We start from the raw sequence: 115,343 nt of genomic DNA, 5'->3' as shown, positions 1-115,343 counted from the left end.
TATTCTAATGATCAAGCTTGGGTAGAAGGAGCTTTTTGTACAGCAGAATCGGTGTTAAACGATTTCTTTAACATAGAAAAATTGATAGATGATAAGGAGTATCCTTTTATCTGTCCAGCATAAATAACTAACCTTAAACTAACAAAATTATGAGCAAGCATCAAAAATCATCAGTAAGACCTTATAAAGAGCTACCTGATGTATTACCAACAAAACCTAATAATGGATCTCAACACGGAATATTGTCCAAACTTAATGGTACTTGGGTAAATTGGAAAGGTGGCCCAACGGGTTTACATACCACTCCTATGCCTTCACCAGGAACCTCGTCAGAAACCATTTTTGGAGTTTTCCATTTCAAATCACAAGAATATACAGAGCAGCTTAAGTTTACGCAGGTAAACGCACCTGTACGTAACCGTGCAGGATCAAATGAGCAATTTAATGGTGCTGTTAAATATGAAACGGCGATTATAGATGATAATGGTGATTTACAACACTTTGAAGACGGAATGTACTTGTGGTTAGGTGATCATGAAATGCCCTGGAAGGAAGATAGCCCATACCAGCACCCGCCAACTATGTATAAGCACACCTCGGATGAAGAGTCTGTAAAAACAGATGGAGGAGAGCCTGTAATTGGTCCGGGAGAATTAGGTCCACAGTTTGTGCCACCATATCAAATTTCTCGTTCAGGGGTTATTCCACATGGTACCACCATTCACTTAACAGGAAATATTACAGAATCTAAGGAAGGAGAAGCTCCACATATTGCTGACCTTTGGGAACAGCAATATTTGGCAGTATCGCCAACGATGGGAATCAATCCAGAAAAAGATTTGATTGCAGGATCTCGTGAAAAACCAACATGGACAGAATTGCCTCGTGAAGATCAAGAACCAGGAGGAGTGAACAGTGGTCGTGCATACTTCGAGAAAATCTTTAATTATGATCAATTTGGAGCAAAGTTTCCATATACCGTACAACCGAATTTAAAATTATCAGATGCCAATGAAGGACTAGGATTCAAAAGGTATGATATGATTGAGTTAGATTCGTTTCATACTACTGGAGTTCAAGGAGGGGTGATCAATAACCCAATGATTGAACGCTATTGTAGAGTAGTTCGTATGCGTTATCGTATGTGGATAGAAGAGGTGTATGATGAAGAATTCGGTGGTTTAATAGAGCAACTTCAATATGAACAAATTGTAGATTTTGAATTTCAATTTGGATCAGACGGAGGAACTACTTTATGGCCACATATACAAGTAAATACCTTACGACGTGAAAAAGACATTCCGTTAGATAGACGTTTACCATCTATCAAATTACCAGCAGATGTTGAAGTTAAGGAAGAAGCAAACATAAAGTCAAATGAAAGTATTTGTCCAATGATGAATCATAGACGTCACTAAGACGATTAAAACTATAGCTCAATGGTATGTTACTATGATACTGTTGAGCCTTTTAAAATTAAATTCTCATTTATAACTAACTAATTTATAAAGATGAAAAAAGATTCAACACTCACAAAGAACACAGATATACTAATTGTAGGCGCAGGTGTTGCAGGTTTATACACAGCTTATAGACTTCTGGAACAGAATAGCAAAAGAAAAGTAGTAATTCTTGATCGTTTAAATCGTACCGGAGGTAGACTCGATTCAGATTTAGTGGCTATTAAAGATCCTTATGACGATAAAGAAGCTATTGTTAAGGAAGAAGAAGGAGGGATGCGTTTTGAAGATTCGATGACCGAATTAATGTCGCTTTTTTCGGCACTTAATTTATGTAAAGATGCTGTCTATTTTCCAATGACCACCAATAGATATTTTTTTAGAGGTCATAGCTTTACCGAAGCAGAATCAGAAGAAAACAATAAGGCCATTTGGGGTGAATTATACGACCTAGAACCAGCAGAACAAAATCAAAGCCCTGGAGACATTTTAAATGTAATATATAAGCGTATTTTGAATGTAAATGGTGTAGAAAATGTTCCTAAAAAACCAACTCCTGAATTTTGGCAAAAATTTAGATTACAGTTTAAATGGGACGGAATTGAGTTATACAAATGGCAACTGGGTGGATTAATAAGAAATATGGGCTATTCAGAAGAATGTCTTACCATGTTAACAGATACACTTGGCTTCCGTGGTCCTTTTCAAGGATTACCAAATGCAGGTGAAGCTTGGCAAATTTTAGAAGATTTCCCAGCAGATCCACAGTACTTTACCTTAAAGCGTGGGTTCAGTTCGTTGATTCGTAAGTTAGAAGAAAAAGTAATTCAATTAGGAGGAATAATACATACAGGAATTAATGTAAATACCATTAATGGTACCAAAGGAGATTATACCATAAATGTAAGTATTGCTAAAAAAGGGGAATCGGCGTATGTTTTTGAACAAGATACTGCAACTGAGACTATACATGCTGAACAAATTGTTTTAGCCATTCCAAGTAAAGCTATGGCAATGTTGTTTGCTGCATCACCAGTATTACATCTAAATAAAAATTCAAGAGTATTTTGGGAGGATATTAATTCTATTCAGCCCATGAACTTGTTGAAAATCAATCTTTATTTTGACAGACCTTGGTGGGCAGATGGTTCTACAGGACAACCAGCTGTATTAGCAGGACCTTCATTTACCGATTTACCTATAAACTCTATTTATCCTTTTTACACAGTACAAACAGCTCCAGGAGAACCTAATAAGGGTAAACCTGCTGCGCTTACCATTTATTGTGACTTTACCAATACGGTTTTCTGGAGAGGGTTGCAAAACGTAGGACCTAAATTTGATAGTCCTTTACAACAAGAACATTCTAAAACACCACAAACCTTATTTCCGGCTTCAAAAAAAGTAGTTGCTGAGGCCATCAAACAAATTAAAAGTTTGTTTAATACACATTATGTGCCTGAACCAGTATTAACCAGTTATCGTTCATGGGATGGCTTAAATGATTTTCCGCATGCCTATCATCAATGGGCATTGAATGCTGATGACAAAGAAGTCATTAACCGAATGACGAAACCATTGTATGAAGAAGCTATTTTTACGTGTAATGAATCGTGGTCAGATATGCAAGGTTGGGTAAATGGTTCACTTCGATCTTCTGAAAAAATGCTGAAAGATCATTTTGGATTGGAATCTATTACAGAAATGTTTTCAGGATGTGTTTTAGTTCCACCTTCTAGTGATACAAAGAAAGACTAAAAATCATCACTATTTTTCACAGTTAAAACTTGATTTTAACTATTACCGACCTGAAAAGGTCGGTTTTTTTATTATGTTTTTATAACAGAAATGTTTTGTTTCACAATTTAACGAACAAATAAAAGAAGTATTTTTGTGTTTTATTTTCCTAAATCCTGAAGTTTGTTAAAGAAAGTAGACCATTTACCCCAAGAAGCATATATCAATACAGACTATTTTATTTTCTGTCTAGAAGCAGTGGATGATGTCGAAATGCATGAGACTACACAAACACAAATAAAATTGGAAGAGTTAACCATGCAATATGGAGTTGCCAGTATTTATAAAACTTGCGATTCTATTGAAGATTTAGAAGAAAGTTTAAATACCTTAATTTTAGATGATCATCACTTTAAAAACTATGAAATCATCTACTTTGTTATGACAGGCGAAGCCAATAGTATCTGTTTGAACGATTATTACTATAGTTTACAAGAAATAGCAGAGCTTTTTGAAGGTAGATTGCATGATAAAATATTGCATTTTTCAAATGCCAAAGTACTTGATTTAGATGAAGAAGAAGCTCAGTATTTCTTAGATATAACGGGTGCAAAAGCTATTTCTGGTTATGGTAACGAATTTAACGGAATAGCTAGTTCTGAGCTAGACAAAGCCTTTTTTAACCTGTTTAAAAAAGATGATGATATGTTCAATGCAGTAGAAGAACTGCACAAAAAGCATTATAAACTCTGTAGACTACTTGATTTTAGATTGTATTATTAATACTGGAATCATTAGCAAACATTTACTTTAGCGTATTAGACATTTTATAAATCTTTTCTTTCATTACTTTTTCATTTACTGAAGAGTAACCTAAGACAAGTCCCTGTTTTTTGCTTTTGGTAATATAGTAGTTACTCAATGGGTAGGCTACCACATTTTCAACTAGAAGTTTTTTATGAATTAAGTTATCGTTTTCATCTCCGTTTCTAATTTTTCCTATTAAATGTAAACCATCAAAAGAAGAACCAACATCTAAAAAATCTTTAGTTAACTCAGAAAACAGTTTTTTTCGATTCTTAGAAGTAATAATAACATTTCTAATATGTTTATTCAGGTAATCTCTAACTATAAACTCATGAAGGTTTTCTTGTAAGTGAATTGAAATAAATCTACTAGATTGCTCATATATACTTTTAATAGGAGTTATGAGGTATTCTGGAACCACCATATACCCAATCCTTAAAGAAGGATGCAGCAGTTTATTAAAAGTACCTGTATAAATAACTCTTTTTTCAGAATCCAAGCTAAACAATGATGATATTGGTTTTTCCCAATTGCTAAACTCATGATCATAATCGTCTTCAATAATTAAAGAGTTCTTTTTCGAAACCCACTCGAGTAATTCTTGTCTTCTATTTTTACTCATTTTAACTCCTAAGGGATATTGATTGGAGGGAGTGGTATATATAAACTTTACTTTTTTGCAATTAAGAGTATCTATATTAATACCTTCTGAATCTATTTCACAAGGAATAATATCTGCTTTTAAACTTTTAAATAATTTATAAGCTCTAGGGAAAGTAGGATTTTCCATAACAATTGAATTCCCTTTGTTTAATAAACTATTTCCAATTAAGTATAAGGAATGTAAAGAACCAGAAGTAATGATAATTTGTTGGTAATTACATTCTATATTTCTATAAATACGAAGATAATTCATAATACTTATCCTTAATTTATCAAGGCCTTCAGCAGGAGCATATGATAAATTTGTCGGGGTAGCTTCTCTCCAATATTTGTTAGATATTTCTTTCCATTTGTTAATAGGAAAAATGTCTAAAGGAGGTAAACCAGGTCTAAAAGCAATATTATTTTTAGAAAATTTATCTGTATTTAAATAAGTGTTTTTTAAAAAAGAGCTCGCTTTTTTAGATATACTTGGATATTTAAGCGCGTCACTATTTTTATTGGATAAATTCTCTTTAATAGAATTATAATTGACGTAAAATCCAGCTCCTTTTTTAGATATTAAAAACCTTTCAAAACTTAACAAATCAAAAGCTTTTACCACTGTACTTCTTGATATTTCTAGATCTTTAGCTAAAACTCTTGTAGGAGGTAATTGTGTATTGTTAGGAATAGATCCACTCAAAATTAAATTCTTAAATGAGTTATATATTCTCTTATAAATAGGAGACTTATCATCGTTCCATTCTTTGGTTTCTTGTAATAAGCTTTTAAAATTGAAATACAAATTGGTATGCTTTAAGATAAAAAATTGGTATGCACAATATACATATTTAACTCTATAATTTTATAGTCGAATATAGATAAGTTTATATGAGATTCAATTTAACCATTACCAAACTAGCAACTCTTTTTTTTATTATAACAGGGTGTAGTTCAACAAAAATTGTCAAATTCAAAACCCCGGTAGATACCACCAATAAAGAAATTTCTAAGCAAGAGAAACAGGTATATTCTATTAAAGAGATGCAAGTTTATGCTACGAATAATTTTGATGCTGCTCGTTTAAACGGGTTCGAAAAAGTAAATGATAGTGCCGTAAAAGCCATTATTAGACCAGAAAATACGCCTATTAATAATAGTACATACTATTCTTTTAAAATATGGTCAGAAACACCAAAATCAATTTATATTCAATTTGATTATCCAAAAGGTTACAAACATCGATATGTACCAAAAATAAAAAAAGAAGAGACTAGTTGGAGCCCTATTGATTCTTCCAGAGTTTTTACAAATGGAGAGTCTTTTTCTATGAAATTGAGGGTATCAAAAGATACAACATGGGTATCGGCTCAGGAAATTGTTACTTCAAAAGATACAGAAAATTGGTATAAAACTTTGATAAATAGTAAACCTTATATACGTTTAAAAAGCGTAGGTAAAACAACTCTAGGACGTAATTTACCGGTATTAGATATTTACAAAGGAGAAAAAAAGAATAAACCAATTGTTGTTTTATTAACTAGACAGCACCCACCAGAAGTAACAGGGTTTTTTGCCTATCAAGAATTTTTAAAAACAATTATACAAGATAATAATCTAACCAACGAATTTCTTAATAAATATAGAGTATTAGCCTTTCCAATTGTAAATCCAGATGGAGTAGACTTAGGACATTGGCGCCATAATGCTGGAGGAGTAGATACAAATAGAGATTGGTCTGAATATCATCAACCTGAAATTAAACAGATTGTTAAGTTTATAACACAGGAGAGTAAAAAAAACAAAGGAAAAATTGTGTTGGGACTTGATTTTCATTCCACATACGAAGATGTTTTTTATACAAACAAAATAAGAGAGGCTACAACACTTCCAACTTTCATTGATGATTGGTTTGCTGCTTTGGAAAAAAACATTCCAAATTATAAAGTAAATGAAAAAGCTGGTAACAGCACAAAACCTGTTTCTAAAGGTTGGTTTTTATACGGACAGAACGCAGTGGGAATTACCTATGAAATAGGTGATGCTACTCCAAGAGATAAAATTAAAATAGTAGGTAAGGTAACTGGTGAGGAGATGATGAAAATTTTGAACAAATTAAATATTAACTAAATCAATACATATGAATAAAAAACTCTATTTAAGTTTTTTAGTACTACTAATCACATCAATTGGTGTGTATGCACAAAAAACAATATCAGGTACTGTTAAAGATGCTACAGGTCCTTTACCTGGAGTATCCGTTGTAGAAAAGGGGACTACCAATGGTGTTGAAACCGATTTTGAAGGTAACTATACACTACAAGTAAAAAATGAGAATTCAGTTTTAGTATTTTCTTTTATTGGAATGGAAAACCAAGAAATTTCTGTTTCAGGAAAATCAAAGATTGATGTTATATTAAAAGAAGATAGTGAACAATTAGACGAAATAGTAGTAAATGCTTTAGGTATAAGAGTAGACAAAAGAACCTTAGGAGCAACTGTTTCTAATGTTAAAGCACAAGCCCTAGAAACTTCGGGAGAAACAGGTGTAATTAACTCATTACAGGCAAAAGCTTCGGGAGTTAGAATTGCTCGTTCCAACGGTGATCCGGGTGCAGGTTCTAGTATTCAAATACGTGGAGCTAATACCATATTTGGTAATACACAACCGCTTATAATTATTGATGGTGTTCCTGTAAGTAATGATTATATCAATGGAAGTAATGCTAGTGCAGGAGGTACGGTACAACAATCTCGTTTAAATGATATCAATGATGACGATATAGAAAGTATTAATATTTTAAAAGGGGCATCAGCAGCTGCCATATGGGGTTCTGCTGCAGCAAATGGTGTATTAGTAATTACTACGAAAAGAGGTCGAGATACCGGAAAAGTTAATATTGAATATAAAACAAGTTTATCATTTGATCAACTGGCAACCTTTCATCCATTACAGAGTGCCTATGGTCAAGGATCTGGAGGTAGCTGGAGAATTAACAACTCAAGATCTTGGGGTGATAAAATAGCGGATAGATCTGGAGCAGCTGATGTATTTTATACCAAGGCAGAAAGAGGATATTTTGTAGGGGCTCAAACAGGTAATGAGTACTTATTAATAAGAACTAAAAATTCACAAGAAACTTTTAGAGAAAAGAATAAAGATGCTGTTTTTCAAGATGCTTTTTCTACCAAACATAATTTTAGTATTAGTGGAGCAGGAGAGAAAGGAAACTATAGATTTAGTCTTGGATATATAGATCAAGAAGGTATTATACGAACAAGTGATTATAAAAAGTTGAATGTTGGATTTACAGGAAAGTATAACTTTAATGATAAGTTTGATGTAACAACTTCTGCACAATATGCCAATACAGAATCTAACAGAATTCAGCAAAGTTCTAATACAGCAGGGGTACTTTTAGGTTTATTAAGAGGAGCTCCAGATTTTGATAATACCGATTATATTGGTGATTATTATGATAGCAATGGGGTTTTAACTCCATTATCACATAGAGCATATAGATCACATATTGGAGCCAGTATTCCAGCGTATAACAATCCTTTGTGGACCTTATACAGACAAAAAAGTCCAACAGAAGTAGATAGAATTATTGTAAGTACAGATTTTAATTATAAGGCCAATGATTGGTTAAACTTAAAGTTAAGATCTAGTTATGATACCTATTCAGATGAAAGAAGGTACTTTTTCCCTGTATTTTCCGCAGGTACAGGTAGAACAACAGGTCAATTTAGATTAGATAATATAAATAATAGTATTTTCAACTTAGATTTAATAGCTACTACGAATAGCCTTAAGTTATCTGAGACTATTAGCTCTAATTATATGTTTGGATATAATTTTAATGATCAAAACAGGAAAAGTGTCTATAACAGAGGTGAGAACTTTATTACCAATACTACGTTACAAAGTTTTTCTATTACTACTGAAATATTACCTCCGAGAAACTTAATTAGAAAATTGAGAAGCTTTAGATTTTATGGAGCCGCTAATTTTGATTATAAAAATCAATTGTACTTAAACTTATCTGCTGCATATGAAAAAGCTTCTAGTATTAAAGGAGGATTCTTTTATCCATCAGTAGATGCATCTTGGCAGTTTAAACAGTTGCCAAACTTAATAGATAATGATATTTTAACCAAAGGAAAATTACGATTTGGAGTAGGTCAAGTGGGAGTTAGACCAAGACCTCACTTAGCGCAAACAGTTTATATCAATCCAAGCTTTTCGGACTATAGCGATCCATTAGATATTGAAGATTTTGGTGGTGGATTAGGTTTCAGTACTACTTTAGGAAATCCTAACTTAAAACCAGAAATAAAAACAGAATATGAAGTAGGATTTGATGTTGGATTATTTAATAGAGTAGACCTTGGTTTTACCTATTATTATAATAAAGTGAATGATGTTATCTTACCAGTACCTATTTCTCCAAGTTTAGGAGCGACTAGACGTTGGGACAATGGAGCGTCTCTTGAAAATAAAGGAATTGAAATAGATCTTAGCTATAACTTCCTAAAGTCTGAAGATTTAAACATGAGTTTTTATGGTAATTTCAACAATAACAAAAACAAAGTATTAAGCCTTAAAGGAGCGGAGTCTATTGCTCTAACGGATGGTTCTGTTAGTTCAAGAGCGGTAGTAGGGCATGCTATGGGAGCATTATGGGGAACAAGAGCAAAGAGAAATCCAGATGGTTCTTTTGATCTTGATGCCAATGGATTTCCACAGCAAGCGGTTTCACAAGGAGTAATTGGAGATCCTAATCCAGATTGGAGAGGTGGATTCGGATTACGTGGAAATTATAAAAAGTTTAGCTTTAATGTACTTTTTGAACACTCACAAGGAGGAGATTTTTCTGAAAGAACTCGTTTTATCTTAGGTAACTTTGGTACACATGCCGATGTAGGAAATGAAGTAATTCCGAGTGTAGATGTAAGAGATCTTAATGGAAATGTATATCCTGCAGGTGTACCAGTAAGAGGTAATATTAGAGATTTTGGTGCCGGACCTGTTCTTTTAAATCAAGCTTGGTATACGACTAGAGGAGGAGGATTTGGTTCTTCACCAATTAATGAGTTTACCCTTTACAATAAGGCTACATGGACACGTTTAAGTGAGGTTACCATTGGGTATACATTGAATTCTGAATGGTTTAGAAAGAAAACAAAGCTTTCTTCAGTAGATTTTACGCTAACAGGTAGAAACTTGGCGCTATGGACAGATATCTTAGGGGTAGATCCTCAAACGAATCAGACGGGTGTTGGTAATGGATTTGGAATAGATTATTTTACGAATCCTGCTTCTAAAACATATTTATTTACAATAAAAATAAAATACTAAAATCATGAGAACTAAATTTTCTTTTTATATAATTTCATTAATGTTGATTTTCTCTTGTGATAGTTCATTTGAAGATATTAACTTTAATAAAAACAATTTAACTACAGATGTTACTTTACCTGCTAACTTGTTGATAAAAGGAACAATGCTGGCTGATATTGCAATTAACTCTAGTCATTTACAACGTATATCTGGAATGTGGTCAGGACAATTCAAAGGCGAAATATTATTATATGATGCACTTCATAACTATAGTATTTCAACAGAAGAATGCGATAGTGCATGGGGATATTTATACAACGGTATTTTAAAACAAAATTCTTTAATAGAGGAATCACTTCCTACAGAGCCTATATCAAGGCAGCTATTAATAGGAGGTATAAGTAAGATTATTGAAACACATGCCGTTGGTACCGCAACCTCTATTTGGGGAGATATACCGTATAGTGATGCTATCACAAATCAAGACAACCCGCAATATGATCCAAAATTCGACAAGCAAAGTGACGTTTATGCTAGATTACAATTAAGATTAGATGAAGCTATAACTGAACTAACTACATCAGGAGTAGGTACAACACTTGATGAAGACATATTCTTTCAAGGAGATCCTACAAAATGGGTTCAGGTTGCTTATACCTTAAAAGCAAGGTATTATCTACAAACAAAGCAATATGCACTGGCTTATAATGCAGCTTTAAATGGAATTTCTTCAAATGATAATACAATGAAATTTGTACCACCATCGAGAGACACCGGAGCAGAGAATTTGTTGTATAGATTTATGCTAGGAAGAGCTGGATATATGACGACCAATAGAGATAACTATAGTGCAGGTTTATTGGGTACAACAGCTAGTTATAATAGAAACAATGCAAAAACTAATGAAGAAGCAAGAAACAAGTATTATGCAGATACTAGGCATAGAAGTGGTACTACCAAAAGAATAACTGGTGAGTTAACACACATGTATTTAGTTTCTTATCAAGAAAACTTATTGATTCTTGCAGAAACAGGGGCAAGAACAGTAGATTTCAATACAGGATTGAACTATTTAAATCAGGTGAGACAGTTAACAGCTTCGGGAGTATTATTTGATAAGGTTAGTTCTTCAGATATATTACTATATGATGATTATGTTACTGCCGATTTTAATAATGGAGGTATTGAGAACGCCGATGGTATTGATGCTACAAGAGCTTTATTAAGAGAAATAATAGAAGAACGATATGTAACAGGGTTTGGTACATTTATTCCTTTTAACGATGCTAGGAGGCTTCGTAAATCAGATTCAGATATTGCCGTTCCTTTTCCTTTAAATAATAATTCAGTTACACAGCATCCAGAAAGGTTTCCTTATTCTCAAAATGCAATTAACGCGAATTCAAATACACCAAGTAATATCGATATTTATTCAGTTACTGAAGTAAATCAATAAAATAAACTTTGTTTTAATGTTAAAGAGGTTGTTTAATTTTCTTAACCAGCCTCTTTTCAAAGAATGACTAAAAATATGATTAATGTTTTACAAATAGGTTATGGACCTTTAGGGATACAAGTAGGGAAGTATATCGCTCAAAAGAAAACAGTTAAAACGATAGCTGCTGTAGATATAAACCCGACTTTAAAAGGTAAGTTACTTTCTGAATTGGACAAAGATTTGCCTACCGATGTAACTATATCTTCATCTGTAGAAGAGGTGGTCAATAAACAAAATAAAAAACCAGATGTAGCTATCATTACTACGGTATCTAGTTTAGAAAAGCTAATTCCTCAGGTAAAAGAAGTTGCTAAATTTGGAATACCTGTTATTTCTACATGTGAAGAGCTATCATTCCCATGGAAGCTACAACCTCAATTAAGTAAAGAACTTGATACTATTTGTAAAGAAAATAATATCGCTTGTCTAGGAACAGGTGTAAATCCAGGGTTTTTAATGGATTATCTTCCTACAGTATTTACATCCATATCTAAAGATGTTTCTTATATATTTGTTGAAAGAGTACAGGATGCTACACCTAGACGTGCCCCATTTCAGCAAAAAATAGGAGCAGGGTTAGCTATTGATGCCTTTAGAAAGAAAGAAGCTACAGGAGAATTACGCCATGTAGGTTTACAAGAATCTGTCTATTTACTCGCAAATTCTATAGGATTAGAACTAGACGAAGTTACTGAAAGTTTAAACCCAGTAATTGCAGAATCTGAAGTCGCTTCTGAAGTAATTAAAGTAAAAAAGGGAGATGCACGAGGTGTAGAGCAAATTGCTTATGGTTATAAAGATGATGAATGTAAAATAAAAATGCATTTTAAAGCAGCTATTGGAGAGCCAAAATCTTTTGATAAAGTTACCATAAAAGGAGTTCCCAATTTTTCTTCAGAAATTGAAGGAGGAATTAACGGAGATATTGCAACTTGTGCAATTACAATTAACTGTATCAATAGTATTTTAAAAGCTCCTGCAGGTTTACAAACAATGGCCACAGTTGCTGTTCCTGGTTTTATCAATTAACTTAAACATTATGAATTATAAAATTTATATTTCTGTATTTATTGCTGTTATGCTTTTTTCTTCATGCTCAAAGAAGAGACTTGAAGCAGATATATTAATCAAAAATGGTACAGTTTATAATGGAGTTGATACAATAGCAAGCAATCATATCATAGCTTTAAAAAATGATACAATTGTCTTTATAGGAAACCAAAAAGACGCTATTATCAATGCGCAAAGAACAATTGATGCTACAGGATTAGTAGTCTGTCCTGGATTTATAGACCCACATACCCATGCAGATCGTGATCTTAATGTAGCTGATAATGCGCATAATAAACCTTTTTTGTTTCAAGGAATTACTACTGTCGTTGTAGGAAATGATGGTGATAGTTTTTATCCAACTTCAAAATATATTGATTTGTATAGTACCCATGGAATTGGTACAAATGCAGTTCCTTTAGTAGGACATGGAACCATTAGAAAACAAGTAATGGGAAAGAGTAATAGAAAAGCTTCTACTAAAGAGATTGCTAAAATGCAGGAATTGATAGCACAAGAAATGAAAGCTGGTGCTTTTGGCATTTCCACAGGGCTGTTTTATGCTCCAGGAAGCTATTCAAATACCGATGAAGTTATTGCGTTGGCAAAAATTGTAGCTCAAAATAATGGAATTTATGATACACATTTACGTGATGAAAGTTCATATACTGTAGGTTTAATTCCTGCCATTGAGGAAGCCATAGAAATTGGTCGTCAAGCAAAACTACCTATTCATATTTCACATATAAAATGTTTAGGAGTGGATGTTTGGTATCAAAGTAAAGAAATTATTAAAGCTATTGAAAAAGCTCAAAAAGAAGGAATTAAGATAACGGCTAATCAGTATCCATATGATGCTTCTGCAACAGGATTAAAATCGGCAGTAGCACCACGTTGGGCAGAAAGCGGAGGAAAAGATTCATTAATGATTCGTTATGCTGACCCACTATTAAAGTCAAAGATTTTAGCTGATACCAAAAAGAATATAACACGTAGAGGAGGACCAGATAAACTATTAATTGTGAAGTGCGAAAACTCAAAGTTTGTTGGGAAAAATTTGTTGGAAATTTCAAAGATGCTAAACGAAACACCTGAGGAAGCTGTATTTTCTGTTTTGAAAACTGGGTATGTTCGTGTGGCTTCTTTTAATATGAACCCTAAAGATATTCATCATTTTATGCAACAAGATTGGGTAGTTACGGGTTCAGATGGGAACACTGGACACCCTCGTAAATATGGTTCATTTCCTAGAAAATATAACAAATATGTAAAGCAAGATAGAATAATAGACTTACCTAGGTTTATTAATAATAGTACCTCAAAAACAGCTAGAATTTTAAATATTAAGAATCGTGGAAGTTTACAAAAAGGAAATTTTGCGGACATTATCATTTTCAATCCAGAAACCTTTAAAGATATAGCCGATTTTACAGATGCATTTCAACTCTCAGAAGGTTTAGAATATAGCATCATTAATGGAAAGCTGGCTATAGACAAAGGACAGTTTACGAACCAATTACACGGAAAAGTCTTAAGAAAATAAACCCATTCACATACAAGTAATTAGAACCATAACTTCTTATGGTTTAGGAAAACTACATCCCAAAATTAAGAAAAATGAACAATAAATATATACTACCGTTTATAGGTTTTCTAATACTTTCTCTATCGAATTGTAAACAGAAAACGAATACAAAAGCAGTTGTTAAAAATGATAATATAGTCAGCATAATTATCAATGATAAAAGCAATTTTTATCATATAGACATGGCTAATTATCCGAGTTCAGATAAATCTTTACCCATTGGAGTATTTGATTCAGGAACAGGAGGGTTAACAGTGCTAAAAGCAATAATAAATTATGATGAAAATCAGAATAACTCTCATGAAAAAGGAAGTGATGGAGCTTTAGATTTTAATAAAGAGTCTTTTATTTATCTAGGAGATCAAGCAAATATGCCTTACGGGAATTATTCTAAAGAAGGAAAAATAGATTTACTAAAAGAGCATATTATTAAAGATGCACAGTTTTTAATGAGTAATAAATACTATTTAGAAGCAAATACCACAACCTTAAAAACGGATAAAAAACCGGTAAAAGCACTGGTAATTGCTTGTAATACAGCCACAGCATATGGAAAAGAATATATTGAAGATTTTCTTAAAAAGGCGAATTCAAACCTTAAAGTTATTGGAGTTATTGATGCAGGAGTTAGAGGAACTTTAGCTAGTATTGACACAAATGAAGATGCCATTATTGGTGTTTTAGCAACTGTGGGAACTATAGCCTCTAAAGGTTATAAAAACACCATTTTAAAAATGAAAGATAAATTGGGATATACCGGTAATATTGAAGTGTTTTCCCAAGGAGGCCTTGGAATAGCTGAAGCTGTAGATGAAGACCCGAATTATTTTAATAAAAACCTTAAAAAACCAAGGAAAGACTATAAAGGACCAAGTTTAGACGGAGAAGTGAAGATTGATAAAACACTCTTTGATGTATACAATTTTGATTTTAAAGACAGTAAAATTTTATGTGATAGTGAAAAAACAGACGATTGTTCTATTCTTCAAATCAATGATGCTAAAAATTATGTGCGTTATCACTTAGTATCTTTATTAGAACAAATAAGGCTGTCAAAAACTAAAAATAAATTAAAATCTATCATTTTGGGGTGCACTCATTATCCATATATGACAGATGAAATCAAAGACATTTTAAAAGAGTTGTTCAATTATAAGAACAAAGAAGGAGCATATTTGTACCGCAATTTTATGGTAGAAAATGTACAATTAATAGATCCGGCTGTTGACACTGCTAAAGAACTTCATGAGTATTTAAAACAAGAAAAACTATTTAACCCTGCTGGGAATATAAAAGATAGTGAGTTTTATATAAGTGTTGCAAACAAAAATAATCCGAGAAATATAATAGATGAAACAGGTCGTTTTCCTTATGAATACAAATACGGAAGAAATGCTGATCAAATTCAAGAATATGTAAAAGTAGTTCCTTTTAGTAGAAAGAATATTTCGTATGATATTTTAACACGTTTTCAAAAACAGATCCCATATGTATATCAACTAATGAATACATTCAATCAAGAAAACCACAAAACAAAACACTTGTCGGCAGAGGAAAAAATTTAATATTTGTATTAGTTAGTAAGCAGTTTCAAGGCTCGATGCATGTTACATATGTATTGAGCTTTGTTGTTTAAACTGCTAAAAACAAAATAAGTACTTCTAAGCTTATTATTCCTTAAAGTTCTGTAATTATATAAAGAGTTAAAAGAAGCTTTATAGTTTCTTTAATATTTTGGTTTTGAATTTTTTGTAACTTTGCATTGTAAGATGAAAAAAGTTTTCAATAAAATAGTGGCAATTACAATGGCTTTTGTAGTATTACTTTCTACAATGTCATTTACTATTAGTAGTCATTTTTGTGGTGACAATCTAGTAGAAGTAAGCTATTTTGGTAAAGCAAAATCTTGCGGAATGGAAATGGAAAATATGGCCACTTTAGATGGGTGTTCTATTTCAAAGAAGAATTGTTGTAATGATAAAATTGATTTTATCGAAGGGCAAGATACTTTAAAGAAATCATCTTTTGATTCATTGTCTTTTGAACAACAATTATTCGTAACTTCATTTTACTACTCATACCTTAATCTTTTCAATACCTTACATGATAAGGTAGTACCTTTTAAAGATTATGCACCTCCGCTTATCGTTAAAGACATACAAGTTCTTGACGAGGTATATTTGATATGATTTTTAAACAATAAAAACAGGTAAGGCTTATAAATTCTATTTATAGGCTTTCATAGCTGGTGTTTATTCACCTAAGTTTAATTGTTTAAAACGTATTTATATGCTAAATAAAAGCATTAAGTTTTTAATAGAAAATAAGTTAGTAGCTATTTTATTACTACTACTTTTTATTGGTTGGGGAATTGTAACAGCTCCATTTAACTGGAATACAGGTTTATTACCCAATAATCCAGTTGCTGTAGATGCTATTCCTGATATTGGAGAAAATCAACAAATCGTTTTTACAAAATGGGATGGTCGCTCTCCACAAGACATAGAAGACCAAATTACTTATCCATTAACTACTTCTTTATTGGGTATTTCTGGAGTAAAAACTATTCGTAGTTCTTCAATGTTTGGATTCTCTAGTATATACATCATTTTTGAAGAGAATATTGATTTTTACTGGAGTAGGTCGCGTATACTTGAAAAATTAAATTCATTACCAAATAACTTATTACCAGAAGGGGTAAGTCCATCTATAGGTCCAGATGCTACTGGATTGGGACAGATTTTTTGGTATACTCTAGAAGGACGTGATGCAGAAGGAAACGTCACCGGAGGCTGGGATTTACATGAACTAAGAAGCATTCAAGATTATTATGTGAAATATGCACTTTCTTCTGCAAGTGGAGTATCAGAAGTAGCTTCTATTGGAGGATATGTTCAAGAATATCAAATTGATGTAAAACCCGAATTATTACGTCAGTATAATATTAGCTTGCAAGAGGTAGTAAAAGCGGTTAAATTAAGTAATCAAGATATAGGGGCTCAAACTATAGAAATTAACCAAGCAGAATACTTGGTAAGAGGTTTGGGGTATATCAAAGGAATAGCCGATATAGAAAATGCTGTAATATCCTCTAAAGATTACACTTCTCTCAGAGTCAAAGATATAGCCAATATTTCTTTAGGAGCAAAAGCTCGAAGAGGAATATTAGATAAAGAAGGAGCAGAAGTAGTAGGTGGTGTAGTAGTTTCACGTTATGGAGCAAATCCTTTAAAAGTAATCAACAATGTAAAAGATAAAATCAATGAGTTAAGTACTGGATTACCAAGTAAAGTACTTAAAGATGGAAGAACTTCACAATTAACCATTGTTCCTTTTTATGATAGAACTGAGTTGATTCAAGAAACATTACATACCCTTAATGAGGCATTAACCTTAGAGATTTTGATTACCATTTTGGTAATTATTGTAATGGTATTCAATCTACGAGCTTCTGTGCTTATTTCTGGATTATTACCGGTAGCTGTTTTAATGGTATTTGTAGCCATGAAAGCTTTTGGTGTAGATGCCAATATTGTAGCTTTATCTGGAATTGCCATTGCTATAGGTACCATGGTGGATGTCGGCGTCATTTTAGCTGAAAATATCATTAGACATCTTGAAGTAAATAAAGAAAAACTGAATATTAATACCATTGTATACAATGCTACTTCAGAAGTATCTGGAGCCATTATTACAGCAGTATTAACAACCGTTATAAGTTTTATACCTGTGTTTACCATGATTGGTGCAGAAGGGAAGTTATTCCGTCCTTTAGCCTTTACCAAAACTTTTGCTTTAATCGCAGCAATTATTGTAGCGTTATTTATTATACCGCCATTTGCGGCTCTTATTTTCAAAAAGAAAAGAAGTACAATAAAGCTAAAATATGTGGTAAATACACTACTAATTTTAGCAGGAATTGTGGGGATTGTCTATGGAAACTCTTTAGGATTGATCCTAATAGGTTTCGGTATAGTTGGGTTCTTAATTCAATTTGAGAAAATAACATTTGAAAGAGGAAACCTTATAAATATTGTTATCTCTACAATGGCCATTGTAGGCTTATTAGCAACCTATTGGAGACCTTTAGGAGTAGATAAAAGCATTTTGCTAAACATCATCTTTGTAGCGGTTATATGCTTCGGATTATTGGGCTTCTTTACTGTTTTCCAAAGATATTATAGTCAAATATTACAATGGGCGCTGCAAAACAAACTATTGTTTTTCACCATACCTATAACGGTATTGGTGTGCGGTTTTTTAATATTTAAGAATACAGGCAAAGAATTTATGCCTTCTTTAAATGAAGGTTCTTTTTTATTAATGCCTACGTCCATGCCACATTCTGGAGTAGCAGAAAACAAACGTGTACTGCAACAACTGGATATGGCTGTGGCCAATATTCCTGAGATAAAAACAGTTGTAGGAAAAGCGGGTAGAGTAGAGTCGGCTTTAGATCCAGCTCCGATGTCTATGTATGAAAACGTAATATTATACAAGCCAGAATATTTGTTAAATAAAAATGGAGAACGTCAACGATTTAGAGTAAATGAAGAAGGAATATTTCTATTAAAAAATGGTAAGACGGTAGCAAACCCAAATACTACAGATAAAACTACCAATACGCCTTTTTATGAGGTAACTTCCAAAGAACTTATTGAGGATGAAGATGGTGAATTTTATAGAAATTGGAGACCTAATGTACAGTCTCCTGATGATATTTGGAATGAAATTGTAAGAGTAACGAAATTACCTGGAGTTACTTCTGCTCCTAAGTTACAACCTATTGAAACCCGTTTAGTGATGTTGCAAACAGGAATGAGGGCACCTATGGGAATTAAAGTAAAAGGACAAAATCTAGAACAAATTGAAGCTTTTGGAATTCAATTAGAAAGTATTTTAAAAGAAGTTGAAGGTGTTAAAAAAGAAGCTGTTTTTGCAGATAGAATTGTTGGAAAACCCTATTTGTTAATTGATATCAATAGAGAACAATTAGCACGTTATGGAATCTCAATTCAAACAGTTCAAAACGAGCTAAAAGTAGCTGTTGGAGGAATGCAAATAACACAAACCGTTGAAGGAAGAGAACGTTATGGAATACGTGTACGCTATCCAAGAGAGTTACGTTCCAATCCTACAGATTTACAAAACATTTACATTCCTATTTCAAAAGGTAATTATGTTCCTTTAAGTGAATTGGCTTCTATTCGATATGAACAAGGAGCGCAAGTAATTAAAAGTGAAGATACGTTCCTAATAGGATATGTATTATTTGACAAGCAATCTGATTTCGCGGAAGTAGCGGTAGTAGAAAAAGCGCAAGATGCCATTCAACAAAAAATCAGTTCAGGAGAATTAGAGGTTCCAAAGGGAATCTCGTATCAGTTTACAGGAACTTATGAAAACCAAATAAGAGCTGAAAAAACCTTAGCTGTTGTAGTTCCGTTGGCATTATTAATTATATTCTTAATACTTTATTTTCAGTTTCGATCTATTTCAACCTCATTAATGGTATTTACAGGAATTGCAGTAGCTTTTGCTGGAGGATTTATTATGATGTGGTTATACGGACAAGATTGGTTCTTGAATTTCAGCGTATTTGGCAAAAATCTAAGGGAATTATTCCAAATGTATCCTATTAATTTAAGTGTAGCGGTATGGGTTGGTTTTATAGCCTTATTCGGTATTGCTACGGATGATGGGGTAGTAATGGCTACTTATTTGAAGCAAACCTTTGACAAAGAAAAGCCTGCTACTGTTGAAGCAATTAGAGCTGCTGCATTACACGGGGGAAATAAACGAATTAGAGCCTGTTTAATGACCACAGCCACTACTATTTTGGCTTTGTTACCAGTATTAACCTCTTCTGGAAGAGGAAGTGATATTATGATTCCGATGGCAATTCCTGCTTTTGGAGGAATGATTATAGACATTACTTCGTATTTTATAGTACCTGTATTGTATAGTTTACGAGAAGAATTTTTATTAAAACGTAGTAAAAACTAAATCAAAATGAATAAGTCCTATATAGCATATGCCATAACATTGACTGTTGCTTTTTTATCTTTTGATTTAAAAGCCCAAGAATTACAAGAGTATATAAAAGAAGCCTTGGCAAGTAATCCTGAAATACAACAGTTTGAAATAAGGCATCAACGTATCTCAGAAAAACAACAAGAAGTTAATAGTTTACCAAATACTGAAATAGGAGTTGGGGTATTTGCAAGTACACCTGAAACACGAACAGGAGCACAAAAGTTTAAAGTTTCTGTAAAACAAATGCTTCCTTTTTTCGGAACCATTACAGCAAGAGAAAATTATGCCTCTTCATTGGCAGATATCGCGTACCAAGATATTGTTGTAAAGAAGCGAAAATTGATTGCTAAGATATCTCAATCGTATTATAAACTCTATGAAATTAAAGCTAAGCAAGCTGTATTAGAGGAAAACATTGAGTTACTTTCTACTTACGAAAAATTGGCATTGACCTCTGTAGAAGTTGGAAAAGCTTCTGCAGTTGATGTTCTAAAACTTCAAATTCGACAAAACGAATTGATTCAAAATAAAGAGGTTTTAAAAGAACAGTTTTTAGGAGAACAAGCATCTTTCAATAAATTATTAAACAGAGAGGTATTAGAATCTGTGGTACTTATAGACAGTTTGCAAATACCTGATAAGACTGAAAGCTTTAATTCAGAAGATGTAAAACTGCATCCAGAATTAATCAAGTTCGATCGATTGTATGCCTCAGTAGAAAAATCAGAAATAGTGAATCAAAAGCAGAGTAAGCCGATGTTAGGGTTTGGAATAGACTATGTAAACGTTGAAAAAAGACCCAATATGTCATTTAGCGATAACGGAAAGGATATTGTAATGCCAATGGTATCTGTATCCATTCCCATATTCAATAAAAAGTACAAGTCTATAAGCAAACAACATAGTTTACAGCAAGAAGAAGTATTAACGCAAAAACAACAGCGATTAAATAGCTTAGAAGCAATGCTTCAAAATGTAGTTTCTAAAAGGAATGCTGCATTTATAAATTTTAAAACGCAACGAAAAAACTTAATGCAAGCTAAAAATGCTCAAAATATATTGGTGAAAAGTTATGAAACAGGAACCATTGACTTTAACGATGTATTAGACATACAGGAATTACAGTTAAAGTTTCAAATGAATATGATTAGCTCCAAGCTATCTTATTACAACCAAAGTGTAGCATTACATTATTTAACCGCACAAAACTAAAGAGATGAAACATATATATAAAGTTACAGGAATGACCTGTGGAAGTTGTAAAGCCTCTGTTGAAGAAAGCTTAATATCACTTCAAAACGTTCAAAATGCTGTGGTTGATTTAACAAGTAAAGAAGTAGCCATAGAGATGGAACAACACATTCCTTTGGAAGACTTACAGAAAGTACTGGCTGAAAAATATCAAATTTCAGAAATAGCCCAAGAAAAGAAGGCTGGCTATGTATCTAATGACCTATTTGATGAAGAACAAAGTAAGCTGGTACAGTTAAAACCTTTGTTTTTAATTCTAGGCTATATTACAATCGCAAGTGTTTTAATGCATAGAAATGATTGGAGTTGGAGTGCGTTTATGTTAGACTTTATGGGCTTATTTTATATCGTATTTAGTTTTTTTAAAATGCTCGATTTAAAAGGATTCCCAGACTCATTTAGAATGTATGATCCTTTGGCTAAAAAAGTTCCAGTATATGCCAAAATATATCCATTTATTGAAACCGCTTTAGGACTCATGTTCTTACTACGTTTTGAAGTAAACATAGCTTCAATTATAACCTTAGTAGTCCTAGGAATTACTACTGTAGGAGTAACTAAAACCTTGTTAGATAAGAAGGCAATTCGTTGTGCTTGTTTAGGTACCGCTTTGAAATTACCCATGACGGAGGCAACTTTTATTGAAAATGCTATTATGATAGTGATGGCAATAACAATGTTAATCTTTTAAGAAATGAAGAAGTATCTAATTTATACAGGAATATTAGTAACCGGTTTACTATTAGGTTGGTTGCTTTTTGGAGGTTCATCTAATGAAAATGCATCACATGATCATAAAGAAATGAGTGCTACTAATCAAATGTGGACCTGTTCTATGCACCCACAAATCATGCAACCAGAGCCAGGAGATTGTCCTATTTGTGGAATGGATTTAATTCCTGCGGAATCAGGTTCAGAAGGATTGGCTGCCGATCAGTTTAAGCTTACAAAAAATGCGATGGCATTGGCGGATGTACAAACGACTATTATCGGTAGTGCTATAGAAGAAGATAATGGTCTCACAATATCAGGAAAAATAGTAGAAAACGAAGAAACTAATCTTGTACAAGCCAGTTATTTTCAGGGAAGAATAGAGCGTTTATATATTAATTCAACGGGGGAAACAATTAGAAAAGGACAATGGTTAGCAACCATTTACTCTCCAGAATTAATTAAAGCACAACAAGAATTACTCACAGCGGCTAGCTTAAAAGAAAGTCAACCAGCTTTATATAAGGCTGTTCGAAATAAATTAAAACTTTGGAAACTATCTGACAAGCAAATAAATCAAATAGAAAGTTCAAAAAAAGTAAGAGAAAACTTTCCCATTTATGCTACTGTATCAGGTATTGTTATTCATAAAATGGTAGCACAGGGTGATTATGTAAAGCAAGGAGAAGCCCTGTTAAAAGTATCTAATTTAAATACCGTTTGGGCAAATTTCGACATTTATGAAAATCAGATTCAAAGTTTTCGCAAGGGACAAGAAATAGTAATTACAACCAATGCGTATCCAAATGAAGTATTTACTTCAAAAATATCTTTTATAGACCCTGTGTTGAATCCTTCTACAAGAACCGTCAATGTACGTGTAGTGTTAGCTAATAGAGATGGTAAATTTAAAACAGGAATGTTTGTAAAAGGTAAAGTAGTTGTTCAAAGAATGGAAAAGGATAGTCCTTTAACCGTACCTGGATCTGCTGTATTATGGACAGGTAAGCGTTCGATTGTATATGTAAAAGTAAAACCAGATGCTCCTATTTTTGAAATGAAAGAAGTAGTCTTAGGAAATAGAGTAGGAGATAACTACATCGTAGCTAATGGACTCAAATCTGGAGAAGAAGTAGTTACCCATGGAACATTTACCGTAGATGCATCGGCGCAATTGGCGGGTAAAAAGTCGATGATGAATCATAGTAAAACTATCAATGAAACATTTGAAGTATCCAATAAATTTAAATCGGAACTGCAAAGCGTATATGATGCGTATATCACTTTAAAAGATGCATTGATACAATCAGATGCAACAACAGCAAAAATAGCGGCAGAGAAGCTTAGTCAGAGTTTAACAGCTGTTGATATGAAAACTTTAAGTAACACAAATGCTCATAAACAATGGATGTTACTTGCTAAAACACTAAAGTCTAAGAGCAATATCATAGGGCAATCTGAGGATATAAAAATTCAACGAAAAGAATTCAAGACTTTATCTAATCATTTAATAATGGCAGTAGAGTCTTTTGGAATACTAGAAACAACCTATAAGCAATATTGTCCGATGGCAGATAGCGATCAAGGAGGTTTTTGGTTAAGCAAAGAAAACAAAGTTTTAAACCCATATTTTGGAGATGCAATGCTAAAATGTGGTGCCGTAAAAGAAACAATCAATACTAAATAAATAATTAATATAATAATCATGAAAAAAGTAATTTTAAGTATCGCTTTGATAGCAGTCATAGGATTTATAAGCTGTAAAAACGAAGCAAAGAAGGAAACACCAGCTCAGACAGAGGAAACGAGCACTACAGTAGCAGCTGTAACAGAAAGTACTTTTGGAGTTAGAGGAAATTGTGGTATGTGTAAAAACACAATTGAAAAAGCTGCAAATGGAGTAGCTGGGGTAACGAAAGCAGAATGGGACAAATCTAGAAAGCAAATCAATGTTTCTTATGACGAAAGTAAAACTAACATTGATGCTATTCATAAGGCGATTGCTGCTTCAGGATATGATACTGATAAAGTAATGGGAAGCGAAGCTGCCTATGAGAACCTACCAGGATGTTGCCAGTATGACCATGAAATGGATATGAGTATTAAGGGAGAAGTAAAAGAAAACCCAAATACGCATTAAAATAATACCTAAAAACCTCCAAAGTCTCTTTTACTTTGGAGGTTTTGTTTAAAACAATACTGATTATACCTACTTTTATATTTATACTAGTTTAGGTTCATTAGGATGTCTGCCAATTCTTTTGGTTGTGAAAAATTCGGTGTATGGCTTGAATTTAATGAGAATGACTTTTTGACTTTCCCTTTGTACATTGCTCTTTGAATTTCAATCGGAATTGCTCTATCCTCAGTACATTCAATATAAAATTTAGGAACGCTACCAAAGTTTTCATCTGTAATCGTTAACTCATACGTAAGCGGTTTAATTGGTTCTGGAACAATATGAGGCTTTGCAGTTTCAAATGCACTTTTCGGAATATCATGAGCAAAGGCATTTTGTATCTCATCTTCTTTAACAAAAGCGAAAGTTTTATCTTCTGATAACATAAAATTATCAACAGCAATAGATCCTTTAACATTTTGCACAGCCTTAAAGAAAGAGCCTTTGTTAGGCAATAAAAATGCCGTTAAGAACACCAGTTTTTTAATTTTGTTTGGTCTAAGCTCAGCCACTCTACTAACTGTTATACCATTAAAACTATGTCCAACTAAAACCACAGGAGTATCTTGTTTATCAAGTAATTCTGTGATTGTTTTTACATAATCTTCCATAGTAATATTTGAAGGAGGAGTTTTATCCTTCCCATGTCCAGGAAGATCTGGAGTTAGCACAGTATGTCCGTTTTCTCTTAAGATGTTGCTTACATTTTCCCATTGCCATCCTCCTAACCAAGCAGAATGAACCAATATGAAAGTTTCTTTTTTGTTCATTTTAGATTCTTTTTTTGCGTTATTAAATTGTTTTGTGACTTCGAAATGATCAGTTTCTAATTTCCATACACCTTGTACTTTCACCCAGGTTTCATTGGTTATGATTCCTTTTCCTATATTCATACTCCAATCTGAAGAGATAATAGCTTTCTTTCTGTTGATGACTTTTACGTTGGTATTAAAATATTTTAAGTTTGAGGCACCATCTTTAATCAAAGATGACCAAAACGCATTTATAGAATTTCTTCCTCTATAAGTTCCGAATGGCTTAGCCACCATAACTGCATCGTTGGTATATGCATTAACAATTTCTGAGACATTTCCTCTGTTAAAATTTGATATCCACTTTCTACTAGCTTTTAAAACTTCTTTCTCAATTTTTTGTGCATGTAAAGAGTTTGCACTACAAATTGATACAAGTAGATAAATGATAAGGGAATAAAATTTTGGTTTCATGTTTTACTATTTTAATTTGTGAATAATTTTGATGCCACAAATGTAAAATGAGCCATAGCGTAGCACCTGTACCTTTTGGTACAAGTATCAAATAAACCATGAAAAAATTTTGAATTCTATAGAAGTTCTATTTGTTTGAACTTAAGATTTACGATTCCTTTAAGCTCAAACTTTTTCAATATTTTAGATATAACTTCTCTTGTTGTTCCTATTTCTTTAGCCAATTGGCTATGGGAAAGGTTGATAATGCTAGTATTATTTTGTTTTGAAAAAGAGTTAAGATAATCTAATAATCTTTGATCTATTTTTTCAAAAGCTATTTTTTTATACGAACTTAATAAATCTTCATAGCTAAAAACAAAGGAGTCAATTGTAAATTTATTCCAAGACCTATATTTAAAGCTCCATTCAGAAACCAATCTTACGGGTATTTTTACAATTGTAGTCGTTTCTTCTGTGTTTGCATTTATAATACTTTTACAATCTCTAAAAGCTGCAGAAAGAGATAATACGCAGGTTTCAATTGGCTTTACATAATAAATTAAAACTTGTCTGTCTTCTTTCTCTTGCCAAACTCTAACCTTTCCAGAAATAACAATAGCCAACCACTTAATATACTTATCTTGTTCTACAATAAGCGTATCTTTAGAAAGCGTTTGAACTACACCTTCTTCTAGAATTTTCTCTTTTAACTCTTCTTCGGTAATTTTTAAAGCTTTAAATAGTATGTCGAATTCAGTCATTTGCTAACAAAATATGTAGTATTTCTTTAGTATTGATCTTTTTGTTCTTTAGATAAACTTACAAATAGTCTATAAAGGCTAAGCTATTAAATTAAAAGTTATTTTTCTTTTAATTGAGCCTGTTTTTTAGGTTGTATTATTAGATTTATGTCATACATAATTGTTCTCGAATAACTATTTCTATAAAAATGATTTTCTATGGTCATTTTACTAAAATTGAATTGAGATTAATGACCAAAGTTGAATTATGAAAGAAAAATATTAATGATTTACGGAATACCGTAAGTGTTACTTGTTAAAATTTAATAGCTTTCGATGCCATTTAATTATGATGAAGTATTTAATCTATATATGTTAACACAGTCATTTTCTGCATCCGATTTATTAAAACTAATAACTTATGAGGATTATAAGAGATACGTTGGTATAGGAGAATCTAGAGATAAAACTTTTGAAATAATGACAGAAGTATCTCAAAAGATTTGTTCCGATGGTTTTAAGGTTACATCAATTAAAGAAATTTTAAATGGAGAAGATAAGATATTTTCTTTACAAAAAATTGAAGATGATTTTGCTTTGAGAAAAATTAACGATAGTGTTAAACGTTTTTATAAGGTTAAACAAGCTGACCGAAATCTAATAGTTAATCAAATAATCGTATTGCTGCAAGAAGCAATACCCATGTCAATAATTAAACTAGACTTAAAGAAATTTTACGAAAGTATTGATAGGAAATGGATAATCAATAAACTGAAAGAAGATGCATTACTCTCAAGCAGTTCCATAAAAATATTAGAGGATTTTTTGGATTCAAACGAATTTTCTTCTTTTACTGGGTTGCCTAGAGGAATAGGTATAAGTGCTACACTGTCAGAACTCTATTTACGAGATTTTGATAGAAAGGTTAACAGATTAAACACTGTATACTATTTCGCTAGGTACGTTGATGATATTATACTTTTTACAATTGATAGCCCAAAAACTTTAATAAAAAAAATTGAGGATAATGAGTTACTAAGAAAACCTTTGACTTTTAATAAAAAGAAAACTAGAATATTCGAAATAAACAACTACGATAATTCTAATATTTCAAACTTAAGTTTTGAATATTTAGGTTATAAGTTTGTTTTTAATGATTTGTGCAAAAAAACAGGTTATGAATTTAAAGATAAAAACATAACGGTATCTATTGCAAAAAAAAAGGTAAAAAAGTATAAGACCCGAATCGTATATTCTTTCTTGGACTATTTGAAGAACAATGATTTTTCATTATTAGAAGATAGACTTAAGTTTCTCTCAGGGAACTATCCAATTAAAAAGAACCCTTCGGAAGGAACAGTTCTTTACGCTGGATTATATTATAACTATCCATTTATTAATGATGACGATGTTTTAGAAAATTTAACTTCTTTTTTACGAAAAATTATAAATGCACGAAATAAAAGTTTTGGTAACAAAATTGCAAGTTCACTGACTCAAAATGAAAAAGGAGTATTGTCAAAGTATGATTTTTTAGCTGGTTGGAAAAATAGAAAGTTAAATTCTGATTTTAGACCTGAAAGGGTTAAAATCATTAAAAAATGTTGGTATAATGGCTAAAGTCAGAGTTAAAAAATTTGACAAAAGTAGAATTCTCTTAACCGAAGTTTTGCCTTATGAAGTTCCAATTCCTTTCTCAAACATCGGGCTATATAGATTTTCAAGAAGAAAACAATCTGAAAATGTACCAAATTTAGTTACTGAGATTTTTAAAATAACAAAAAAAAATACAGGAAATTTACTTCCATATAATTACAAAATAATAAAAAAACTAGACAGTTATAGAACATTAAGTATAATGCATCCAAAAGTGCAATTGAAGTTTATTGAATTTTATAATAAGTATGATTCTCTTATTTTAAGTTTATGTTCTAAGAGTAGGGTGTCGATTAGATATCCTTCTAAAGTAGCTAGCCACTTTTTTGTTAAAAACTCGCAAATTATAAAGAAAAAATTAAAAGATTCTGGGGTAGAAGTTGAAAGACTTCCGCATGAAACAGAAATTGCATATTCTAGTTCATATTTTACATACAAGGAATATGATTTTCTTTATAAATTTTATGACTCATATAAGTTTCACCGCTTAGAAAAAAAATTCAAAAAATTATTAAGATTTGATATATCAAAATGTTTTCCTAGTATATACTCTCATTCAATTTCCTGGGCAATAAAAGGAAAAGAGTTTGCTAAAAAAAATACTTCTACAAGTTCTTTTGAAAATAAATTTGATAAGTTAATGCAATGGTCGAATTACAATGAAACAAATGGAATTATTATAGGTCCAGAAACTTCAAGAATTTTTGCGGAAATCATTTTACAAAGAATAGAACAAAATGTAATTAATTCTTTAAAAGAAAAACATAAAATACATTTAGATAGAGATTATACAATAAGAAGATATGTAGATGATTATTTTGTTTTCTCAAATGATTTTAAATTAGCTCATGAGGTCAAAAAAGAATTCGTAAAAGAGTTAGAATATTATAAATTATCTATTAACGATGCTAAAACACAAGAAATTGAGATACCATTTATTACTGGAATAACAATAGCTAGAATTCAATTAGAGAAGAGACTTGATAATTTTTTGAGTTCATTTATAGAAGAGACTGATAATGAAATTATGCTTAAAAAAATTATTAAGCCATTCAATGTTTCTAATAAATTAATTCGGGACTTAAAAAGTATAATCAAGCAAAATAAAGTTGACTATGAAGATGTAACTGGAATGACACTTTCAATAATAAGGAATCGGTTAGTTAAGTTATTATCAAATGAATTTATTCTTCAACAAGACTCTACATTCATTAAAGATTTGAATAACCCTATTTTGATTATACTTGACGTTTTATTTTTCCTAATATCAATGGATAGTAGAACCAGAACAACCGTAATTTTAACTCAAATTGTCGTAATAATTACTCAATTTCTAAGAGCTAGTAATATAGATGGTGAAAACTCAATGGTAATATCAAAAAAAATGTTTGATGGTATAAGAGATACCTTAAATATTTTGAATAGAGATTCTAAAACTCATTTAGAATCAATGAATTTACTGGTAGCTTTAGTAAATTTAAATAAAATTTATCCAATTGTTAAAACAAAGTTTATAGAAGATATTCTTTTAAATGAAGATCAATTAGAAAATTTAGATTATTTCCAAATAATAATATTAATATATTTTATTGAAGATTCAAATGAATGCGAAGAATATAAAGATAAACTTATAGATACTTCAATAAAGAAGATTGCCAAGGTAAAAGAATGCATGGCGAAAACGGAATATGTATATCTTTTTTTTGATTTAGTCTCATGTCCACATATAAAAACCGATAAAAAAAATGAATTAATTAAAATTGTATACAAATCATTAATAGGTGTTACCCCAACAGCTAATCGAGTAGGTAGAATTAGAAATTATATCTTATCATATCAATCTTGGTTTATTGATTGGAATACAAATGATATAAATTTGGAATATGTTTTAGCTAAAAAAGAATATAATCCGCCATACTCTGGTTGATTATTTGGAAGCTAATGGTGCATCGTATAATACGGTTTACTAAAAATGATTATTAAAGGCATTTAGAAATCATATGGTAAATTGAGCTCTTTTATAGAGTACACACCAAGATGCGTTAAGCCATTAGTTTCCTTTATATAACTTATCTTATGATATATTACTTAAATTTTCCAGTTTCATAATTAATTCGTTTTTTAAAGTCTATAATTTCATCTTCTAATTTCTTATTGGCTTTTTCAATTAATTCATTTTGAAGTTTCATAATGCGTAACAAATCATGAATAGCATTTAAATTATCTAGTTGTGTATACACGATTTTTTCAAGGTCAGCTTTAGTATATTTTGGATGTGGCATAAAATTTGGAATAAAGTTATCAACAATAAAAATTAAATTAAGGATTATATAAATATAACTTATACTTACATAAAGTTAATTCAAACTTATGATTTAAAAATTAAAAACACAAGTTTTAGTTAATGAAATGTAACTTAGACTTATATTTTATTAAGAATGTATTTTATATTTATAATAGAATACTTATAATAAATTATGACAGCTGAAAGAATAAATAGGATAAAGGAAGTATTGGTAATTCAAGGAAAATCACAAGTTTGGTTAGCGGAAAAACTTGGAAAAAGTACCACTTCAGTAACTTCATTTTGTAATAATAAATCACAACCTCATTTAAAGGATTTAAAAAAAATTGCTAAAATTTTAGATGTTGATATTAGAGAGTTGTTAGTTTCAACCAAATAATCAAATCTTAGAGTGAGAAAGAATCTCTTTTTAGAATAAGACTTAAAAAAATAAATTGCCATGTCCATACCTAATGTGCCGTCACTTTCCAAAATAATTCAAAGTGGGAGTGAAGGAGGTCTTGAATTTTCAAGATTAATGAATCAACTTTTGTTTGAAGATTCTCAAATGTTTAACTATTATTTTCAGTCATTTTCGGATTCGTCTGGAGACTATAAAGGAGTCGATGCTTTAATGGAGAGAAGCTTTAAAAAAGTTGGACTTCAATATAAGTTCTTTGAAGGAAACCCCAAGAGTCACTATAAATCAAACTTAAAAAAATCTTTATTCAATGCCATTGAGAATTTTCCAGATATGGATGAATGGATTCTAGTTACTCCAGATAATTTTACGAAACATGGTATGCAATGGTTAGAAGAAATTGCTTCTTTAACTAATATAACTGTAAAGCATTGGGGGCATACTGAAATACTAGGATTTATGCTTAAGTATCCTCAAATTGGAAGAAAATATTATGCAAATAATGTTTTTCGAAATCATGATTCATATATGGACAGAGAACCATCAGAGATAGAAATCAATGATTTTTTCAATCAATTTGTAAATCCAGAAGTTGATTTAAAGCAACTTTTTGCTCAAGCCCAACCCAATATTATGGATTTTAAGAAAATATTTTCAAAAGAAATTTATAAAGAGGTTAGTGATAACTATTACAGTTTGTACAAAGACCTATTAGAATTTGAGGATATTTCTAGTAATGATTTTCTAAATAAGAGCGTAAGGGTTTATAGGTCAACAATAGAAGAAATGGAAAATAAAGAAGATAAGCTTCCGGGCGGTATGAGAATGGTTATGAATGAATTCAATTGTTTTCAGCGAAATATATCTTTTTACACTATAAAAATAGGTGGAATTTCATCAAATGTCTGGTGTTTTATTAATGGTAGATGGATATTTTTACCTAAGCCTTGGAAAATTATTTATAGCATATACGATTTAAGAAATGCAAAACAATTGAATTTATTAATTAAATATTTAAGATGGTTGGGTTATGGAGATAATTTTGATGAAAAGAACACCATGGGATTAAATATTCTTGCGAATCGAATAGTGCATGGATTAGTTCAAAAAAACAAAAAATAACACCTTAGGTATTAATATTCAGGTTTATAAAATAGGTTTGTCATTGCGGTTTAAAATTAGATTCCTTTATATCTTCGATAAACTCTCCAGTTTTTCAGAAACCAGCACCTTATACGTAGCACTCACGGGTACCTCTTTGTTAGCAATTAACAAATGTGTTCGGCTTGCTTTTGTAACCCTGTCTAGATTGGCTATATAGGATTTATGCGTACGTTGAAAATTATCAGATAATACCGTAGTAATATTAACCAATGTTTCAGTGATCAAATACATTCTAGCATCGGTAAATACCTTTAAATAGTTACCAAAACTTTGGATGTATAGAATAGAGCTAAGAGGAATATTTACAGGAAGACCATCGTGTTTTATTTGAAGCTCCTTAGTATCACTAGGTGGTTTAGGCTCTGTTATTTTTGAAGTAGCTACCTTATTAATCGCCTTTAAAAAACGTTCAATTTTTATAGGCTTTAATAAATAATCTACCACACCATAGTTATAACTTTCTAAAGCATACTCAGAGTAGGCTGTGGTTAAAATAACTTTAGGAGGATTTATAAGCGATCGTAAGACTTCCATACCATTAAGCTCTGGCATTTCTATATCTAAAAAAATAAGGTCTACTTTATTTTGCTGAATAAAGTTCACAAACTCCAACGGATTACCGGTGCTTATCACCAATTCAAAGTTGTTAATCTTAGAACAATACTCTTCCAGCACCTTACGTGCTAGTATTTCATCATCTATAATTCCTATTTTAATCATTCGCTATTTGTTAATGTCCATTTAAATCAACAGATAAACTTACATCATATGTTTTTTCTGTATCGTTAATTTCTAAAGTGTGAGAATTAGGATATAATAAATTCAAACGTCTTCTTACATTTTCAAGACCAAAGCCTTCTCTTTTAGAGATGGTATGGTTACTTGGTTTAGAATTCGATATTTTAAAATACATCATCCTATCTTTTACCGTAACACAGGCACTAATAGTACTTTGATCATTCGTACTCTGAGCACCATGTTTAATAGCGTTTTCTACAAAAGGAATGAGTAACATGGGTGAAATCTTCAACTTAGATACATCACCTTCAATAGAAAACTCAATACTACTGCGGTTGCTCAGTCTTTTTTCTTCTAGCAATAAATAGTTCTCTATAAATTCAAGTTCTTCTTTTAGTAAAACAGTATTTTTTTTAGAACTCTCTAGCTGATATCTCATTAATTCAGAAAGTTGCATTACAACATCAGGAGTTTCTGGAGATTGCTGCCTAGAAAGCGCGTAAATGCTATTTAATGAGTTAAATAAAAAATGAGGATTCACCTGTTCCTTTAGGTAGTTCAATTCCATCTCTTTTTGCAATTTCTCTTTCTCATTATTTCTTTTTTGGATAATCAGATTTCTTCTAAACAAAAAAGCAGCCATACCTGCTCCAGTGGTATAAAGAAGAAAGAAGAATACCTTAGAAACACCCGTCCAAGATTTTGCTCGTATGTAAGAAAAAACAAAAAGACTTCCAATTAATAAGATTACATAAAAGAAATACCTTTTTTTATCTAAGAAATTGGGTATTAAAAGAAAATGATTTACCCAAATGAGTCCCATAATCATAACGGCATACTCTAAGGTATGTGAGAAAAAAGAATAACTGGTTTCAAACTTATCTCTAAAGTATAAATTACTCAATAATTCAAGCGTAAACACTAGAAAGAAGGCTCCTATATTAATGAGGATTGTTTCTTTCAAAGATTTTTTAAGCATAGGCATTTCCTTTTGAAAAAATAAAGATACTATCAAAAAATACAATTCACCATAATTTCTTACCAAAGCTTTATATCAATGATGAAATCACTTCATCATTTAATCTTTGTGCTTGTCCTAATTTCAAATTTCCACAAGGATTAAGGGCTACTTTTATACAACCTTAAATGAAATGGATCCTCTTTAAACGTCAATTATTCAATAAAAAATTTCACTAATGAAAAACACTATTCCAGTCCTCCTTATCCTAATTCTCTTGCAGTCTTGTGTAAAAAAATCCAATCACACGAACGCTACTGTTACTACTAAAAAGGACTCCATAACAAAAGTAGAAAATGGGCTTACCACTAGAGTACATATCAAAGGAGATTCCACATGGACTATAGAAGACCGTATGAAACACTACGGAATACCAGGAGTGAGTATTGCTGTAATACACAATGGTAAAATTGCTTGGACAAAAGGATATGGAATTAAAGATAAAGATAGTAAGCTCCCTGTAACAACAGAAACACTGTTTCAAGCAGCAGCAACCAGTATGCCGGTAACTGCTTATGGTGCATTACACCTTGTAGCAAACAATAAGGTAGATTTAGATACCAACATTAACAACTATTTAAGGTCTTGGCAGGTACCAGAAAACGAATTTACCAAAGAACAAAAAGTAACGCTAAGAAACCTTTTAAATCATTCTGCTGGAATATATCCAAGAGGTACGGGAAGATATGATAGAACGGATACTATTCCTTCATTGATAGAAGTTCTTAACGGATCATATCCTGCTAAAAATGAACCAGTCACTACCAACAAAGTACCTGAAGAAAGTGTTCGTTTTGCATATGCTAGTTATGTACCTGTACAACAATTGATGCTGGAAATTGAGCAAAAAACATTTCCCGAAATCATGAATGAATTCGTATTACAGCCCTTAGAAATGAATAACAGTACCTATAATCAAACCTTAACTGCCGCACAATTATCAAAAGCTGCAACGGGGTATTTGAAAGGTGGAGCTATGGTAAAAGGAAGAAGTAAAGTATATCCTGCAATGGGGTCTCATGGTTTATGGACAACAGCAGAAGATTATGCAAAGTTTGTTACCAATGTGCAACAAACAATGAAAGGTAATGCTACAAAAGGATTATCAAAAGAACTCACAAAATTAATGGGAACACCATACGGGGTGAGTGGTTCTGATTGGTCATTTACACTTGGATTAGGCTTTCAACTCTTAAATAGAAAGAATGATATTTACTTAAGACATCATGGGTGGAATGAAGGATTTTACGCCGAGGTAATGGCACATAGAGACAAAGGTTATGGTGTGGTAGTACTAACCAATTCAACGTTTCCTGAGTTCAATGCTGAAGTGATTCGATCTGTTGCGCTTACATATGGTTGGGATAACTTTGTTCCGAAGTATACAAAATTAGCAATAGGACTCGCTGAAATCAATAAACTTACAGGCAGATACCAGTTTAACAATACCATTCTAGAAGTTTTTCAAAAGGACAATCTATTATATGTTAAAAACATACTTGATATATCACCAAAAGAACTGGTAAAAGTTTCAGATAGTCTTTTCGTTAAAAGAAACTCTAGTCTTCATATACAGTTTAAAAGAAATACTGAAAGTGGAAAGATGCAAATGCTTCAACTTCGAAATAATGGAGCTATATATTCAACCTATAACAAAGTAGATGCTAAGAAAAAGAACCCTGTAGAATACCTTCTTGAAGGTGATTTAGACAAAGCACTAACCGTATATAGTGATTTAAAGAAGCGTGATCCCAATCATCCTGCTGTTACTGAATACTATATAAATGATTTAGGATATGATTTTTACCATGCAAGTAGGATGGAGCTGTCGTTAAACACCTTTAAACTAAATATACTGTTGTATCCAGATAGCTTTAAAGTATATGAAAGCTATGCTGAAGCTTGTTTAAAAGCAGAAAAAATCGATTTAGCAATTGAAAACTATGCGAAATCATTGGAATTAAACTCTCAAAACAACAAAGCACGACACCGACTTCAAGAATTACAAAAGAATCCATAATAAACCTCTTCATTAAAGACCATCTATAAATATGACAAACATGAAAAAAATTAGCGTGCTAGTAATCTACTTAGTATTTGTAGTATTTTGCTTTGCACGTCAGAACCAAAAGGAGAAAATATATACCAATAATATTGAATTTACCGAAAATATATATCTAGGACAAAAACCTCCAGGCTTAGTACCAGAACTATTTGCACCGGATATTATTAAAACCGAACATAGGGAAGCTGAAGCAGCCTTTACACCAGACTTAAAGGAGTTTTATTTCCGTAGAAGAGGAGGGAAGTATAAAAGGAATACCCTAGTGGTTGTTCAATACAAAAACAATAAATGGGTGGAGTCTGTTGTACCACCCGTGGCAGGGGAACCATTTGTTTCTTTTGACGGTAAAACCCTGCATTTAGGAAATAAATATAGAGAACGAACCGAGACAGGTTGGTCTGAAGTAAAGCGTCTTGACGCTCCTTTTAAAGATATTCGTATCATGCGTTTGACCGCTTCCTCTAAAGGAACTTATTATTTTGATGAAGCTAGTGAAACAGGTGCAATTCGTTATTCTAGCTTCATAGATGGTAAACATCAAAAACCAGAAAACTTACATATTGATTTAGGAGAATGGAATGCACATCCATTTATTGCTCCTGATGAATCATATATAATCTGGGATGCTCAAAGAGAAAGCGGATATGGTAAAGCAGACCTCTACATAAGTTTTAAAAAGAAAAATGGGACATGGGGTGATCCTATTAATCTAGGGGATAAAATAAATACTGAATTTGGAGAAGCTTATGGAAGTGTATCTCCAGATGGAAAATATTTTTTCTTTCATAGAGGTTATGGCGGTGATACCGGAGATATATTTTGGATGGATGCCAAGTTTATTGAAGATTTAAGACCTCAATAGGAGAGAACTTATAATACATGTTTAGTACACCACTTTTTTAGTAAATGACTCAGTTAGCTAACTGAAAATCAAACAATATTTAAAATGAAAACTATAGAAAAAATAATTTTGATGAGTTTCATTGCTTTGAGCACTGTCTATGCTCAGAAAAATGACACGCAACAAATCATATCAAAAACAAAAAATAATGCCTTAGTAGTACCACAAATTCAGGTAATTCCCATAAAAAATACTAACACTGGTCAGGAATATGAGCTTTATATCGAATTGCCTGAAAATTATGCTAAGAACAGTTCTAAAAAGTACCCTGTGTTGTATTATACAGATGCTGGATGGCATCAGGAAATGCTATCTGGAGCTTCAGAATATCTATTAGAAGATGTTATTTTAGTGGGAATCTCTTGGCAAAAGAACATTTCAGAAAAACTAATGAAAAAATTTGGGAAACACGCCAGTCGCTTTTTCGATTATTCATTCTGGAAGGGTACAAAATCCAATCATTTCTCAATAAAATTTGGTCAAGCCGAAAACCATTTAAAATTTATTCGTGACGACGTAATGACATATGTAGAACAAAACTATCGTACAGACCCTAATAGTAAAAGTTATTTCGGTTACTCATTAAGTGGTGCTTTTGGGGCATATACCTTGATCACACAACCGGATACCTTTGATAATTACATTCTTGGTAGTCCTTTGAGTAAAAGGTTAGTGTCCTATTTAGCTGAGATTAATTCGAAACGTGCAACCAACAAATCCGCTGAAAATAAAAAGTTACATGCCAATGTATATATGGCATATGGTAGTTTAGAAAAAGATACAGAAGAACCTGCTAGAGAGTTTTTCAATTTGTTTAAAAACCGAACCGATATACGACTGTCTAAACAACATGAAATTATTGAAGGTAATCATCAAACTGCATTTCCAAGAATTGCTATAGAAAGCGTGGCTTGGTTAGCATCCATGATGACACATATTTCTACTGATAGCAATGAGATTTCATTTTGGGATATTCCACATTTAAATAAGGCCTTTATAAGTACCACTCCTGAGGACAGAAAAGACGGAATAGTAGCAGATACTTTAAGCGTTAGTAACAAGGACAAAAAGGCTATTTTAAACCTTTCTAAAGAACTATTTGATAATAAACATGGAAATTATGATGCCTTGCTTATTTCACATAAAAACAAATTAGTTTTTGAGTCTTATTATAAGAAAGGACGCATTAATGTACCTCACGGACAAGCATCAGCTACCAAAGGATATACCAGTTTAATCATAGGTAGAGCCATACAAATGGGTTATTTATCTATGGAAGATCTAGACAAACCTTTAATAAGTTTTCTAAAAGATGTTGACCCAAGTAAATTTACCAAAGGAGTGGAAAAAATAACCCTTCATAAAGCCTTAACCATGCAAGGAGGATTGAATATTGATAGGGAAAAATGGAAAGAGTTTGAGAAAGATTCGGTAAGATTAAAAGGACAAGGGCTAGTACAAACACTTTTAGAGCAAAGTGCTCCCATAACCTTGGAATCTCAGATATATTTATATGGCAATTTTAACCCGATAATGGTAATGACTGTGATTGATGCAGTGGTTCCAGGAACAGCTGAAGACTTTATTAAGAAGGAATTACTAGACAAACTTGGTATTCATAAATATAACTGGCCAAATCATATAAACGGTTTACCACATGCGGGGTCGCGTGTAAAATTCTTATCGCGTGACATGATTAAATTAGGAAATCTAGTACTTAACAAAGGAAAGTTAAACGGTGAACAACTTATTTCTGAAGAATATTTGGCTAAGGCCACCAGTGGAATTGTTAAACCTACTCAAGATTGGATGCCAAAAGACTATCGTTATGGCTATTTTTGGTACCAAACATTGGTAAAGGTTGGTAATAAAAATTATGATGTTAGATTTGCCTGGGGAGGAGGCGGACAGCGTGTTATCGTGGTTGAAGAACTTGATTTAACCATTGTTATTTCTGGTCATGATAGAGATGATACTTTAATGAAACAAATTTCTGAAGTTGTAATCCCAGCCTTTGTAAAGAAGTAAACTTAGAGTAAAACATATCTAATTTATAATTAAACAATACCTAGGAGGGAAGCAAAATACTATTGAATGGTAATTAAATCATTTTGTTTTATTTTGCCGTTATGAATAATGAAACACAACTTGGACGTTATAAAAAGTTAACTTCTTATATAGATAAAAACTTCAAAGAAGATATTGATATAAAGAAGATAGAAGAAATATGTCATTATTCGTATCGAAATATCAATCGCATCTTTTTGGCATTACATAATGAAACAATAGGAAAATACATAAAACGAATACGCCTAGAAAAGGCAGCACAATATTTAAAATTTTCTGATTCAAAAATAGCAGATATTGGGTTTTTAGTAGGCTTTGAAAATGCACCCGCATTCAACAAAGCTTTTAAAAATAAATTTAACTGTACTCCTAAAGATTTTCGTAATACTACAGAAGTCATCCGAGAAACAACAAAAACGCCAGTTGTTATAAATGTGAACCAATTAGAATTTAGTATAGAGTTTCTTCCAGATTTTGAGTTCTTATATTTACAATATCGTGGCATTTTTAATGATAATATCGCTGTTGAAAAAACATGGGAAAAACTTTTGAATTACAGTGAAAAGGAAAACCTATTATCCGCTAAAACATTTTTTTTAGCGGAACTTTTAGATGATAATGAAATTAGTGATAGTGTTCATTTTCGTTATAATTGTGCAATTAGCCTTGATAAGTCAATAAATTTTGAACCAAAAGATTTATTTAAAGTAAAGAAACACAAAAGGCAGAAATATGCTAAATTCAAATACATTGGACCATATAAGAAGAGCCAAGAAATCTACCATAAAATTTATAGATACTGGCTTAAAGATGTTCAATTAGAATTTGCCGATAAACCTTCGATAGAAATATACCCGAGTTTTTTTAAATCAACCTCTGAAGAAAATCAAATTATAGAAATTTATATTCCTGTTCAGTAGATTGTCCAAAAAGGATAACTTTTCACTAACCTTCACATGTAGTTTTGTGCTGTAATTAATTTATAAATAGATTAAAACAATAACAAAATGAAGAACACTAATTTTTTAAATGCTTGTATAATTATTTTTATGTTGAACTTGTTTACCGCTTGTAGTCAAGAAAAAGAACAATTAGCCAATAACACGAATTTTAATCCTCCAAAGAACATTCAAATTAAAAGGACATATGCAATGTCCACTGATGGTATAAAAACAGGAAAAATGGAAGCTACTAGAAAAGTAGATTTATCTAAAAAAAGAACATTAATAAAAGATGAAGCTAAAAGTTTAATAAGTTTCTATGAGCCTTCAGACACCAAATCTGAAGAGACATTCTGGTTAGGAGCAAATGGTTTAGAAGAATATAAAGGGCAATTTGTAAATCTTAACACTAATGAAACCTTTAAAAATCAATTTAAGTTAGAAGGTAAAACATTACATTTTGAATCTAAATCTTTAAAAGATTCAAAGTTATTTAAACAAAAGTTTATAAAAGGAAAGGATTATCACACTGCAACCATTTATATTGATCCTACAGATAGAGAAATGACACCTGGCAAAGAGTATAACAGGAACATGTTGGATGTTTCTTTTGCTAGAACAATGAAATTAAAAGAAAAATTTCTTAGAATGGACAAGTTTACATTAGGGCAGTATACATTTGATTGTCATGTGATATATATAGACTATGGGCATTTACACGGTGAAGTATGGTTGGCTAAAGATGAATTAGGATGGTTTTTAATTTATGAAAAAGCTACAGCAACCGAAGGGTCGTTTGAATTAGTTTTAGATGGTTACCAAAAAACTAAAATTAATTAGATAACAGAAGTTTAAAATTAATAATAATGTTAAAAGCACCTTAAAATGGTGCTTTTAACATGTATGTCTTAGATTACTTTTATATATTGCGCGCCCGTATGGTATAGATTTCGGGGGACTTCTGAACTATATATGAAACGGTTAAGTTAGTATTAGGTACATGTATATACATGTACCTTTTTTTGTATTCAGAAAAATTAGATTTTGATAGGAATTACATATGATAATTTCTATTTAACATAACATTTATATTTTTAGATTAAAATATATATATATCATGTAAATCATAGGATGGCTGAGAATCGCGTATTTGAAAATTTCTTGGGTTTAGTCTTGAATACGACGAAGAAATTAAATGTGGTTTTAGTTAAAATTATATAAAACTACTTATAGTTAGAATATCATATTTGGGTATTGACATAAAATCATTCTAGAGAATTGTAGCTTTCGAATATAAATAAGCAACAAGTCGTAAAACGGCTGTAACATAATTACTCACAGGTATATATTGTTTTAGAGGATTTCGTGAATCTCCTAAAGTCGATTTGTTTGACGATATAAAGCTTTAATAATTTCCGTTAACATTATATCTGATATTATGTATAAATAGCCATAAGCGGTTATACAGAAATTAATATATGTGTATTATAATGTTCTGCGTTATGTAACTTTGCTTTGGTGAAAAGCGAAGTTCTTTAACCCAGTTTTATTGATTTTTTTCTTTCCAAAAGTTTCTTTAAAAATGTAATGGAATAGTACTATAATTAATATTATGTTAAATAGAGTTTATTTAAACTCAAATATGACTATCTCCCAAAGCAGTCTCATTTTATTACAAATTTAAAGGAAACAAAATTCTACAGCGTACTAATCCAGTGCTTTATACATAATATAGGTATCTACAAAGCCATGTTGTGCATGTCGGAATCCGTTTGGTGTAGTTCCAATAATTTCAAATCCGAAGCGTTGCCATAATTTTACAGCTCCTATATTGGTACTTACCACAATATTAAATTGCATTGCTTTAAATCCGGATGCTTTGGCCATTTCTAAAGAATGTTCACATAATTTTTTGCCAATTCCTTTTCCTTGAGCTTCTGGATGAATCATATAACTACCATTGGCAATATGGTCTCCTAAGTCTAATTGATTGGCTTTGATTATATAAGTACCTAATATTTGTCCATCTTCCTCATATACAAAAGTTTGCATATACTTAGCAAACCAATGCTTTTCTAAGTCTGTTTTAGGAGTATTTGGGTCAAACACATAGGTCTCAGCTGTTTGAATTACACTAGAGAAAATCTCCCAAACAGCATCATAATCTGCTAAAGTGGCTTTCCTTATACTCATTATTGTAACCCAGGGTTCGCTCCAACTACATCTTTATAATAGTCTTTTAAAAAGGCCAAATCTTTGTCAAAGTCGTCTGTTAAATAATATGGTTCAGATACCGCAATTTGCTTTCTACCGAAATCTAGTGTAAACATTAAAATTGGTACATTCGCTCCTTTAGCTATATAGTAAAAACCTGTCTTCCACTCCTCTACTTTCTGACGTGTACCTTCTGGTGATAAGGCCAAACGAAACTCTTCTCTGCTGTTAAAAATATCCACAATAGAATCCACTAAGTTTGTGCTCTTACTTCTATCTACAGGAGCACCACCCAACCATCTAAAAATAAAGCCAAACGGAGGTTTGAATAAGGACTTTTTACCTATAAAATTGATCTTAACTCCCCATGAATTTCTTGCTAAAATAGCTATAGGAAAGTCTTTCCAACTGGTATGTGGTGCTCCAATAACTACGTATTTCTTTAAATCTTTCGGAAATTCACCTACCAACTTCCACCCTAATACTTTCGAAAAGATAAATTTAGATAACATGTACATTCATATTTAGTCTCAATGATACGGTTTTCAGTATAAACATCAAAAAAAATCAGATATATTTGTCTAAAAGAACTCAACGAATGCAAGACCTTGTTATCTATCTTATTATCGGTATTATAGCGATTATCATAGGAATTATTATTGGTAATTTATTAGGAAAGTTAGCTTTAAAAAAGGCTACTACTACTTTAGAAAGCGAAAATAACAGCTTAAAAGCGGCTGTAAGCAATCTAGAAATTCAAAAACAAGAAAAGGACAAGAATTTACAGCAGTTTCGTGAAGATGTAGCCAAGCAATTAGAAGAAAAAACCAAGGAAAACAATGAGTTACGTCGCGAAAAAGAGTTTTCTTCTATAGAATTAGCTAGAAAAAACGAAGAATTAAAGAATTTGCAGCTAAAACTCAATGAAAATAAAGAAGAAGTTGGAAAGCTTCAGGAAAAATTTACTAAAGAGTTTGAAAATTTAGCCAATAAAATCTTAGACGAAAAGTCGAATAAATTTACGGAGCAGAATAAAAAGAATATCAAAGAGATTTTGAATCCGTTACAAGAAAAGATTCAAACCTTTGAAAAAAAGGTAGAAGACACGCAAAAAGAGAGTATTTCCATGCATTCTGCCTTAAAAGAGCAATTATTAGGTTTAAAAGAACTCAATGCTCAAATGAGTAAGGAAACTATCAATTTAACCAAAGCCTTAAAAGGAGACTCTAAAACTCAAGGAAATTGGGGAGAATTGGTGTTAGAACGTGTTTTGGAAAAGTCTGGATTAGAAAAAGATCGTGAATACTTTGTACAACAGTCTTTTGTAAATGATGAAGGTAAACGTATTATGCCCGATGTAGTCATTCATTTACCAGACAATAAAAAGATGATTGTCGATTCAAAAGTATCTTTAACAGCTTATGAGCAGTTTGTTAATACAGATGATGAAGCTGATAAAATACGTTTCTTAAAGGAACATATCGGATCCTTAAAACGACATGTAGAACAACTTTCAGAAAAGAAGTACGAGGATATTTACAAAATTGAATCACCTGATTTTGTATTGTTGTTTGTACCTATAGAACCAGCATTTGCTGTAGCTTTAGCAGAAGATAACACCCTGTATAATAAAGCTTTTGAAAGAAATATAGTTATCGTTACCCCTACTACCCTATTGGCTACTTTACGTACCATAGATACGATGTGGAATAACGAAAAACAACAGCGTAATGCTTTAGAAATTGCCCGTCAGGCTGGTGCTCTATACGATAAATTTGAAGGTTTATTAAAAGATTTAATTAGTATTGGTAAAAAAATAGACGGCACCAAAGCAGATTATACAGCTGCAATGAATAAATTGGTAGAAGGACGTGGTAATTTGATAACAAGTGTAGAAAAGCTAAAGAAAATGGGTGCTAAGGCTAAAAAGGCCCTACCACAAACCATTATTGAAAGAGCTGAAGAAGAATAACTGTTCTTCACTCTTATCTTATAAAAACTTCAAAGACTGTCTATTATTCATAGACAGTCTTTTATTAAAAATGAAAGAAAAATGTTGCCAACTAAAGCAACTATTGAAGTTTTAAAGTATATCTTCCGTGCGCATTTTCTATTTTTAATTCTTTATTTAAAAACGTATTCTTTACCAAACAATCAAAAGAATAGTAAATGACAATCGTTTGTGATTCATAATCCACTTCTAAATTATCTATGCTAAAATGAAATGAATCCAATCGAGAATCGTTTTGAAATTTCATAGAATCATAATGTGGTAAACTGCCATCTTCATTTCTAGGTGAGTATTGAACAGAAATACCTGGATGGGATAAGTAACTATCATCAATTAGTTGAGAGTATTGATAGTTTTTAACCTTAAAAATTTCCAAGCGATCCGCAAATTTTATGAAGGTACTTGGATACGGCTCTAACTCCTCTATATGCTTCTTAAAATGAAATGTAATAAAGACTTGGCTGGTATTGAATTCATAAAACATATAACCAAATTGATATTGCATTTTAGCCAAATCATTTTGGGTTAATAAATCACGACTAGTGCCCGATACATATAAAGGACCTCTAATTTTTTTACCATTAAAAATTCCTTCAATATAATCCTCTTTGATTGGGTTAAAATTACCCAGATTTATTTCTTCTTTTGAACAAGAAATAAAACATATCATTACCAAAATTGTCCATACAAAGTTTCTTCTTTTCATATCCTATTTTTTTTACTACTATAAAAGTATCTATAGAGCCGAAATAAACAGGTGTAAACTTTCCGAACAAGCGATTTTTATTGCTGAATAATTTCCCATATAAAAAGCCACCTAACAATAGGTGTCTTTTCCCAATCAAACATTAGCTAATAAATTAAGCCGGTATGCATACTCCCTTATTAGAAAAGAAAGATTCACGTTGACATATCCATCCTGGTTCAAACAACCATTGACAATGAGCATGACTTGAACATACCACACCACTAGTTCCTCCATTGATACTCGTTTGGTCTGATTTACTTAATTTTTTAACACCTGTAAGATTTAGAATATTTCTTTTCATAATAAAAGTTATAATTAGTTAAACATATGCATTCAAAAGTAATTGCATTCGATTTTCTAAACCTAACGGAAATCAGGGATTTCATATCCACCAAATAAAAAACGCTATCAATAGAATATGATAGCGTTATATAATTTAAAACTTTAAAGTTTGTACTATTTAACCAAATCTCCCATATATAAAGTATAGTCAGTATAAGAATTTACTGTTTTTAATTCATAAACATAAGGGATGCTATTATGTTTAAAAGAAAAAACTCTTTTATAGTCGTTATAATAAATACTTACTCCTGGTTTATGCATTTCAGTCCAACTATTGGTAAGTGTATTATATTTAAATACTTTATCACTCACATAGTGAATCTCATTATTAAAAACATAAGAAGTTGATTTACCCTGTGGATTCGGGTTATCGGCCAATCGCTCCCAAGTATTATTTTCTAAGTTCAATCTCCAAAAATCTGCATACTGACTTCCATCTGCTCCATTATTAAAATAAACGAAATTGTCTTTAATATCTATACATACGTACCTTCCTCTATATATTTCTTTATTAAAAGGAAGCTCTGTAAACTTAGACCAGATATCTAAATCAATATCATACTTCCACAATTGAGCAAAATCTTTTCCTGCAACGAAATAAATATCATTTTTATAGGTGAAACCATCACCCAATTTTGTATTATCGTCCTTTTCTATAGGTATAGGACTTAGTTTCGTAACATTTCCTGTATGAATATCCAACTTAAAGAAGTTTTCATTAGTTGCAGTTGTTGTAACACCATAAATTTGTTTTTTATACTCAGAATACACCAATTTTTTCATGTGTGGAGTGATTACTAAATCATCTTTAAAAGTAATTTTATGCTCAACATCCCATTTTCGATCATTGTGATTATAACTATACAAGTACATACCATCGGTGGCTCTATCTGAAGCCAAAATATAAGCTTTATCTTTAGATGCAGTTAAATATGCATCTCTAAAAGGAGGAAATTCTTTTTGAGAAATTCTATAGAAAGGATTAATAACCTTTACAGTAAAATCTGAAACAATTTCTTTATCTGGAGCAACTTTCCAAATTAAAGGATGCTCCCTTTCTTCTCCACCATAAATAGCAATTTTTTGTACATCATTAAATGCTGAAAACCCTGTTTTTACACCCCCAAAATAAATATTTGATCGAACTTTCGATTCAGGTACTTCTCTATCAAAATTTAACTCGTGGTCATCTCGGATATATACTTCTCTTGGGAAATTAGTAAACTGTGGTTCGTATAAAGAAAAACCATCATAATGGGTATAATCATCTTGACTAAATATCTTAATTTGAGTATAGTTATATAGAACATCATTTGGTACGATTATTCTCATACTATCTCTATACACTTTTACAACTTCAGCTTTAACGTTTCCAATATGGGCTTTACTATGATATTTGTATGAAACATTATCAAAATGCTTTCCAACTATTGTAATGGTATCTGTATAAAATGCTGATTTTGGTTCTACGCTTGTTACAATTGGTTTATAAAGTTGCAATAAACCGTCTTTAGCATATTTTTTTCCAAAAGCTTCTACTGTTATCTCTGTTTTTCCTCGTTCTGGTCTCGGAACCACAAACTTAATTTCCTTCTCCGTTACCGACAATATATTTGCATATGAACCTCCATATTTAAACTCTAAAGATCTCTTATCTCCTGCTGGAAAGTTTGCTCCTGCCAACGTTACCGTATCTCCAATATGAGCAATGTTAGGTAAACAAGTATTCAAATGCATTTTAGCACTACCTTTAGACAGAAAAGAGAAACGCTCTCCTCGATACGTTTCATTTTCTGTCTCTATATATGCATTGTAGTAATATTCAACATTAGGGTATAATCCATGATTAACACTCAGTGAATATTTTCCATTCTTTATTTCGGTGTCAACCGAATGATTGACACTATAAAATATGTTGTTTGAATTAGCAAATAGCTCAAAACCATAGCTAACAACATTCTCTTTTCCTTTATCTACAATATTCCCAGTAAACGTTACACCTCCTCCAGAAGGAATTGTTGCTGGCAATGTTTCAATAATCGGAATTAAAGAGCCTTCTTCTTCATTCTTACATCCAATTAATAATGTAAGAGCAATCAATAAAATACTTTTTCTCATTCTTTTTTTTAGTTACACAAACAATTTTCTAAAGCTCATCATCTCAAATACCTTCTCTCCTATTTGCTCTAAAACTTCATCGTTTGTTGCATTGGTAATCGCTTCATCAATTAAATCAACGATTTTTACCATATCTTCTTCTACTAAACCACGAGTAGTAACCGCAGCAGTACCTACACGGATACCAGAAGTTACAAATGGTGATTGTGTATCAAAAGGAACCATATTCTTATTTACAGTAATTTCAGCCTTTCCTAATGCTTCTTCTGCTTCTTTACCTGTAATATCTTTGTTACGTAAATCAATTAGCATACAATGGTTGTCTGTACCTCCAGAGATGATGTGATATCCTTTCGCTACAAATGCATCTGCCATAGCTTTCGCATTTTCACGTACTTGAATAATATACTCTAAAAAGTTATCAGATAAAGCTTCTCCAAAAGCGACTGCTTTTGCTGCAATTACGTGCTCTAATGGCCCTCCTTGGTTTCCTGGGAACACCGCTGAGTTAATTAAGGTTGACATTTTCTTTAATTTTCCAGACTTTAATTTTAATCCAAATGGATTTTCAAAGTCTTTTCCAATCATAATTAACCCTCCTCTTGGTCCACGTAACGTTTTATGTGTTGTTGTAGTAACAATATGACAATGTGGTAATGGATCAGATAAAATTCCTTTCGCAATTAACCCTGCAGGATGCGAAATATCAGCCATTAAAATAGCTCCAACACTATCTGCTACTTCTCTAAAACGTTTAAAATCCATATCACGAGAATACGCAGAAGCACCGGCAATAATTAATTTTGGTTTGTGCTCTTTAGCTTGCTTTTCTAAGTGATCATAATCTATTAATCCGGTCTCTTTATCTACTCCATAAAATACAGGATTGTATAATTTACCAGAAAAGTTTACAGGTGATCCGTGTGTTAAATGTCCACCATGTGATAAATCAAAACCTAAGATAGTATCTCCTGGTTGTAAGCAAGCTGCAAAAACAGCCGTATTCGCTTGTGAACCTGAGTGTGGTTGTACATTTACATATTCAGCTCCGAATAATTCTTTTGCTCTATCAATTGCTATTTGCTCAACGATATCTACTACTTCACATCCACCGTAATAACGTTTGTTAGGATATCCTTCAGCATATTTATTCGTTAAAACAGAACCTTGTGCTTGCATTACTTGCTCACTCACAAAGTTTTCAGAAGCAATTAGCTCTAAACCATTAGTTTGTCGCTCTTTTTCAGCTCTTATTAGTTCAAAAATTTGACTGTCGTGTTGCATTGTTGTTTATTTAATAATAAAACCTCAAAAATAACAAATTCCTTTCATGTTCAAACAAGATTCTTCTTATAAAATTATACCAAAATTTACGATTATTTTACCTTGATTTTTTTCAGAATTTACATTTTAAATGCAAAAAATTATGTAGGTTTGATGAAAATAAAAACTACACGATTAAATGGAAATAACTGCAAATAATCCGAATAGAAAGTCATGGATTAAAGTTGATGAGAATTCAGATTTTCCTATTCAAAATATTCCCTTCGGCGTTTTTTTAACTAAAGACGACATCATTACAATTGGTACTAGAATTGGTGATTATGCTATTGATTTAGGAGCTTTACATCAATTAGGATACTTTGATGGTATTCCTTTAACAGATGATATCTTTTTACAAGATACCCTAAACGATTTTATAGCAGATGGGAGAAAAACTTGGCGTTTAGTACGTAACAAAATTGCAGACATCTTTGATGTTACCAATAGTCAATTACGTGATAATGCTGAGCATAAAGACAAAATTATTTTTAGAATGGAAGATGTAGAAATGCAATTACCTGTTTCTGTGGGTGATTATACTGATTTCTACGCAAGTAAAGAACATGCTACCAATGTGGGGTCTTTATTTAGAGATCCAGAGAATGCTTTATTGCCAAACTGGTTACACATTCCTATTGGATACCATGGAAGAAGCTCTTCTATTGTTCCTTCTGGTACTCCTATTCGTCGTCCATTAGGACAACAAAGACCTAGTGAAGGTGAAGTAAAACCTAATTTTGGTCCTTCTAAATTATTAGATTTCGAATTAGAAATGGCCTTTATTACTACAGTCGCAAATGATTTAGGTGATAGAATTCCTATTGAAGAAGCTGAAGATTACATTTTCGGATTAGTATTATTCAATGACTGGTCTGCACGTGATATTCAAGCTTGGGAATACGTGCCTTTAGGTCCTTTCTTAGGAAAGAACTTTGCTTCTACTATTTCTCCTTGGATTGTTACTTTAGATGCTTTAGAGCCGTTTAGAGTAGACAACCCAAAACAAGTTCATGAGCCATTACCTTATTTACGTAAAGAAGGAAAAGATAGTTACGATATTAACTTACAAATGGCTATCAAACCAGAAGATACAGAAGAAACTGTTGTTTGTAACTCAAACTTTAAGTATATGTATTGGACAATGGTACAACAGTTAACGCACCATACGGTAAACGGATGTCCGGTAAATGCGGGTGATATGATGGGAAGTGGTACTATTTCTGGACCTACTAAAGATAGTTTTGGTTCTATGTTAGAATTAACATGGAGAGGACAAAACCCATTAAAAATGAATGATGGTACAGAGCGTAAATTTATCAATGACCACGATACTGTAATTATGCGTGGATATTGTAAAAATGACAAAGTACGTATTGGTTTTGGTGAATGTACTGGTAAAATTTTACCTGCTGAAGAGTAAGATTCACAAAGCTTATTAAGAATAAAAAACTCGCTATTAACTAGCGAGTTTTTCTTTTTTAATAGATATTTATAACTTCCAATACAGTATTTAAAACTTTGTCTCTACCTTCAAAATAATCTATTGCGGTTACCTCTACTGGAATATGCGGAGCAATCCACTTTCGATGATCTTCAGCACTAGATGTTTGATGGTACTGAGAAGAAACTAACCCCATTAATCCAGAATATGGTAACTTAAACCAATTTGCTTCTCCTATATGATTAGGGCTTGAACCGCTAGGTTCTCCCACTAAAATGGCGTTTGTATATTTTGTGATGTCTGTTAATAGGTTTTGAGCTGCTGAAAAAGTTTCTCTGCCCATCAACACAAATATTTTTCCTTTTGGATGTCTAAGCTCAAAATTTAGGATCAGTTTTAATATTGGTTTTAACAAAGAACCATTGCCACCATGATTAAACCTTAAATCTAAAATTAAATGTTCAAACTTATCTTTTTCAACCTCTAAAGATACCCTAGCTACATAATCTTTTATACTCTCTTCCTTTTTATTGGCCACTGCATTAAATTGAATGTATAATGCTTTTTGCTTTGCAAATGATGTATGCCAATAAATCTCTTTTTGCTTCGATAAATAAAGAGGTTGCACTTTTCTTTTTAATTTGGAAAGCTTAGGAAAGTCAGAGAAGTTCCATTTTTCTGGGCATAGTTTTATCTCTTTTGTAGCTCCTGCGCTATTTTTTAAAAGTATATTAACCTCCTTGTTAGAGTTTACAATACCTAACTCTTTTAAAACGTCTGGTAAACTCAGATAATAAGGGCCTAACCAAAGCATTTGCATATCATTATCTCTTGCATTCACAAGGTTTGTTTTTGCTAAAGCTTCTTTTACAGGTATCCCTTCTATTGAAATAACTTTATAACCAATCCATCCTTCAAATTCCTTTTTGGCGTCAACAATGAACATACCATCTTTAAATAGATAGAATTGTACTGGTAATTGCTTTAAAGCATTTTGTTTAGGTGTTGTAGGGATTATTAAATTGTGACCGTTTCCCAAACTTCCTAATATTTTCATCAACTTTACAATGATTTGTTGATCTGTTAGTTGGTCAATATTAGACTTGATATAATCTGCCTGTTTATCAATCAACTCAAGGGTTGTTTCATTAATTCTATAATGAGTTTGCTTTATGCTGTTTATAAAATAATTAATGTCTTCAATCCAGGCAGTATTTCTGTTGAAAGTCTTGTTTTTATAAGTTCCTATAAGCTTTTTAAAATCAACATCTTCTCTAAAAGCTTTAAATGCTGAACTACCACTTAAGAAAGGCTTTTCGTCATAACGAAACTCTACGGCTTTTTTCAACCATTTAAGCATGTTTTGTTTATCATTTGTTAAGGCATAGGCTTTAGAAATTCTAATCATAATATCATTTGAAGGTGAAGAACCTGTAGGAATTCCTTTTAAGACAGTTCCTCCCTTGTCTAAACATGATTTAAAGGCTGTTATAGCTTTAGAATAAGCCTTTGTTTGGTATGAAGCTATTCCAAGCAAATAGTATAAATCACCATCATTTTGATATTGAGAAGTTAGATTTTCCAATAATTGAATTGCTTCAAACCATTGCTTGTTTTTTACGAACTGAACAGCCAATTCTCTTTCTTTAAAATATTCAACAGCATTTGTTACTTTATTATTGAGTGTTTGTGAACTCAATTTTCCTACGCTAAATAGTACAATAAGTAAAATGCTGATAGTTTTTAGTAATTTCATTCTAAGGTTTTATGATTTCATATAATAGACATTATGTGTACCTAAATAGTTGCCTCTGGATAGAAGTTATATTCGATATAAGAAAAAGACCTTCTATAAACCTTCTACTCTAGCTTTTCGTAAGTAATAAATCGCAAAGAACACAGTAATAATAGGAATCATAAACCCATATTCATCAATCCAAAATGTAGAAATATCCTTTGAAATTGTTAGAGGCGTTGCTATTTTCTGAATATAAATATTATGAACAGAATGATATATTGCAGCTGGCCATAGACTTTCAGATTTAAAGGTATAATACGTAAGTATTACAGAAATACTCACAATCATAATCGTAAATGCAATGATGTGTAGGTATAAATGTTCTCCTCTCCCATATATTAAATGGATAATAGGATAATGCCAAACCGCCCAGATAATTCCACTTACCAATACAACTTTATTAAATGAGAGTACTTTTCTAAGTTCAAAGATTAAAAAACCTCTCCAGCCAATTTCTTTACCTAGAGTTGATCCTAAATTTTTAATTACACCAACGGTTAATAATAAGACTATCATTACAGTCGCAACAAGTATTTCATTAGCACCTTCTAGTCCTAATTCTTTACTCCAAGTAGTTATTTTTTCAAGATTGATAAAATTTGCTACACCGAAAATCCAAATAAAGAAATAAGCTATAGAAACATATAGTAATGGTACAGCATATCCTCGTTTTAGAAAGCTAAACTTTTTTAATCCCCATGGCAAAGAAGCAAAGCTTTTTCCTTTTATTAATAACGTTACAAAAGTTGCCAATGACGGTGCAATCATTAAGAGTCCGACATATAAGCTAGTTGGATTTAATTTTAATATTGCATAATAAGCTATAGCACTAAATAGCAATAGAAAAACAGAGAAAATACCTATAGAGTTCCAAGCTTCTTTGTGAACCGTATCATTATTCATGTAAATATATTTTGTTAATACCGACGATAGCCCCATATTTTTGTTACAAAAAAAATCCATTTCAAACGAAATGGATTTTTTATTTATATCTGTTATTATATTATTCTTCTTCTGGTGGCGGATGCCCATGAATTTGCTCATACACTTCATCAAAGTTATTACGTAAATATGCGTTTAACTTCTTTCTATAGTCATCACGTAACCAATCAATAAAATTGTGCGTACTCTTAGATATACATTTTGAGTATCTATGAATTCTATCATCTATATCTCCACCTAATAACTTAGCCAAAATTAAAGCGTCGAAAACATCTTCACTGTTTTCAATACACATTTTAGCATGATGTTCAATTGATTTCTCTAATACACGTTTTGAAGACTCTCCTCCTTGTATTGTATCTCTATAAACCTTCTTAACATCGAAATACAAATCTTTAGAATTAGCAAACTCTGCTTTTACTTCTGCCGGAAGTTCATATTTAAAACTACTTTCAATTTCTTCATCCGTTAACAAATTATCTAAATAGAAACCTGGAGCTCTAAACATTTTTTGCCAGTCTAAATCAGCTCCCCACGGTCCAAAACGATGAAAGTTGTTACCTAAATCAATTACATTGAAAGTTGGTTTGTTTTCTAAAATACGAGAACCACGTCCAATCATTTGGTAATACAACGTTAATGACTTCGTTGCTCTATTTAAAATAATTGATTCTACCGTTGGTTCATCAAATCCGGTTGTTAAGATACTTACTGAAGTTAAAATAGCATTCGGTGTTTCCTTAAACCATTTTAAAATCGCTGCACGCTCTTTTTTAGAGTTTGTATTATCTAAGTGTGCAATTGGATAACCAGCTCTTTTAAACGTATCATATACGTATAAAGAAGTGTTAATTCCGTTGTTAAAAATTAAAGTTTTGGTTCCTTTTGCTCTTTCTTCGTAAGCTTTTACAAGCTTACTTAACATATCAGTATTTGTATATAAATCTTCTGAAGATTTTACTGTATAATCTCCATTTGCCCCTACTTCTAAAGAAGTTAATCCAACATTATAAGAAAAAACCTCTGATCTTGCTAAATACTTCTTTTCAATTAAAGAAGATATCGATTCACCAGCAATCAATTGATCATAGTTTTGATTCATTGGTAACTTGATATTCGAACTTAAAGGAGTCGCTGTTACTCCTAAAATAAACGATTTATCAAAGTATTTAAATAATTTAGTAAACGAGTTATAGTGTGCCTCATCAATAATAACCAATCCAACATCAGAAATGTCTAACATATCGTCATTTAAACGGTTATTTAAGGTTTCTACCATAGCAACAAAACAATCATAATTCGACTGGTCATCTAAACTAGCTTTACTATCAATAATTTTGTTTTCTACATTAAACTCACCTAACATTCTAGCCGTTTGTTTACATAACTCAATTCGGTGAGTCATAATCAACACTTTCTTTTGATAGTGTTTTAAAAACTGACGGGCTATTTCAGAAAATATAACTGTTTTTCCTCCTCCTGTAGGGAGTTGATACAACAAATGATAATTTTGGGGAGCGTCTTCAAAAGCCTTAAAAATCTTATGAAGTGCCTCCTTCTGATAATCATATAATTGTTTCCCTACTTTCTTGTTTACGGTAGTGTTTTCGCTCAATGTATACTTAGTTTTTGAAGCATACAAAAATACGAGCATTGATTAGAAAACCGAAGAAAAACCTAATTTATTTTACAAATTTCTCCATTGGAATCTCTGTAATCCCATAATGAGAAGCATGTGCAATGGCCTTTCCATTTTTAATTATCAGCAACTGAGGTGATTGGTGTAAAACCTGAAACTTATACCCTACTTCATCAGAAATATTGCGGTAACTTAACAGATCTAAATAGTATACTTTTATCTGATTCATGTCTTCTGTAAAAGACTCTTGGAATCGATTTATGACCATTCTACTAATACCACATCTTGTAGAATGTTTAAAGATAGCAATAGGTTCTTTTTTTGACTCTATAGCAATCTGATCTAATTGTTTTACAGAAGTTAAAGGAATCCAATTTACATGATACTTTTTCTCCTCTTTCTTTTCTTTATTATTTTTAAATATGTTAAATATTCCCATTTATAAAATCTTTTTAGTGTGGTCGAAGCAAAACCTTAAAACTTTCACAGTCAAAAAGTCAGTAAAAACAACCTTTTTAACGACAAAATGTCTGTTGTTTTTATAATATTGCGATTGGTATCGAATTTGACTCTTCATTTACCCATAGTGAAAAAGGCAATATTATGAATTTTAACAATTATACAATAAAATCTCAAGAGACTATACAACAAGCGCAACAATTAGCGCAAAGCTATGGTCATAATCAAATAGAAAACGAACATATTTTTAAGGCCATTTCATTGGTAGATGAAAATGTGTTACCATTCATATTAAAAAAGCTGAATATTAATATAGATGTTATTCAGCAGATTGTAGATAAGCAATTAGAAAGCTTTTCTAAAGTTTCTGGAGCTGACTTAATGCTTTCTCGTGAAGGTGGTAAAACATTGAATGAAGCTTCGATAATTGCTAAAAAAATGAACGATGAATATGTATCTATTGAACATTTAATTTTAGCTATTGTTAAGTCTAAAAGCGGAATTGGACAGGCCTTACGTGATCAGGGAGCTACTGAAAAATTAATTACAGCAGCTATAGAAGAATTACGCAAAGGAGGTCGTGTTACTTCTCAAAGTGCCGAGGAAACCTATAATTCTCTGAATAAGTACGCTAAAAACTTAAATCAATTAGCACAAGACGGTAAACTAGATCCAGTAATTGGTCGTGATGAAGAAATAAGACGTTTATTACAAATTCTGTCTCGAAGAACGAAAAACAACCCAATTTTAGTGGGTGAACCAGGTACCGGTAAAACTGCTATTGCCGAAGGATTGGCACATCGAATTATCCGTGGAGATGTTCCCGAAAATTTAAAAGATAAAGTTGTTTATTCTTTAGATATGGGTGCCTTAATTGCTGGTGCAAAGTATAAAGGAGAGTTTGAAGAGCGCTTGAAATCAGTAGTAAAAGAAGTTACTACTTCAGAAGGAGATATTGTACTGTTCATAGATGAAATCCACACTCTTGTGGGAGCTGGCGGCGGACAAGGAGCTATGGATGCTGCAAATATTTTAAAGCCAGCATTAGCCCGTGGAGAATTAAGAGCAATTGGGGCAACTACCCTAGATGAATATCAAAAGTATTTTGAAAAGGATAAGGCTTTAGAACGACGCTTTCAAAAAGTATTGGTAGATGAACCAGATACAGAAAGTGCTATTTCCATCTTACGTGGTATTAAAGATAAATATGAAACACATCATAAAGTTCGTATCAAAGATGAAGCTATTATCGGTGCAGTTGAATTATCACAACGCTATATAACCGATCGATTTTTACCAGATAAAGCTATTGATTTAATGGATGAGGCAGCTTCTAAATTACGTATGGAGATCAACTCAAAACCAGAAGAATTAGATGTACTTGATCGTAAAATAATGCAGTTAGAAATAGAGATCGAAGCAATTAAGCGAGAAAATGATGAGCTAAAACTAAAATCATTAAATGCTGATTTAGCCAATTTAAAAGAAGAGCGAAATGAAATCAATGCTAAATGGCAATCAGAAAAAAGTGTCGTAGATAGTATTCAGCAACTTAAAACCGCCATTGAAGATTTCAAATTAGAGGCTGAAAAAGCTGAAAGACAAGGAGATTATGGAAAGGTTGCAGAGTTACGTTATGGTAAAATTAAAGAAGCACAAGAACAATTAGAAGAAAAACAAAAAGAACTAGCTTCTCAAAGTGATAATGCACTTATAAAAGAAGAAGTTACTTATGATGATATTGCAGAAGTTGTAGCAAAATGGACGGGTATTCCAGTTACAAAAATGTTACAGTCTGAACGTGAAAAATTGTTAAACTTAGAAGATGAGTTACACAAACGTGTAGTTGGACAAGAAGAAGGAATTGAAGCGGTTTCAGATGCTGTAAGACGTTCTAGAGCTGGATTACAAAACCCTAATAAACCTATTGGCTCTTTCTTATTCTTAGGAACTACAGGAGTTGGAAAAACAGAATTAGCAAAAGCATTAGCATCATATTTATTTGATGATGAAAACGCCATGACTCGTATTGATATGAGTGAATATCAAGAACGTCATTCAGTAAGTAGATTGGTAGGAGCGCCTCCAGGATATGTAGGATATGATGAAGGCGGACAATTAACAGAAGCTGTTAGAAGAAAACCATATTCGGTTGTTCTTTTAGATGAAATCGAAAAAGCACATCCAGATACTTTTAATATTCTGTTACAAGTATTAGATGAAGGAAGATTGACAGATAATAAAGGCCGCGTTGCAGATTTTAAAAATACAATCATCATCATGACCTCAAATATGGGAAGTCATATTATTCAAGAAAAGTTTGAAAACTTTAAAGGAGATATTCACACTTCAATGGAAGTAGCAAAGGATGAAGTTTTAGGATTGTTAAAACAAACTGTTAGACCAGAATTCCTAAACAGAATCGATGATATTATCATGTTTACTCCTTTAACGGAGGCCAACATTAAGGATATCGTAAAGCTTCAATTAGACAGTGTTAAAAAGATGGTAGCACAGCAAAATATTACATTAGACGCTACTGAGCAAGCCATTATATATTTAGCTAAAAAAGGGTACCAACCTGAATTTGGTGCAAGACCTGTAAAGCGCGTAATTCAAAAGGAAGTTTTAAATCAACTTTCTAAAGAAATATTAGCAGGTAAAATTACGACAGATAGCATTATTCTTTTAGATGAATTTGATGATACGCTAGTATTTAGAAATCCTACAAATTTAGAAGAAGAATAGTTTTTTCATAAGAGTGATTAGTTTGGTTACAAGCAAGGTGTAAATTTATTTGCACCTTGCTTTTTTGCTTTTCGGGTAGATTGTTATTAAATTAGTAGCAAAGAGCTAATTAGCATGACCGAATTTATTTTAAAACTATTGTTCAATCTAGTTATAACGTTGATTATTGTTCGATTTATTTATTATAAATCGACAAAAGATAATGCCTATTTTTTTACTTATTTGGTTATAGGACAAGTCGTTTTTTTATTATGTTATCTACTTAAAAATATTGAACTAGAATTAGGCTTTGTGTTAGGTCTTTTTGCCATCTTCGGAATTATAAGATACCGAACTAACTCCATCAATATCAAAGAAATGACCTATCTTTTTTCAATCATAGGTCTTGCAATGATTAATTCTTTGAGTGGTACAAACTTTTATTTGGAGTTAATCGCTTCTAACCTAATAATATTAGCCCTTATTTGGTGTTTGGAGTTTTACTTAGGAAAGTATAAAAAGTATACTGCTACTCTTGTTACTTTGACTAATATAGAAGAATTAAGTTTAACAAATAACACAAAATTGGTCAATGAATTAGAAAGTAAACTACAAATGAAAATTGAAAAGATAAATGTTAAGAAGATAAACTATCTAACAGATTCAGTTGAGATATTGATTTACCATATAACCAATGAGAGCTAAATTAGTCATAGTATTCTTTCTTCTTTTCCAGCTAGTAGGTTATACTCAGAATTACAAAGCTGAATTAACAACTCCAAGTGATTTTATGTTGTTAGCTCACAAACCTTTATCTAACAAATATGGTTTTGTAAAATCTCTTAAAATAATTTATGATTTAAAAAGTAAAAAACTCTACTACAGCAATAGTAAACGGTTTAAATATCATTTCGAATTTGTGACCGAATATTTAGAAAGACAACAAAGCCTTGATAATTTTAATGAGTATAATTATGCAGCTAGTCATTCAAAAAAAGAATACCTGTTGGCTAATATTAATTTTTATGAAAGCCTTAATACATATACTCTTGAGCTCTCTCCGGCTGATAATATGAGTATAAAAGATATTCAGTTTTTGTATGAACTGGTAAAAAGAACTTCCTTTATTCAAAACTTAAAACTCTTTTTAAACACAGAAAGATTAATTGATACTAAAGCTACCCTTTCACTACCAACAATTAAAGCAGATGCTATCTATAAAAACCAGCAATATCAAGCAATTTCAACAGAAAAATCTTTTGGAAAACTACGTTTTGTAAACATAGACAGCCTTAAGTGGCTAAACATTAAAAGAACTGATATCATTATAGTAGACAAACCCGTTTTAAACTTACCTATCGTAAATGGTGTTATCACTACTAGAATGCAAACTCCGTTAAGCCATATTTCTGTTTTAGGAATTAATAGAAAAATTCCTGTTGCCACTTATAAAAATGCCTATACATCTAAATCTCTCAGAGCACTAAAGAACCAATTTGTTTCTTTTGAAGTGAAACTAGATACTTTTTATATAAAACCTGTCTCTCTTGAAAAGTTTCAAAGAAAAACCAAACGTAGAAAGAATAAGATCAAAACATTAAAGCTCGATTTACAAACAAATACTTTAATTCCAGGAGTTAATTTACACCACAAGCTTATTAAAACTGTTGGAGGGAAAGCTGCTAATTTTGGTGAATTATATAAAATCGCTTCGAAAACTAATGGGTTTAAAGTGCCAGAATGCTCTTTTGCGATTCCTTTTTATTTTTATCATCAACATGTCAAATCACATAAAATTGATAGGCTCATCAATAATGCTATAGAAGAATATACACTTCATAAAAACGATAGTGTGTTAAAAGTAAATCTCAAACAAATTAGAAGCGATATCAAGAAAGCTCCTATTAATACTTCATTAATAACTGAGATCCATACATATTTAAGTCAAACTGATTGTTCTTATGATCGAATTCGCTTTAGAAGCTCAACAAACGCTGAAGACATTGTTGGATTTAGTGGAGCCGGTCTATATACTTCCAAAACAGGAATCAAAAACCATCAAAAAAAGACTTTTGAAAAGGCTATTAAAACAGTTTGGGCAAGTTTGTGGAAAAAAAGAGCTTTTTTAGAAAGGGATTTATACAATATAAATCAGCAATCAGTAGCTATGGGAGTACTAGTCCATCGTTCATTTCCTAATGAATATGCCAATGGTGTAGCCATAACTAAGAACTTATACCGAAAGAATTTTTACGGAAATGTAATTAATTTACAGCTAGGAGAAGAACCTGTGGTGAATCCAAAACCCAATGTTACTAGTGAGCAAATTATATGTTATGAAGGAGCTAAAGTTGATTTATACAAGAATAAAAAGGTAATTGAAATTATTAGTTATTCAAGCTTACACAATAATCAACTAATCTTAGAACAAGAAAAAATATTAAACCTGTCAAAACAACTATATATTTTAAAAAAACACTTTTATAGAAAAGTTTATAAAAGACGAAAAACCTTTCTTAATTTTGGCTTGGACGTTGAGTTTAAAATTGACGGTCCAAATAAAGATTTATACATTAAACAAGCCCGTTACTTTAACGATTAATCTATGAAATATTTTAAGTTATTTATACTACTATTTGCTATCAATGCATGTACTCCGGAAAAGATAGAACCCACTACGTATTATTTAATACGTCATGCCGAAAAAGATAGAAGTAACAAAGAGAATAGAAATCCTGATTTAAATACTAAAGGGCTTGAAAGAGCTAAAAAGTGGGCAAAAGTATTTCAAAACGTTGATTTTGATATGGTTTATAGCACGAACTATAACCGTACAAAACAAACTGCAACTCCTACTGCCAGGAATAATAAATTAGAAGTAGTAATGTATGATCCTAGCAATATGTATACTGAAGATTTTCAGAAAGCCACTAAAGGAAAAACTGTTTTAATTGTTGGTCACAGCAACACCACTCCTCAATTTGTAAATAAAATATTAGAAGAAGAGAAATACAAAGACATAGATGACCTTAACAATGCTAATTTATATGTCGTTACAATTATAAACGATGTTAAAAATAGTAGCTTATTAAAAGTTGACTAAATTTTAATTCACTATAATATCTTCTAAAACAATTTCTGACACTTTTTGCAACTCTCCTGCTTCATATAAAGCATCGATAGTAAAAAAGTCAATATCCTTATTTTTAGGCTTATAATTGTTGTAATCTACCATACGGATACCGTCAACCAAATGTTCTTTTAGTACATCTCTAAATCGCACTCCTCCTCCATTGGTGTGGTACTTGTATGCCATATAATCTAATTGAAAATTATCTTTTGCAAACCAATAAATAAATACATCATCAAAATCATCACCACCGCCTTCTTGCGAAAAAGTAACCTGAACTTTATAATACTCTTTTCCTTTGATGGTAACTGGCTCTAATAACTTCTTTTGAACCGCAGCATCATTTAATCCTAAGGGAAGAATTGAAAAATAATGTACAGAATTCACAGAGTTTCCAAATCTACCTTGATCTTTTTCAGAAAGCGTTACTAAGCTATCATTCACAAATCGTTCAAACCCATTATTAGACAATACATCTTTTATACGTAAAGAATCTTTTTGGTACTCTTTAGTAAAGGTAAATACACCTTTATTTCTAACAGCCTTATATGCCTTGTTTCTGAAGTTAAAAGAAAGCGTAGCTTCATTTAAACCTTCTAATTTGGCCCCTTTTATTGAGTTATCTATGATTTGTTGAGCTGTATATTCTTTGGTACACGAATGTAAGATTAAAGCAAATAGGACAAGGAATGTATAACGCATGTTTAAATATTTTTGAGTCAAAATTACAAGATTATTTTAGGATACCTATTTAAAGTTTCGTTAATAAAAAAGGATGGTTTATGAACCATCCTTTTTTATTATATTTTATCGTTTAAGTTTCTTAAAAACGCATTCCAATACCAAAACCTATTAATAAAGGATTAATATCTACTTCCGCTGGTACCGTTGCAACTCCTGCGTTTACTGTAACATCTGTACTCAATCCAATATATTTTACATCGACATTTAAAAACCATTGATCGTCTAAATCATAGTCAAAACCAAGTTGAAAAGCATATCCGAATGAGTTTTTATAATCTACATCTACTACCGCTCCTGGATCTGAATTATAAAAAATAGTATAGTTAGCCCCTGCTCCTACATACGGTCTAAAATCATCTAAGTTGAAATGGTATTGAACCGTAAGTGTTGGAGGTAATAACCAAATGTGCCCTAAATCTACATTCCCTAATGTAGTGTTTATTGCACCTACATCATGTTTAGCTGTACCCAAAATTAATTCTGCAGAAATATTTTCAGTAAAGAAATAGGTAAAATCTAACTCAGGAATCATTGATTTACCAATTTCAACATCTCCTCCTATTGTACCAATAGTAGCAGACTCATTAGGAAGTACTGTTACCCACCTAAATCTTGCTTGCCATTTTTTAAAATCATTATTTTTTGAAGCTTCTTGCGCATTTATAGAGCTAAAAAATAACATCCCTAAAACAACACTTAATACAATTTTTCTCATAATCTTATAATTTATAACTTGTTTAATGTTATCACAAAATTATCATCTAAGATTGCTTTAAAAGATGATGAAAATCATAGTTTATTATTTTTATAACTAAGCTTAACAATTATATTTATCTTTGCGTTTACGTATGCAGAAAAACATAAATATACAGAATAAGAAAGCTCGTTTTGAATACGAGATACTAGATAAATACACTGCCGGAATTCAATTAACTGGAACAGAAATAAAATCTATTCGACAAAGTAAAGCCAGAATTACTGAAAGCTTTTGTGAGTTTAATGATAAAGGAGAGCTTTTTGTAGTGAATATGTATATTGAAGAATATGCTTTTGGGAATCATTACAATCATAAACCCAAAAGTGAACGTAGGCTATTACTTAACAAAAGAGAACTGAAAAAACTCGCTAGAGAGGTGGAAGCTAAAGGAAATACCATTGTTCCAATACGCCTTTTTATCAATGAAAATGGTTGGGCTAAGTTAGATATTGCTTTAGCAAAGGGTAAAAAAACACACGATAAGAGAGAAAGTATAAAAGATAGAGACAATAAAAGAGATTTAGCTAGATTGAAGAAAAGCTTTAACTAAACATGTTAACTCACTTTTTAAATATCATAAAGTGGAAAAACTTGCTACATATCACAGTAGTACAGTTTATGCTGAAATACTGCTTTCTATATGGTTATGATTTTGAAACCAAATTAACCTTCGTAGACCTTATTTTATTATCAATTACTACCACTAGTATTTTAGCTTCTGGTTATTTATACAGTTATTATATAGATAATAAAAAGAGGTATATGGAAATATTCTCTAAAGATCATGCAGTAAACATTGCTATGATTTTTGGAATTGTTGGAGTTTTCTTAGGAGTTTACCTATCCTTTTTTGTTGAAAAGCCATATTATAGTTTTGTTTTTATAATTGCACTATTCGCCTTAATTAGTTATTACAAAACGGTTAGAACCAAGACCTTCTTTTCTAATATTATTAATAGTTTCATTCGCATTTTTGCTGCTTTATTAGTTTGGTGGTTCGACTACCCTATAAGTTTAAATTCTCTTCAACTCGATTTATTTTTTCAAGTAGAAGTTATTGCCATGTCATTTATCGCATATTCTTTCTTTGCCAATATTATTCGTGGTATTTTATATAATGTAAAGTATATTGATAAAGACCATCAAAAAAAGCAGCAAACATTACCAGTATTATTAGGAAGAAAAAGAGCTAAAAATATTGCCAATGGTATTTTAATAGGCTTACTCATTATTACAATAATTATTTTAGTACTGTTTTTAAAAGATAAGTATATCAAAGCCATCATATTTGTAACGGTTATCGTTCCGCAGTTATGGCTTATTTATCATTTAACCACCGTAAATACACCGAAACAATATGAAACACTTTTTAAAAAAAGTAATATAGCGTATTACTTTACCTTTTTGAGTGTTCCTTTATTTACATATTACTTTAAGTATGTTATCCAATAAATTATCTAAGTACAACATCATTCTAGCTTCTGGATCACCAAGAAGACAACAATTTTTTAAAGATTTAAATCTAGACTTTGAAATTCGAGTAAAAGAAGTTGAAGAAATATATCCTAAACATTTACAAGCAAGTGAAATCACAGACTACTTGGCCGATTTAAAATCGAAAGTATTTGATAGTGAATTAACAGAGCATGACTTACTTATTACATCAGATACTATCGTATGGTTTAACAATAAAGCATTAGGCAAACCCAAAAACTATGAAGAAGCTTTTGACATGCTAAAAAACATGTCTGGAAAAAAGCATGAGGTCATTACTTCTATTTCCATAAAAAACAAGAGCTTTCAGAAAATTGTAAACGATAATACGACTGTATTCTTTAAAGAATTAAGTGATGATGAAATTCATTATTATGTAGAAAACTTCCAGCCTTACGATAAAGCTGGCGCCTATGGAATCCAAGAATGGATAGGAAAAATAGGGATTTCAAAAATCGAGGGAAGCTATTTTAATGTAGTAGGATTACCCACCCATGAATTATATAAAGAATTGATGAAATTATAAGTGCCCTCGTAAAATAATATTCTTATTTTTGGGGCTTACAAAACACAACATAACAGCAAAAGAAAATTTATTTCAATGAAAAAATATACCTATACAGAAAAAAAGGATACCAGATCTGGTTTTGGTGATGGTTTAACTGAGTTAGGAAAAACAAATTCTGATGTAGTTGCACTATGTGCTGATTTAACAGGATCGTTAAAAATGGGAGACTTTGCAAAAAATCATCCAGAACGCTTCTTCCAAGTTGGAATTGCTGAAGCTAATATGATGGGAATTGCTGCAGGTATGACTATTGGTGGTAAGATTCCTTTTACAGGTACATTTGCAAACTTTTCTACAGGTAGAGTGTATGATCAAATTCGTCAATCAATTGCTTATTCTCACAAAAATGTGAAAATATGTGCTTCTCACGCAGGTTTAACTTTAGGAGAAGACGGAGCAACACACCAAATCTTAGAAGATATTGGTTTAATGAAGATGCTACCTGGAATGACTGTAATTAATACATGTGATTACAATCAAACAAAAGCAGCAACTATAGCATTAGCAGCTCATGAAGGACCTGTGTATTTACGTTTTGGACGTCCAAAAGTGCCAGTATTCATGCCAGAGGATCAAAAATTTGAAATAGGTAAAGCAATTGTTTTAACAGAAGGTACTGATGTAACTATCGTAGCTACAGGACATTTAGTTTGGGAAGCTTTACAAGCTGCTGAACAACTAGAAGAAAAAGGAATTTCTGCTGAAGTAATTAATATACATACTATTAAACCTTTAGACGAAGAAGCTATTTTAAAATCAGTTGTAAAAACAGGTTGTGTTGTAACAGCTGAAGAGCACAATAAATATGGTGGATTAGGAGAAAGTGTAGCACGTTGTTTAGCTGTTAACTCCCCTACTCCTCAAGAATTTGTTGCAGTGAACGATAGTTTCGGTGAATCCGCAACACCTGCACAATTAATGGAGAAATATGGCTTAAATGATAAGGCTATAATCAAAGCAGTAGAAAAAGTTATTTCAAGAAAATAATCTTACAAAAATATACTTACATAAAACATCATTAATAAGATTTAATGATGTTTTTTTTATGATTCAAACCAACATTTTCAATAAATAAACGTTAATTATTCAAATACTAAAAACTAGAAAAATGAAAAAAATCGCAGTATTACTATTTTTTTTAGGAGCAACTCAAGTTGCCATAAGTCAAATTCACTTTGGAATTAAAGGTGGTATAAACTATAACTCAGGTACTTTTACTGAAGTAAAAGATGATGTATTATCAGGGGCAAAAAGTAAAGCAGGTTTTCACGGTGGTTTTTGGCTAAGAGCCAAAATTCCAGCAATTGGATTGTATATCCGTCCTGAAATAATTTATACTCAATTAAGCTCAGAAACTACCTATAAACAAAGTACAGGAGCTGCAACTCCGGCTTTTGAAAACAAATCGGTATCTTTTGATTTACAAAAAATTGATATTCCTGTTTTATTAGGTAAAAAATTCTTAAAAGTAGCTCATGTATTTGCAGGACCTTCATTTCAATACATAGTAGGTTCTGATTTTAATCTTAGTGATCTTAAAGAAGTTAAGTCAGATGGGTTTTCATTAGGGATTCAAATGGGAGCTGGAATCGAATTAGGTAAATTAGGATTAGACGTTCGTTGGGAAAGAGCTCTAAACGACACTGAAACAAGCTTTGTAAATAATAACGTATCTCAAAACGTTAATTTTGACACAAGAGTTAATCAAATCATCGTAGGGCTTTCTTATAGATTTTAATCCCCTATAAAATTTAATACATATAAATAAAAAAGACCGAAGTTGTTACTTCGGTCTTTTTTATTTATATAATGTTATATCAATTATCGTGTATCTCTGTCTAAATAATCTGGGATACCATCTTTATCTGCATCATCGTTTCTTGGATCTTTATCTCCATTGGCATCTTCATCTTTCGTTAGCTTTCCATCACCATCATCATCTGTATCTCTATAATTTGGTGTTCCATCTCCATCGGTATCATCATTTTGAGGGTCACCATCACCATCAAGATCTTCATGCAAACTAATTACCCAATCACGATCTTCATCAGTATCTTCTATTATATCATATAATTCAAAATAGAAAAATAAACTTTGATTAGGTCCTATTCTAAAATCATTAGTTCCTCTATTTCTATAAGCTAATCCAGAAGGTATAAAAATAATTCCTTTTCCAAACCCTTGAAAGGTAAGTGCTCCTCCAGGAAGTACAGTAATATTTTCTCCTCCTTTAAAATGAATAAAAGTTTCTCTCCATCCTGGTATTACTCCACTTAGAGTAAACCAAACATTAGTACCGTTTTCAAAAGTATTCCCTAAGTTAGAATTTGTAACGAATTTACCTCCATAAGAAACCAATACAGAATCCATTTTCGTTGGATTTCCTTTTACAGGTTTAGGGTCTCCTACATTATTTACATAATAGTACAGTTTATAATCTACCTCTTCATAAGTAACATCTTTTGTAACTAACTTACCATCATCATACAATGAAGTCTCTCCATTAGCAATTACTTTTACAGAATCTTTTGATGCATCATAATAATGATTCTTTAAAAATTTCACTAAACTATCATTATCCTTTACTGCTTGAGCTGCATGATCAAAATTAGCTACTGAATTACTATCACTACCACAAGCATATAATACAATTCCTATTATAGCTGCACATAAAATGTGTTTAAATTTTATCATTTATCTTTTGAATTTGACGCGCAATTTACCATTTTTATACCTTTGTAAAAAGAGAAACGACAAAATTTAACTTTTCTTATGAGAATTGACAAATACCTTTGGTGTATCAGGCTTTTTAAAACCAGAAGTTTAGCTACTGATGCATGCAAAAAAGGACATGTAAAAATAGATGGTACTAACTTAAAACCATCAAAAGATATTTTTGGAAATGAGGAGATTATCATACGAAAAAATCAAATTAATTATAAAATAAGAGTATTAGACATCCCACCAAATCGTGTTGGAGCGAAACTTGTAGACTTATATAGAAAAGACCTAACGCCTAAAGAAGAGTTTGAAAAAACAGAGCTTTTAAAGTACTCTAAAGATTATTACCGAAAAAAAGGAACTGGTAGACCTACTAAAAAAGACAGAAGAGACATTGATGAATACTATGATTCTTCTGACGAATAAACTTAAATCAAAGTAAATTTTTATTAATGATTACTGAAGAAAACATTATACTAAACAACCTTCAAATAGAACAAAAAATCAAACGAATTGCTTATCAGATATATGAAAGTAATAGTAATGAAACTGAAATTGTTCTTGCGGGCATTAAAGACAAAGGAATTAAGCTAGCAGAAAAAATTGCCGAAGTGCTAAAAGAAATTTCGGAAATAGAAATAATTCTTTGTGAAGTTACTATTGATAAGAAAAATCCTATTGGTTCTGTAACAACCTCTATAGCTGCTGCTGAATATCAAAACAAAGCTTTAGTATTGATTGATGATGTTCTACATTCAGGAACTACATTGATTTATGCGGTAAAGCACTTTTTAGACGTTCCTTTAAAAAGGTTTAAAACAGCTGTTTTGGTGAATCGAAATCATAAGAAGTATCCAATTAAAGCAGATTTTAAAGGAATCTCTTTATCTACTTCTATTAAAGAACATGTAGTTGTAAAATTTGAAGAAAATAAAACAACCGCTTATTTAACTTAATAAGCGGTTTATTTCGGTTACTAAATCCGTTACCTCTTTATCATCTCCATTTACAATAACATTAGCTTGGTTGTAGTAATAACCACGCTCAAACAAATGTTTGGCAATAAACTCCATTATATCATTATCCTCTAAATCTGCCACTAAGGGTCTTTGAGACTTTTCTTTGGACAAGCGATTAAATAAAGTACTTATTTTAAGTTTTAAATATATAGAGATCGTATCAGAGCTTTCTAAAATGACATTCATATTATTGGCATAACATGGAGTTCCTCCTCCTAATGCCAGTACAAACTCTTCTTCTTTACTTAATAATTCTTTTAAATATAGGTTTTCTTGTTTTCTAAAATAGATCTCTCCTTTTGTTTTAAAAATTTCGGTAACACTTATACCCTCTTTTTCTTCGATATAAGCATCAAGATCTATAAAATTAAGCTGTCTTTTTTGAGCAAACAACCTTCCTATGGTTGACTTACCACTTGCCATGTATCCTAAAAAAATAAATTTCATATTGTAAATTAAGGTTTTACAAATATTAGAAAAAAAAAGCACAAAAAAGTTTTTGAGAAATAAAAAACTCTTGTATATTTGCAACCGCTTTGAGAAATAAGCAAAACAATGACCGGGTAGCTCAGTTGGTAGAGCATCTCCCTTTTAAGGAGAGGGTCCTGGGTTCGAGCCCCAGCCCGGTCACAAAAGTTAAGCCTAATAGCTTAACTTTTTTTGTTTACGCACGTATGGCGGAATTGGTAGACGCGCAGGCTTGAGGGGCTTGTGTTCGTAAGAACGTGTGGGTTCGACTCCCACTATGTGCACAAAAAACACTTACAATTTATGTAGGTGTTTTTTTATACTTCTTCCCTAGCCTACTATTAAAATTAATGTTTTTATTATCCTTGAACTTTGTCAAATAAATAGTTAGCTTGGACTCATAATATGTTGCTATAATTATGATAAAAGTATTATTTGAAAATAAAAGAAAAACAATATCCTTAAAAACGCTCATCTACGATTTAGCTTTATACGGTCCTCTCTCAGCACTTTTAATTAACTTGTTTGAAAGCTTACTCACATTATCCAAACCTAAACTACATGAAATCATTTTTTATACACTCATAATAAATATATGTTTCATAGTATATAAACTATTTCATTTTTTTAAAATTCATGTTGAAAGAATCGAGTTGAATTACAACACCAAAACAGTAAGTGTTCAACAAGTTCGATTCATAAATTCCTCAATAAAAAAAGAAGTACAATTGGAAAAGGCTATAATTTCAGATATAAGGCACTTTCCCTTTATGTCTTTTTCTTTTTTCAATTACTTTAAGATAAAAGACCAACAATCTTGTATAAAGATTTCTACAGCAGGACATGGAAAAAAGGAGATTGATCTCGATGAAATCTATTCAGAAATAAAAGACATACAAAAGTGTATATGATATTAGAACAAATTTAAACTTGAATTAACACGTCAGAATACCACCAGTCATTTTTACTTAAAATTTACTAACTTTAAAGTTAATAGTAAAACAAACATCCTATTAATGACTTTATACAAACAAAAAATAAATGAAATAAGAAAGAATTGTTTTTCAAATGAACAACAAATAAAATCTATCATTGCCACTCGTAACTTCATAGATACTAATTATGAAAAGCAAATAAATTTAGATGTATTGTCTGATGTTCGATTTACTTCAAAATACCATTTGTTAAGGCTTTTTAAACGATACTATGGTCAAACACCAAGACAATATTTAATTGATAAACGTATTGAAAAGGCAAAAGAAAATTTGAAGAATGGAATGAGTGTTACACAAACCTGTTTTTCGGTTGGCTTTGAAAGTATAGGTTCATTCAGTAAACTTTTTAAAATTAAAATTGGATGTTCTCCTAGAAGTTTTCAAAAACAGCAACTTTCGAGAAGTTAATTAATCATATAGTTCTCAACTTTGCATAGCATAAATACATAAAAAATGAAAGTAACACTTATTAGTATTCCAGTTAGAGATCAAGAAAAGGCTTCAAAATTCTATACAGAAAAGTTAGGCTTTATTATAAAGAAAGATGCACCTTTAGAAGGAGGTAATAGATGGTTAACGGTAGTTTCTCCAGAATGGCAAGACGGACCAGAATTATTACTAGAACCAGCACCAAACCATTTTGAACCTTCAAAAGTATATCAAGATGCGTTGATGGAGGCAGGAATTCCCTACACACAATTTGACGTTGCCAATGTCGATTCTGAATATGAGAGACTTTTAAAACTTGATGTTGAATTTAGTGTAAAACCAACAGCAATGGGTACCGTTAAGTTCGCTGTTTTTAATGATACTTGTGGTAATAATATTCAAATCATTCAACATTTATAAACCAACAACACCCCATAAACATCTACAACACTTATGTAGATGTTTTTTTACTCAATTTCTTACCTTATTCAAATAGCATATTTACTTTATTAAACGTTGAATAATTACTTACTTTTGGGCTCTTAAGACTATGAATTCAAAAATTGACTATTATGAAAGTTAAAGAACCCAGAGAGGTCTTCTATCAAGCTCTATTCGCAAGTATTTTCATTACGATATTTGGTATTTATTTATTTATTTATCCATCAGAGGAAATAAAGAAAAGACAGATTTTACTCAAGTCAAAGGAAAAATTGATTTTTATGATACAACCTTTGATAAGTTAAAGAAAAGAGATCATAGATACATACATCTTACAGAACATTCGCTAATTTTTGATTTATACATAGGAAAAGAAACCGGAGATTTTAGTCCCAAATTTGAACAATTAGATAAGTTAAAAATTGGAGATGAAATAATCATTTATCATGATGATGAAACTCCCTTTCAAAAGAACAGAGATTTAAGACTTAATAAAACCGTACAATTTATAGATATGAACGGTGAACCCTATTTTATTAGAGGAAATAAAGATAAATATGGAGGATATTTATTGAGTTTTGTTGGAATATTTTTTGTTTTTTCATTAGGTACTTTAAAAAAACTTGGGAAAATCAGGTAATATTCGATTTCTTTAAATTACTCTTAACTTATTAAAAATAAAAAAGTTACCGTATAAAAACCTCTTTTTACAACTAAAAATTAGAGTTTATACTGAAAAACAAATAGAAAAAAACATATTATATCTTGTAGATTGAAAAAAAATCACTATATTACAACTAATTAGGAGACGTCCTAATTTTCTTTTTCATAGCAATTTTCCCACTCAATTTTTTGAGTGGGTTTTTTTTGTTTTATTTTCAATTATTTATAAAACTGGAACAATATTTGATAATCAAATTGGTAATCTTTTAAGAATATTATCGACTATCATTATAAATATACTTATTATTGCATCATGCAAAAACAACTATTATTTATTGTAGCTATACTCTTTAGTATTGCAATACAAGCACAAAGTAAATTGAAAGGACAAGTAGTACATTCTGAAACGAAAAGTCCTCTAAGTGCAGCACATGTTTTAAATTTAAATACCGTAGTTGGAACGATAACTAATGAGGAGGGTTTATTTGAATTAACAGCAAAGGCAAATGATACTGTTTTAGTATCTTTTTTAGGTTTTTCTTCAATTAAATTGAAAGTAACGAATGATTTATTAAAAGGAAATGAAGTGATCATATCATTAGCAGAAAAACCAGAAGAAGTTAAAGAAATCGTCATAAAATCTACAAAGTTAATTGGTGTTTTAGAAGTAGATGTAAAGCAAGTACCAAAAGACAGGTTTACAAGAATACATATTAATGGTTTACCTCAAACATATGAAGTAGGCCGTCCTCAAAAAATAAGGTCTCCTCTAGCCCAAATATTAAATCCAGTAGATTTAGTATATAATCTATTTGGTAAAAAACCAGGACAACTTAAAAAGCTAAAAAAGCTTAAAAAAGAAGATGATTTAAGGAAAATGCTCGCTGGTAAGTTTGATAGAGAGGTAATGATGGAGTATTTAGAAATGGATAGAGCTGAGTTAAACAAACTCTTAGGAGATTGTAATTATTCAGAGTATTTTATTAAAAAAGCAAGTGATTTACAGTTAATTGAGGCTGTACTGAACTGTTATGAAAGTTATAAAGCAGTAAAAAAAGGAAAAATAGAACGAGATAGAATAAATATAGACCCAAAGTAGGGTATATATGTTTTAACTTGTTGTATTATAATAGTTAAATTAATATTATGAAAAGAGTTTTATTATTAGGTTTGATAACCGTTTTTTTAGTTAGTTGTAGTAAAGATGATAATGTTGCAACTCCAGACCCACAAGTTGTTGCATTGAAAAATCCTGTAAATAATTTTACATGGCAAGCCATGAATTCATGGTATAATTGGCAAGAACAAGTTCCTAACTTAGCCGATACTAAAGATGACAAAACAAGTGACTATAACACTTATTTAAACACGTTTGATACACCTCAAAAACTTTTCGAATCATTATTATATCAAAAAGGTACAGTAGATCGTTTTTCTTGGTTTATTGAAGACTATGTAGAGCAAGAAAAAGCATTCCAAGGAACGAGTACTTCTTTTGGTTTTAGACCAAAACCTTTAAGAATAAACAATACAAACATTGTACTTTTAGTACTACATGTTTCTAAGGATTCTCCAGCCGCTGAAAAAGGTTTAAAACGTGGAGATGTTATTATTGGTATTAATAATCAAGTTTTTACAACTAGTAACTACCAAACTGTAATCCAAGATTACTTTAAAGATAACGCAGAATTTATTCTTGGAGAAAATGATGGTGTTACTCAAAAATCTAAAGTAACTCTTACTAAAAGAGAGGTAAATGATAATGCTATTCACGTTAAGAAGGTATTTGATGATGTAGATGGTAAAAAAGTAGGATACTTAGTATATAGTGGATTTAGATCTTCTTATGATAAAGATTTGAATAATGCTTTCGGTGAATTTAAAGCTGCTGGAATCCAAGAATTAATTTTAGATTTCCGTTATAATGGAGGTGGTTCTGTTCTTTCTTGTGGTTATTTAGCAAGTATGATTCATGGTGAAGGTACTGCAAATTCAGAAGTTTTTGCTAAGACTGTTTATAATAAAAAACATACTGGTAGAGGATTTACATTACCTTTCTTAAGTGGAATTTACCAATATGATGCACAAGGAAATTACTTACAAGGTCAAGACATTCCTTTAAATAGATTAACTGGACTTTCTAAAATATATGTAATTACTTCAGAAAGTACGGCTTCTGCAAGCGAGATGATTATTAACGGATTAAGACCTTATATTGATGTAGTAACTGTTGGAACAAAATCTTATGGTAAAAACGTAGGTTCAATTACTTTATATGATGCTCCTGCTTCTGATTTTACAGATAAGTCTCAGGCAAATTCTACACACAAAATGGCAATGCAACCAATTACTTTCCAAATTTTTAACAAATTAGATCAAAGTGATTATACAAACGGTTTTGCTGCTAACATTGAAGTAAATGAATTCGAAAGCTGGAATAACTTCTTACCTTTTGGAGATGAAAACGAAGTAATCTTAAAAACAATCTTAGATAAAATTAAAGGAGTAAGTTCTAGAGCTTATGTTTCTGCAAAACAACATGTAGATGTTTTACCTTTAAAATCAGAAAATAAGTTTGAAACTGAAATGTATTTTGAGAGCGAATTCTTGAAAAACCAATTAAAATAAACGATAGTTTAAACTATTTATATATAAAAAAGCAGTAATTAATTTTACTGCTTTTTTTATGCTTTTAATTCAAGTAAAACAACTAAATTTACGCCTTTAAAACAACAACACAAACACAACTATAATGATTCATTTCTTTGGAAACACAAACAGCAAAGTTTTTGCTGTTCAAACAACAGAAGAATTAACTACCGCAACAATTTCAAAACTTACTTGGTTATTTGGAAACCAACCTAAAATAAACACGGCGTCTCTTGACGCCTTTTTTGTTGGCCCAAGAGCAGCAATGATTACTCCATGGAGTACCAATGCAGTTGAAATAACTCAGAATATGGGGATTTCTGGAATTATCAGAATTGAAGAGTTTGAAAATGTAAACGAAGCTTTTTCTGATTTTGACCCTATGATTTCTCAAAAATTTAATGGACTTAATCAAGATACTTTTACGATTGATATTCAACCTGAGGCTATTCTTGAAATAGAAGATATTGCTAGCTATAACGAGCAAGAAGGACTAGCGCTTAGTGAGGAAGAAATTAAGTATTTAGAAGAGGTTTCAACTAAAATAGGAAGAAAGTTAACAGATTCTGAGGTATTTGGTTTTTCTCAAGTAAATTCCGAACACTGTAGACATAAAATATTTAACGGAACTTTCGTTATTGATGGTGAAGAGCAACCTACTTCCCTATTCAAATTAATAAAAGAAACGTCAAAGCAAAATCCAAATAATATTGTTTCAGCATATAAGGACAATGTAGCTTTTATAGAAGGTCCTAAAGTAGAGCAATTTGCTCCTAAGAGTGCTGATGTTCCTGATTATTATGAAACAAAGGAATTTGAATCAGTAATTTCTTTAAAAGCAGAAACACACAACTTCCCTACTACTGTTGAGCCTTTTAACGGTGCTGCAACAGGTTCTGGAGGAGAAATTCGTGATAGATTAGCTGGAGGAAAAGGATCATTACCACTAGCAGGAACAGCTGTTTATATGACTTCTTATTCTCGTTTAGAAGAAAATCGTCCTTGGGAACAAAGCATGGATGAACGTAAATGGTTATACCAAACTCCAATGGATATCTTAATTAAAGCTTCTAATGGAGCTTCTGATTTTGGTAACAAATTCGGACAGCCTTTAATCTGTGGTTCTGTATTGACTTTTGAATATGAGGAAGATGCCAGGAAACTAGGGTTTGATAAGGTAATTATGCAAGCCGGAGGTATTGGTTATGGTAAAAAAGAACAAGCATTAAAAGATATTCCTAAAGAAGGAGATAAAATTGTAATTCTTGGAGGAGAAAATTATCGTATTGGTATGGGAGGTGCAGCTGTATCTTCAGCTGACACTGGTGAGTTCTCTACAGGAATTGAGTTAAACGCTGTACAACGTTCAAATCCAGAAATGCAAAAACGTGCTGCAAATGCAGTTCGTGGAATGGTTGAAAGTGAAGATAACTTTATTGTTTCTATTCACGATCATGGTGCTGGTGGGCATTTGAACTGTTTATCTGAATTAGTAGAAGATACTGGAGGAAATATCGATTTAGACAAATTACCTGTTGGAGATCCAACCCTTTCTGATAAAGAGATTATTGGAAACGAATCTCAAGAGAGAATGGGATTGGTAATTGCAGAAAAACATATTGAAACATTAAACCGAATTGCAGAACGTGAGCGTTCTCCAATGTATACTGTAGGAGATGTTACAGGAGATCACAGATTTACTTTTGAATCTAAAACCAATGGAAACAAGCCAATGGATTTGGCTTTAGAAGACATGTTTGGAAGCTCTCCTAAGACCATTATGACCGATAAAACGGTAGATAGAAACTATAATGAGGTTAGCTATAACAAAGAGGAATTCACCAACTATTTAGCGCAAGTATTACAGTTAGAAGCAGTAGCTTGTAAAGATTGGTTAACCAATAAAGTAGACCGATGTGTTGGAGGAAAAGTGGCTAAGCAACAATGTGTTGGTTCGTTACAAATTCCTTTGAACAACGTAGGTGTTATGGCCTTAGATTATAAAGGAAAAGAAGGAATTGCAACAACTATTGGGCACTCTCCTATTTCTGGACTAATTGCTCCTGAAGCTGGAAGTAAAAACTCTATAGCTGAAGCATTATCTAATATAGTATGGGCTCCTTTAAAAGATGGTTTACAGTCGGTGTCATTATCTGCCAACTGGATGTGGCCATGTAAAAATGAAGGCGAAGATGCACGTTTATATAAAGCTGTAAAAGCTATATCTGACTTTGCAATTGATTTAGGAATCAACGTTCCTACAGGGAAAGATTCTTTATCAATGAAACAAAAGTATCCTAATGAAGAAGTAATTTCTCCTGGTACAGTAGTTATCTCAGCTGCAGCAAATTGCAACGACATATCTAAAGTAATAGAACCGGTATTAAAACCTAATAAAGGAAGTATTTATTATATCAACTTATCACAAGATGCCTATAAATTAGGAGGTAGTTCTTTTGCACAAGTTGTAAATAAAATAGGAAACTCTACTCCTACTATTACCAATAACGACTTCTTTAAATCTACCTTTAATGTAATTCAAAATTTAATTAAAGAAGATAAAATTGTAGCTGGTCATGACGTTGCCTCAGGAGGTTTAATAACCACTTTATTAGAGTTGTGTTTTGCTGATGTAAATATTGGAGCAAATATTGATTTATCTCAAATCAGTGAAAACGACAGTATTAAATTATTATTTGCTGAAAATTCAGGAATTGTATTCCAAGCTGATGATTCTGTTGAAGCAGTATTTAATACCAATAATATCGAGTTCTTTAAAATTGGTATGGTTACTGAGTCTGATAGATTAAATATTAAGAACAACGCTGATGTATTTGCCTTACCTGTTTCTCAATTAAGAGACACTTGGTATAAAACGTCGTATTTATTAGATAATAAGCAGACTGCAAATGGTTTAGCAAAAGATCGTTTTGATAATTATAAAAACCAACCTTTACAATACAGCTTCCCTACTCACTTTACAGGAAAATTAAGTGATAGTGTTGGGAACATCAGTAAAAGACCTAAAGCCGCTATTATTCGCGAAAAAGGGTCGAATTCTGAAAGAGAAATGGCAAATGCCATGTATTTAGCTGGATTTGATGTAAAAGATGTGCATATGACCGATTTAATTTCTGGTAGAGAAACCTTAGAAGACATCCAATTCATTGGTGCCGTAGGAGGATTCTCTAATTCAGATGTTTTAGGGTCTGCAAAAGGATGGGCTGGAGCATTTTTATATAATGAAAAGGCCAATACTGCTTTAAAGAATTTCTTTAAAAGAGAAGACACCCTGTCTGTTGGTATCTGTAATGGATGTCAATTATGGATGGAATTAGAGTTAATTAATCCAGAACACAAAGTTCATGGAAAAATGATTCACAATGATTCTAAGAAGCACGAAAGTTCATTTACTTCAGTGAAGGTACAAGAGAATAACTCTGTAATGCTATCTACATTAGCAGGAACTGAATTGGGAGTTTGGATTTCTCATGGTGAAGGAAAGTTTAATTTACCAGAAGCAGAAGAAAATTACAATATCGTAGCTAAATACGGTTATGAAGGATATCCGAATAACCCTAATGGTTCAGATTATAATACTGCGATGATGTGTGATACTACTGGACGACACTTAGTTACCATGCCACATATAGAACGTTCTACTTTCCAGTGGAACTGGGCTAATTATCCTGATGGTAGAAAGGATGAAGTTTCTCCTTGGTTAGAAGCTTTTGTTAATGCCCGTAAATGGATAGAAAATAAACAATAATAAACATAAAAAAAGGAGTTCAAATTGAACTCCTTTTTCTTTTTATAAAGCTTCTATAGTTGTATCACCAATAACAATACCCTTAGATACTTTAGGGCTTCCTTTATAATAAACCTTAGCTTCACCATATGAGGTTACTTTCAATCGGTCTGAGGTATTTACTTTTACATTTGCAGCTCCATAAGCAACAATTTTAGTTTGCTTACTTTTTACTTGAGAAACTTTGATTTTAGCTTCTCCGTATACCGTATATTTTTGTTCATTAACAGTTCCGGCATTTATTATAAACTTACTAGCTCCATAAAGGGTTGTTTTCAATTTGTTTAGAGTCATTTTCTCTACAACCACCTTTGATTCCCCATATACATTTAAAGTTAATTTATCTTGGTCGATTGGGCTTTTAAATAGAAAGTCTTCTTCTCCTCTCAAAGAAAAGGTCTCTACATCTTTATAGGTAACAACAGCCTTTACCAAAGTTCCTCTATAAATAGGGACTTTTTGAGTAGCTCCATTAACTTTTATCTTTTTTGTTGGAGAAGTAATTTTAGCATCATTTAAATACAAATGCAGTGTTTTACTTTTTACGTCAATATTTAGCGCGGAATGGTTTTCAATAATCTCTACCTTTTCTTGAGTTCCTTTTTTAAACGTTACTTCTATATGAGGACTCACGATAACCTTTTTAAAACTCTCAACCGTAAAAGTTTTGCTCTGTGCGCCTACTAATAAAGGAATACACAACAATATTTTAAAAATTAGGTGCTTTGTTTTCATCTTATTCAAATTTTAAATATTTAATCAAATCAATTTTTGTTGCATTATATGCTTTTACTCCAACAACAATGATTACTAACAAAATTAGAACAATTGGTGAAATAATATATGGAAGTATTGGCATTTCAATACGATACGCAAAGTTATCAAGCCATATTTGCATTAAATAATACGCTAATGGAATTAAAAATATAGTTGCTATTAATACGTTTCTTACAAAACCAACAATGAGCTGAAACATAATTTCTTTTACAGAAGCACCGAGCGTTTTACGAATGGCTACTTCTTTTAATCGTTGTTGAATGGTTAAACTTGCCAAGGCAAATAACCCCAATAAAGCCACTAAAATAACTACAAGAGTTAAAACTCCAAACAGCGTTTGTTGCTGTTTATACTTTTCAAAAGTCTTTTCAAAAGCTTTATTTACAAAGGCATAAGTTAATGGATATCCAGGTTCGATTTCTGTTTTCCAGAAATTTTCTATTTGAGCAATTGCTTTTTCCTCTTCACCTTCTTTAATCTTAAAATGTACTGAGTTTAAACTGTATTTTAACCATGGAATTGACTTAAAGTGTAAGTAGAAAACTGGCTTAATTTTTTTATCAAAGCCATCTAAATGATAATCTTTTACTACACCAACAACAGTACATTCTTTATCAAAAGTTCTTACTTTTTTCCCTATTGGATTCTCTATACCTAATTGTTGTATAGCTGTTTGATTTAAAATAATTCCATTTATACTATCGGAAGCAAATTTTTCAGAGAATGCTCGTCCATATTTCATATCTGCTTTAATCATTTCTATATGACCATAATCCATAGGGATAAATTTGGTGTCAACATTTTTATCCTTGTAAGATACTCCGTTTGAAAAGTCATTATCAGCCCCTGGAGAAGTCATACTTGCAGAAATTGATATGATACTAGGGTTATTCCCAAATACTTTTTTAACGAGCTGATATCGTTCCCATTTGCGCGCATTGTTTGCAAAATTCACTACTAATATTTGATCTCCAGAAAATCCTAAATCCTTAGAATTCATATAGCTTACTTGATGATACACCACCAAACCTCCTACTAAGAAAAAACCGGAAATAATAAACTGTAATCCTAACATGACATTTCTTAACAATACCATGTTTTTACTTCGAGAAAAATTTCCTTTTAAAACTTCAATAGTTTTAAACTTATGTAAATACAGCGCATATAAACTTCCTATAAATACAGAAATCACAAAAGTTAAAAGACTTATTTGCTTAATTAATTTGGCATTACTAAGGCTTAGGTCGGTTTTAAAGTAAGTATTAAAACTTGGTAAAATTAATTCAGTAATTAATAAAGCTAATAGTAAAGCGATAAATCCTTGAATAACTATTTCTAAAACATATTGTAACGTAAAATTTAAAGTAGAAATCCCTAAAGTTTTTTTAATTCCTACCTCCTTCCCTCTTAAGCTGGCTGAAGCTATCGAAAGGTTTATAAAATTGATACTTGAAATAATGATAATAAACACTGAAAGTCCCATCATTATTAATAATAACAAGTAATTCCCTTTCCCTTCCAAAGGTCCAACATCTCCTCTCGCATGTAATCGTAATCCATTTAGTTTTTCTAAAAAAGGAATTGAAGCTTCCTTTTCTAAGTACTCATGTAGAGCCATTCCTTCTTTATCGGCACTAGCCTTATGTAGATTATCAATAAATACCTGTTGGAGCTTTTTCTCTACCTCTTTTATATCTGCTCCTTCTTTTATTTTATAGTAAGTATGGTTAGAGAATGAATCCCAGTTATTCACCATGTTCTTATTAGCCATATCCCATACAACTACTTCTGGTTCAATAGTTGATGGTTTCTCTACTTCAAAAACTCCTGAAACAGTGTAGTTCTTTTTTCCGAAGGTAATAAGGTTACCAAGAGCTTTTTTAGAACCAAATAGTTTCTTTTTAATTTCTGAAGAAATGGTAATAAAATCTTTAGAGCTTAATATGTCTTTCTTACTACCTTCAACAATTTTATGCGGAAAGAATTCAAAAAAATTAGGAGTACTATAGACTATTTTTGTGGCATAAACTGTTTTATTATTTACCTTTAACAAAGAGCTATTATACCAAGAAGGCATCGAGATATAATCTACAATCTCAGGAATAACCTCTGTACTTTTAGGTCCTTCTGGATGTGTTGTATCGTCATACGTTTGACCATCTGGCCATGAATGTCCAACTTTATAAACAACATCTTTATAAGGGTTCCATTTATCATATGAGTTTTCTTTATTGTAGTAAAGTAAGACTATAATTAACCCAGTTAACCCAAGTGTTAGACCTCCAATATTGATTAAGGTATTTAACCAGTTCTTTTTACTATTTCTAAAAAATAATTTAAACCAAACTTGTAACATAGCTATTCAAATTTTAAATACTTAATCAAATCAACTTTAGTCGCATAGAAAGCTTTTGTTCCTACGACTGCAACAACTAACACACTCAATATAAGAGGTGTTACTAGGTACGGAATGAATGGCATGTCTATTCGATAAACAAAATTCTCCAACCAATTCTGCATAAAATAATAGGCTATTGGAACTAGAACAAACGAAGCGATTAAAGTGGTTTTTAAAAAACTCTTTATCAATTGATACATTATTTCTTTTACAGAGGCTCCTAAAGTCTTTCGAATAGCTACTTCTTTTAAACGCTGTTGAATTGTCAACGTAGCCAAAGCAAACAAACCTAAGAGAGAAATTGTGATTACAATAATAGATAGTATTAAAAACATGGCTTCTTGCTTCTTAAACTTCTCATAGGTTCTAGCAAACTTTTTATCCAAAAACTCATAGGTAAACGGATATTTAGCATCTACATTTGCTTTCCAAAAGGTTTCTATTTCGGCAATTGTTTCATCTATATTTTGAGCTTTTAATTTAAACTGAACTGCCGGGATCCAAGAATCTGGAAAATCTAAACTATTCCAAAGAACAAAGAACATTGGTGCTATTTTAGCATCAAAACCATCAAAATGATAGTCTTTCACCATACCTACTACTTCAAAACCAGGAGCATTATCATCTGTCCATCCTAGGTTTAGTTTTTCTCCTATAGGCTTGTCATAAATAGCCAATTCTTTCGCAGCAGTTTCATTGATAATAATTCTTAAAGAGTCAGATGCCAGTTCTTTTGAAAAATTTCTTCCTTTTAAAACTTTAATTTTAGCAAAATCTAAATAATTATAGTCAACAATATTAGAGGCAGAATTAAATCTGATATCATTTACTTTATGAATCAAAGAAGTTCCATTTACAAAACCTTCACCTGGTACAAACATACTTGAAGTAACTCCAGAAATATTTTTATTTTTTGTTAACACCTCTTGAATTAATTGATACTTTTTGTACTTATTATCAATATTATACATATCAACGGACATCACATATTCTTTGTCAAAACCTAATTCTTTTTCCATCATATAGCTTATCTGATTATTTACAATTAATACACTAATAATAAAGAACCCAGAAATCAAGAATTGAAGTCCTAACATTGTATTTCTAGCTAAGTTTCCTTTTTTTGTTTTTGAAACACTACCTTTTAATACCTCTATAGTTTTAAAATTAGATAAGTATATAGCAGATACTAAACCTATAACAATAGCCAATAATAACGCTGTAATGAGTATGGTAAACACAGAACTAAACTGAAGTATTGAAATATCCTTTCCTACAAATTGATTAAAATATGGTAGTATCAATTCTACTATAAGCAATGCAAATAGAAAAGAAATTAAACCCTGTAACACCACTTCAAAAGCATATTGGAATAACAACTGTTTTCTAGATAGCCCTAAAGTCTTTTTCACTCCTACTTCTTTAGCTCTTTGACCTGCTGAAGCTAAAGATAAGTTGATAAAGTTCACACAAGAAATTACGATTAACAATATAGACAAGGCTAACAATATCATTAAAAGTTGGTAATTCCCAGTACCACTTGGCCCCGCCCTTTTGGCTGTGCTATGTAAATAAATTGTATCTAATTTATCTAAAAGTATAGATGGCGCTTTATACTTTGCTTCAAACTCTTCAAGAGTTACTCCTTCTTCTAAAGCCATCCTTTTATGAGCATCTATAATGATTTGGTTCATTTTATTCTTTACCAACTCTATATCAGCACCTTTCGTAATTCTACAAAAAAGCTCATTATTATGATTTCCCCAATGAATTTCAAACGGACTGTCAAACTGCATTAATAAATCTGGCTCCTGATGAGAGTTTTTTGGGATCTCATAAACACAAGCAACATGATAAGCTTCGCCATCAATTTTAACGGTATTACCAACAGCTTTATCCCTTTTAAAAATGCGATTAGCATACTCCTTTGATAACCCTATATAGTTTCTTGTTTCAGTAAACTTTTGTACAGATCCTTCTAAAATTTTAAATGGAAAGAAGTTAAAAAACTGTGGATCTGTTATTGTTGTTTTATCGTTGTACTCAAAAGATTTTTTGTACTGAACGGTTCTACTTCTATAAAACGGGTTTACCATGATAGCTTCCGTTACTTCAGGAATCTTTTCTGGATAGGTAAGATACATTCCAGGATTACAAGTAAACCAAACCTCACCAGTTCGTGGTTTTTTAATATTTACTCGATATACCTCTTCTTTATTTGGATTCCATTGATTGTAACTTTTTTCTTCTTTGATATAAAGCAATACAATTAATAATCCAGACAATCCTAAAGTCAATCCACTTATATTAATGATTGTATTTAACCAATTTTTCTTGCTATTTCTAAAGAATAATTTAAACCAAACCTGTAACATAGCTATTCAAATTTTAAATACTTAATCAAATCTACTTTAGTAGCATAAAATGCTTTTATACCTACTACAATAAATACTAAAATGGTTAATACAATTGGTGTTATAATAAACGGTATCAATGGCATTTCAATTCGATAAACAAAATTCTCCAACCAATTTTGCATAAAATAGTACGCTACCGGTATTAAAATAAAAGAGGCAATTAATGTAATCTTTAAGAAACTCTTTATCAATTGATACATGATTTCTTTGATGGATGCCCCTAGTGTTTTACGAATTGCTACTTCTTTTAATCGTTGCTGAATAGTTAGTGTAGCCAAGGCAAATAATCCTAATAGAGATACAAGAATCACTACAAAAGTTAAAATGAAAAATATGGTTTGCTGTTTTTCGTATCTCTTATAGGTTCTAGCAAAACGCTTATCTACAAACTGTGGATTAAAAGGATATCCTTGCTCAATGTTTGCTTTCCAATAATCTTCAATAAACGTTAAGGTTTCCTGTACATTATCTGGTTTAATTTTTAATTGAATCTTCCAAAAATTTTGTTTCATCCAATCAAAGCTATTCCAGTGAAAGTAAAAAGTTGGTGGTATCTTATTAACAAGTCCTCTTGTATGATGATCTTTAACAACTCCTATTACTTGTAAGTTTTTTCCATCGTTATCCTCTCCTCCAAAACCAGCGTCAACCTTCTTTCCTATCGGATCATCAGCTATACCTAAAGCATTGGCCAAAGTTTCATTGATCAAAACATTTTTAATGGTATCAGATGCGATTCCTTCTTGAAAACCTCTTCCTTTGACTACATCTATTTTCATCACATCTAGATAATTGTAATCAATTGCATTTGAGTTTGCTTGAACAGATACATCTTTATAAGAAAAATTCGTTGAATTGGCAGATCCGCCACCTATAATGAAGGAATTACTCGTAACATCTTCAATATTGGAGTGCTTCGCTAGTTCTTGCTTTGCTAAAAGGTAATTTTTATATCTATCGTCATACTTATTTAAAGAAATCATTACCACCTGATCTCCATTGAATCCTAAGTCCTTATTCATCATATAGTTTACCTGCTTATTAATAATGATAGATCCTGTAAGAAAGAAACCTGAGATTAAAAATTGTAACCCTAACATTAGATTTCTAGCAAATACACCTTTTTTACTTCTTGATATATTTCCCTTTAAAACCTCTACAGATTTAAATTTTGACAAATAAAATGCTGGAATACTACCAATTACCAAGGAAACAACAAACGCTAGAATGGCTAGTTTAGACAATAAACTCAATTGTAATATCGAAATATCCTTATTCATAAAGTCATTAAAGGATGGTAGTATTAATTCTACTAAAATCAGCGATAGTAAAAATGCTACAATACCTTGTGCAACAATTTCAAGCGTATATTGTCTCACTAATGAAACTTTAGATAGTCCTAAGGTTTTCTTCACTCCAACTTCTTTTGCCCTTTGTGTTGCAGAAGCAATGGATAAATTGATAAAATTCACACATGAAATAACAATTAATAATATTGACAAACCAATCAAAATAAGTATCAACTGAAAATTCCCTTTTCCTTCTGGTCCAGCATCATTAGATTTAGTTTGTAAACGAATGCTTTCTATTGCTTCAACATATGCTTCAGTTCCATATTTTTTATTAAACTCTTCTGGAGTAATTCCCATACTTTTAGAAGCAGGTAACACAGAATGTTTATGCCATATGTCTTTTACTTTACTATTAAAAGCTGTAGCATCAGCACCTTTAGATAGCTTAACAAATAAGTTGTTGGTGAAATTCCCCCAATGTCCCTCTGGAGTCTTTTTAAACTGCATTAGAATTTCAGGCATAAAATAATGCTTCCCTGTAATTTTATAAACCGTAGTTATAATAAAATCGCGTTTATAAAAACTTATTGTCTTTCCAATAGCAGATTCATCTCCAAAAAATTGTTTTGCCTGCTTATCTGAAATTGCAATATTGTTTCTAGTCTTTTCAAAGGTTTCTGCACTTCCTTCAACGATGTCGAATGGAAAAAAATGAAAGAAATTAGGCTCACCTTGTAATATGTTTTGTGTAAAAACATCTTTTCCCTTAACCTTAACCAAGGCATCATCATACCAACTATTACATAAATAAAAACTTTCTACTTCTGGAATTTCTTCTTTATAAGTTGGACCTTCTATATTCGTACTTGTAGACCAAATATCTCCATTAGACATTTTATGAACTACCCTGTATACTTCATTTTTATAAGGATTATTGGCATTATAACTTTTCTCATCATTTAAGTACAGCAATACGATTAACAATCCAGCGAAACCAAGCGTTAACCCTAAGATATTCACTAAAATATTGAGCCAATTTTTCTTACTATTCCTAAAAAATATTTTAAACCATGTTTGTATCATTTTTACAAGTATTTAATGGATTATATTTTTATTGAACTAGTAAATCTACCTTATGCTCATTTCTTTTTTCAGAAACAATTTCTCCGTCTTTTAATGTGATTATTCTAGATGAAAATTTTGCATCATAAGAAGAGTGTGTTACCATTATAATAGTAGCGCCAGTAGCATGAAGTTCCGTTAATAATTCCATTACATCATTTCCACTTTTACTATCTAAATTTCCAGTAGGCTCATCTGCTAAAATTAGTTTAGGATTCGTTACCAATGCTCTCGCTACTGCTACTCTTTGCTGCTGTCCTCCAGACAATTGCAACGGATAATGTTTTGCTCTATGTGCAATTCCTATACGTTCTAAAATCTCAGAAACCCTCTGTTTTCTTTCTGAAGATTTTACATTATTATAAATCAATGGTAATTCTACATTTTCAAACACTGTAAGTTCATCAATCAAATTAAAGTTTTGAAATACAAAACCAATATTGGCTTTACGCAAACTTGCGCGTTCTTTTTCAGAAAAATTAGCTACTTCTATTCCGTCAAAATCATAACTTCCAGAATTTGGTGCATCTAATAAACCTATAATATTTAATAGTGTTGATTTACCACAACCTGATGCTCCCATAATAGAAACAAATTCCCCTTCTTTTACTTCTAAACTTAATTTGTTTAATGCTGTTGTTTCTACTTCTTCTGTTCTGTATACCTTTACTAAATCATTAATTTTTATCATCGTTATATTTTTTTTTCTATTGTTTTTTTTAATTCTTTTTGTACTTATTTCAATCTATTTATTAATCTATATTAACTTGCTCAACATCCTTAAAGTCAGTATAACTAGAGGTAATTACCTTATCCCCTACTTTAAGTCCATCTAACACTTCATAATAGAAAGGATTTTCTCTTCCAATTTTAATATTCCTCTTTACAGCTTTATTATTTGAGTCTAACACAAATACCCATTTACCATTTGTTTCATGATAAAATTGCCCCTTTGGAATTAGTAATGCTTTACTGTTATTTGATAAGAATACTTTACTTTTTAAAGACATTCCTCTCTTGATATCTTTAGCAATTGAATCTTTTTTAAACTGAAATTCTATTCTAAATTGACCATTAACCACTTCGGGATGAATTTTAGACAACCTAATTTGGTAATCATTTGTATTTATAGCAACTTTCCCACTAATATCTTTTTTTAATTTAGCAATGTAATATTCGTCAACTAAAGCTACTAATTTATAACCATCAAGAACATCTATTTTCCCAATGTTTTGTCCTTGGTTATAATTCTCTCCTAAAGTCGGATTGAACGAAGACAATAAACCATCTACTGGTGCTTTAACTGTAAAATTTTCTTTGTTTTTTCTTAATAACTCCAAGCTTTTCTGCATGTTATTTATCGAAGTATTTATACGTGATAATTGAACGTCTCTACTCTTTTTCTCTTCAGCAACACTTTTCTTTATAACACCACTACGTTGTTTTTGAAACTGATATTGCTGTGTTGTTTTATCATAATCATTCTTAGCAACAACACCTTTTCCAAACAATTTTTTATCTAAATCATATTGACGCTTCGCATTTTTAAAATCATTGTCAATACTTAGTAATTGCTGATCTAAGGTTAATTGTTGATTTTTAATATTAACCCTAATATTTCTTAGGTTGTTAATTTGCTCAACAATAGCAGTTTCTTGTGTTAAATAGTTCAATTCAGCATTAGGGTTATACACCTTTAATAAAGGAGTCCCTTTTGTAACTTTTTGTCCGCTTTCAACAAAAATTTCCGATACTGCTCCTCCTTGAATTACATTTACAAAAACTGAAGTTTTTGGTTCAACCGTACTATTAAATAAAAGTACGTCTTCAAAATCTCCTTCCGAAACTTCTCTTATTGCAATTGAATCTTTACTAATATTTACTTGCTTTTTTCGAGTTGCATTCATTAGAATCAAACTCGTTAGCAGTACAATAGGTATACCCCATAATAACATTTTCTTTGTTTTTTTGTTTTTAGGTTGTATTTGCTTGTCCATAGTTAATTACACTTTGTTTGGTTTGGTATATTCCACAAATGTGCCAACAGAAAACAACCCTATAAGTAGCTAAAAACCAGTTTTTTATGTTTTTTATTAAAAATTACACTGTACGAAAACGAACATTTCTTTGTTCATATTCTAACATTTAGCTAACTATGTAGTATGAGAAAAAAAGAAGCCACCATTTTAATTGTTGATGATGATGACGATATTTTATTTTCTGCTAGAATTAGCTTAAAAAAATATTTTTCAGAAATAATTACCGCGAACAATCCTAAGAAAATTAGTAATCATATAACAAGTAATAGTATTGATGTTGTATTACTAGATATGAATTATCGCATTGGTTTTGAAGATGGTAAAGAGGGTTTATATTGGTTAAAACACATAAAAGATCTAAACCCTGAAACTACCGTTATTCTAATGACAGCCTTTGGATCGGTGAATTTGGCCGTAGAAGCTATTAAACAAGGAGCAACAGATTTTATTCTAAAGCCTTGGAATACAGAAAAACTATACGGTGTTGTTAATGCAGGCGTTGAATTGGCCCGAACCAAGCGTAAAGCCACACAGTTGAGTACCGTGCAAAAGCAACAAGATAAGGATTTCCACCAACAAACAGAACATATTATAGGTAGCTCACCTGCAATGAAATCTGCCATAAAACTAATGCAAAAAGTGGCACCTACAGATGCTAACATTTTAATATTAGGAGAAAATGGAACTGGAAAGTATGTTTTTGCCAAAGAAATTCATTTACTTTCTAACAGAAAAAACCATCCTTTTATTCATGTAGATTTAGGTTCTTTAAATGAAAACTTATTTGAAAGTGAATTGTTTGGATATGCCAAGGGAGCTTTTACAGATGCTCAAAAAGATACTTTAGGACGTTTTGAATTAGCAAAAGGAGGAACTATTTTTTTAGATGAAATAGGAAATCTTCCTCTCCACCTTCAAGCAAAGCTACTTACGGTTATTCAAAATAGAAAGATTACAAGATTAGGTGAAGGAAAAGAACGTGATATTGATGTACGTATTATCTGCGCAACCAATGCACCAATACATGATATGGTTGATGAACAAACTTTTAGACAAGATTTACTGTTTAGAATTAACACTATAGAGTTAGATTTACCACCATTGAGAGATCGAAAAGAAGATGTACTTTTATTAGCCAATCACTTTTTACAAAAACTAACAAAAAAGTATCGAAAAAGTATAGTTAGCTTTTCCAAGGATGCCATTCAAGCCATGAAATCTTATCATTGGCCTGGAAACATTCGAGAAATTGAACATATTGTTGAACGCGCTGTGATTATTACAGATGCCGAAACCATTCAATTAGAAGATTTGCATTTTTCAACTAAAAAAATGAACGTATCTTTAGGTGATAATCTCAATATCGAAGAAACAGAAAAAATGTTGATACAACAGGCTATGAATAAACATCAAGGAAATATATCAAAAGCCTCTAAAGATTTAGGTTTAACAAGAGCTGCATTATATAGACGCTTGGAAAAATTTGGACTATAATATTTTGAGCAGATCACAAATCATACAAATTTTCGTTCGTATTCTATTAATTCTTGTTAATGGAATAATCGTGTTTTACACATATCGCAATAGTTTATTTGCCAATACATTAGGATTTTTCTTAATTCTATGTTTTCAGTTGTTTTTATTCATTGATTATCTAAAGAAATTATTTGCTGATATCGAAAAATCAATAGATTGCTTATTGCATAATGACTATTCAAATACTATTTCAAAAGAAAAGAGAAAGAATTCATTACATAACAAAACAGCATTACTATTAGAAAAACATCGAAAGTTAAGTTTACAAAACTCTTCTGAAACCTTAATCTTTACTAATATTCTTGAAAGCTTAAGTATTGGAGTACTTATATTAAGAAAGAATGACAATAATACTACTGAAGTATTTCAGTTAAATAAAGCTTTTACTGATTTTTTACAGATTCCTAAATTCTACAACTGGCAATTATTACAAAGTAAAATTGGAAATTTAAACCAATTAATAACAGATTGGCGTTTTTTAAAGCATACAATTTCACTCACTATTAACGATAAAGAAGAAAATTTCTTCTTAAAAACTTCTGTTACTCAAACAAACGAATATCAATATTTAATTGTCACCTTAGAAACTATTCAACAATTAATCGATAAAAAAGAAAAAGAAGCATGGTACAAATTAATGAATGTCATGTCTCATGAAATCATTAATACAATTACACCTATAAGTAGTTTAGCTGAAAATTTAGACGATTTAATTCAGGAAGATGTCGATGAAGATGCTCTTGAAGAATTGTCCTTCGGATTAAAGATTATTAAAAAACGTTCAAAACATTTAACCTCATTTGTTGATACTTATAGAAAGTTAGCTGAATTACCGCTTCCAAATAAAGAAGAATTCGATTTGGTATTGCTTGTAGAGAACACATTAAAACTTTTTAACCGTGAATTTCAATCAAAAAACATTGAAACAAACCTGTTTACAAATGTAAACAAAGAGGTTTTAGCAGATAAACAGCAATTGGAGCAAGTATTAATCAACTTAATATCGAATAGTATCTATGCTCTAGAGGGAATTGAAAACCCCATACTAACAATTGAAATTAATCAAAATAAAGAACACCGAACCTATATAACGGTAAATGACAATGGTATTGGTATTTCCGATGAAATAAAAGACAATGTCTTTATTCCTTATTTTACCACTCGCAAAGACGGTTCTGGAATTGGTTTAACCCTATCTAAAAGTATAATAGAAGCCCATAAAGGAACCATTAAATTTACATCATCACCTAATAACACTAGTTTTAATATTAGCCTGCCTATATAATCCATGAAACCAACAACACCTACCAAACTATCTACATTAAAGGATTTAAAAACACCAAAAGGGAGTTTCTTTTTGGGTAATTTAAAAGATTTTAAGAAGAAGAATAAACATCGTATTCTGGAGCAATGGGCTAATGAATTAGGTGATTTATACACTATTAAACTTGGTCCTATAAAAGCCTTAGTTTCGGCTGACACAATTGTAAACACTACTATTTTAAAACAAAGACCAGATCAATTTCGTCGTTTATCTAAAATTGATGAAGTATTTAAGGAAATGGGGTTTCATACAGTGTTTAATGCTGAAGGTGATGATTGGAAAAAACAAAGAAAGCCTGTTGCTGAAGCTTTAAACGTTAGAAAAGTAAAGGGCTACTACCCTATTGTGCATGATAAAACGGAAAAGCTACTTACTAAAATTAATTCGTATGCCAGTACTAAGGATTCTGTTGAAATATTAAAAGATTTTATAGCATATACTATAGATGTTACAACGGAAGTTGCCTTTGGATACAAGCTAAATACGATTCATAACAAACAAGATAGTTTTCAAAATCATTTAGAGTTAATATTTCCAATGATTAATGAACGAATTACAGCTCCTTTTCCATCTTGGAGGTATTTTCCTAGTAAGAAGGATAAACAACTAAAAGAATCGCTTAAAGCTATAGAAAAAGTCGTTGGAAAGTTTATTGAAGAGGCTAAAGACAGGTTGCTTAAGAGTCCTGATTTAAAAGAAGCTCCTACCAATTTTTTAGAAGCTCTTTTAATTGAAAGCGAAAAGGAACATAGCATTTTTGATCAAAAAACATTGTATGGTAATGTAATAGCAATGCTTTTAGCTGGAGAGGATACTACTTCTAATTCTATGGCCTGGACATTATATTACTTAGCACAGCATCCAGAAATAGTATATAAGATAAGAGAGGAAGCTCATAAAGAATATACAGGTAATGTGGCAGATGATTATGAGATCATTAATAAGTTGAAATATACCAATGCGGCTATTCAAGAGGCTATGCGATTAAAGCCTACTACTCCTATCTTATTCTTTCAATCTAATGATGATATTATAGTAAACAACCTTCAAATTCCTAAGAACACTAGTATTATACTAGTAAACAGTCATGCACAACGAAATAGTGACTATTTCAGTAATCCTTTAAGCTTTGAACCAGGTAGGTGGATTAAGTCAGAGTGTCCATTTCATCAAAACCATGCGCCTAAGGCAGTTAAAGTCTTTGGTGGAGGTGCTAGATTATGTCCTGGAATGCACTTATCTATGGTAGAAATGACAACTGCTATTTCAAGTATTTGTAAGAATTTTGATTTTAAACTTAGTGTTTCTCCAAATGAAGTCCATGAAAACTTTGCATTTACAGTATTTCCTGAGAATTTAAAGATGGAGTTTAACAGTATAATTTAGTTAGTTTACAAATGTAAATGCGTAAATTCTAGATATTCACTACAATTTTGGGTTGTTTATAAGTATAATAATGTCATTTCTACATATAAAAACTTATGTATATGACCTAAACATCGTTATATACATAGAAAATTCCATCTTTTAAACACTATATATATAGTATTTAAGTAGTGTTTACACTTGTATAACACTAAAATCACTTCACAAACCTCAATTAATCATGAACTATAAGTGTAATCTATAATAAACATATAACTAGTTGATTTACAATGCTTAAAATAAGTATATTTAAAGTTATTTATAGGTGTTTAATTGCTGTTTTAGAAAAATAATTCAACTTTTTCTTGTTTACTTATGTAATTTACATATCTTTACAATCGTAAACAAGTAATTTAGTTTACAAACGTAAACCATGATCGATAGAATTAAACTTATATTAGATTATTACAATCTGTCCGCTTCAACATTTGCAGATATGATTGATGTACCTAGATCGAGTATCTCCCACTTACTATCTGGTAGAAACAAACCTAGTTTAGATTTTGTTATTAAAGTTGAGAAAGCTTTTGATGAAATTGAATTAGACTGGTTAGTATATGGTAGAGGCACTTTTCCGAAAAGTAAGAGTACAATTATAAATAAAGAAGAAAAATCCCCTATGACTGAATCCCCTTCTCTGTTTAATGAAAATCCCGTATTTGAACAACAGCCCGAAAAAAAATCAAATACGCCATTCTCAGGCAACGAACAAAAAGGTGTTCCTGTCGAGAAAAGAATAAAAAACATTGTTGTTTTATATAACGATGGTACGTTTGAAGATTATAAAAAATAAAAAAACAACATTTTTAATTTCCCTTATAACCGACCCCTCTATAATTTTGATCCCTTTTGTGTTACATTATTTCCCCTTAAGTAATAATTACACAAATTCCCCTGGAAAACATTTTACCCCTAAAGTGTTTCCCTTAATTCCCTGATGAGTGCTTTCCCCTTAAAGCATGTTGTCCCTAAGCCCCTTACACTTTTCCCCTTTAAAAGTGTACCCCTAAAAACAAAAACCCCTCAATAAAAAAAGTCTGTATCGTAAAGGATACAGACTTTTTTATTTTATATTAATTCTTATGTCTAGGTTAACATACCTCCATCTACTGATAAAGTTTGCCCAGTAATATATGAACTCATATCAGATGCTAAAAACACACAGGCATCGGCAATATCTTTTGGAGAACCTCCTCTTTTTAAAGGAATTTCATTTCTCCATCCTTCTACAACTTTTTCATCTAGTTTAGCTGTCATCTCAGTTTCAATAAAACCTGGAGCAACAACATTACTACGAATATTACGTGAACCTAATTCTAAAGCCACTGATTTAGAGAAACCTAAGATACCTGCTTTTGAAGCTGCATAGTTTGCTTGCCCAGCGTTTCCTTTTAATCCAACTACAGAACTCATATTGATAATAGATCCTGCACGTTGTTTCATCATTGGACGAATAACTGCTTTCGTTAAATTAAAAACAGATTTTAAGTTTACTTCAATTACCTTATCAAAATCGTCTTCAGAAATACGCATTAATAAGTTATCTTTAGTAATACCTGCGTTATTTACCAATACGTCAATCGTACCAAATTCTTCTAAAACATTTTTTGCCAATTCTTGAGCTGCATCAAATTCAGCAGCGTTCGATTGATATCCTTTTGCATTTACACCTAATTCCTTTAATTCATTTTCTAAAGCAGTAGCAGCATCTACTGAAGAATTAAAAGTAAAAGCTACATTCGCTCCTTGTTTAGCAAATTCTAAAGCAATCCCTCTTCCAATACCTCTTGTAGCACCAGTAATAATTGCTGTTTTATTTTCTAAAAGTTTCATTTATTAGTTGTTTTAATGGGTCAAATATAAAAAGAAAATCCCGTACAATATGGGATTTTCACCTAGATAAATTTATCTAGTTAATAAATTAAAAATAAGGTTTATTATCTAAAGGTTCATATACATTTCTCCATTTCCTGGCCCACAAGGATGCTCCAAAGCAAAAAATTCTTCTTTTGAATTAACGTTTCTAATTTGTCCTGTTCTACCATCTTCACATTGATAGTAAGCAGTTCCTTCTCCTTTTACTTCTTTTAGCTCTTTTTTAGATAATTCTTTTCCTAAGTTTTTAACTTGATCTAATTTCATAATAATATTAATTTAAATGAGTCACTAACATACAAAAAGGGCTACAATTTTAATAATAATAACATCTAAAAAAGTCAGCATATCTTTAAATTTATTACAAAAATAATCCGATTACTAATTTAGTAATCGGACATGTAATTTTATTAATTAAACCAAATGAATTGATTTAATTATCTAGAAATACCTTCTCTTGTATAAGTTATTCTATAGTTTAAATCACCACATACTCCATCCATTAAATGACCATCATTTGGTCCTCTAACAGTTCCCATAGTTCCATCGTCACACATATAGCCTACTATTATGTCTCCACCAGTCACATTCACTAATTCTTGTTTTTTTAATTCTTTTCCTAAATTTTTAATTTGTTCTAATTTCATATTGTAATATTAAAGTTTATATCACTTCCAATATACAAAAAAAGCATTACTAAAAAAGTAATGCTTTATAAAAAATATGTTAATGTATTTCTTAAAGAAACTATGCTAAAACTTTAGCTACCATTTCTCCAATCTTAGCTGGAGATTCAACAACGTGAATTCCATTTTCAGCTAAAATTTTCATTTTTGCTTGTGCAGTATCATCAGCTCCACCAACGATTGCTCCGGCGTGTCCCATAGTTCTACCAGCTGGTGCAGTTTGCCCTGCAATAAATCCAACAACTGGCTTACGGTTACCGTCAGCTTTAATCCAACGAGCAGCTTCAGCTTCTAATTGTCCACCGATTTCTCCAATCATTACAATTGCGTCAGTTTCTTCATCATTCATTAATAATTCTACAGCTTCTTTTGTAGTAGTTCCAATAATTGGATCTCCACCAATACCAATTGCAGTAGTAATTCCGTAACCTTGTTTTACAACTTGGTCAGCAGCTTCATAAGTTAATGTACCTGACTTAGATACAATACCTACTCTACCCTTTTTGAAGATAAATCCTGGCATAATTCCAACTTTAGCTTCTTCTGGAGTAATAACTCCTGGACAGTTAGGTCCTACTAAAGTACAGTCTTCTTTAGCATCAATATAAGCTTTAACTTTAGTCATGTCAGCTACAGGAATTCCTTCAGTAATACAAATAATTACTTTAATTCCTGCTTCTGCAGATTCCATAATTGCGTCAGCAGCAAATGCTGGTGGTACAAAAATAATTGAAGTATCAGCTTCAGCTTTTTCTACAGCTTCAACAACTGTATTAAATACAGGTTTTCCTAAATGTTCTTGTCCTCCCTTTCCTGGAGTTACACCTCCAACAACATTGGTTCCGTAGTCGATCATTTGACCAGCGTGAAAAGTACCTTCACTACCAGTAAAACCTTGTACAATAATTTTCGAATCTTTATTTACTAAAACACTCATTGGTTTATTTTTTACTTATTTTTTTAAGACAGACAAAAATAACTTTTTAATTGAGTTTTCACAATTAATTTTACGTTACTTTTTATCTGGATTTGTTACATTTTTTAAATAGATAACTTCACGAAGCGTTTGGCGATATTCTCGCTGTGGTGTTCCAAAATAAACTCCCTTCTTCAAAGACTTTGTTACACCCGTTTGTGCCATTAAAACAGTCCCCTTTTCTATAGTTAATCCACTAATTATTCCTACTTGTCCCCAAATAGTTACTTCATCTTCAATAACCGTACAACCAGCAATACCTGTTTGGGCTGCTATCAAACACTTTTTACCTATTACCGTATCGTGACCAATGTGTACTTGATTATCTAATTTAGATCCAGCTCCAATAGTAGTATCTCCAGTTACTCCTCTATCTATAGTACAAGAAGCTCCTAAATCAACATTGTCTTCAATAACTACTCTTCCTCCTGATATTAATTTATCAAAACCTTCGGGTCTGTTTTTATAATAGAATGCGTCACCCCCAATAACGGTATTGGCATGTATGGTTACATTATCACCTATTACACAATTATTATTTATGGTAACGTTAGGATGAATCAAACAATTTTTACCTACTGTAACATTTTCTCCAATAAATACATTTGGTTGTACAATAGTACCTTCACCAATTATTGAAGATCCTGCAATACTACTTTTAGAAGCTATAAAAGGATTGAAATGTTTCGTTAGTTTGTTAAAATCACGAAAAGGATCATCTGAGATCAATAACGACTTTCCTTCTGGGCAATCAACTTTTTTATTTATTAAAACCGTTGTAGCTGCAGATTCTAACGCTTTATCATAATATTTTGGATGGTCTACAAAAACAATATCTCCTTTTTCAACGACATGAATTTCATTAATCCCTGTAATTGGAAAATCGTTGTCTCCTACAAACTCTACTTCTAATAGTGAGGCAATTTGCGCTAATGTTTGTGGTTGTTTAAATTTCATATAAAAGAAAAATCCCGCAATTGCGGGAATTAAATTTACTCTTTGATACGTTCAGAGTATGTCCCCTTTTCTGTATCTAATTTAATTTTATCTCCTTCATTAATAAATAAAGGCACATTTACTCTTGCTCCTGTTTCAACAGTAGCAGGTTTTGTTGCATTCGTTGCTGTATTCCCTTTTACTCCTGGTTCTGTATGTGTTACTTCTAAAATAACATGTGAAGGCATTTCCACAGATAAAGGTAAACTATCTTCTGTATTTATTAAAATAGTAACAACCTCTCCTTCTTTCATAAACTCAGCTCCATCAACTACTTTTCTTTCTAAAGTAATTTGATTGTAATCATCTGTATTCATAAAATGTAAATCATCACCTTCAGCATATAAATACTGAAATTTATGAGTTTCTACTCTTACATCTTCAATTTTGTGACCTGCAGAAAAAGTATTGTCAATTACCTTTCCAGTAGTAACACTTTTTAATTTCGTTCTAACAAAAGCAGGACCTTTACCTGGTTTTACATGTAAAAACTCAATAATTTTAAAAATATCATGGTTATATTTAATACATAATCCTTTCTTAATATCTGATGTTGTTGCCATTTCTAAAAATGTTTATTTAGGTTTAATTGCGCATATTTTATTACGCATTAAAATTAATTTGATTTAAAATACCCTTTCATTATACCTCTATGAGAGTCCTTTATAAACTGAACGATTTCATCCCTTTCTGAGGTTGCTTGCATTTCAGCTTCAATAATATCAATTGCTTGCGTATTATTATAATTCTTCTGAAATAGTATTCTATATATATCTTGTATTTCTCTAATTTTTTCTGTGCTAAATCCTCTTCTTCTCAAGCCAACAGAATTGATTCCTACATACGATAAAGGTTCACGAGCTGCCTTTACAAAAGGTGGTACATCTTTACGTACTAAAGATCCTCCTGTAACAAAAGCGTGATTTCCTACTGAGGCGAATTGATGCACTGCTACCATACCTGCTAATACAACATTGTCTCCAATATTTACGTGTCCTGCTAAGGTTGTATTATTCGAAAATATACAATTATCTCCAACTCTACAATCATGTGCTATATGTGAATATGCCATAATTAAACAGTTGTCTCCAATAATGGTTTTCATTCTATCGGAAGTACCACGGTTAATTGTTACACATTCTCGAATGGTTACGTTATCACCAATCTCTGCAGTAGTATCTTCATCGTTATACTTTAAGTCTTGTGGAATAGCTGAAATAACTGCACCTGGAAATATCCTACAGTTTTTCCCTATTCTAGCCCCTTCCATGATAGTTACATTCGAACCAATCCATGTTCCTGAACCTATTTCTACATTGGCATGTATTGTTGTAAAAGGTTCTATCACTACATTTCTAGCAATTTTAGCCTGTGGGTGAACATATGCAAGTGGTTGATTCATAAGGTTTTATTGTTTTACTTTAGATATTTGAGCCATTAATTCTGCTTCACAAACTAATTTTCCATTAGCATATGCATACGCTTGCATGTGAGCAATACCTCTTCTTATCGGTGTTATTAGTTCACTTTTAAATATTAAAGTATCACCTGGCAATACTTTTTGTTTAAACTTAACATTATCCATTTTCATGAAATAAGTTAAATAATTTTCAGGGTCTGGAACTGTACTTAATACTAAAACTCCACCACATTGTGCCATTGCTTCTACTTGTAACACTCCAGGCATTACAGGTGCACCAGGAAAATGTCCAACGAAAAAGTCTTCATTCATTGTTACATTTTTCATTCCCACAACGTGTTTATCAGATAATTCTATAATTCTATCAATTAATAAAAACGGTGGTCTATGAGGTAAAATATCCATAATTTTATGAATATCCATCAATGGAGCTTCATTTAAATCATATACAGGAACATTATTTCTTTTTTCCTTCTTTATAATTTTTGCTAATTTTTTTGCAAAAAGAGTATTTACTAAATGTCCTGGTTTATTAGCTATAATCTTCCCTTTAATTCTGGTACCTACTAAAGCTAAATCTCCAATTACATCTAATAGTTTGTGCCTTGCAGCTTCATTAGCCCAATGTAATTCTAAGTTATCTAAAATACCATTAGGTTTTATAGAAACATTGTCTTTATTAAAAGCTTCTTTTAATTTCTCTAAAGTTCTATCAGATAATTCCTTATCAACATAAACAATAGCATTATTAAGGTCTCCTCCTTTAATTAAATCATTTTCTAAAAGCATTTCAATTTCGTGCAAAAAGCTAAAAGTTCTTGCTGCTGAAATTTCTTCTTTAAAGTCTGAAATAGTATTTAATGTGGCATTTTGGGTCCCCAAAATTTTGGTTCCAAAATCTACCATAGCAGTTACTTGATATTCTTCTGCTGGCATTAAAATAATTTCACTACCAGTAGCTTCATCTTTATAAGAAATAATTTCTTTTACTACATACTCTTCAATATCAGCTTCCTGCTCAACTATTCCAGCTTCTTCTAAAGCTTTTACAAAATACTTCGATGATCCATCCATTATAGGTGGTTCAGAAGCATTAATTTCAATTAATAAATTGTCTATGTTTAACCCTACAGCTGCTGCCAAAACATGTTCTGAAGTTTGAATTTGAACTCCATTTTTCTCCATGTTTGTACCACGCTGAGTCGTAGTAACATATTCAGCTTTAGCTTCGATTATTGGTTGTCCTTCTAAATCCACTCTTTTAAAAGCAAATCCATGATTTACTCGAGCTGGTTTAAAGGTCATTACAACCTCATTACCTGTATGCAACCCTACACCAGATAATGTAACTTCTTTTTGTATTGTCTTTTGTTTGTTACTCATTTTGAGAATTTTGAGCATTAAATTCTTTTTCTAATTTGTGAACCGTTGAGGCTAATTTTGGTAAGTTTTTAAAGTACACGTATGATTTACTGTAATCTGAATATCCAAATGCAGGCGATCCTTGAACTACATCATTGTCTTTTAAACTTCTACCTATTCCTGATTGTGCTTGAATCTTAACATTATTACCAATGCTAATATGTCCTACAATTCCTACTTGTCCTCCAATCATACAGTTTTCTCCTACTTTTGTAGAACCAGCTACTCCCGATTGAGATGCTATTACTGTATTTTTCCCTATTTCAACATTATGAGCTATTTGAATTTGGTTATCCAACTTCACTCCTTTTCTTATAACTGTTGATCCTAAGGTAGCTCTATCTATGGTAGAATTCGCTCCTATATCAACATTATCTTCTATAATAACATTACCTATTTGAGGAACCGCTTTATACTCTCCATTTTCATCTGGAGCAAAACCAAAACCATCAGATCCTATTACTGTACCAGAATGAATCTTACAATCCTTACCAATTACTGTTTCTGAATATATCTTTACTCCTGCATAAATTATACTATTATCTCCGATAGTTACATTATCTCCAATATATGTATTAGGATACACCTTCACATTGTCTCCTAAAACAACATTGTCTCCTATATATGCATAAGCTCCAATATATTCATTTGTACCTATCTTAGCTGAATCTGCAATAAAATGAGGGTTTTCTCGTCCAGTTTTATTGTTTTTTACTTGATTGTAAAATTCCAATAACTTAGAGAATGATTTATATGCATTTTCAACTTTAATCAAAGTCGTTGTAATTTCCTTCTCTGGTTCAAATGATTTATTTACAATTGCAATAGATGCATTTGTATCATATATATATTGATTATATTTTGGGTTTGATAAAAAGGTTAAAGAACCTAATTCACCTTCCTCTATTTTAGAAAGCTTACTAACTTCAACATCTGGATTTCCTACAATATCTCCTTCTAAAATATCTGCTATTTGTTTTGCGGTAAATTTCATTAAGTGCAAAAGTAATTATTTTTTAAATATTAATACCTCCATTCAAAAAAGTTATATACTAAATCTCCTTGGGATAACACAAATAATATTTTATAACAGGTTTCGTTAAAGCTTGCAAATTTAATTGGTCTGAAGCTTTTGCGATATCCTTTAACTTTCCTTTTTTATTTAAAATTTTAATTGGTAATTCTGGATTATATGCTTGATTACCAACTTTCGAGTTAAGCATATAGTAAGTTAATTCTTCCTCTCCTAAATCAAACTTTTTGATAAGTTTAGTTTTTATCTTCTCTAAATATTTGTCTGTAAATGGAATATCTTGAATTTCTATTCGTAATAACTTCCTATTAATAATCATTTTTGACAATGACGACAATATCTTATCTGAATGGTTCGTCCATTCTTTTATAGATGACAACACATCATAATCATCTAATTTAGAGAAGGTCTCCAATGTTTCTTCAGTGAAATTATTTGGAATTATTTGATTGTATAAAAAATATCTAAAAGCATTGCTTGCATATAATTGTTCTCCTTTTAATGCTAGTTCCTTAGCTCTTTTAAGCACATTTACTAAAATACTCTCTGCTACTAAGCCTGTTTTATGTAAATACACCTGCCAATACATTAATCGTCGTGCAATGATAAATTTTTCAACAGAATAAATTCCTTTTTGTTCTATTACCAATTCATCATCAACAACATTCATCATCTTTATCAATCTATCTGATGATATATTCCCTTCTGTTACTCCGGTATAAAAACTATCTCTTTTTAAATAATCCAACCTGTCAATATCTAATTGACTTGAAATTAATTGATAAAAAAACTTTCTAGGGTGTCTTCCTTCAAATATTTCAATTGCCAAATCCAATGCTCCATCAAACTCTTTATTTAGAGCTTTCATAAATTTTAAAGAAATCTCTTCGTGAGTAATTTCATTCACAATACTATGCTCTAAAGCATGTGAAAAGGCTCCATGCCCAATATCATGTAATAAAATAGCTAAATACAATGCATTTGCCTCTTCATCTGAAATTTCTATCCCTTTGTTTCTTAGAGAAATTACTGCTTTTTGCATTAGATGTAAACAACCTAGCGCATGATGAAAACGCGTATGATTTGCCCCTGGATATACCAAATTTGATAATCCCATTTGACTAACTCTCCTTAAACGTTGAAAATAAGGATGCTCTATAATATCAAAAATTAAAGAGTTCGGAATAGATATAAATCCGTAAACAGGATCGTTTAATATTTTTAATTTATTGGTTTTAGGAGTACTCAAAATAGTTATTGTATTCAATTCCAAACAAAAGAATTATAAAATATCAATAAAAGCAAGTTAAAGCTAAACTTTATTAACGTATTTTTAGCTTTTAAATTTACAACAAAAGCATATTTGTGCGTTATGTAAAGAAATAAGCACTAAAAAATTATGAAGAACATAGACATCCTTTGGGTTGATGATGAAATTGATTTATTAAAGCCTCATATTTTATTTTTAGAAAAGAAAAACTACAATGTTACTACATGTACAAATGGTACAGATGCTATAGAATTAGTAGAAAACGAAAATTTTGATATTGTTTTTTTAGATGAAAATATGCCTGGAATTACTGGGCTAGAAACGTTATCTTCTATTAAACAGATTAATGTAAATCTTCCTGTGGTTATGATTACCAAAAGTGAAGAGGAATATATTATGGAAGAAGCTATTGGATCTAAAATTGCTGATTATTTAATCAAACCAGTAAATCCAAATCAAATTCTACTAAGTCTTAAAAAGAATTTAGATAATTCTCGTTTAATTTCTGAAAAGACTACCCTAAACTATCAACAAGAATTTAGAAAAATAGCGATGGATTTAGCCATGGTTAATTCTTATACTGATTGGATAGAAATGTACAAGAAATTAGTTCACTGGGAATTAGAACTAGAAGACATTAATGACACTGGAATGTTAGAAATTCTGGAGTCTCAAAAAACGGAAGCCAATAGTCAGTTTTTTAAGTTCATTAAAAAGAATTATCAAGATTGGTTGACAAGTGATGATAAACCAACCTTTTCACATACACTTTTTAAAGATTATGTAATTCCGAATTTATCTAAGGAACAAGGCGTGTTACTATTAGTAATTGATAATTTACGATATGACCAATACAAAGTTTTAGAGCCTTTTATAAACAACTACTATAAAAAAGCTGAAGAGAATTCATATTATAGTATTCTACCTACAGCAACGCAATATGCGAGGAATGCTATTTTTTCTGGATTAATGCCTTCCGAAATGGAAAAAAGACATCCTAACCTTTGGAAGAACGATACTGATGAAGGTGGAAAAAACTTACATGAAGCTGCTTTTCTTGAGGCACAAATAAAAAGGCATAGTTTACAAATACAGCATGAGTATTATAAAATAGTCTCGTTAAAAAGTGGTAAAGATTTAGTAGAAAATTTTAACTCAATAAAGCAAAACGATTTAACGGTAGTTGTATACAACTTTGTTGATATGCTTTCTCATGCTAAAACAGAAATGGAAGTTATTAAAGAACTAGCTGCTGATGATAAAGCGTATCGTTCATTAACGGTTAGCTGGTTTAAAAACTCTCCTTTGTATGAAATGATTCAAAAAGCGCAACAACTCGGATTAAAACTTATTATTACCACAGATCATGGAACTATAAACTCAAAAAATCCTACAAAAGTTATTGGTGATAAGAACATTAGCTCTAACCTACGCTATAAAACTGGTAGAAGCCTTTCATATGAAGGTAAAGATGTATATGCTGTTAAGAATCCTAAAGACATTTTCTTACCAAGTATAACCATTAATAGTCCGTTTATTTTTGCAAAAGAAGACTTGTTTTTCGCATACCCCAATAATTATAATCATTTTGTAAAATATTACCGTAACACCTATCAGCATGGTGGAATCTCATTAGAAGAAATGATCATTCCTTGTGCGGTTTACAATCCGAAATAATGTTTAAAAACTGGATATTCATAATCTTATTTGTTGGAGTTAAGTTGTCTTATGCACAGCAAAACTTCAACAAATTAAGTGATGCAGCTTTTGAACTAACCAAACAACAGGTTACGTATGACCCTAGCTACTTTTCAATAAAGTATCCTAATGGAGATGTTCCTGCTGGAAAAGGTGTGTGTACCGATGTTGTTATTCGTGCTTATCGCAAATTAGGAATTGATCTTCAAAAAGAAGTGCACGAAGATATGAAGACTAACTTTTCTTTGTATCCTAAAATATGGGGTTTAAAAAGAACAGATACCAACATAGACCATAGAAGAGTTCCGAACTTAATGACTTTTTTTTCAAGAAAAGGAACTATTAAAAAGATATCATCAAATCCCAAGGATTATAAACCAGGCGACATTGTTTGCTGGAATTTAGGTGGAGGCACCACACATATTGGTATTGTTTCTTCAAAAAAATCACCATCAAATGTTCATCGATATTTGATTGTTCACAATATTGGAGGTGGTCAAGTTTTAGAAGATTGTTTATTTGATTTTAAAATTATTGGACATTATACTTATAAGAATTAAGAAAGTGTAGTAATTCATCTTCTACTTCATTATTTTTGCCCTTATGAACAGAGATTATTCTTTAAATGAATTAAAAGACATTGCCCAAGAAGTAATAGCTACTGCTTCTCATAAAATATTGTTATTTAATGGAGAAATGGGAGTTGGAAAAACAACACTTATTAAAGAAATTTGTAAAGTTTTGGGTATTGAAGATGTTACACACTCTCCTACTTTTTCTTTGGTAAATGAATACCACACAAACAATGGAGAAATTGTTTATCATTTCGATTTTTATAGAATTGATAATGAGGAAGAAGCATACGACATGGGCGTTGAAGACTATTTATACAGTGACAATTGGTGCTTAATTGAATGGCCTGAAAATGTTAAAAATTTATTACCTTTAGAAGCTGTTGATGTAAATATTACTCTTTTAGAAGACGGTCAACGCAATATTCAACTAAAAACCAAATAATTATATGGGGTCTATTTCACCTTTTACAAAAGAGCAGTTAATGCCGCAACCAGAAATGCTTGAAATTAAAAAGCAAAAAGGTGAATTATTTATAGGTCTACCCAAAGAAACACATTTCGAAGAAAAGCGAATTAGCTTGACTCCCGATGCAGTTTCTGCTCTTGTTGCTCATGGTCATAGAATTGTAGTTGAAACTGGTGCTGGTGAAGGAGCGAATTATAGCGACAAAGAATACTCAGATGCAGGAGCCAAAATTTCATATGATGTAAAAGAAGCTTTTGCTTGTAATATCGTGTTAAAAGTAGAGCCACCATCATTGGAAGAAATAAAAATGATGAACCCGCAAGCTGTATTAATTTCTGCTCTACAGCTAAAAACTCAAAATAAAAAATACTTCGAAGCATTGGCTAAAAAAAGAATTACAGCCATTGCTTTTGATTATATCAAAGACGAACATGGTTCATATCCAATATTAAAATCATTGAGTGAAGTTGCCGGTATTGCTTCTATGCATATTGCTGCTGAATTAATGACTGCTCCAAACGGTGGAAATGGTTTATTATTAGGAAATATTGGTGGAGTTCCTCCCACGGATGTAGTTATATTAGGTGCTGGTACTGTTGGTGAATTTGCTGCCAAAACAGCTACAGGATTAGGTGCAAGAGTAAAAGTTTTTGATAATTCTATTACAAAGCTTCGTAATCTTCAAGCATGTGTCAAAGCACCCATTTATACATCTACTGTACAGCCTAAAACCTTAGCTAAAGCGTTAATGCGTTGTGATGTTGCTATCGGTGCTATTAGAGGTAAAGATCGCTCTCCCGTTATTGTAACAGAAGGTATGATTGAACAAATGAAAGAAGGAGCTGTTATAGTTGATGTAAGTATTGATAGAGGCGGATGCTTTGAAACTTCAAAAGTCACCACACACAGTCAACCAACATTTACCGAACATGGTGTTATTCATTATTGTGTACCTAACATCCCTTCTCGATATTCTCGTACTGCTTCTGTTTCTATAAGCAATATATTTACTCCGTACTTATTGGATATTGCAGAAGAAGGAGGTTTTGAAAACGCAGCTCGGTTTGATAAAAGTTTACGAAATGGAATGTATTTTTACCATGGTATCTTAACAAATAAAACTGTTGCTGACTGGTTTGATTTACCGTATAGAGATATTAATTTGCTGATTATATAGCAAACAGTTTTCTTCATAAATAGGCAGTGAAAACTCAAAAAGAGTACCTTCATTTGGTTTACTTTTTATTTTCAATTTGGAATTGTGTAGTTCTATCATTTTTTTTACGATTGCTAGTCCTAGGCCCATTCCCTGTTCATAATAATCTATTTCTCTCTGTTGGTTTTCGTTGTTATAAACTAACTGTTTATTCAATTCACTCATACCAAAACCAGAATCTTTTATTTGAATAGTTACTAGAGTTTTTTTGACTAACACAGTTACGACTACCTTACCTTTTTCTGGAGTGAATTTTATTGCGTTGTCTATAATATTTTGAATCACTCTTTCAATAAGCGTGCTATCGGCTAAAACTAACGGAGCTTCTTTAGCTCCATTAATTTCTAATATGATATTCTTTGTTTTTGCAAGAATTATATATCGTTTCTTTATTTCTAATAATAACGTTATTATATCAACCGGTTCTTTACATATTTTAATATTCTTAGCATCCAACTTTGAATAGTCAAAGAGTTGATTAATCATATTACCAAGATATTCTGCGCTCTTTTCAATGATATTCATAAATTCTGTTTTATCATCGATTGCCATCACCCTACCCTTTAAACGCAGCGTTTCTACATAACCTTTAATAGAAGTTAATGGTAATCTTAAGTCATGTGAAACATTCGCTATTAAATCTTTCCTAAACTGATTTACTGCGTTGATCTCTTTAATATTGGCAGCAATTGTTTCTGCCATTTGATTGAATGTTACCGCTAAGATTGATAAATCAGATTTTTCAGGATTGGGAATCCTACTCTTTAAATTCCCTTCTTTAAATTTATTTACGTGATAAATTATACTTCGTAAACTTTTAGTCAAAAACCAAATACTTAATAAACCTAAAAGTAAGGCAGAAAACATTGTTATTAAAGAGGTTGTAAGTCCCAGATTCAAAAAAAAACTTGAGAACAGGGAATTACAAACCTCTTGATACTTTTCACTGGCCAAAATTATATAGATGTAACCTGAATGATTTTCTTTCTCAAAATAGGCTGCTGAGAATATCTTTTTATTGTTCTTATCTCTTGGATCGTCTCCTAAAACATAAGCCTGATTATTACTTATAAACTTATTAATAGGGTTTAAATCGATCATCGTCATCGGACTTTTAGGGTCTGAATGATCTAAAACAACCGAATATACAATTCCTCCTTCATCATTTAATAAATACACTTCAATAGCACGGTTTACTGCCATCATATCGTGCATTAAATCATCAAATAATTCTTTATTTACTTTGCCATTTTCTAAATATGGAGATGCATTTCTAAACTTTTCTTCAACTAAATGATTTGCCACATTGGCATTTAGGTGTTGTGAAGTTTCACTGTAAAATTGTTTTATCAAGTAATAGGTTGTACATATGTAAACAACACCAATGATTAAAATAATAACTAAAAAAGATACACTTAACTTTTTAATTAACTTGTTTGAAATAGTTTTGTTTGAGGTCACGGGAAGGGATTTTTAATTCTTCATTAAATCTATAACCAACACCCCAAGAAGTTAGTATAAATTTAGGTTCCTCTGAATTACTCTCAATTTTATTTCGCAATCTGTTAATATGTGAATTAACTGTATGCCTATACCCTTCAAAATCATACCCCCATATGATTTTCAATAAAGAATCCCTACTATATACTTTTCCCGGTGTTGAAGCCATTAACACTAACAGTTCAAACTCCTTAGGTGATAGATTTATCCTTTGAGTATTTAGTGTTACTTTTCTCATTTCTATATCTATTGAAAGCTCATCAAATGATATATTTTTATATAATTTATTTTCAGATTCTTTTCGTTTAACAATTAAATTTCTTCTAATTAAAGCATTGACTCTAGCTAGTAGCTCTCTTACACTAAAAGGTTTGGTCATATAATCATCTGCTCCTATCTCTAATCCAAGTACTTTATCAATCTCGTTACTTTTAGCTGTTAGCATTAAAATTGGAGTGTTCTTTACTTTTCTAATCGATTTACAAACCTCTATACCATTTAAACCAGGTAATGTAAGATCTAAAATTATAAGAGAAAAATCTTCTTTAAGGGCTAGATCCAAACCTACCTTTCCATCGGTACTTGTTTTGGTGTAAAAATTCTCAGCTTTTAAATTAAATTCTAGGAGTTTAGATACTGCAATATCATCTTCAATGATAAGTATATTTTTCATTTTTAATAGATTTTCGGGGTTCTTAAAGGCGAACTTATAAAAATATCTTGTGATTTAAAAATGATTTTTTTGTGATATTTCTGTGATACTATAGCTAGTTCTTTACATCATTATAAAAAGCTGCAGCTAAATTTTATGAATAATTCAATTATTAAATTATGAAAAAAATAGCTTTAAATGATGAAGCTCTCAATGGAGAAATTGAGAGTAACAGTCAAGAACTTTATTCCATAGGTTCTTTAATCAACAAAGATGCTATTCAAAATTTATCACTAGAAGATCAACAAGATTTTGTGAATTTTGGAATAGCACCGAAGACTCCCCCGAAACATGAAAATATTTTGAATGCTTTCGAGTATTGGGTTAGTAAAAACCCAAATAATATAGCAGTAAGCCACTTAGAAAATAGGCTTACTTACAAAAGTTTAGATAATGAAGCCACTATACTTGCTTTAATTCTTAAACAAAAAGGAATAACCGCTGGAAATACGGTAGCGCTTTACACACATCGATCTTTAGAAATGATTATCGGTATTATTGCTTGTCTCAAATTAGGAGCTAGCTATGTACCACAAGATCCTAGAATTGTACCTAAGCAAATGCTCAATACAATTTATGACTTGAGTAAAGCTTCTATCACTCTTACATTATCTGATTATTCTTCCCAAACAAACTTTGGTAACAATAAAGAAATCATTTTTATTGATAAGGAGTTATCGAGAGATATTTATAGAAATTTATACGGTAATGTTAAACTTATTAGTCAAAAAAGTACCTCTCCAGAAGCTACTTGTTTTATCCTATTTACCTCTGGTACAACGGGTACTCCAAATGGTGTACAAGTATCGCATAAAAATTTATGCAATATTTTATACAACTCCCCAGGTGATTTAAACATTAAACCAGGCACCAAAGTTGCCCAAATACTCAATATCTCTTTTGATATGGCAGCCTGGGAAGTATTAGGATGTTTAGGAAATGGTGGAACACTACTTATTAGAGGAAAAAATATTGAAGAAACTGCTCAAAAAGCAAATGTAATAATCGCTACACCTACTATACTTACCGCTATCGATTTAAAAAAATGCAAAGACATAGAAACTGTTGCCGTTGCAGGAGAACCTTGTCCAGAAATTTTAGCAAATCAATGGGCTAAAGTATCTAACTTTTACAATTCTTGCGGCCCCACAGAAACCACTATCGTTAACACCATGAAAAAGTGTGACATCAAAAACAAGGAACTTTCCATTGGAAAACCAACACCTAACAACACCGTTTATATATTAAATGAAAACAAAGAGCCTTGTAAAATTGGTGAAGTAGGTATTATGTGGGCCGGCGGGGATTGCGTTACCAAAGGGTATATAAATAACCATGAGTTAAATAAAGTTCGCTATGCTCCTGATCCTTTCTTAAACAATGGAAACCAAATGTTTAATACAGGAGACTTGGGAAAATGGAATTCTGAAGGTGAATTAATTCATTATGGAAGGATTGATGATCAAGTAAAAATAAAAGGATTTAGAGTAGAACTAGATGCTATTTCGAAGGTGATTGAACGCTTTTCTGAGGTAATTAGAGCGGTAACAATCAAACATCAAAATTATTTGGTTTCTTTTATTAGTAGCACTACCGATGAAAAACATCCTCTTTTACAAGGTATTAAAGACACTATTTCTCAAGAATTACCTTATTACTATTTACCATCGGAATTCATTTTTCTAAAGGAGTTACCCAAAACTTCTAGAGGTAAAATTGATAAAAGAAAATTGAAAGACTTTTTAAACTAAACAACTATGGAAGCAATTAAATTACCACCAAAGAAGAACTTTTGGTATCGAATCGGAAAACATCCATGGTTTATTCCATACCGTAGATTATTTATACTGATAACAATCATAAACAGTGTTATTTTATTTAAAGCAGCAACATCTTGGAACTGGTTTTCATCTGATTATATAGCTTTAAACAGCATTGCTGAAGTAATTCTATACAATTTTACATTGGCCATATTAATACGTCAACAATATGTAATTAATCTATTATTCAAAATAGCAACAAGTGCACCTAAGTACTGGCCTTTGTTTATTAGACGAATCTGCGCCAAAATTTATCATTTTGGTGGTCTACATAGCTCTAGTTCAAGTATGGGAACACTTTGGTATATCATATTTGTAATAAGTCTGTTTCATTATTATATCAACGGATATGAAGGAGTAAACCTACCAATCATCATAGTTACTTCAATTATATTAGTTCTTTTAATAGCTATCATAATCACGGCATTACCAAAAATGAGAGCTAAAAATCATAATCAATTTGAAGCTATGCACCGATTAGGTGGTTGGACAGTACTCATACTGTTTTGGATACAAATGATTTTGTTTTTAAAAGTCCAACATTCTATAGACACTATATTCTCGAGTGTTAACTTTTGGATTCTTACTACCCTAACCATTAGTGTGATACTACCATGGTTACGTTTAAAAAAAGTCGATATAGATATTGTTAAACCTTCTAATCATGTAGCCTTAACCTCTTTTAATTACGGAGTTACTCCATTTGCAGGATCTTCTACTGCATTAAGTAGAAATCCACTACTAGAGTGGCATTCTTTTGCGAATGTTCCTGCTCCTGATAAAGACGGGTTTAGACTTACAATTTCCAGAGCGGGAGATTGGACAGGAAGTTTTATCAATGATAAACCAGAAAAAATATGGGTAAAAGGAATTCCAACTGCAGGTGTTGGGAATGTTGATAAGCTATTTAATAAAGTTATTTGGGTTGCTACAGGTAGTGGTATTGGTCCTTGTATACCGCATTTACTTTTAAATGAAACTCCTTCCCTACTTATTTGGGCTACAAGAAATCCTGAAAAAACATATGGTAAGGAATTAGTAAATGAAATCTTAGCGGTACAACCTAATGCCATTATTTGGGACACAGACGCCAATGGAAAACCAGATTTGGTTAAACTAACCTACAAGGCTTATAAAGATTTTAATGCGGAAGCAGTAATCTGTATATCCAATCAAAAACTTACCGAAAAGGTAGTACATAATATGGAGTATCTCGGTATTCCTGCTTATGGAGCTATTTGGGATTCTTAACGTAAAATAAAACTAAATATTAAAATAATGAATGTACTATTTAAACAAATAGGCAGGGTACTTATTGCCCAATTAAATCGACCTAAAGCTTTAAATGCCTTAAGCACAGAGCTCATGCATGAGTTATTAACTGGACTGGAAAACAACGATGTTGATTCCTCTGTAGGTTGCATAATTATAACTGGTAATGATACTTTTTTCTGTGCAGGTGCAGATATAAAAGAAATGGCTAGCAAAAATGCAACACAAATGATTGAAGAAGATTATTTCAATCATTGGGAAAGAATAACCAAACTTAAAACACCAATTATTGCAGCTGTTTCTGGTTATGCTTTCGGTGGAGGTTGTGAACTTGCCATGATGTCGGATATTATTTATGCATCAGAAAATGCCGTCTTTGGACAACCTGAAATAAAACTCGGAGTAATTCCTGGTATCGGCGGTACTCAACGATTAACCAAGTTAGTAGGAAAGTCTAAAGCCATGGATATCATTCTAACTGGTAGAGATGTTTCAGCTATTGAAGCAAATAGAATAGGATTAGTTTCAAAAATTTTCCCTCAAAAAGATTTTATGCAACATGTACTTAATCAAGCACAAAAAGTTGCCAACTATTCTAAAGTTGCTTTAAAAACAGCCAAAGAAACCATCAATCAATCCTTAGAAACAGGACTTAAATCGGGAATTGTATTTGAAAGAAAGTTATTTCACTCTCTTTTCAGTACTCCAGATCAACAAGAAGGCATGCGAGCTTTTATTGAAAAAAGAATGCCTCAATTTAACAATCACCATTAAAAATTTTAATCATGAAAAAAATATATTTCACATTTATAATCGCATTTTTATTCACGTCTTTTCATTCCTTTTCACAAGAAAAAAAAGAGTCTAAAACAACCTTTGCTATAATGCCAATTCATAATAGTGGAGCTGGTTTTAATAACGTCTTTTTGGGATCATATGAACTAGAGTCTAACAAAAAACTAACCTTTTATAGTGTATTCTGGGTGAACCCATCCTTTGGGAATCAAGGAAAGGATTTATTCTTAGAAACCGGTGTAGGACTTGGTTTTACCTCTAAAAATAAAAAATGGTACTTCAATCCTAGTTTAGGATTTGGTCATGGAAAGTTATTATCACAATCGGCGGGTACAAAGATTGCTGAGAGCATAATACCTAGTATCTTCTTATTACATCATTCTGGAAACTTTGAATTAGAAGCTTATACTGCCTATTACAAAAGTTTACGTGGTGAAGGGAATTCACAAGATTTAATGCTGAATTGGGTAATTCCAGGTTTTAAAATAAACAAGCATGTATCGCTAGGAGGTTTTTACGAACATTTAGGGCAAACAAGAGTAGATCAAGGTGATACCGTTACCTTATATCAATTCTTGGGAGGTTATATCAAGGCTACGCTAAACAATGGTGTGTGGTTCCGTTTTGCTGCCGGACCTAACATTTCTAATGATAATGTAAATGCCAATGAATTTTATAAAATTCAAGCTTTTATACCTCTTTAAATAGATGTTCTTGGGGGAGAATGTCTGCTAACTAAACTTTGTTAGTAGTTTAAGCGAAGTAATCATTTGATTACTTCGCTTTTTAAACATATTATTCTGACCCCCAATAAAACGGTGGCTCATTTTTATTTCTATTGTTTCTATATCTATAGCCATATCTTCCTTTCCATAGATCAAAAGTCAAACTTATTTCATGCGATCCACCAAGATACTGACTTACACTAGCTAAATAACTTTCATAAGTATACCCTATTTTAGTGTTGTCATTTATTCTTATTTGAATTAAACCTGCTATTGAATTATTTATTCTATGTGAAATACCTAATTCTACTTGATTATTATATAATACTCCTAAAGATACATCTAAAGATATTGGTTCTCCATTAGCATAACGCATCAAAAACGAAGGTTTTAATGCTATCTTATCACCTGTCTGAAATCTATAACCTGAAGACACATAAAAAATAGGACTTTCATTCGCTGAGTTGATATTAGTTCCTTCTCTACTATAATATCTATTTCCTAATAAATTCAAGGTTGAAAAACTAGCATAAAATTTATCTGTATGAAAGAAAGCACCAGCTCCCATGTTAAATTTAAACTCATTTATATTACTACTAAACAATAAATCATTAGTAATTCCTAGACTTTGTAAATCTACATTTATAAAACTTCCACCAGCTTTTAATCCGAAGGATAGCGTTGATTCTTCATTCAATCTAATAGCATAAGAAACATCTCCATACAAATGACTTTCATTTAAAACATAAACCTTATCATAAACTGCTGAAAATCCAACTCCCAAGTTATTGCCTATTCCTCCTTGTAATGTCAAGAAACCTGTTTTTGGACTACCAGGTTCATTTACCCATTGACTTCTTACATTTGCTGTCAATGTAAAAAAATCATGTGCACCAGAATATGCTGGATTTATTAAATTAAAGTTGTTGTTATATTGAGAATAGAAAGGTTCATATTGTGAATATCCTTCTATTGTTATCATGATCATTAAAATGCTCAGTATTAATTTAAATTTCATTCTCTTTTGTTTAATAATTAATGTAAACCCATCCCTTAATCACTTTCATTCCTTCATTTATTTCTAAAATATAGAAATAAGGACCTGTTGGAAGTTTCTTAGTATTATTCTCTAACGTACCTGCCCAATCATTTTGATAGTTTTTGGCGGTAAATACACTAATTCCTCTACGGTTTAATATTTGTAATCTATTAATTGGATATTTATGTAACCCCTCTATTATGAATAGATCATTTACATTATCTCCGTTAGGAGAAAACCCTTTAGGTATAGCTAAATCTGATCTATCGCATACATCACCTATTCCATTTTTATCTAAATCTTCTTGTTGAGGGTTATATGTAGTAGGGCAATTATCTACTTGATTTAAAACACCATCTCCATCCATGTCTTCATCACATACATCTGCTACTAAATCATTATCAATATCATTTGAAGTAAAAGTTACTTCCGCAGTAGCTGTACTTGTCAATCCATTCGTGTCTCTAACAGTTAATACAACTTCATGAGCAGTTAAAGTTGGGCATTCGAATACTGTTTTATCCAATTGTAAACTAGCAATTCCACATTCATCAAAAGAACCATCGTTTATTTCTTCTGGAGTAATTGTTGCATTCCCATTTTCATCCAATTCCACAATAATATCTCTAGTAATAGCGATTGGTATTGCTACATCTTCTACCGTTACCGTTGCTGTTTTTATATCTGAATTTCCATTAACATCCGTTACCGTTAAAATCACGGTGTTAGCTCCTACATTGGTACAATCAAATGAAGTTATATCTAAACTCATTGATTGAATTCCACAATTATCAGTTGAACCATTATTAATTTGAGCTGGCGTGATACTTACATTTCCTGTAGCGTCTAATTGAACAGTAATATCTTGAGTAACAACCGTTGGTTTTACCTTGTCTTCTACGGTTACTGAAGCTGTCTTTGTATCTGAGTTCCCATTTACATCTATTACCGTTAATGTCACTGTATTTGCTCCTATATTAGTACAATCAAAAGATGTAGTATCTAAACTTATTGATTGAATTCCACAATTATCAGTTGAACCATTATTAATTTGAGCTGGCGTGATACTTGTATTTCCTGTGGCATCTAATTGAACAGTAATATCTTGTGTTACAACTGTTGGATTTACCTTGTCTTCTACTGTTACCGTTGCTGTCTTGGTATCTGAGTTTCCGTTACCATCTGTTACCGTTAAAGTCACGGTGTTGGCTCCAACATTAGTACAATCAAAAGATGTTGTATCTAAACTCATTGATTGAATTCCGCAGTTATCGGTTGAACCATTATTAATTTGAGCAGCTGTGATATTTGCATTTCCTGTAGCGTCTAATTGAACATTAATATCTTGAGTAATCACCGTTGGATTTACCTTGTCTTCTACTGTTGCCGTTGCTGTCTTGGTTTCTGAGTTTCCGTTAACATCTGTTGCCGTTAACGTCACTGTGTTTGCTCCAACATTAGTACAATCAAATGCTATGATATCCAAGCTCATTGATTGGATTCCGCAGTTATCAGTTGAACCATTATTAATTTGAGCTGGTGTGATACTTACATTTCCTGTGGCGTCTAATTGAACAGTAATATCTTGAGTAATCACCGTTGGATTTACCTTGTCTTCTACTGTTACCGTTGCTGTCTTGGTTTCTGAGTTCCCATTTACATCGGTTACCGTTAACGTCACTGTGTTTGCTCCAACATTAGTACAATCAAATGCTATGATATCCAAGCTCATTGATTGGATTCCGCAGTTATCAGTTGAACCTTTGTTTATTTGAATTGGTGTGATACTTACATTTCCTGTGGCATCTAATTGAACAGTAATATCTTGAGTAATCACCGTTGGATTTACCTTGTCTTCTACTGTTACCGTTGCTGTCTTGGTTTCTGAATTTCCATTGACATCAATAACTGTCAAAGTCACTGTGTTGGCTCCAACATTCGTACAATCAAAAGATGTAGTATCTAAACTCATTGATTGAATTCCACAGTTATCTGTTGAACCATTATTGATTTGAGCTGGTGTGATACTTACATTTCCTGTGGCGTTTAATTGAACAGTAATATCTTGAGTAACAACTGTTGACTTTACCTTATCTTCTAAGGTTACTGTAGCTGTCTTGGTATCTGAATTTCCATTGACATCAATAACTGTCAAAGTCACTGTGTTGGCTCCAACATTCGTACAATCAAAAGATGTAGTATCTAAACTCATTGATTGAATTCCACAGTTATCTGTTGAACCATTATTGATTTGAGCTGGTGTGATACTTACATTTCCTGTGGCGTTTAATTGAACAGTAATATCTTGAGTAACAACCGTTGGATTTACCTTATCTTCTACTGTTACCGTAGCTGTTTTAGAA

The 115,343-nt window shown here is 31.4% G+C and carries 95 protein-coding genes and 2 tRNA genes (2 of these 97 running past the window's edge); 57 read left to right on the top strand and 40 right to left on the bottom strand.

Features of this window, described 5'->3' with window-relative positions; translation table 11 throughout:
* From Q0873_RS04070 to Q0873_RS04055, 4 genes are all read left to right on the top strand, one after another.
* A protein-coding gene (locus Q0873_RS04070; RefSeq protein WP_299104547.1) for a hypothetical protein crosses the window boundary here: on the top strand, positions 1-123 show its 3' portion. The gene continues 1,977 nt to the left of window position 1, outside the view; the window shows 123 of its 2,100 coding nt (coding positions 1,978-2,100); its start codon lies beyond the left edge, outside the window; the stop codon is at positions 121-123.
* Positions 124-149: 26 nt separating this feature from the next.
* The gene (locus Q0873_RS04065; RefSeq protein ID WP_299104546.1) at positions 150-1,418 is read left to right on the top strand and encodes a peroxidase, FMP-type; all 1,269 of its coding nucleotides are present in this window, start codon (positions 150-152) and stop codon (positions 1,416-1,418) included.
* A gap of 93 nt (positions 1,419-1,511) precedes the next feature.
* Positions 1,512-3,218, top strand: a complete 1,707-nt coding sequence (locus Q0873_RS04060) for an FAD-dependent oxidoreductase (protein ID WP_299104545.1) — start codon at positions 1,512-1,514, stop codon at positions 3,216-3,218.
* 162 nt (positions 3,219-3,380) lie between these two features.
* Positions 3,381-3,980, top strand: coding sequence for a DUF6642 family protein (locus Q0873_RS04055; protein ID WP_299104544.1), 600 nt, complete (start codon positions 3,381-3,383; stop codon positions 3,978-3,980).
* A 22-nt stretch (positions 3,981-4,002) separates the two neighbouring features.
* Here the strand turns inward: Q0873_RS04055 and Q0873_RS04050 are convergent, their stop codons facing one another.
* On the bottom strand, positions 4,003-5,454 hold the full coding sequence (locus Q0873_RS04050) for a PLP-dependent aminotransferase family protein (protein WP_299104543.1): 1,452 nt from the start codon (positions 5,452-5,454) through the stop codon (positions 4,003-4,005).
* A gap of 86 nt (positions 5,455-5,540) precedes the next feature.
* On the opposite strand from Q0873_RS04050, the gene Q0873_RS04045 reads away from it, so the two are divergent.
* The 12 genes from Q0873_RS04045 to Q0873_RS03990 all read left to right on the top strand — a co-directional run bounded on the left by Q0873_RS04045 (position 5,541) and on the right by Q0873_RS03990 (position 24,264).
* Complete coding sequence (locus Q0873_RS04045; RefSeq protein ID WP_299104542.1) at positions 5,541-6,779, top strand: M14 family metallopeptidase; 1,239 nt, start codon at positions 5,541-5,543, stop codon at positions 6,777-6,779.
* 10 nt (positions 6,780-6,789) lie between these two features.
* Positions 6,790-10,011 carry a SusC/RagA family TonB-linked outer membrane protein gene (locus tag Q0873_RS04040; RefSeq protein WP_299104541.1) on the top strand — a complete coding sequence of 1,074 codons (3,222 nt, stop codon included), beginning with the start codon at positions 6,790-6,792 and terminating at the stop codon, positions 10,009-10,011.
* Between the two features lie 4 nt (positions 10,012-10,015).
* On the top strand, positions 10,016-11,449 hold the full coding sequence (locus Q0873_RS04035; RefSeq protein WP_299104540.1) for a SusD/RagB family nutrient-binding outer membrane lipoprotein: 1,434 nt from the start codon (positions 10,016-10,018) through the stop codon (positions 11,447-11,449).
* 75 nt (positions 11,450-11,524) lie between these two features.
* A complete protein-coding gene (locus tag Q0873_RS04030) occupies positions 11,525-12,520 on the top strand; it encodes a hypothetical protein (protein ID WP_299104539.1) in 996 nt (331 codons plus the stop codon).
* A gap of 10 nt (positions 12,521-12,530) precedes the next feature.
* The gene (locus Q0873_RS04025) at positions 12,531-14,084 is read left to right on the top strand and encodes an amidohydrolase family protein (RefSeq protein ID WP_299104538.1); all 1,554 of its coding nucleotides are present in this window, start codon (positions 12,531-12,533) and stop codon (positions 14,082-14,084) included.
* Positions 14,085-14,158: 74 nt separating this feature from the next.
* Positions 14,159-15,691, top strand: coding sequence for a hypothetical protein (locus Q0873_RS04020; protein ID WP_299104537.1), 1,533 nt, complete (start codon positions 14,159-14,161; stop codon positions 15,689-15,691).
* Between the two features lie 204 nt (positions 15,692-15,895).
* Entirely contained in the window at positions 15,896-16,315 is a 420-nt protein-coding gene (locus tag Q0873_RS04015; protein WP_299104536.1) for a hypothetical protein, read from the top strand.
* A gap of 100 nt (positions 16,316-16,415) precedes the next feature.
* Positions 16,416-20,132, top strand: a complete 3,717-nt coding sequence (locus Q0873_RS04010; RefSeq protein WP_299104535.1) for an efflux RND transporter permease subunit — start codon at positions 16,416-16,418, stop codon at positions 20,130-20,132.
* Positions 20,133-20,138: 6 nt separating this feature from the next.
* Positions 20,139-21,374: a TolC family protein gene (locus Q0873_RS04005; protein WP_299104534.1), complete on the top strand. Its 1,236-nt coding sequence runs from the start codon at positions 20,139-20,141 to the stop codon at positions 21,372-21,374.
* Between the two features lie 4 nt (positions 21,375-21,378).
* Positions 21,379-22,104 carry a MauE/DoxX family redox-associated membrane protein gene (locus Q0873_RS04000; protein ID WP_299104533.1) on the top strand — a complete coding sequence of 242 codons (726 nt, stop codon included), beginning with the start codon at positions 21,379-21,381 and terminating at the stop codon, positions 22,102-22,104.
* A gap of 3 nt (positions 22,105-22,107) precedes the next feature.
* Complete coding sequence (locus tag Q0873_RS03995; protein ID WP_299104532.1) at positions 22,108-23,811, top strand: efflux RND transporter periplasmic adaptor subunit; 1,704 nt, start codon at positions 22,108-22,110, stop codon at positions 23,809-23,811.
* Between the two features lie 18 nt (positions 23,812-23,829).
* Entirely contained in the window at positions 23,830-24,264 is a 435-nt protein-coding gene (locus Q0873_RS03990) for a cation transporter (protein WP_299104530.1), read from the top strand.
* A gap of 86 nt (positions 24,265-24,350) precedes the next feature.
* On the opposite strand, the gene Q0873_RS03985 is transcribed toward Q0873_RS03990, so the two are convergent.
* Positions 24,351-25,529, bottom strand: a complete 1,179-nt coding sequence (locus Q0873_RS03985) for an alpha/beta fold hydrolase (RefSeq protein ID WP_299104529.1) — start codon at positions 25,527-25,529, stop codon at positions 24,351-24,353.
* 116 nt (positions 25,530-25,645) lie between these two features.
* Positions 25,646-26,272, bottom strand: a complete 627-nt coding sequence (locus Q0873_RS03980; RefSeq protein ID WP_299104528.1) for a Crp/Fnr family transcriptional regulator — start codon at positions 26,270-26,272, stop codon at positions 25,646-25,648.
* Between the two features lie 315 nt (positions 26,273-26,587).
* Here Q0873_RS03980 and drt3a point away from each other — a divergent pair, with 315 nt between their 5' ends.
* Together drt3a and drt3b are read left to right on the top strand one after the other, a co-directional pair.
* Positions 26,588-27,871, top strand: coding sequence for an antiviral reverse transcriptase Drt3a (gene drt3a, locus Q0873_RS03975; protein ID WP_299104527.1), 1,284 nt, complete (start codon positions 26,588-26,590; stop codon positions 27,869-27,871).
* Positions 27,864-29,834, top strand: a complete 1,971-nt coding sequence (drt3b, locus tag Q0873_RS03970; protein WP_299104526.1) for an antiviral reverse transcriptase Drt3b — start codon at positions 27,864-27,866, stop codon at positions 29,832-29,834. Before drt3a ends, drt3b begins: the two co-directional genes overlap by 8 nt.
* A gap of 157 nt (positions 29,835-29,991) precedes the next feature.
* On the opposite strand, the gene Q0873_RS03965 is transcribed toward drt3b, so the two are convergent.
* On the bottom strand, positions 29,992-30,189 hold the full coding sequence (locus Q0873_RS03965; protein ID WP_299104525.1) for a hypothetical protein: 198 nt from the start codon (positions 30,187-30,189) through the stop codon (positions 29,992-29,994).
* A gap of 195 nt (positions 30,190-30,384) precedes the next feature.
* Between Q0873_RS03965 and Q0873_RS03960 the strand changes: the two genes are divergently transcribed.
* Complete coding sequence (locus Q0873_RS03960; RefSeq protein WP_299104524.1) at positions 30,385-30,591, top strand: helix-turn-helix transcriptional regulator; 207 nt, start codon at positions 30,385-30,387, stop codon at positions 30,589-30,591.
* Between the two features lie 60 nt (positions 30,592-30,651).
* Positions 30,652-31,734, top strand: a complete 1,083-nt coding sequence (locus Q0873_RS03955) for a hypothetical protein (RefSeq protein ID WP_299104523.1) — start codon at positions 30,652-30,654, stop codon at positions 31,732-31,734.
* Between the two features lie 66 nt (positions 31,735-31,800).
* On the opposite strand, the gene Q0873_RS03950 is transcribed toward Q0873_RS03955, so the two are convergent.
* Both Q0873_RS03950 and Q0873_RS03945 read right to left on the bottom strand, forming a co-directional pair.
* On the bottom strand, positions 31,801-32,496 hold the full coding sequence (locus Q0873_RS03950) for a LytTR family DNA-binding domain-containing protein (protein ID WP_299104522.1): 696 nt from the start codon (positions 32,494-32,496) through the stop codon (positions 31,801-31,803).
* A gap of 10 nt (positions 32,497-32,506) precedes the next feature.
* Positions 32,507-33,478 (bottom strand): histidine kinase, encoded by a 972-nt coding sequence (locus tag Q0873_RS03945; RefSeq protein ID WP_299104521.1) that lies wholly within the window; start codon positions 33,476-33,478, stop codon positions 32,507-32,509.
* Positions 33,479-33,710: 232 nt separating this feature from the next.
* Here Q0873_RS03945 and Q0873_RS03940 point away from each other — a divergent pair, with 232 nt between their 5' ends.
* The 5 genes from Q0873_RS03940 (at position 33,711) to Q0873_RS03920 (ending at position 40,346) form a co-directional block, all read left to right on the top strand.
* Complete coding sequence (locus tag Q0873_RS03940; RefSeq protein WP_299104520.1) at positions 33,711-35,552, top strand: beta-lactamase family protein; 1,842 nt, start codon at positions 33,711-33,713, stop codon at positions 35,550-35,552.
* 40 nt (positions 35,553-35,592) lie between these two features.
* On the top strand, positions 35,593-36,459 hold the full coding sequence (locus Q0873_RS03935) for a hypothetical protein (protein ID WP_299104519.1): 867 nt from the start codon (positions 35,593-35,595) through the stop codon (positions 36,457-36,459).
* 84 nt (positions 36,460-36,543) lie between these two features.
* Complete coding sequence (locus Q0873_RS03930) at positions 36,544-38,526, top strand: alpha/beta hydrolase-fold protein (protein ID WP_299104518.1); 1,983 nt, start codon at positions 36,544-36,546, stop codon at positions 38,524-38,526.
* Positions 38,527-38,627: 101 nt separating this feature from the next.
* The gene (locus tag Q0873_RS03925; protein WP_299104517.1) at positions 38,628-39,485 is read left to right on the top strand and encodes an AraC family transcriptional regulator; all 858 of its coding nucleotides are present in this window, start codon (positions 38,628-38,630) and stop codon (positions 39,483-39,485) included.
* 87 nt (positions 39,486-39,572) lie between these two features.
* Positions 39,573-40,346 carry a hypothetical protein gene (locus tag Q0873_RS03920; protein WP_299104516.1) on the top strand — a complete coding sequence of 258 codons (774 nt, stop codon included), beginning with the start codon at positions 39,573-39,575 and terminating at the stop codon, positions 40,344-40,346.
* Between the two features lie 867 nt (positions 40,347-41,213).
* Here the strand turns inward: Q0873_RS03920 and Q0873_RS03915 are convergent.
* On the bottom strand, positions 41,214-41,699 hold the full coding sequence (locus tag Q0873_RS03915) for a GNAT family N-acetyltransferase (RefSeq protein ID WP_299104515.1): 486 nt from the start codon (positions 41,697-41,699) through the stop codon (positions 41,214-41,216).
* Complete coding sequence (locus tag Q0873_RS03910) at positions 41,699-42,238, bottom strand: lysophospholipid acyltransferase family protein (protein ID WP_299104514.1); 540 nt, start codon at positions 42,236-42,238, stop codon at positions 41,699-41,701. The genes Q0873_RS03915 and Q0873_RS03910 overlap by 1 nt, the downstream gene beginning before the upstream one ends.
* Before the next feature lie 80 nt (positions 42,239-42,318).
* On the opposite strand from Q0873_RS03910, the gene rmuC reads away from it, so the two are divergent.
* The gene (gene rmuC / locus Q0873_RS03905; RefSeq protein ID WP_299104977.1) at positions 42,319-43,692 is read left to right on the top strand and encodes a DNA recombination protein RmuC; all 1,374 of its coding nucleotides are present in this window, start codon (positions 42,319-42,321) and stop codon (positions 43,690-43,692) included.
* A gap of 100 nt (positions 43,693-43,792) precedes the next feature.
* Here the strand turns inward: rmuC and Q0873_RS03900 are convergent, their stop codons facing one another.
* From Q0873_RS03900 to glyA, 4 genes are all read right to left on the bottom strand, one after another.
* A complete protein-coding gene (locus Q0873_RS03900) occupies positions 43,793-44,437 on the bottom strand; it encodes a hypothetical protein (protein WP_299104513.1) in 645 nt (214 codons plus the stop codon).
* A 154-nt stretch (positions 44,438-44,591) separates the two neighbouring features.
* A complete protein-coding gene (locus Q0873_RS03895) occupies positions 44,592-44,780 on the bottom strand; it encodes a hypothetical protein (protein WP_299104511.1) in 189 nt (62 codons plus the stop codon).
* A gap of 155 nt (positions 44,781-44,935) precedes the next feature.
* Positions 44,936-46,939 (bottom strand): IPT/TIG domain-containing protein, encoded by a 2,004-nt coding sequence (locus Q0873_RS03890; protein ID WP_299104510.1) that lies wholly within the window; start codon positions 46,937-46,939, stop codon positions 44,936-44,938.
* Between the two features lie 12 nt (positions 46,940-46,951).
* Positions 46,952-48,223 (bottom strand): serine hydroxymethyltransferase, encoded by a 1,272-nt coding sequence (gene glyA, locus Q0873_RS03885; RefSeq protein ID WP_299104509.1) that lies wholly within the window; start codon positions 48,221-48,223, stop codon positions 46,952-46,954.
* 178 nt (positions 48,224-48,401) lie between these two features.
* Between glyA and fahA the strand changes: the two genes are divergently transcribed.
* A complete protein-coding gene (gene fahA / locus Q0873_RS03880) occupies positions 48,402-49,682 on the top strand; it encodes a fumarylacetoacetase (protein WP_299104508.1) in 1,281 nt (426 codons plus the stop codon).
* Between the two features lie 58 nt (positions 49,683-49,740).
* On the opposite strand, the gene Q0873_RS03875 is transcribed toward fahA, so the two are convergent.
* The 4 genes from Q0873_RS03875 to ytxJ all read right to left on the bottom strand — a co-directional run bounded on the left by Q0873_RS03875 (position 49,741) and on the right by ytxJ (position 54,521).
* Positions 49,741-51,459 (bottom strand): S41 family peptidase, encoded by a 1,719-nt coding sequence (locus Q0873_RS03875; RefSeq protein ID WP_299104507.1) that lies wholly within the window; start codon positions 51,457-51,459, stop codon positions 49,741-49,743.
* A 93-nt stretch (positions 51,460-51,552) separates the two neighbouring features.
* The gene (locus Q0873_RS03870; RefSeq protein ID WP_299104505.1) at positions 51,553-52,404 is read right to left on the bottom strand and encodes a type II CAAX endopeptidase family protein; all 852 of its coding nucleotides are present in this window, start codon (positions 52,402-52,404) and stop codon (positions 51,553-51,555) included.
* Positions 52,405-52,504: 100 nt separating this feature from the next.
* Positions 52,505-54,058 carry a DEAD/DEAH box helicase gene (locus Q0873_RS03865; protein ID WP_299104504.1) on the bottom strand — a complete coding sequence of 518 codons (1,554 nt, stop codon included), beginning with the start codon at positions 54,056-54,058 and terminating at the stop codon, positions 52,505-52,507.
* Positions 54,059-54,125: 67 nt separating this feature from the next.
* On the bottom strand, positions 54,126-54,521 hold the full coding sequence (ytxJ, locus tag Q0873_RS03860) for a bacillithiol system redox-active protein YtxJ (RefSeq protein ID WP_299104503.1): 396 nt from the start codon (positions 54,519-54,521) through the stop codon (positions 54,126-54,128).
* A gap of 164 nt (positions 54,522-54,685) precedes the next feature.
* On the opposite strand from ytxJ, the gene clpB reads away from it, so the two are divergent.
* The 4 genes from clpB to Q0873_RS03840 all read left to right on the top strand — a co-directional run bounded on the left by clpB (position 54,686) and on the right by Q0873_RS03840 (position 60,371).
* Positions 54,686-57,289, top strand: coding sequence for an ATP-dependent chaperone ClpB (clpB, locus tag Q0873_RS03855; RefSeq protein ID WP_299104501.1), 2,604 nt, complete (start codon positions 54,686-54,688; stop codon positions 57,287-57,289).
* A gap of 114 nt (positions 57,290-57,403) precedes the next feature.
* The gene (locus Q0873_RS03850) at positions 57,404-57,973 is read left to right on the top strand and encodes a DUF4956 domain-containing protein (protein WP_299104500.1); all 570 of its coding nucleotides are present in this window, start codon (positions 57,404-57,406) and stop codon (positions 57,971-57,973) included.
* On the top strand, positions 57,963-59,870 hold the full coding sequence (locus Q0873_RS03845; RefSeq protein ID WP_299104499.1) for a PEP/pyruvate-binding domain-containing protein: 1,908 nt from the start codon (positions 57,963-57,965) through the stop codon (positions 59,868-59,870). Before Q0873_RS03850 ends, Q0873_RS03845 begins: the two co-directional genes overlap by 11 nt.
* Positions 59,871-59,873: 3 nt before the next feature.
* Complete coding sequence (locus Q0873_RS03840; protein WP_299104498.1) at positions 59,874-60,371, top strand: phosphoglycerate mutase family protein; 498 nt, start codon at positions 59,874-59,876, stop codon at positions 60,369-60,371.
* Positions 60,372-60,374: 3 nt separating this feature from the next.
* On the opposite strand, the gene Q0873_RS03835 is transcribed toward Q0873_RS03840, so the two are convergent.
* On the bottom strand, positions 60,375-61,100 hold the full coding sequence (locus Q0873_RS03835; protein ID WP_299104497.1) for a DUF6503 family protein: 726 nt from the start codon (positions 61,098-61,100) through the stop codon (positions 60,375-60,377).
* Between the two features lie 121 nt (positions 61,101-61,221).
* Positions 61,222-61,857 carry an OmpW family outer membrane protein gene (locus Q0873_RS03830; protein ID WP_299104496.1) on the bottom strand — a complete coding sequence of 212 codons (636 nt, stop codon included), beginning with the start codon at positions 61,855-61,857 and terminating at the stop codon, positions 61,222-61,224.
* Between the two features lie 133 nt (positions 61,858-61,990).
* On the opposite strand from Q0873_RS03830, the gene smpB reads away from it, so the two are divergent.
* The 5 genes from smpB (at position 61,991) to Q0873_RS03805 (ending at position 65,699) form a co-directional block, all read left to right on the top strand.
* A complete protein-coding gene (smpB, locus tag Q0873_RS03825) occupies positions 61,991-62,449 on the top strand; it encodes an SsrA-binding protein SmpB (protein WP_299104495.1) in 459 nt (152 codons plus the stop codon).
* Positions 62,450-62,451: 2 nt separating this feature from the next.
* Complete coding sequence (locus Q0873_RS03820) at positions 62,452-63,351, top strand: UbiA family prenyltransferase (RefSeq protein ID WP_299104493.1); 900 nt, start codon at positions 62,452-62,454, stop codon at positions 63,349-63,351.
* Positions 63,338-63,919, top strand: a complete 582-nt coding sequence (locus Q0873_RS03815; RefSeq protein ID WP_299104492.1) for a Maf-like protein — start codon at positions 63,338-63,340, stop codon at positions 63,917-63,919. Before Q0873_RS03820 ends, Q0873_RS03815 begins: the two co-directional genes overlap by 14 nt.
* Before the next feature lie 75 nt (positions 63,920-63,994).
* Positions 63,995-64,948: a transketolase family protein gene (locus Q0873_RS03810; RefSeq protein ID WP_299104491.1), complete on the top strand. Its 954-nt coding sequence runs from the start codon at positions 63,995-63,997 to the stop codon at positions 64,946-64,948.
* Between the two features lie 121 nt (positions 64,949-65,069).
* Positions 65,070-65,699 (top strand): porin family protein, encoded by a 630-nt coding sequence (locus tag Q0873_RS03805; protein ID WP_299104489.1) that lies wholly within the window; start codon positions 65,070-65,072, stop codon positions 65,697-65,699.
* Positions 65,700-65,782: 83 nt separating this feature from the next.
* Here Q0873_RS03805 and Q0873_RS03800 read toward each other — a convergent pair whose 3' ends face one another.
* The gene (locus Q0873_RS03800) at positions 65,783-66,655 is read right to left on the bottom strand and encodes an FKBP-type peptidyl-prolyl cis-trans isomerase (protein WP_299104487.1); all 873 of its coding nucleotides are present in this window, start codon (positions 66,653-66,655) and stop codon (positions 65,783-65,785) included.
* A 78-nt stretch (positions 66,656-66,733) separates the two neighbouring features.
* On the opposite strand from Q0873_RS03800, the gene Q0873_RS03795 reads away from it, so the two are divergent.
* Complete coding sequence (locus tag Q0873_RS03795) at positions 66,734-67,108, top strand: RNA-binding S4 domain-containing protein (protein WP_299104485.1); 375 nt, start codon at positions 66,734-66,736, stop codon at positions 67,106-67,108.
* A 26-nt stretch (positions 67,109-67,134) separates the two neighbouring features.
* Positions 67,135-67,638 carry a phosphoribosyltransferase family protein gene (locus Q0873_RS03790; protein WP_299104484.1) on the top strand — a complete coding sequence of 168 codons (504 nt, stop codon included), beginning with the start codon at positions 67,135-67,137 and terminating at the stop codon, positions 67,636-67,638.
* Here the strand turns inward: Q0873_RS03790 and Q0873_RS03785 are convergent.
* Positions 67,630-68,148, bottom strand: a complete 519-nt coding sequence (locus Q0873_RS03785) for a shikimate kinase (RefSeq protein WP_299104483.1) — start codon at positions 68,146-68,148, stop codon at positions 67,630-67,632. The genes Q0873_RS03790 and Q0873_RS03785 overlap by 9 nt on opposite strands.
* A gap of 110 nt (positions 68,149-68,258) precedes the next feature.
* Here Q0873_RS03785 and Q0873_RS03780 point away from each other — a divergent pair.
* The 7 genes from Q0873_RS03780 to purL all read left to right on the top strand — a co-directional run bounded on the left by Q0873_RS03780 (position 68,259) and on the right by purL (position 77,115).
* A tRNA-Lys gene (locus Q0873_RS03780) sits at positions 68,259-68,331 on the top strand.
* 38 nt (positions 68,332-68,369) lie between these two features.
* Positions 68,370-68,453: transfer RNA gene (locus tag Q0873_RS03775), tRNA-Leu, on the top strand.
* A 732-nt stretch (positions 68,454-69,185) separates the two neighbouring features.
* Positions 69,186-69,572, top strand: a complete 387-nt coding sequence (locus Q0873_RS03770; RefSeq protein WP_299104482.1) for an AraC family transcriptional regulator — start codon at positions 69,186-69,188, stop codon at positions 69,570-69,572.
* 45 nt (positions 69,573-69,617) lie between these two features.
* Positions 69,618-70,013, top strand: coding sequence for a VOC family protein (locus Q0873_RS03765; protein WP_299104481.1), 396 nt, complete (start codon positions 69,618-69,620; stop codon positions 70,011-70,013).
* 997 nt (positions 70,014-71,010) lie between these two features.
* Complete coding sequence (locus Q0873_RS03760) at positions 71,011-71,796, top strand: carboxypeptidase-like regulatory domain-containing protein (protein ID WP_299104480.1); 786 nt, start codon at positions 71,011-71,013, stop codon at positions 71,794-71,796.
* 47 nt (positions 71,797-71,843) lie between these two features.
* Positions 71,844-73,325, top strand: a complete 1,482-nt coding sequence (locus tag Q0873_RS03755; protein ID WP_299104479.1) for a S41 family peptidase — start codon at positions 71,844-71,846, stop codon at positions 73,323-73,325.
* A gap of 124 nt (positions 73,326-73,449) precedes the next feature.
* The gene (purL, locus tag Q0873_RS03750; RefSeq protein ID WP_299104478.1) at positions 73,450-77,115 is read left to right on the top strand and encodes a phosphoribosylformylglycinamidine synthase; all 3,666 of its coding nucleotides are present in this window, start codon (positions 73,450-73,452) and stop codon (positions 77,113-77,115) included.
* A gap of 42 nt (positions 77,116-77,157) precedes the next feature.
* Here purL and Q0873_RS03745 read toward each other — a convergent pair whose 3' ends face one another.
* From Q0873_RS03745 to Q0873_RS03720, 6 genes are all read right to left on the bottom strand, one after another.
* Complete coding sequence (locus Q0873_RS03745; RefSeq protein ID WP_299104477.1) at positions 77,158-77,889, bottom strand: DUF2807 domain-containing protein; 732 nt, start codon at positions 77,887-77,889, stop codon at positions 77,158-77,160.
* 1 nt (position 77,890) lies between these two features.
* Positions 77,891-80,287 carry an ABC transporter permease gene (locus Q0873_RS03740; RefSeq protein ID WP_299104475.1) on the bottom strand — a complete coding sequence of 799 codons (2,397 nt, stop codon included), beginning with the start codon at positions 80,285-80,287 and terminating at the stop codon, positions 77,891-77,893.
* A 2-nt stretch (positions 80,288-80,289) separates the two neighbouring features.
* Entirely contained in the window at positions 80,290-82,704 is a 2,415-nt protein-coding gene (locus Q0873_RS03735; protein WP_299104474.1) for an ABC transporter permease, read from the bottom strand.
* A 2-nt stretch (positions 82,705-82,706) separates the two neighbouring features.
* Complete coding sequence (locus Q0873_RS03730) at positions 82,707-85,121, bottom strand: ABC transporter permease (RefSeq protein ID WP_299104473.1); 2,415 nt, start codon at positions 85,119-85,121, stop codon at positions 82,707-82,709.
* A 28-nt stretch (positions 85,122-85,149) separates the two neighbouring features.
* Positions 85,150-85,851, bottom strand: a complete 702-nt coding sequence (locus Q0873_RS03725) for an ABC transporter ATP-binding protein (protein WP_299104472.1) — start codon at positions 85,849-85,851, stop codon at positions 85,150-85,152.
* 61 nt (positions 85,852-85,912) lie between these two features.
* Positions 85,913-87,157, bottom strand: coding sequence for an HlyD family efflux transporter periplasmic adaptor subunit (locus Q0873_RS03720; protein WP_299104471.1), 1,245 nt, complete (start codon positions 87,155-87,157; stop codon positions 85,913-85,915).
* A gap of 165 nt (positions 87,158-87,322) precedes the next feature.
* Between Q0873_RS03720 and Q0873_RS03715 the strand changes: the two genes are divergently transcribed.
* From Q0873_RS03715 to Q0873_RS03700, 4 genes are all read left to right on the top strand, one after another.
* A complete protein-coding gene (locus Q0873_RS03715) occupies positions 87,323-88,693 on the top strand; it encodes a sigma-54 dependent transcriptional regulator (protein ID WP_299104470.1) in 1,371 nt (456 codons plus the stop codon).
* Positions 88,694-88,697: 4 nt separating this feature from the next.
* Entirely contained in the window at positions 88,698-90,020 is a 1,323-nt protein-coding gene (locus tag Q0873_RS03710; protein WP_299104469.1) for a HAMP domain-containing sensor histidine kinase, read from the top strand.
* 3 nt (positions 90,021-90,023) lie between these two features.
* Positions 90,024-91,445, top strand: coding sequence for a cytochrome P450 (locus tag Q0873_RS03705; protein WP_299104468.1), 1,422 nt, complete (start codon positions 90,024-90,026; stop codon positions 91,443-91,445).
* Positions 91,446-91,857: 412 nt separating this feature from the next.
* The gene (locus tag Q0873_RS03700; RefSeq protein WP_299104467.1) at positions 91,858-92,277 is read left to right on the top strand and encodes a helix-turn-helix transcriptional regulator; all 420 of its coding nucleotides are present in this window, start codon (positions 91,858-91,860) and stop codon (positions 92,275-92,277) included.
* A gap of 293 nt (positions 92,278-92,570) precedes the next feature.
* Here the strand turns inward: Q0873_RS03700 and fabG are convergent, their stop codons facing one another.
* From fabG to Q0873_RS03650, 10 genes are all read right to left on the bottom strand, one after another.
* Positions 92,571-93,317: a 3-oxoacyl-[acyl-carrier-protein] reductase gene (fabG, locus tag Q0873_RS03695; protein ID WP_299104466.1), complete on the bottom strand. Its 747-nt coding sequence runs from the start codon at positions 93,315-93,317 to the stop codon at positions 92,571-92,573.
* A 108-nt stretch (positions 93,318-93,425) separates the two neighbouring features.
* Entirely contained in the window at positions 93,426-93,626 is a 201-nt protein-coding gene (locus tag Q0873_RS03690) for a hypothetical protein (RefSeq protein WP_299104464.1), read from the bottom strand.
* A 170-nt stretch (positions 93,627-93,796) separates the two neighbouring features.
* Positions 93,797-94,006 carry a hypothetical protein gene (locus Q0873_RS03685; RefSeq protein WP_299104463.1) on the bottom strand — a complete coding sequence of 70 codons (210 nt, stop codon included), beginning with the start codon at positions 94,004-94,006 and terminating at the stop codon, positions 93,797-93,799.
* A 100-nt stretch (positions 94,007-94,106) separates the two neighbouring features.
* Positions 94,107-94,982 carry a succinate--CoA ligase subunit alpha gene (gene sucD / locus Q0873_RS03680; RefSeq protein WP_299104462.1) on the bottom strand — a complete coding sequence of 292 codons (876 nt, stop codon included), beginning with the start codon at positions 94,980-94,982 and terminating at the stop codon, positions 94,107-94,109.
* A 75-nt stretch (positions 94,983-95,057) separates the two neighbouring features.
* Positions 95,058-95,978 (bottom strand): UDP-3-O-(3-hydroxymyristoyl)glucosamine N-acyltransferase, encoded by a 921-nt coding sequence (locus Q0873_RS03675; RefSeq protein WP_299104460.1) that lies wholly within the window; start codon positions 95,976-95,978, stop codon positions 95,058-95,060.
* Positions 95,979-96,013: 35 nt separating this feature from the next.
* Positions 96,014-96,580, bottom strand: a complete 567-nt coding sequence (gene efp / locus Q0873_RS03670; protein ID WP_299104458.1) for an elongation factor P — start codon at positions 96,578-96,580, stop codon at positions 96,014-96,016.
* A 53-nt stretch (positions 96,581-96,633) separates the two neighbouring features.
* Positions 96,634-97,419, bottom strand: coding sequence for an acyl-ACP--UDP-N-acetylglucosamine O-acyltransferase (lpxA, locus tag Q0873_RS03665; RefSeq protein ID WP_299104456.1), 786 nt, complete (start codon positions 97,417-97,419; stop codon positions 96,634-96,636).
* A 6-nt stretch (positions 97,420-97,425) separates the two neighbouring features.
* Entirely contained in the window at positions 97,426-98,820 is a 1,395-nt protein-coding gene (locus tag Q0873_RS03660) for a bifunctional UDP-3-O-[3-hydroxymyristoyl] N-acetylglucosamine deacetylase/3-hydroxyacyl-ACP dehydratase (protein WP_299104454.1), read from the bottom strand.
* Positions 98,813-99,853: a UDP-3-O-(3-hydroxymyristoyl)glucosamine N-acyltransferase gene (lpxD, locus tag Q0873_RS03655; protein ID WP_299104452.1), complete on the bottom strand. Its 1,041-nt coding sequence runs from the start codon at positions 99,851-99,853 to the stop codon at positions 98,813-98,815. The genes Q0873_RS03660 and lpxD overlap by 8 nt, the downstream gene beginning before the upstream one ends.
* Before the next feature lie 58 nt (positions 99,854-99,911).
* On the bottom strand, positions 99,912-101,141 hold the full coding sequence (locus Q0873_RS03650) for an HD domain-containing protein (protein ID WP_299104450.1): 1,230 nt from the start codon (positions 101,139-101,141) through the stop codon (positions 99,912-99,914).
* A 150-nt stretch (positions 101,142-101,291) separates the two neighbouring features.
* On the opposite strand from Q0873_RS03650, the gene Q0873_RS03645 reads away from it, so the two are divergent.
* From Q0873_RS03645 to Q0873_RS03630, 4 genes are read left to right on the top strand one after another with little or no spacing between them, the layout of a single operon-like run.
* The gene (locus tag Q0873_RS03645; protein ID WP_299104448.1) at positions 101,292-102,839 is read left to right on the top strand and encodes a bifunctional response regulator/alkaline phosphatase family protein; all 1,548 of its coding nucleotides are present in this window, start codon (positions 101,292-101,294) and stop codon (positions 102,837-102,839) included.
* Positions 102,839-103,420 (top strand): DUF1287 domain-containing protein, encoded by a 582-nt coding sequence (locus Q0873_RS03640; RefSeq protein ID WP_299104447.1) that lies wholly within the window; start codon positions 102,839-102,841, stop codon positions 103,418-103,420. The genes Q0873_RS03645 and Q0873_RS03640 overlap by 1 nt, the downstream gene beginning before the upstream one ends.
* Positions 103,421-103,463: 43 nt before the next feature.
* Positions 103,464-103,877, top strand: coding sequence for a tRNA (adenosine(37)-N6)-threonylcarbamoyltransferase complex ATPase subunit type 1 TsaE (tsaE, locus tag Q0873_RS03635; RefSeq protein ID WP_299104446.1), 414 nt, complete (start codon positions 103,464-103,466; stop codon positions 103,875-103,877).
* 4 nt (positions 103,878-103,881) lie between these two features.
* On the top strand, positions 103,882-105,078 hold the full coding sequence (locus tag Q0873_RS03630) for an alanine dehydrogenase (RefSeq protein WP_299104445.1): 1,197 nt from the start codon (positions 103,882-103,884) through the stop codon (positions 105,076-105,078).
* On the opposite strand, the gene Q0873_RS03625 is transcribed toward Q0873_RS03630, so the two are convergent.
* Together Q0873_RS03625 and Q0873_RS03620 are read right to left on the bottom strand one after the other, a co-directional pair.
* Entirely contained in the window at positions 105,043-106,470 is a 1,428-nt protein-coding gene (locus Q0873_RS03625) for a HAMP domain-containing sensor histidine kinase (protein WP_299104444.1), read from the bottom strand. The two genes, Q0873_RS03630 and Q0873_RS03625, sit on opposite strands and share 36 nt — an antisense overlap.
* 70 nt (positions 106,471-106,540) lie before the next feature.
* The gene (locus Q0873_RS03620; protein ID WP_299104443.1) at positions 106,541-107,290 is read right to left on the bottom strand and encodes a response regulator transcription factor; all 750 of its coding nucleotides are present in this window, start codon (positions 107,288-107,290) and stop codon (positions 106,541-106,543) included.
* A gap of 158 nt (positions 107,291-107,448) precedes the next feature.
* On the opposite strand from Q0873_RS03620, the gene Q0873_RS03615 reads away from it, so the two are divergent.
* Genes Q0873_RS03615 through Q0873_RS03600 form a run of 4 tightly spaced genes read left to right on the top strand, consistent with a single transcriptional unit; the run spans position 107,449 to position 111,920 of the window.
* The gene (locus Q0873_RS03615) at positions 107,449-109,080 is read left to right on the top strand and encodes an AMP-binding protein (protein ID WP_299104441.1); all 1,632 of its coding nucleotides are present in this window, start codon (positions 107,449-107,451) and stop codon (positions 109,078-109,080) included.
* Between the two features lie 6 nt (positions 109,081-109,086).
* The gene (locus Q0873_RS03610) at positions 109,087-110,400 is read left to right on the top strand and encodes a hypothetical protein (RefSeq protein ID WP_299104440.1); all 1,314 of its coding nucleotides are present in this window, start codon (positions 109,087-109,089) and stop codon (positions 110,398-110,400) included.
* Positions 110,401-110,427: 27 nt separating this feature from the next.
* Positions 110,428-111,195 carry an enoyl-CoA hydratase-related protein gene (locus Q0873_RS03605; RefSeq protein WP_299104438.1) on the top strand — a complete coding sequence of 256 codons (768 nt, stop codon included), beginning with the start codon at positions 110,428-110,430 and terminating at the stop codon, positions 111,193-111,195.
* An 11-nt stretch (positions 111,196-111,206) separates the two neighbouring features.
* Positions 111,207-111,920: a DUF6733 family protein gene (locus Q0873_RS03600; RefSeq protein ID WP_299104436.1), complete on the top strand. Its 714-nt coding sequence runs from the start codon at positions 111,207-111,209 to the stop codon at positions 111,918-111,920.
* A gap of 91 nt (positions 111,921-112,011) precedes the next feature.
* Here Q0873_RS03600 and Q0873_RS03595 read toward each other — a convergent pair whose 3' ends face one another.
* Both Q0873_RS03595 and Q0873_RS03590 read right to left on the bottom strand, forming a co-directional pair.
* Positions 112,012-112,959, bottom strand: coding sequence for a type IX secretion system membrane protein PorP/SprF (locus Q0873_RS03595; RefSeq protein ID WP_299104435.1), 948 nt, complete (start codon positions 112,957-112,959; stop codon positions 112,012-112,014).
* A 10-nt stretch (positions 112,960-112,969) separates the two neighbouring features.
* On the bottom strand, positions 112,970-115,343 hold the final stretch of the coding sequence (locus tag Q0873_RS03590) for an FG-GAP-like repeat-containing protein (RefSeq protein ID WP_299104434.1). It continues 5,285 nt past the right edge of the window; 2,374 of the gene's 7,659 nt are visible here — the last part of the coding sequence; its start codon lies off the right edge, out of view; its stop codon occupies positions 112,970-112,972.

Origin of the sequence: uncultured Tenacibaculum sp., from assembly GCF_947498805.1 — a bacterium.
Classification (GTDB): Bacteria; Bacteroidota; Bacteroidia; order Flavobacteriales; family Flavobacteriaceae; genus Polaribacter.
The sequence above is the reverse complement of the archived record's forward strand: the minus strand, read 5'-3'. Positions and strand labels throughout refer to the sequence as shown.

Excerpts from the sequence above, each read along its gene's own strand:
- Q0873_RS04065 (WP_299104546.1), top strand. The coding sequence starts at position 150 with ATGAGCAAGCATCAAAAATCATCAGTAAGACCTTATAAAGAGCTACCT.
- Q0873_RS04060 (WP_299104545.1), top strand. The coding sequence starts at position 1,512 with ATGAAAAAAGATTCAACACTCACAAAGAACACAGATATACTAATTGTA.
- Q0873_RS04045 (WP_299104542.1), top strand. The coding sequence starts at position 5,541 with ATGAGATTCAATTTAACCATTACCAAACTAGCAACTCTTTTTTTTATT.
- Q0873_RS04040 (WP_299104541.1), top strand. The coding sequence starts at position 6,790 with ATGAATAAAAAACTCTATTTAAGTTTTTTAGTACTACTAATCACATCA.
- Q0873_RS04035 (WP_299104540.1), top strand. The coding sequence starts at position 10,016 with ATGAGAACTAAATTTTCTTTTTATATAATTTCATTAATGTTGATTTTC.
- Q0873_RS04030 (WP_299104539.1), top strand. The coding sequence starts at position 11,525 with ATGATTAATGTTTTACAAATAGGTTATGGACCTTTAGGGATACAAGTA.
- Q0873_RS04025 (WP_299104538.1), top strand. The coding sequence starts at position 12,531 with ATGAATTATAAAATTTATATTTCTGTATTTATTGCTGTTATGCTTTTT.
- Q0873_RS04020 (WP_299104537.1), top strand. The coding sequence starts at position 14,159 with ATGAACAATAAATATATACTACCGTTTATAGGTTTTCTAATACTTTCT.
- Q0873_RS04015 (WP_299104536.1), top strand. The coding sequence starts at position 15,896 with ATGAAAAAAGTTTTCAATAAAATAGTGGCAATTACAATGGCTTTTGTA.
- Q0873_RS04010 (WP_299104535.1), top strand. The coding sequence starts at position 16,416 with ATGCTAAATAAAAGCATTAAGTTTTTAATAGAAAATAAGTTAGTAGCT.
- Q0873_RS04005 (WP_299104534.1), top strand. The coding sequence starts at position 20,139 with ATGAATAAGTCCTATATAGCATATGCCATAACATTGACTGTTGCTTTT.
- Q0873_RS04000 (WP_299104533.1), top strand. The coding sequence starts at position 21,379 with ATGAAACATATATATAAAGTTACAGGAATGACCTGTGGAAGTTGTAAA.
- Q0873_RS03995 (WP_299104532.1), top strand. The coding sequence starts at position 22,108 with ATGAAGAAGTATCTAATTTATACAGGAATATTAGTAACCGGTTTACTA.
- Q0873_RS03990 (WP_299104530.1), top strand. The coding sequence starts at position 23,830 with ATGAAAAAAGTAATTTTAAGTATCGCTTTGATAGCAGTCATAGGATTT.
- Q0873_RS03985 (WP_299104529.1), bottom strand. The coding sequence starts at position 25,529 with ATGAAACCAAAATTTTATTCCCTTATCATTTATCTACTTGTATCAATT.
- Q0873_RS03980 (WP_299104528.1), bottom strand. The coding sequence starts at position 26,272 with ATGACTGAATTCGACATACTATTTAAAGCTTTAAAAATTACCGAAGAA.
- drt3a (WP_299104527.1), top strand. The coding sequence starts at position 26,588 with ATGCCATTTAATTATGATGAAGTATTTAATCTATATATGTTAACACAG.
- drt3b (WP_299104526.1), top strand. The coding sequence starts at position 27,864 with ATGGCTAAAGTCAGAGTTAAAAAATTTGACAAAAGTAGAATTCTCTTA.
- Q0873_RS03965 (WP_299104525.1), bottom strand. The coding sequence starts at position 30,189 with ATGCCACATCCAAAATATACTAAAGCTGACCTTGAAAAAATCGTGTAT.
- Q0873_RS03960 (WP_299104524.1), top strand. The coding sequence starts at position 30,385 with ATGACAGCTGAAAGAATAAATAGGATAAAGGAAGTATTGGTAATTCAA.
- Q0873_RS03955 (WP_299104523.1), top strand. The coding sequence starts at position 30,652 with ATGTCCATACCTAATGTGCCGTCACTTTCCAAAATAATTCAAAGTGGG.
- Q0873_RS03950 (WP_299104522.1), bottom strand. The coding sequence starts at position 32,496 with ATGATTAAAATAGGAATTATAGATGATGAAATACTAGCACGTAAGGTG.
- Q0873_RS03940 (WP_299104520.1), top strand. The coding sequence starts at position 33,711 with ATGAAAAACACTATTCCAGTCCTCCTTATCCTAATTCTCTTGCAGTCT.
- Q0873_RS03935 (WP_299104519.1), top strand. The coding sequence starts at position 35,593 with ATGAAAAAAATTAGCGTGCTAGTAATCTACTTAGTATTTGTAGTATTT.
- Q0873_RS03930 (WP_299104518.1), top strand. The coding sequence starts at position 36,544 with ATGAAAACTATAGAAAAAATAATTTTGATGAGTTTCATTGCTTTGAGC.
- Q0873_RS03925 (WP_299104517.1), top strand. The coding sequence starts at position 38,628 with ATGAATAATGAAACACAACTTGGACGTTATAAAAAGTTAACTTCTTAT.
- Q0873_RS03920 (WP_299104516.1), top strand. The coding sequence starts at position 39,573 with ATGAAGAACACTAATTTTTTAAATGCTTGTATAATTATTTTTATGTTG.
- Q0873_RS03915 (WP_299104515.1), bottom strand. The coding sequence starts at position 41,699 with ATGAGTATAAGGAAAGCCACTTTAGCAGATTATGATGCTGTTTGGGAG.
- Q0873_RS03910 (WP_299104514.1), bottom strand. The coding sequence starts at position 42,238 with ATGTACATGTTATCTAAATTTATCTTTTCGAAAGTATTAGGGTGGAAG.
- rmuC (WP_299104977.1), top strand. The coding sequence starts at position 42,319 with ATGCAAGACCTTGTTATCTATCTTATTATCGGTATTATAGCGATTATC.
- Q0873_RS03900 (WP_299104513.1), bottom strand. The coding sequence starts at position 44,437 with ATGAAAAGAAGAAACTTTGTATGGACAATTTTGGTAATGATATGTTTT.
- Q0873_RS03895 (WP_299104511.1), bottom strand. The coding sequence starts at position 44,780 with ATGAAAAGAAATATTCTAAATCTTACAGGTGTTAAAAAATTAAGTAAA.
- Q0873_RS03890 (WP_299104510.1), bottom strand. The coding sequence starts at position 46,939 with ATGAGAAAAAGTATTTTATTGATTGCTCTTACATTATTAATTGGATGT.
- glyA (WP_299104509.1), bottom strand. The coding sequence starts at position 48,223 with ATGCAACACGACAGTCAAATTTTTGAACTAATAAGAGCTGAAAAAGAG.
- fahA (WP_299104508.1), top strand. The coding sequence starts at position 48,402 with ATGGAAATAACTGCAAATAATCCGAATAGAAAGTCATGGATTAAAGTT.
- Q0873_RS03875 (WP_299104507.1), bottom strand. The coding sequence starts at position 51,459 with ATGAAATTACTAAAAACTATCAGCATTTTACTTATTGTACTATTTAGC.
- Q0873_RS03870 (WP_299104505.1), bottom strand. The coding sequence starts at position 52,404 with ATGAATAATGATACGGTTCACAAAGAAGCTTGGAACTCTATAGGTATT.
- ytxJ (WP_299104503.1), bottom strand. The coding sequence starts at position 54,521 with ATGGGAATATTTAACATATTTAAAAATAATAAAGAAAAGAAAGAGGAG.
- clpB (WP_299104501.1), top strand. The coding sequence starts at position 54,686 with ATGAATTTTAACAATTATACAATAAAATCTCAAGAGACTATACAACAA.
- Q0873_RS03850 (WP_299104500.1), top strand. The coding sequence starts at position 57,404 with ATGACCGAATTTATTTTAAAACTATTGTTCAATCTAGTTATAACGTTG.
- Q0873_RS03845 (WP_299104499.1), top strand. The coding sequence starts at position 57,963 with ATGAGAGCTAAATTAGTCATAGTATTCTTTCTTCTTTTCCAGCTAGTA.
- Q0873_RS03840 (WP_299104498.1), top strand. The coding sequence starts at position 59,874 with ATGAAATATTTTAAGTTATTTATACTACTATTTGCTATCAATGCATGT.
- Q0873_RS03835 (WP_299104497.1), bottom strand. The coding sequence starts at position 61,100 with ATGCGTTATACATTCCTTGTCCTATTTGCTTTAATCTTACATTCGTGT.
- Q0873_RS03830 (WP_299104496.1), bottom strand. The coding sequence starts at position 61,857 with ATGAGAAAAATTGTATTAAGTGTTGTTTTAGGGATGTTATTTTTTAGC.
- smpB (WP_299104495.1), top strand. The coding sequence starts at position 61,991 with ATGCAGAAAAACATAAATATACAGAATAAGAAAGCTCGTTTTGAATAC.
- Q0873_RS03820 (WP_299104493.1), top strand. The coding sequence starts at position 62,452 with ATGTTAACTCACTTTTTAAATATCATAAAGTGGAAAAACTTGCTACAT.
- Q0873_RS03815 (WP_299104492.1), top strand. The coding sequence starts at position 63,338 with ATGTTATCCAATAAATTATCTAAGTACAACATCATTCTAGCTTCTGGA.
- Q0873_RS03810 (WP_299104491.1), top strand. The coding sequence starts at position 63,995 with ATGAAAAAATATACCTATACAGAAAAAAAGGATACCAGATCTGGTTTT.
- Q0873_RS03805 (WP_299104489.1), top strand. The coding sequence starts at position 65,070 with ATGAAAAAAATCGCAGTATTACTATTTTTTTTAGGAGCAACTCAAGTT.
- Q0873_RS03800 (WP_299104487.1), bottom strand. The coding sequence starts at position 66,655 with ATGATAAAATTTAAACACATTTTATGTGCAGCTATAATAGGAATTGTA.
- Q0873_RS03795 (WP_299104485.1), top strand. The coding sequence starts at position 66,734 with ATGAGAATTGACAAATACCTTTGGTGTATCAGGCTTTTTAAAACCAGA.
- Q0873_RS03790 (WP_299104484.1), top strand. The coding sequence starts at position 67,135 with ATGATTACTGAAGAAAACATTATACTAAACAACCTTCAAATAGAACAA.
- Q0873_RS03785 (WP_299104483.1), bottom strand. The coding sequence starts at position 68,148 with ATGAAATTTATTTTTTTAGGATACATGGCAAGTGGTAAGTCAACCATA.
- Q0873_RS03770 (WP_299104482.1), top strand. The coding sequence starts at position 69,186 with ATGACTTTATACAAACAAAAAATAAATGAAATAAGAAAGAATTGTTTT.
- Q0873_RS03765 (WP_299104481.1), top strand. The coding sequence starts at position 69,618 with ATGAAAGTAACACTTATTAGTATTCCAGTTAGAGATCAAGAAAAGGCT.
- Q0873_RS03760 (WP_299104480.1), top strand. The coding sequence starts at position 71,011 with ATGCAAAAACAACTATTATTTATTGTAGCTATACTCTTTAGTATTGCA.
- Q0873_RS03755 (WP_299104479.1), top strand. The coding sequence starts at position 71,844 with ATGAAAAGAGTTTTATTATTAGGTTTGATAACCGTTTTTTTAGTTAGT.
- purL (WP_299104478.1), top strand. The coding sequence starts at position 73,450 with ATGATTCATTTCTTTGGAAACACAAACAGCAAAGTTTTTGCTGTTCAA.
- Q0873_RS03745 (WP_299104477.1), bottom strand. The coding sequence starts at position 77,889 with ATGAAAACAAAGCACCTAATTTTTAAAATATTGTTGTGTATTCCTTTA.
- Q0873_RS03740 (WP_299104475.1), bottom strand. The coding sequence starts at position 80,287 with ATGTTACAAGTTTGGTTTAAATTATTTTTTAGAAATAGTAAAAAGAAC.
- Q0873_RS03735 (WP_299104474.1), bottom strand. The coding sequence starts at position 82,704 with ATGTTACAGGTTTGGTTTAAATTATTCTTTAGAAATAGCAAGAAAAAT.
- Q0873_RS03730 (WP_299104473.1), bottom strand. The coding sequence starts at position 85,121 with ATGATACAAACATGGTTTAAAATATTTTTTAGGAATAGTAAGAAAAAT.
- Q0873_RS03725 (WP_299104472.1), bottom strand. The coding sequence starts at position 85,851 with ATGATAAAAATTAATGATTTAGTAAAGGTATACAGAACAGAAGAAGTA.
- Q0873_RS03720 (WP_299104471.1), bottom strand. The coding sequence starts at position 87,157 with ATGGACAAGCAAATACAACCTAAAAACAAAAAAACAAAGAAAATGTTA.
- Q0873_RS03715 (WP_299104470.1), top strand. The coding sequence starts at position 87,323 with ATGAGAAAAAAAGAAGCCACCATTTTAATTGTTGATGATGATGACGAT.
- Q0873_RS03705 (WP_299104468.1), top strand. The coding sequence starts at position 90,024 with ATGAAACCAACAACACCTACCAAACTATCTACATTAAAGGATTTAAAA.
- Q0873_RS03700 (WP_299104467.1), top strand. The coding sequence starts at position 91,858 with ATGATCGATAGAATTAAACTTATATTAGATTATTACAATCTGTCCGCT.
- fabG (WP_299104466.1), bottom strand. The coding sequence starts at position 93,317 with ATGAAACTTTTAGAAAATAAAACAGCAATTATTACTGGTGCTACAAGA.
- Q0873_RS03690 (WP_299104464.1), bottom strand. The coding sequence starts at position 93,626 with ATGAAATTAGATCAAGTTAAAAACTTAGGAAAAGAATTATCTAAAAAA.
- Q0873_RS03685 (WP_299104463.1), bottom strand. The coding sequence starts at position 94,006 with ATGAAATTAGAACAAATTAAAAATTTAGGAAAAGAATTAAAAAAACAA.
- sucD (WP_299104462.1), bottom strand. The coding sequence starts at position 94,982 with ATGAGTGTTTTAGTAAATAAAGATTCGAAAATTATTGTACAAGGTTTT.
- Q0873_RS03675 (WP_299104460.1), bottom strand. The coding sequence starts at position 95,978 with ATGAAATTTAAACAACCACAAACATTAGCGCAAATTGCCTCACTATTA.
- efp (WP_299104458.1), bottom strand. The coding sequence starts at position 96,580 with ATGGCAACAACATCAGATATTAAGAAAGGATTATGTATTAAATATAAC.
- lpxA (WP_299104456.1), bottom strand. The coding sequence starts at position 97,419 with ATGAATCAACCACTTGCATATGTTCACCCACAGGCTAAAATTGCTAGA.
- Q0873_RS03660 (WP_299104454.1), bottom strand. The coding sequence starts at position 98,820 with ATGAGTAACAAACAAAAGACAATACAAAAAGAAGTTACATTATCTGGT.
- lpxD (WP_299104452.1), bottom strand. The coding sequence starts at position 99,853 with ATGAAATTTACCGCAAAACAAATAGCAGATATTTTAGAAGGAGATATT.
- Q0873_RS03645 (WP_299104448.1), top strand. The coding sequence starts at position 101,292 with ATGAAGAACATAGACATCCTTTGGGTTGATGATGAAATTGATTTATTA.
- Q0873_RS03640 (WP_299104447.1), top strand. The coding sequence starts at position 102,839 with ATGTTTAAAAACTGGATATTCATAATCTTATTTGTTGGAGTTAAGTTG.
- tsaE (WP_299104446.1), top strand. The coding sequence starts at position 103,464 with ATGAACAGAGATTATTCTTTAAATGAATTAAAAGACATTGCCCAAGAA.
- Q0873_RS03630 (WP_299104445.1), top strand. The coding sequence starts at position 103,882 with ATGGGGTCTATTTCACCTTTTACAAAAGAGCAGTTAATGCCGCAACCA.
- Q0873_RS03620 (WP_299104443.1), bottom strand. The coding sequence starts at position 107,290 with ATGAAAAATATACTTATCATTGAAGATGATATTGCAGTATCTAAACTC.
- Q0873_RS03615 (WP_299104441.1), top strand. The coding sequence starts at position 107,449 with ATGAAAAAAATAGCTTTAAATGATGAAGCTCTCAATGGAGAAATTGAG.
- Q0873_RS03610 (WP_299104440.1), top strand. The coding sequence starts at position 109,087 with ATGGAAGCAATTAAATTACCACCAAAGAAGAACTTTTGGTATCGAATC.
- Q0873_RS03605 (WP_299104438.1), top strand. The coding sequence starts at position 110,428 with ATGAATGTACTATTTAAACAAATAGGCAGGGTACTTATTGCCCAATTA.
- Q0873_RS03600 (WP_299104436.1), top strand. The coding sequence starts at position 111,207 with ATGAAAAAAATATATTTCACATTTATAATCGCATTTTTATTCACGTCT.
- Q0873_RS03595 (WP_299104435.1), bottom strand. The coding sequence starts at position 112,959 with ATGAAATTTAAATTAATACTGAGCATTTTAATGATCATGATAACAATA.